This is a genomic window from Clostridium sp. CTA-7 (assembly GCF_054768095.1).
On sequence record NZ_BAAAAV010000004.1, the window covers coordinates 288,357 to 403,699 of the forward strand.

111 protein-coding genes, 3 pseudogenes and 1 other annotated feature (2 of these 115 cut by a window edge) are annotated in these 115,343 nt (G+C 28.0%); of the genes and pseudogenes, 9 read left to right on the plus strand and 105 right to left on the minus strand.

Annotation, left to right across the window (positions count from 1 at the left end; translation table 11 throughout):
* Both ACYUEX_RS10165 and ACYUEX_RS10170 read left to right on the plus strand, forming a co-directional pair.
* Positions 1-463: the 3' portion of a ferritin-like domain-containing protein gene (locus ACYUEX_RS10165; protein ID WP_411170370.1), read on the plus strand. The gene continues 59 nt to the left of window position 1, outside the view; only the last 463 of its 522 coding nucleotides appear in the window; its start codon lies beyond the left edge, outside the window; it ends in the stop codon at positions 461-463.
* Between the two features lie 103 nt (positions 464-566).
* Positions 567-983 carry a hypothetical protein gene (locus ACYUEX_RS10170; protein ID WP_411170369.1) on the plus strand — a complete coding sequence of 139 codons (417 nt, stop codon included), beginning with the start codon at positions 567-569 and terminating at the stop codon, positions 981-983.
* 60 nt (positions 984-1,043) lie between these two features.
* Here the strand turns inward: ACYUEX_RS10170 and thiI are convergent, their stop codons facing one another.
* The 4 genes from thiI to ACYUEX_RS10190 form a co-directional block, all read right to left on the minus strand.
* The gene (gene thiI, locus ACYUEX_RS10175) at positions 1,044-2,198 is read right to left on the minus strand and encodes a tRNA uracil 4-sulfurtransferase ThiI (RefSeq protein ID WP_411170368.1); all 1,155 of its coding nucleotides are present in this window, start codon (positions 2,196-2,198) and stop codon (positions 1,044-1,046) included.
* Entirely contained in the window at positions 2,195-3,340 is a 1,146-nt protein-coding gene (locus ACYUEX_RS10180) for a cysteine desulfurase family protein (protein WP_411170367.1), read from the minus strand. Before ACYUEX_RS10180 ends, thiI begins: the two co-directional genes overlap by 4 nt.
* A gap of 543 nt (positions 3,341-3,883) precedes the next feature.
* Positions 3,884-4,321 carry an ACT domain-containing protein gene (locus ACYUEX_RS10185; RefSeq protein ID WP_411170366.1) on the minus strand — a complete coding sequence of 146 codons (438 nt, stop codon included), beginning with the start codon at positions 4,319-4,321 and terminating at the stop codon, positions 3,884-3,886.
* A gap of 126 nt (positions 4,322-4,447) precedes the next feature.
* Positions 4,448-6,997, minus strand: a complete 2,550-nt coding sequence (locus tag ACYUEX_RS10190; RefSeq protein WP_411170365.1) for a calcium-translocating P-type ATPase, SERCA-type — start codon at positions 6,995-6,997, stop codon at positions 4,448-4,450.
* Between the two features lie 243 nt (positions 6,998-7,240).
* On the opposite strand from ACYUEX_RS10190, the gene ACYUEX_RS10195 reads away from it, so the two are divergent.
* On the plus strand, positions 7,241-8,881 hold the full coding sequence (locus ACYUEX_RS10195; protein ID WP_460287969.1) for a putative manganese-dependent inorganic diphosphatase: 1,641 nt from the start codon (positions 7,241-7,243) through the stop codon (positions 8,879-8,881).
* Between the two features lie 153 nt (positions 8,882-9,034).
* On the opposite strand, the gene ACYUEX_RS10200 is transcribed toward ACYUEX_RS10195, so the two are convergent.
* From ACYUEX_RS10200 to ACYUEX_RS10595, 80 genes and pseudogenes are all read right to left on the minus strand, one after another.
* Positions 9,035-9,808 carry a flagellar hook-basal body complex protein gene (locus ACYUEX_RS10200; RefSeq protein WP_460287971.1) on the minus strand — a complete coding sequence of 258 codons (774 nt, stop codon included), beginning with the start codon at positions 9,806-9,808 and terminating at the stop codon, positions 9,035-9,037.
* Positions 9,809-9,822: 14 nt separating this feature from the next.
* Positions 9,823-10,605: a flagellar hook-basal body complex protein gene (locus ACYUEX_RS10205; protein ID WP_460287972.1), complete on the minus strand. Its 783-nt coding sequence runs from the start codon at positions 10,603-10,605 to the stop codon at positions 9,823-9,825.
* A complete protein-coding gene (locus ACYUEX_RS10210; RefSeq protein WP_411170361.1) occupies positions 10,598-10,762 on the minus strand; it encodes a hypothetical protein in 165 nt (54 codons plus the stop codon). Before ACYUEX_RS10210 ends, ACYUEX_RS10205 begins: the two co-directional genes overlap by 8 nt.
* Before the next feature lie 38 nt (positions 10,763-10,800).
* Complete coding sequence (locus tag ACYUEX_RS10215) at positions 10,801-11,274, minus strand: hypothetical protein (protein ID WP_411170360.1); 474 nt, start codon at positions 11,272-11,274, stop codon at positions 10,801-10,803.
* Between the two features lie 110 nt (positions 11,275-11,384).
* On the minus strand, positions 11,385-12,110 hold the full coding sequence (locus ACYUEX_RS10220; protein ID WP_411170359.1) for a FliA/WhiG family RNA polymerase sigma factor: 726 nt from the start codon (positions 12,108-12,110) through the stop codon (positions 11,385-11,387).
* 14 nt (positions 12,111-12,124) lie between these two features.
* Positions 12,125-12,766: a flagellar brake protein gene (locus ACYUEX_RS10225; RefSeq protein ID WP_460287975.1), complete on the minus strand. Its 642-nt coding sequence runs from the start codon at positions 12,764-12,766 to the stop codon at positions 12,125-12,127.
* 10 nt (positions 12,767-12,776) lie between these two features.
* The gene (locus ACYUEX_RS10230) at positions 12,777-13,640 is read right to left on the minus strand and encodes a MinD/ParA family protein (RefSeq protein WP_460287978.1); all 864 of its coding nucleotides are present in this window, start codon (positions 13,638-13,640) and stop codon (positions 12,777-12,779) included.
* Positions 13,634-14,791, minus strand: coding sequence for a flagellar biosynthesis protein FlhF (gene flhF, locus ACYUEX_RS10235; protein ID WP_460287981.1), 1,158 nt, complete (start codon positions 14,789-14,791; stop codon positions 13,634-13,636). Before flhF ends, ACYUEX_RS10230 begins: the two co-directional genes overlap by 7 nt.
* On the minus strand, positions 14,791-16,854 hold the full coding sequence (gene flhA, locus ACYUEX_RS10240; RefSeq protein ID WP_460287984.1) for a flagellar biosynthesis protein FlhA: 2,064 nt from the start codon (positions 16,852-16,854) through the stop codon (positions 14,791-14,793). The genes flhF and flhA overlap by 1 nt, the downstream gene beginning before the upstream one ends.
* A 14-nt stretch (positions 16,855-16,868) precedes the next feature.
* A complete protein-coding gene (locus ACYUEX_RS10245; RefSeq protein WP_460287986.1) occupies positions 16,869-18,716 on the minus strand; it encodes a fused FliR family export protein/FlhB family type III secretion system protein in 1,848 nt (615 codons plus the stop codon).
* 14 nt (positions 18,717-18,730) lie between these two features.
* A complete protein-coding gene (gene fliQ / locus ACYUEX_RS10250) occupies positions 18,731-19,000 on the minus strand; it encodes a flagellar biosynthesis protein FliQ (protein WP_460287988.1) in 270 nt (89 codons plus the stop codon).
* A gap of 10 nt (positions 19,001-19,010) precedes the next feature.
* Entirely contained in the window at positions 19,011-19,784 is a 774-nt protein-coding gene (gene fliP, locus ACYUEX_RS10255; protein ID WP_460287990.1) for a flagellar type III secretion system pore protein FliP, read from the minus strand.
* Between the two features lie 13 nt (positions 19,785-19,797).
* Positions 19,798-20,157 carry a flagellar biosynthetic protein FliO gene (locus ACYUEX_RS10260; protein WP_460287991.1) on the minus strand — a complete coding sequence of 120 codons (360 nt, stop codon included), beginning with the start codon at positions 20,155-20,157 and terminating at the stop codon, positions 19,798-19,800.
* 17 nt (positions 20,158-20,174) lie between these two features.
* Complete coding sequence (locus ACYUEX_RS10265; RefSeq protein WP_460287992.1) at positions 20,175-20,621, minus strand: flagellar basal body-associated FliL family protein; 447 nt, start codon at positions 20,619-20,621, stop codon at positions 20,175-20,177.
* Entirely contained in the window at positions 20,614-21,363 is a 750-nt protein-coding gene (locus ACYUEX_RS10270; RefSeq protein ID WP_460287993.1) for an OmpA family protein, read from the minus strand. The genes ACYUEX_RS10265 and ACYUEX_RS10270 overlap by 8 nt, the downstream gene beginning before the upstream one ends.
* Positions 21,363-22,169 (minus strand): motility protein A, encoded by an 807-nt coding sequence (locus ACYUEX_RS10275; protein WP_460287994.1) that lies wholly within the window; start codon positions 22,167-22,169, stop codon positions 21,363-21,365. Before ACYUEX_RS10275 ends, ACYUEX_RS10270 begins: the two co-directional genes overlap by 1 nt.
* A 14-nt stretch (positions 22,170-22,183) precedes the next feature.
* Entirely contained in the window at positions 22,184-22,375 is a 192-nt protein-coding gene (locus ACYUEX_RS10280) for a flagellar FlbD family protein (protein ID WP_460287995.1), read from the minus strand.
* A gap of 135 nt (positions 22,376-22,510) precedes the next feature.
* Positions 22,511-24,667, minus strand: a complete 2,157-nt coding sequence (locus tag ACYUEX_RS10285) for a flagellar hook-basal body complex protein (protein WP_460288195.1) — start codon at positions 24,665-24,667, stop codon at positions 22,511-22,513.
* Positions 24,650-25,153: pseudogene (locus ACYUEX_RS10290) on the minus strand (flagellar hook-basal body complex protein); the annotation flags it as partial. The pseudogene ACYUEX_RS10290 and the gene ACYUEX_RS10285, both read right to left, overlap by 18 nt.
* Before the next feature lie 75 nt (positions 25,154-25,228).
* Positions 25,229-25,615, minus strand: coding sequence for a TIGR02530 family flagellar biosynthesis protein (locus ACYUEX_RS10295; RefSeq protein ID WP_460287996.1), 387 nt, complete (start codon positions 25,613-25,615; stop codon positions 25,229-25,231).
* 21 nt (positions 25,616-25,636) lie between these two features.
* Positions 25,637-26,341 (minus strand): flagellar hook capping FlgD N-terminal domain-containing protein, encoded by a 705-nt coding sequence (locus ACYUEX_RS10300; protein WP_411170346.1) that lies wholly within the window; start codon positions 26,339-26,341, stop codon positions 25,637-25,639.
* 12 nt (positions 26,342-26,353) lie between these two features.
* Positions 26,354-27,853 (minus strand): flagellar hook-length control protein FliK, encoded by a 1,500-nt coding sequence (locus tag ACYUEX_RS10305; protein WP_460287998.1) that lies wholly within the window; start codon positions 27,851-27,853, stop codon positions 26,354-26,356.
* Positions 27,854-27,870: 17 nt separating this feature from the next.
* The gene (fliJ, locus tag ACYUEX_RS10310; RefSeq protein ID WP_460287999.1) at positions 27,871-28,302 is read right to left on the minus strand and encodes a flagellar export protein FliJ; all 432 of its coding nucleotides are present in this window, start codon (positions 28,300-28,302) and stop codon (positions 27,871-27,873) included.
* Positions 28,303-28,316: 14 nt separating this feature from the next.
* Positions 28,317-29,627 carry a flagellar protein export ATPase FliI gene (fliI, locus tag ACYUEX_RS10315; RefSeq protein WP_460288000.1) on the minus strand — a complete coding sequence of 437 codons (1,311 nt, stop codon included), beginning with the start codon at positions 29,625-29,627 and terminating at the stop codon, positions 28,317-28,319.
* A gap of 15 nt (positions 29,628-29,642) precedes the next feature.
* Positions 29,643-30,401 (minus strand): FliH/SctL family protein, encoded by a 759-nt coding sequence (locus ACYUEX_RS10320; protein WP_460288001.1) that lies wholly within the window; start codon positions 30,399-30,401, stop codon positions 29,643-29,645.
* A complete protein-coding gene (gene fliG, locus ACYUEX_RS10325) occupies positions 30,385-31,401 on the minus strand; it encodes a flagellar motor switch protein FliG (RefSeq protein ID WP_411170341.1) in 1,017 nt (338 codons plus the stop codon). Before fliG ends, ACYUEX_RS10320 begins: the two co-directional genes overlap by 17 nt.
* 4 nt (positions 31,402-31,405) lie before the next feature.
* Positions 31,406-32,967: pseudogene (gene fliF, locus ACYUEX_RS10330) on the minus strand (flagellar basal-body MS-ring/collar protein FliF).
* A gap of 20 nt (positions 32,968-32,987) precedes the next feature.
* Entirely contained in the window at positions 32,988-33,287 is a 300-nt protein-coding gene (gene fliE, locus ACYUEX_RS10335; RefSeq protein WP_411170339.1) for a flagellar hook-basal body complex protein FliE, read from the minus strand.
* A 9-nt stretch (positions 33,288-33,296) separates the two neighbouring features.
* The gene (gene flgC, locus ACYUEX_RS10340; RefSeq protein ID WP_460288002.1) at positions 33,297-33,701 is read right to left on the minus strand and encodes a flagellar basal body rod protein FlgC; all 405 of its coding nucleotides are present in this window, start codon (positions 33,699-33,701) and stop codon (positions 33,297-33,299) included.
* Positions 33,702-33,703: 2 nt separating this feature from the next.
* Positions 33,704-34,102, minus strand: a complete 399-nt coding sequence (gene flgB / locus ACYUEX_RS10345) for a flagellar basal body rod protein FlgB (RefSeq protein ID WP_460288003.1) — start codon at positions 34,100-34,102, stop codon at positions 33,704-33,706.
* A gap of 423 nt (positions 34,103-34,525) precedes the next feature.
* Positions 34,526-34,776, minus strand: a pseudogene (locus ACYUEX_RS10350) (transposase); the annotation flags it as partial.
* Positions 34,777-35,010: 234 nt separating this feature from the next.
* The gene (locus tag ACYUEX_RS10355; protein WP_460288004.1) at positions 35,011-35,868 is read right to left on the minus strand and encodes a flagellin N-terminal helical domain-containing protein; all 858 of its coding nucleotides are present in this window, start codon (positions 35,866-35,868) and stop codon (positions 35,011-35,013) included.
* Positions 35,869-35,950: 82 nt separating this feature from the next.
* Positions 35,951-36,181, minus strand: a complete 231-nt coding sequence (locus tag ACYUEX_RS10360) for a nucleotidyltransferase domain-containing protein (protein WP_460288196.1) — start codon at positions 36,179-36,181, stop codon at positions 35,951-35,953.
* Positions 36,182-36,377: 196 nt separating this feature from the next.
* Complete coding sequence (locus tag ACYUEX_RS10365) at positions 36,378-37,157, minus strand: glycosyltransferase (protein WP_460288005.1); 780 nt, start codon at positions 37,155-37,157, stop codon at positions 36,378-36,380.
* A gap of 52 nt (positions 37,158-37,209) precedes the next feature.
* Positions 37,210-37,389, minus strand: coding sequence for a YjfB family protein (locus tag ACYUEX_RS10370; protein ID WP_460288007.1), 180 nt, complete (start codon positions 37,387-37,389; stop codon positions 37,210-37,212).
* A gap of 17 nt (positions 37,390-37,406) precedes the next feature.
* A complete protein-coding gene (locus tag ACYUEX_RS10375; protein WP_460288008.1) occupies positions 37,407-38,123 on the minus strand; it encodes a class I SAM-dependent methyltransferase in 717 nt (238 codons plus the stop codon).
* A 63-nt stretch (positions 38,124-38,186) separates the two neighbouring features.
* Positions 38,187-39,197: a TylF/MycF/NovP-related O-methyltransferase gene (locus ACYUEX_RS10380; protein ID WP_460288009.1), complete on the minus strand. Its 1,011-nt coding sequence runs from the start codon at positions 39,195-39,197 to the stop codon at positions 38,187-38,189.
* A complete protein-coding gene (locus tag ACYUEX_RS10385) occupies positions 39,194-40,975 on the minus strand; it encodes an HAD-IIIC family phosphatase (protein WP_460288010.1) in 1,782 nt (593 codons plus the stop codon). The genes ACYUEX_RS10380 and ACYUEX_RS10385 overlap by 4 nt, the downstream gene beginning before the upstream one ends.
* Complete coding sequence (locus ACYUEX_RS10390) at positions 40,959-41,363, minus strand: VOC family protein (RefSeq protein WP_460288011.1); 405 nt, start codon at positions 41,361-41,363, stop codon at positions 40,959-40,961. Before ACYUEX_RS10390 ends, ACYUEX_RS10385 begins: the two co-directional genes overlap by 17 nt.
* Positions 41,360-41,599 carry a hypothetical protein gene (locus ACYUEX_RS10395; protein WP_460288012.1) on the minus strand — a complete coding sequence of 80 codons (240 nt, stop codon included), beginning with the start codon at positions 41,597-41,599 and terminating at the stop codon, positions 41,360-41,362. The genes ACYUEX_RS10390 and ACYUEX_RS10395 overlap by 4 nt, the downstream gene beginning before the upstream one ends.
* 5 nt (positions 41,600-41,604) lie before the next feature.
* Entirely contained in the window at positions 41,605-42,495 is an 891-nt protein-coding gene (locus ACYUEX_RS10400; RefSeq protein WP_460288013.1) for an LbetaH domain-containing protein, read from the minus strand.
* 17 nt (positions 42,496-42,512) lie between these two features.
* Positions 42,513-43,490: a Gfo/Idh/MocA family protein gene (locus ACYUEX_RS10405; RefSeq protein ID WP_460288014.1), complete on the minus strand. Its 978-nt coding sequence runs from the start codon at positions 43,488-43,490 to the stop codon at positions 42,513-42,515.
* 29 nt (positions 43,491-43,519) lie between these two features.
* Entirely contained in the window at positions 43,520-45,850 is a 2,331-nt protein-coding gene (locus tag ACYUEX_RS10410) for a glycosyltransferase (RefSeq protein ID WP_460288015.1), read from the minus strand.
* A 14-nt stretch (positions 45,851-45,864) separates the two neighbouring features.
* Positions 45,865-47,286: a tetratricopeptide repeat protein gene (locus ACYUEX_RS10415; RefSeq protein WP_460288016.1), complete on the minus strand. Its 1,422-nt coding sequence runs from the start codon at positions 47,284-47,286 to the stop codon at positions 45,865-45,867.
* A gap of 134 nt (positions 47,287-47,420) precedes the next feature.
* The gene (locus ACYUEX_RS10420; protein WP_460288017.1) at positions 47,421-48,491 is read right to left on the minus strand and encodes a glycosyltransferase family 2 protein; all 1,071 of its coding nucleotides are present in this window, start codon (positions 48,489-48,491) and stop codon (positions 47,421-47,423) included.
* Positions 48,492-48,578: 87 nt separating this feature from the next.
* Entirely contained in the window at positions 48,579-49,988 is a 1,410-nt protein-coding gene (locus tag ACYUEX_RS10425) for a glycosyltransferase (RefSeq protein ID WP_460288018.1), read from the minus strand.
* A 45-nt stretch (positions 49,989-50,033) separates the two neighbouring features.
* A complete protein-coding gene (locus ACYUEX_RS10430; protein ID WP_460288019.1) occupies positions 50,034-52,250 on the minus strand; it encodes a glycosyltransferase in 2,217 nt (738 codons plus the stop codon).
* A gap of 61 nt (positions 52,251-52,311) precedes the next feature.
* Complete coding sequence (locus ACYUEX_RS10435) at positions 52,312-53,127, minus strand: flagellin N-terminal helical domain-containing protein (protein ID WP_460288021.1); 816 nt, start codon at positions 53,125-53,127, stop codon at positions 52,312-52,314.
* 139 nt (positions 53,128-53,266) lie between these two features.
* A complete protein-coding gene (locus ACYUEX_RS10440; RefSeq protein WP_460288023.1) occupies positions 53,267-54,082 on the minus strand; it encodes a flagellin N-terminal helical domain-containing protein in 816 nt (271 codons plus the stop codon).
* A gap of 121 nt (positions 54,083-54,203) precedes the next feature.
* Positions 54,204-55,019: a flagellin N-terminal helical domain-containing protein gene (locus ACYUEX_RS10445; RefSeq protein ID WP_460288024.1), complete on the minus strand. Its 816-nt coding sequence runs from the start codon at positions 55,017-55,019 to the stop codon at positions 54,204-54,206.
* Between the two features lie 169 nt (positions 55,020-55,188).
* Positions 55,189-55,518, minus strand: a complete 330-nt coding sequence (locus tag ACYUEX_RS10450; RefSeq protein ID WP_460288026.1) for a flagellar protein FliT — start codon at positions 55,516-55,518, stop codon at positions 55,189-55,191.
* Between the two features lie 9 nt (positions 55,519-55,527).
* Entirely contained in the window at positions 55,528-57,573 is a 2,046-nt protein-coding gene (gene fliD, locus ACYUEX_RS10455; RefSeq protein ID WP_460288027.1) for a flagellar filament capping protein FliD, read from the minus strand.
* A 135-nt stretch (positions 57,574-57,708) separates the two neighbouring features.
* Positions 57,709-58,089, minus strand: a complete 381-nt coding sequence (gene fliS, locus ACYUEX_RS10460) for a flagellar export chaperone FliS (RefSeq protein ID WP_460288029.1) — start codon at positions 58,087-58,089, stop codon at positions 57,709-57,711.
* A 13-nt stretch (positions 58,090-58,102) separates the two neighbouring features.
* A complete protein-coding gene (locus ACYUEX_RS10465) occupies positions 58,103-58,393 on the minus strand; it encodes a hypothetical protein (protein ID WP_460288031.1) in 291 nt (96 codons plus the stop codon).
* 15 nt (positions 58,394-58,408) lie between these two features.
* Complete coding sequence (locus ACYUEX_RS10470) at positions 58,409-58,762, minus strand: flagellar protein FlaG (protein WP_460288033.1); 354 nt, start codon at positions 58,760-58,762, stop codon at positions 58,409-58,411.
* 99 nt (positions 58,763-58,861) lie between these two features.
* The gene (gene csrA, locus ACYUEX_RS10475) at positions 58,862-59,086 is read right to left on the minus strand and encodes a carbon storage regulator CsrA (protein ID WP_460288034.1); all 225 of its coding nucleotides are present in this window, start codon (positions 59,084-59,086) and stop codon (positions 58,862-58,864) included.
* 19 nt (positions 59,087-59,105) lie between these two features.
* Positions 59,106-59,525: a flagellar assembly protein FliW gene (gene fliW / locus ACYUEX_RS10480; RefSeq protein ID WP_460288035.1), complete on the minus strand. Its 420-nt coding sequence runs from the start codon at positions 59,523-59,525 to the stop codon at positions 59,106-59,108.
* Positions 59,526-59,538: 13 nt separating this feature from the next.
* A complete protein-coding gene (gene flgL / locus ACYUEX_RS10485; RefSeq protein WP_460288036.1) occupies positions 59,539-60,534 on the minus strand; it encodes a flagellar hook-associated protein FlgL in 996 nt (331 codons plus the stop codon).
* A gap of 11 nt (positions 60,535-60,545) precedes the next feature.
* Positions 60,546-62,381, minus strand: a complete 1,836-nt coding sequence (gene flgK, locus ACYUEX_RS10490) for a flagellar hook-associated protein FlgK (RefSeq protein ID WP_460288037.1) — start codon at positions 62,379-62,381, stop codon at positions 60,546-60,548.
* 17 nt (positions 62,382-62,398) lie between these two features.
* Positions 62,399-62,809, minus strand: coding sequence for a flagellar protein FlgN (locus tag ACYUEX_RS10495; RefSeq protein WP_460288038.1), 411 nt, complete (start codon positions 62,807-62,809; stop codon positions 62,399-62,401).
* On the minus strand, positions 62,802-63,083 hold the full coding sequence (locus ACYUEX_RS10500; RefSeq protein WP_460288039.1) for a flagellar biosynthesis anti-sigma factor FlgM: 282 nt from the start codon (positions 63,081-63,083) through the stop codon (positions 62,802-62,804). The genes ACYUEX_RS10495 and ACYUEX_RS10500 overlap by 8 nt, the downstream gene beginning before the upstream one ends.
* A 182-nt stretch (positions 63,084-63,265) precedes the next feature.
* The gene (gene fliY, locus ACYUEX_RS10505) at positions 63,266-64,375 is read right to left on the minus strand and encodes a flagellar motor switch phosphatase FliY (protein ID WP_460288040.1); all 1,110 of its coding nucleotides are present in this window, start codon (positions 64,373-64,375) and stop codon (positions 63,266-63,268) included.
* Positions 64,368-65,363: a flagellar motor switch protein FliM gene (gene fliM / locus ACYUEX_RS10510; RefSeq protein WP_460288041.1), complete on the minus strand. Its 996-nt coding sequence runs from the start codon at positions 65,361-65,363 to the stop codon at positions 64,368-64,370. The genes fliY and fliM overlap by 8 nt, the downstream gene beginning before the upstream one ends.
* A 16-nt stretch (positions 65,364-65,379) precedes the next feature.
* Positions 65,380-65,778, minus strand: a complete 399-nt coding sequence (locus tag ACYUEX_RS10515; protein WP_322413014.1) for a chemotaxis protein CheW — start codon at positions 65,776-65,778, stop codon at positions 65,380-65,382.
* A 21-nt stretch (positions 65,779-65,799) separates the two neighbouring features.
* Entirely contained in the window at positions 65,800-66,159 is a 360-nt protein-coding gene (locus tag ACYUEX_RS10520) for a response regulator (protein WP_411170314.1), read from the minus strand.
* Positions 66,160-66,174: 15 nt separating this feature from the next.
* On the minus strand, positions 66,175-66,774 hold the full coding sequence (locus tag ACYUEX_RS10525; protein WP_411170313.1) for a chemotaxis protein CheC: 600 nt from the start codon (positions 66,772-66,774) through the stop codon (positions 66,175-66,177).
* Between the two features lie 14 nt (positions 66,775-66,788).
* Entirely contained in the window at positions 66,789-68,810 is a 2,022-nt protein-coding gene (locus tag ACYUEX_RS10530; RefSeq protein WP_460288042.1) for a chemotaxis protein CheW, read from the minus strand.
* A 14-nt stretch (positions 68,811-68,824) separates the two neighbouring features.
* Positions 68,825-69,589: a CheR family methyltransferase gene (locus tag ACYUEX_RS10535; RefSeq protein ID WP_460288043.1), complete on the minus strand. Its 765-nt coding sequence runs from the start codon at positions 69,587-69,589 to the stop codon at positions 68,825-68,827.
* A gap of 8 nt (positions 69,590-69,597) precedes the next feature.
* Complete coding sequence (locus tag ACYUEX_RS10540; protein ID WP_460288044.1) at positions 69,598-70,173, minus strand: CheB methylesterase domain-containing protein; 576 nt, start codon at positions 70,171-70,173, stop codon at positions 69,598-69,600.
* A 30-nt stretch (positions 70,174-70,203) separates the two neighbouring features.
* Positions 70,204-70,704, minus strand: coding sequence for a chemotaxis protein CheD (locus tag ACYUEX_RS10545; protein WP_460288046.1), 501 nt, complete (start codon positions 70,702-70,704; stop codon positions 70,204-70,206).
* Positions 70,701-71,147: a chemotaxis protein CheW gene (locus ACYUEX_RS10550; protein WP_460288048.1), complete on the minus strand. Its 447-nt coding sequence runs from the start codon at positions 71,145-71,147 to the stop codon at positions 70,701-70,703. Before ACYUEX_RS10550 ends, ACYUEX_RS10545 begins: the two co-directional genes overlap by 4 nt.
* 15 nt (positions 71,148-71,162) lie before the next feature.
* Positions 71,163-72,932: a DUF342 domain-containing protein gene (locus tag ACYUEX_RS10555; RefSeq protein ID WP_460288049.1), complete on the minus strand. Its 1,770-nt coding sequence runs from the start codon at positions 72,930-72,932 to the stop codon at positions 71,163-71,165.
* A gap of 118 nt (positions 72,933-73,050) precedes the next feature.
* Positions 73,051-73,866 (minus strand): aminotransferase class IV, encoded by an 816-nt coding sequence (locus ACYUEX_RS10560; RefSeq protein WP_460288050.1) that lies wholly within the window; start codon positions 73,864-73,866, stop codon positions 73,051-73,053.
* 14 nt (positions 73,867-73,880) lie between these two features.
* Positions 73,881-74,519, minus strand: a complete 639-nt coding sequence (locus ACYUEX_RS10565; RefSeq protein WP_460288051.1) for an HAD-IB family hydrolase — start codon at positions 74,517-74,519, stop codon at positions 73,881-73,883.
* Positions 74,520-74,694: 175 nt separating this feature from the next.
* Positions 74,695-75,888 carry a pyridoxal phosphate-dependent aminotransferase gene (locus ACYUEX_RS10570; protein ID WP_460288052.1) on the minus strand — a complete coding sequence of 398 codons (1,194 nt, stop codon included), beginning with the start codon at positions 75,886-75,888 and terminating at the stop codon, positions 74,695-74,697.
* A 13-nt stretch (positions 75,889-75,901) separates the two neighbouring features.
* Positions 75,902-76,723, minus strand: a complete 822-nt coding sequence (locus ACYUEX_RS10575) for a PHP domain-containing protein (RefSeq protein ID WP_460288053.1) — start codon at positions 76,721-76,723, stop codon at positions 75,902-75,904.
* 274 nt (positions 76,724-76,997) lie between these two features.
* On the minus strand, positions 76,998-77,327 hold the full coding sequence (locus ACYUEX_RS10580) for a DUF1292 domain-containing protein (RefSeq protein WP_460288055.1): 330 nt from the start codon (positions 77,325-77,327) through the stop codon (positions 76,998-77,000).
* Positions 77,328-77,471: 144 nt separating this feature from the next.
* Complete coding sequence (gene nifJ / locus ACYUEX_RS10585) at positions 77,472-80,984, minus strand: pyruvate:ferredoxin (flavodoxin) oxidoreductase (protein WP_460288197.1); 3,513 nt, start codon at positions 80,982-80,984, stop codon at positions 77,472-77,474.
* Positions 80,985-81,164: 180 nt separating this feature from the next.
* On the minus strand, positions 81,165-81,590 hold the full coding sequence (locus ACYUEX_RS10590) for a flavodoxin (protein WP_460288057.1): 426 nt from the start codon (positions 81,588-81,590) through the stop codon (positions 81,165-81,167).
* Between the two features lie 157 nt (positions 81,591-81,747).
* A complete protein-coding gene (locus tag ACYUEX_RS10595) occupies positions 81,748-82,839 on the minus strand; it encodes an undecaprenyldiphospho-muramoylpentapeptide beta-N-acetylglucosaminyltransferase (RefSeq protein ID WP_460288058.1) in 1,092 nt (363 codons plus the stop codon).
* A gap of 298 nt (positions 82,840-83,137) precedes the next feature.
* Between ACYUEX_RS10595 and ACYUEX_RS10600 the strand changes: the two genes are divergently transcribed.
* Positions 83,138-83,320: an alpha/beta-type small acid-soluble spore protein gene (locus ACYUEX_RS10600; RefSeq protein ID WP_322395167.1), complete on the plus strand. Its 183-nt coding sequence runs from the start codon at positions 83,138-83,140 to the stop codon at positions 83,318-83,320.
* A 107-nt stretch (positions 83,321-83,427) separates the two neighbouring features.
* Here the strand turns inward: ACYUEX_RS10600 and recJ are convergent, their stop codons facing one another.
* The 10 genes from recJ to ACYUEX_RS10650 all read right to left on the minus strand — a co-directional run bounded on the left by recJ (position 83,428) and on the right by ACYUEX_RS10650 (position 98,453).
* Positions 83,428-85,209, minus strand: a complete 1,782-nt coding sequence (recJ, locus tag ACYUEX_RS10605; RefSeq protein WP_460288060.1) for a single-stranded-DNA-specific exonuclease RecJ — start codon at positions 85,207-85,209, stop codon at positions 83,428-83,430.
* A 19-nt stretch (positions 85,210-85,228) separates the two neighbouring features.
* Complete coding sequence (locus ACYUEX_RS10610; protein WP_460288062.1) at positions 85,229-85,771, minus strand: DJ-1 family glyoxalase III; 543 nt, start codon at positions 85,769-85,771, stop codon at positions 85,229-85,231.
* A 16-nt stretch (positions 85,772-85,787) separates the two neighbouring features.
* Positions 85,788-88,694, minus strand: a complete 2,907-nt coding sequence (locus ACYUEX_RS10615) for a DNA topoisomerase IV subunit A (RefSeq protein ID WP_460288064.1) — start codon at positions 88,692-88,694, stop codon at positions 85,788-85,790.
* A 21-nt stretch (positions 88,695-88,715) separates the two neighbouring features.
* Positions 88,716-90,665 (minus strand): DNA gyrase/topoisomerase IV subunit B, encoded by a 1,950-nt coding sequence (locus ACYUEX_RS10620; protein ID WP_460288065.1) that lies wholly within the window; start codon positions 90,663-90,665, stop codon positions 88,716-88,718.
* A gap of 211 nt (positions 90,666-90,876) precedes the next feature.
* Entirely contained in the window at positions 90,877-92,268 is a 1,392-nt protein-coding gene (locus ACYUEX_RS10625) for a glycosyltransferase family 2 protein (protein ID WP_460288066.1), read from the minus strand.
* A 513-nt stretch (positions 92,269-92,781) separates the two neighbouring features.
* A complete protein-coding gene (gene gdhA, locus ACYUEX_RS10630) occupies positions 92,782-94,128 on the minus strand; it encodes an NADP-specific glutamate dehydrogenase (protein WP_460288068.1) in 1,347 nt (448 codons plus the stop codon).
* A gap of 202 nt (positions 94,129-94,330) precedes the next feature.
* Entirely contained in the window at positions 94,331-94,954 is a 624-nt protein-coding gene (locus ACYUEX_RS10635; protein ID WP_460288069.1) for a hypothetical protein, read from the minus strand.
* A gap of 210 nt (positions 94,955-95,164) precedes the next feature.
* Positions 95,165-96,142: a rhomboid family intramembrane serine protease gene (locus tag ACYUEX_RS10640; RefSeq protein ID WP_460288070.1), complete on the minus strand. Its 978-nt coding sequence runs from the start codon at positions 96,140-96,142 to the stop codon at positions 95,165-95,167.
* 78 nt (positions 96,143-96,220) lie between these two features.
* Positions 96,221-98,023, minus strand: a complete 1,803-nt coding sequence (gene pepF, locus ACYUEX_RS10645) for an oligoendopeptidase F (protein WP_460288072.1) — start codon at positions 98,021-98,023, stop codon at positions 96,221-96,223.
* A 31-nt stretch (positions 98,024-98,054) separates the two neighbouring features.
* Positions 98,055-98,453: a DUF6762 family protein gene (locus tag ACYUEX_RS10650; RefSeq protein WP_460288073.1), complete on the minus strand. Its 399-nt coding sequence runs from the start codon at positions 98,451-98,453 to the stop codon at positions 98,055-98,057.
* A 305-nt stretch (positions 98,454-98,758) separates the two neighbouring features.
* On the opposite strand from ACYUEX_RS10650, the gene ACYUEX_RS10655 reads away from it, so the two are divergent.
* Positions 98,759-99,430 (plus strand): metal ABC transporter ATP-binding protein, encoded by a 672-nt coding sequence (locus ACYUEX_RS10655; protein ID WP_460288074.1) that lies wholly within the window; start codon positions 98,759-98,761, stop codon positions 99,428-99,430.
* A gap of 27 nt (positions 99,431-99,457) precedes the next feature.
* Positions 99,458-100,255 carry a metal ABC transporter permease gene (locus tag ACYUEX_RS10660; protein WP_411170289.1) on the plus strand — a complete coding sequence of 266 codons (798 nt, stop codon included), beginning with the start codon at positions 99,458-99,460 and terminating at the stop codon, positions 100,253-100,255.
* Positions 100,256-100,301: 46 nt separating this feature from the next.
* Here the strand turns inward: ACYUEX_RS10660 and ACYUEX_RS10665 are convergent, their stop codons facing one another.
* Both ACYUEX_RS10665 and ACYUEX_RS10670 read right to left on the minus strand, forming a co-directional pair.
* Complete coding sequence (locus tag ACYUEX_RS10665) at positions 100,302-100,712, minus strand: Fur family transcriptional regulator (RefSeq protein WP_460288076.1); 411 nt, start codon at positions 100,710-100,712, stop codon at positions 100,302-100,304.
* A 62-nt stretch (positions 100,713-100,774) separates the two neighbouring features.
* A complete protein-coding gene (locus ACYUEX_RS10670; RefSeq protein WP_411170287.1) occupies positions 100,775-101,329 on the minus strand; it encodes a manganese efflux pump MntP in 555 nt (184 codons plus the stop codon).
* A gap of 189 nt (positions 101,330-101,518) precedes the next feature.
* Here ACYUEX_RS10670 and ACYUEX_RS10675 point away from each other — a divergent pair, with 189 nt between their 5' ends.
* Both ACYUEX_RS10675 and abc-f read left to right on the plus strand, forming a co-directional pair.
* A complete protein-coding gene (locus ACYUEX_RS10675) occupies positions 101,519-102,736 on the plus strand; it encodes a 6-phosphofructokinase (RefSeq protein ID WP_460288078.1) in 1,218 nt (405 codons plus the stop codon).
* Positions 102,737-102,930: 194 nt separating this feature from the next.
* Positions 102,931-104,850, plus strand: a complete 1,920-nt coding sequence (gene abc-f / locus ACYUEX_RS10680; RefSeq protein WP_460288080.1) for a ribosomal protection-like ABC-F family protein — start codon at positions 102,931-102,933, stop codon at positions 104,848-104,850.
* 47 nt (positions 104,851-104,897) lie between these two features.
* Here the strand turns inward: abc-f and dut are convergent, their stop codons facing one another.
* The 3 genes from dut to ACYUEX_RS10695 form a co-directional block, all read right to left on the minus strand.
* On the minus strand, positions 104,898-105,338 hold the full coding sequence (gene dut, locus ACYUEX_RS10685; protein WP_460288081.1) for a dUTP diphosphatase: 441 nt from the start codon (positions 105,336-105,338) through the stop codon (positions 104,898-104,900).
* A 150-nt stretch (positions 105,339-105,488) separates the two neighbouring features.
* Entirely contained in the window at positions 105,489-106,115 is a 627-nt protein-coding gene (locus ACYUEX_RS10690; RefSeq protein WP_460288083.1) for a SpaA isopeptide-forming pilin-related protein, read from the minus strand.
* Positions 106,116-106,193: 78 nt separating this feature from the next.
* Complete coding sequence (locus ACYUEX_RS10695; protein WP_460288084.1) at positions 106,194-108,308, minus strand: sensor domain-containing protein; 2,115 nt, start codon at positions 108,306-108,308, stop codon at positions 106,194-106,196.
* Positions 108,309-108,704: 396 nt separating this feature from the next.
* On the opposite strand from ACYUEX_RS10695, the gene ACYUEX_RS10700 reads away from it, so the two are divergent.
* Positions 108,705-109,451 carry a polysaccharide deacetylase family protein gene (locus tag ACYUEX_RS10700; protein ID WP_460288086.1) on the plus strand — a complete coding sequence of 249 codons (747 nt, stop codon included), beginning with the start codon at positions 108,705-108,707 and terminating at the stop codon, positions 109,449-109,451.
* 58 nt (positions 109,452-109,509) lie between these two features.
* On the opposite strand, the gene ACYUEX_RS10705 is transcribed toward ACYUEX_RS10700, so the two are convergent.
* The 6 genes from ACYUEX_RS10705 to ACYUEX_RS10730 all read right to left on the minus strand — a co-directional run.
* Positions 109,510-110,040 (minus strand): tryptophan transporter, encoded by a 531-nt coding sequence (locus ACYUEX_RS10705; protein WP_460288087.1) that lies wholly within the window; start codon positions 110,038-110,040, stop codon positions 109,510-109,512.
* A gap of 121 nt (positions 110,041-110,161) precedes the next feature.
* Positions 110,162-110,392: a binding site (T-box leader), on the minus strand.
* A 36-nt stretch (positions 110,393-110,428) separates the two neighbouring features.
* Positions 110,429-111,799, minus strand: coding sequence for an MATE family efflux transporter (locus tag ACYUEX_RS10710; protein WP_460288088.1), 1,371 nt, complete (start codon positions 111,797-111,799; stop codon positions 110,429-110,431).
* Between the two features lie 148 nt (positions 111,800-111,947).
* Entirely contained in the window at positions 111,948-113,690 is a 1,743-nt protein-coding gene (locus ACYUEX_RS10715) for a sensor domain-containing protein (protein WP_460288089.1), read from the minus strand.
* 59 nt (positions 113,691-113,749) lie between these two features.
* Entirely contained in the window at positions 113,750-113,875 is a 126-nt protein-coding gene (locus ACYUEX_RS10720; RefSeq protein ID WP_411170277.1) for a hypothetical protein, read from the minus strand.
* Positions 113,876-113,893: 18 nt separating this feature from the next.
* On the minus strand, positions 113,894-114,082 hold the full coding sequence (locus ACYUEX_RS10725; protein ID WP_460288090.1) for a DUF4250 domain-containing protein: 189 nt from the start codon (positions 114,080-114,082) through the stop codon (positions 113,894-113,896).
* A gap of 725 nt (positions 114,083-114,807) precedes the next feature.
* Positions 114,808-115,343 carry the 3' portion of a tRNA 2-thiocytidine biosynthesis TtcA family protein gene (locus tag ACYUEX_RS10730; RefSeq protein ID WP_460288091.1) on the minus strand. Its footprint extends 331 nt past the window's final position, so 536 of the gene's 867 nt are visible here — the last part of the coding sequence; its start codon lies beyond the right edge, outside the window; it ends in the stop codon at positions 114,808-114,810.

Here is a 115,343-nt window from a genome sequence, read left to right on the forward strand (position 1 = left end):
GATTGAAGTATGTAAAAAAAATATAGATTATGCTAACTTAATTAAAGTTAATTATTGTGGTATGGTTTCAGAATTAACAGCAGTAGCTCAATATACTTACCATGAATTAATAACTGATGATTATGTTAAAAACACTTTAAGAGGAATTGTAATTGTTGAAATGCATCATTTAGAAATCATTGGAGAGCTAATTTCTGCACTTGGTGGTAATCCTACTTTTTCTATAAAGAAGAAAGGTAAAGACTTTCATTGGAATTCAAAATTTATAAATACAGATAACTCACTAAAAAAACTACTTATATCAGATATTTCTATGGAAAAAGAATCTATAAAACAATATAGAAAAACTGCTAGTGTAGTAAAAGATGAAAACATAATTGCCATAATTAATAGAATAATATTAGATGAGGAGCATCACATAAACCTTTTAAATAGGTTGTATGAAAGAGAGTTAGGTAATTAATTTAACTTTTTGTTTAATTAATAATGGAATTATGTTATAATGACCTTGTTATTATAATTATTTGATTATTACAATATTTCTTAAATATAAAGGAGTTTTAAGTATGGGTTTCAAAGATAAGATGAGTAAATATTTTACAGATGCATATATGGAAAAATACGGTGATAGAATGACCAGTACTGCTGGTACTGTTTTATCTGTAAAAATTGAAGAAAAAAACATATTAGGTATTATGAGAAAATTAACTATTAATATTTTAATAAAGCCAGATATGGGTAAAGGTGTAGTTAAAACTCAATATAAAGCTAAAAAATGGTTTAAAAAGCCAACTTTTATTGAAGTTAAACAAGGTCATAAAGTAATAATTATGGGAATTGAAGGTGAAAAAGGTAAGGCTGATTCAGAAGTTATTACTATTTCAAATATAGCTAACTTAACTACTAAGAAAGACTTACAACCATTCGATCACAGTCAAATAAAGAAAGCAAGGCAGCAAGCTACAAGAATGAGAACAAGATAATAAAAACAGCCTATACAGGCTGTTTTTGTTTTACATTAATTTAATATAATAATCTATTATTTAATTAAAAACTACAAGTTCTGTTTCTTCTATAGCTTTATTTACTAATTCATCTATATTTAATACTGACTCTGATTGTCTTATCAAATCAACTCTTGGTTTTGTTTTAGGATGTTTTGGAACAAATATAGTACAACAATCTTCATAAGGTAATATTGAAGTTTCATATGTTCCAATTTCTCTAGCTATATCCATTATATCTGTTTTATCCATAGCTATTAAAGGTCTAAATACTGGTCTGTCGGCGCAATCATTACTTACCATTAATCCTTCCATAGTTTGGCTTGCAACTTGACCTATACTTTCTCCTGATGCTACTGATTGAATTCCATATTTTTCTGAAAGTGAGCAAGCAACTCTCATCATAAATCTTCTCATTATTATAGTTAATTCATCTTCTCTACATCCGTTTATTATTGCCATTTGTATTTCTGTAAATGGTACTATATGCAAGTTTACTCTTTCTGTATATGTTGAAAGTATCTTTGCTAAATCTTTAACCTTATCTTTAGCTCTTTCTGATGTATAAGGATGACTATGATAATAAACACAATGTAGCTCAACACCTCTCCTAGCCATTAGATATCCTGCAACTGGTGAGTCTATACCTCCCGACAACATAAGCATAGTACTACCATTTATTCCATATGGTAAACCTCCAGCCCCTTTAATTTTATCTTTAGTTGTATATATGTATGCATTTTCTCTAATTTCTATATTTACTAAACACTCTGGATTTTTAACCTTAACTTCTAATCCATTCATATGATAAACTACATATGCACCAACTTCTTTAGAGGTTTCTAATGAGTTTTTAGGAAATAATTTATTTGCTCTATTTGTCTCGATTTTAAAGTTTTTTGGATTTGCTTCTTTAACTTTTCTTAGTGCTTCTTCCTTAATTGCTTCCATATCCCTTGGAACTTCTGTTACTATACAAACTTCTGAAACCCCAAAAACTTTTCTTACTCTTTCTGCAGCTTCTTCTATATCATCAGCTTTAATAAAGTATCTTCCCTGATCTGATATTAAGCTATATTCTATTCCCTTTAGTTTTTTCTTTATATTATCTCTAAGCTTTTTTTCAAATTTATTTCTATTTAAACCCTTTAAAAAAATTTCTGATGCATATTTAACTAATATCAATTTATTCATTTTTTGACTCTCCTTAAAAATGTTAATGAGCTTTTTAGAACTTCTATAACTTTATCAACTTCTTCTTTAGTATTAAACTTTGAAAATGAAAATCTGATAGCACTTTCTATTTCTTTATTGCTTAATCCTAAAGCTTTTATTACATAACTTCCTGCTACTACACTACTTTTTGATGTACAAGCAGAACCAGTAGCTACAAAAATATCTCTATCCTCTAATAAATGAAGTAACACTTCAGCTCTTACTCCAATAAAAGAAACATTTAATATATATGGTGTAAAATCACATCTTAGTGGACTATTTATTCTTATATTATCTATTTCTTCTAGTCTTTTTATCATATATTCTTTTAAACTATTTACGTAATTATAGCTTTCATTTTTCTGATTTGATGTTATTTCTGCTGCCTTATGTAAACCTACTATAGCTGGAACATTTTGAGTTCCACCTCTAACTCCCCCTTCTTGACTTCCACCACTTATAAGAGAATTTAAAACTATTCCTTTTTTAATATAACAAAATCCAATTCCCTTTGGTCCATGAATCTTATGAGAAGCTACAGATAACATGTCTATATTCATTTTTTTAACATCTATATCTAGTTTTCCATAAGATTGAACTGCGTCAACATGAAATCTTGCTCTAGAGCTTTTCTCTTTTATTATTTTTCCTATTGCTTCTATATCCTGTATAGATCCAATTTCATTATTTACATGCATTATAGAAATTAATACAGTATCTTTAGATATAGCCTCACCTAACTCCTCTATATCTATTTTCCCATCTTTATCTACTTCTAAATATGTAACCTTAACACCATTTTTTTCAAGTTCCTTATAGGCCATTAAAACTGAATGATGCTCAAAAATTGTAGTAATAACATGATGCCCTGTTTTAACTAAACCTTTAATTATTAAGTTGTTTGCTTCACTTCCACCTGAAGTAAAGTATATTTCTTCCTTAGATGCATTTATGCTTTTACCTAAAAATTCTCTTGCTTCTGTAAGTCTTTTTTCAGACTTTATTCCTATCTTATGGAGAGAAGATGGATTACCGAAGTATTCCTCCATTGCATTTGAAACTTCATCTATAACTTCTTTGTAAGGTTTTGTTGTTGAACTATTATCAAAATAAATATCCAAGCATTATCCCTCCTTTATTATCATATTACTCTATTTTAGCATTTCCTAAACTTAAAATTTCTAACTATCATAAAAATACCTATATAAAATATATTCTTAAATCATAATAGTAAGATTAATTCAGTATAAATTAAAATCCCTCTATCTTTTTACCATATTTAAACTTACTATATCAAATTTCTAAAAATAAATAAAGGTTTAATTTATTAATATGATTTTGCTCATGATCTAGTAAAAAAGATTATCTCTTTAAATATATAGTTATATCTAGAGATAATCTTCTATTTTACTTATTATCACTCTTCATCTTTCTATACTCTATAATAAGTATAATTGTTGTTATTAAAATCACTGTAAATATTGACCAAAGTATTTCTAACAAAGGCTAATCTCTCCTAAAATATTTATATAATATATTTTATAAATATTATTAAGAAATATTACCAAACTATAATCTTATAAAAATAAAAGAAAGAATAATTTAAAATTATTCTTCCTTTTTAAAAGATTAAAACCTCTAAAGAAACTTAAATCATAATTAAATTATTCCATGGCTACAAACTCTACCTTTTCTACATCTTTTAAAGTAGCTAAATATTCAAGTAAAGTTTTTAGATCCCCACTAAGTGATGATATATCAATTGTTAAGCTTAAATTAGCTCTTTTATTCATAGGTATTCCTTGGTTTATTGTTATTATGCTACCGCCTTCTTCAGAAATATAATTTAATATTCCTGAAAGCACCCCCTTGTTGTCTTTTATCATCATATTAATAGTTACCTTTTTTCCTTGCTCAGTTTCTACAAGTGCAAAAACTGAGTCCTTATATTTATAATAAACACTTCTACTAATATTTACAGTTTTAGCTGCTTCAGTAATATCCTTAACCTTACCTTCTTCTAATAGCCTTTTTGCATCTACTACTTTTTCATAGACCTCTGGCAAAACTCTTTTATCTACAACTAGAAAATTTCCCTTCATAGTACCACCTTCAAATAGAATAACCTTCAATTATTTATAAGAAACTTTTTTATTTTGTAACTTATTATGTTTATTATAAACTAAATTATATTATTTGATAAGTGAACTTTTTTAAATATATATTTATTATTTTTTTGATTTTATAAATAAATACACACTATTTATTAAGAAGATTATTCCTGAGTAGAATAGCACAATTCCCCATTGCTCAATCTTTAATGGTACAGTATTAAATACATCTGCTAAAAATGGAATATATAATATTGAACATACCATTAGCATTGAGACAGCTACAGCTCCAACTAAATAAGGATTACTAAATACCTTAATTTCAAAAATTGAATGTCTTTCTGATCTACATTCAAAAACATGCAGTAATTGTGACATAACAAGAGTTATTAAAGCTAATGTCCTACATGTAGCTAAATCCATTCCATACAATCTTCCTGTCATAAATGAAAGTAAAGTACAAATTCCAATTAAACATCCTCTTACTACAATCTTTGACCATAATCCTCTTGCAAAAATACCTTCACCTTTTTCTCTTGGTTGTTGCATCATTATATCTCTATCTGGAGGATCTACTCCAAGAGCAATTGCTGGTAAACCATCTGTCGCTAAGTTAACAAATAGTATTTGTATTGGAGTAAGCGGATTAGGTAAGTAAAATAATGATGCTAAAAACATTGTTAATACTTCACCCAAATTACAAGACAATAAATATCTTATAAACTTTCTTATATTATCATATATTACTCTTCCCTCTTCTACAGCTGATACTATAGTTGCAAAATTATCATCCATTAATACCATCGATGCCGCCTCTTTTGTTACATCTGTTCCTGATATTCCCATAGCAATTCCTATATCAGCTTCTTTTATTGCAGGAGCATCATTTACACCATCTCCAGTCATTGCAACTATATTATTTTGCTTTTTAAAGGCTTTTACAATTCTAAGCTTATGATGTGGAGATACTCTCGCAAAAACTCTTACATTTTTTACTTTTTTCATAAGATCTTCATCACTAGTTTTCTCAATTTCTTCACCAGTCATTGCTTGATCATCTGTATTACATATATTTATAGATTTAGCAATTGCTAAAGCTGTATTTTTATGGTCTCCTGTTATCATTACAGGTTGTATTCCCGCAAGTTTGCACTTTAACACAGCATCTCTTACTTCTACTCTTGGTGGGTCGATACTTCCTGCAACACCTAAAAATATTAAATCTTTTTCTAAACCTTCACTCTTTACTAAATTATTTTCCTTATATGCTGCAGCTATGCATCTTAAGGCTCTATTTGACATTGATTCAATATATGATGCTACTTGCCTCTTCTTTTGAGCAGTTAATGGTTTTATAGTTCCATTTTCTAATATGTGAGTACATCTTTCTATAACTCTTTCTGGAGCTCCCTTCATATAACAAACTTCCTTTGTTCCTTCCCTAACTATAACACTCATCATTTTTCTAGAAGAATCAAATGGAATTTCATAAACTCTTTGTGCATTAGACACAAATGCTTTAAGTAAGTTTGTATCTTTAAAAAATGCTTTTATTAATGCAGTTTCAGTAGGATCTCCATATAAAGCTTTTTCTATGTTTTTAATATTAAAATCATAATTACAGTCATTACAGTAAACTAATGCTTTCATTATATTTGAATGATTGCTTAGTTCCTCTTTATCAACATCGTATATCTTTCCGTTCATATATATTTCTTTAACTGTCATTTTATTCTGAGTTAATGTTCCTGTTTTATCTGAGCATATAACAGATGTACACCCTAAGGTTTCTACTGCTGGAAGCTTTCTCACTAATGCATTTTTCTTTAACATTCTAGATACACCCAATGCTAAAGCAACAGTTACTATAGCAGCTAAACCTTCTGGTATTGCTGCGACAGCTAATGAGACTCCAAGTAAAAACATTTCTGTTATTTCATTACCTCTAAGTATTCCAAGAACAGTTACTACAGCACATATAACTAAGCATAGTGCCACCAGTATTTTTCCTAGTGAATCTAATCTTTCTCTTAACGGAGATTTTTCTTCTTCGATATTATCTAAAAGATTTGCTATTTTCCCCATTTCTGTATTCATTCCAATACCATCAACAAGAAAAACACCTCTACCCTTTAAAACTGTAGTTCCCATAAATCCTTGGTTTTTCCCTTTTTTAGAATCTTTAGATACTCCTACTGATTCTCCAGTTAAAAGTGACTCATCTATCATTACACCTGAAGCTTCAATAAATGTACCGTCTGCTGGAATTCTGTCTCCAGCTTCTAAAATTACTAAATCACCCAATGTAACTTCTATTGAGTTTAATACCTTTAAAACTCCATCCCTAATTACTTTACATGTTGGGGCTGCAAGTTCCTTTAATGCCTCTAATGACTTTTCTGTTCTATATTCCTGTACAAAGCCCATTATTGCATTTACAATTACTATTATAAGTATTGTTATCGCATCTGCTTTATCTCCCATTAAACCAGATATTATAGTTGCAGCTATTAATACCCAAACAATAAAATCATTAAATTGAGATAAAAAAATTATGATAGGTGATGTTTTTTTCTTGTGGGATAATTCATTTAACCCATAAGTGCTCTTCCTTTTCTCTGCTTCCTTTGTAGATAGACCCCTTGATATTTCTCTTTCCTGTATCACTGGTTGTCCTCCTTAAAATAGTTTCTATATATTATATTTAGTAAATTAAAAGATATGATTTTTTTTACTATTTCATATTTAATATATTTTTATTAATATTTATTCTACAAATTTTTCATTACTTACTTAATAATATAGTTTAATATACAAATTTCTACATATACTTTAATTAGATAGCTTTACAAATCGGTAATATAAATATAGAATATGTATATATAATTATTAACTAAGGAGGGTCATAATTTGAAAGACGTAATTTATGTAACTGGACATAAGAATCCAGATTCTGATTCAATATGTGCAGCTTTTTCATATGCTGAATTTAAAAATAAGACAGGCAATATGCCTGCAATACCAGTAAGACTTGGAAATGTAAGTCAAGAAACTCAATATATTCTTGATTATTTTGGAGTTGAGGCTCCTAGACTGTTAAAAACTGTAAAATTAAAAATTGAAGATTTAGAATTTGATAAGATAACTCCTGTTTCACCAGAGATATCTTTAAAAACAGCTTGGAATATAATGAAGGATAGAAATATAAAAACACTTCCAGTAGCTGATGAAAATGAACATTTACTTGGAGTTTTAGCTATTTCTAACTTAACTTCTTGCTATATGGATATATGGGATAATAGAATTTTAGCAAAAAGTAGCACTTCTCTTGAAAATATAATAGATACTTTATCAGCAAAGGAAATTTATGTTGATACTGCAAGAAAAAATTTCCCTGGTAAAATAGTTGTTACAGCTATGCAACCTGATAGCATGAAAGACCATATAGAAGAAGGAGATATTGCTATAGTTGGAGATAGAGAAGAGGTTCAAAATGCCTTACTTGATCTTAAGATATCACTTATGATAATTACAGGGTCTCATGCACCAAGTACTGCTATAATTGAAAAAGCTAGAGAAGCTAACATAAGTATTATTACAACTCCACATGATTCATTCACTGCATCAAGACTTATAATTCAAAGTATTCCTGTTGGATACGTAATGATTAAAGATAATTTAGTTACTTTCTCAACTGACGAATTAGTTGAAGATGTAAAGAAAGTTATGATAGATACTAGATATAGAAGCTATCCTGTTATTGGAGTAAATGGTAAAGTTCTTGGTGCAGTATCAAGATATCATTTAATCTCTAATTATAAAAAGAAAATTATTCAAGTTGATCATAATGAAAGAAGTCAATCTGTTGATGGACTTGAAGAAGCTGAAATTCTAGAAATTATAGATCACCACAGAGTAGCTGATATCCAAACTAGCGGTCCATTATATTTTAGAAGTGAACCTATTGGAAGTACTTCTACTATAGTTGGTAAATGTTTCTTTGAAAATGGAATAAGACCTTCAAGACAAGCTGCTGGGCTTTTATGTGGTGCAATAATTTCAGATACTCTTTTATTTAGAAGTCCAACTTGCACTGCTCAAGATAAAAATATTTGCTTAAAGCTAGCAGAGATAGCTGGAATAAATGTAGAAGAATTCGCTAAAGAAATGTTTAAAGCTGGAACTTCATTAAAAGGAAAGACAGTAGAGCAAATCTTTAATCAAGACTTCAAACCATTTACAATTGAGGATACAAGAGTTGGTGTAGCTCAAGTAAATACAATGGATATTGAAGGATTTATGCCACTTAAAGATGAAATGCTAGCTTATATGAACACTAAGGCAAAAGAAGCTAAATTAGATATGGTACTGTTACTACTTACAGACATACTTAACGAAGGCTCACAAATACTAGTTGCTGGAGATAAACCAGAAATAGTTGAAAAAGCATTTAAAGTTACACTAAAAGATAGTACTGCTTTCTTAGATGGAGTACTTTCAAGAAAGAAACAAGTAGTTCCACCAATAACAGCAGCTGTAACATCAAAGTAATTTTAAATTTCACTTGAGATTGTTATGTAGTTTCTAAAATAAAAAGGCTGAGAAAATCTCGGCCTTTTTCATTTTATAGTAAAAATTAAGAGCTAAATATTCTAAACTTAACTCTTAATTCTTCACTATTAATTAGCTATTATTAGTTTTGTTTTATTTTGCTCTCATATTATTAAGCATTCCCCACATTTCATCTGCAGTTCTAACACCTCTTGAGCTTAATTCAAATGCTCTTTGTGTTACTATCATATCTGCAAATTCAGTGGCTACGTCAACATTTGAACCCTCTAATGCCCCTTGATATATGTCAAAATCTGCAGTTCTTTGAACCTGAACTCCTGGTGATGGAGTAAAAAGGTTATCTCCTATTGATAAAAATGCTCTATCTCCTACTGCCGTATATACTGGAATTTCTGCAACTTGTACAAAATTACCTTTATCCTTTATGTAAACTTGTCCCTTTTTATCTACAAGAAAATTGTTTTTATTAAAAACAACATTATTCTCTGAATAACCATTTAGATAATTAAGATTTAGTTTATTACCCCTATTATCTACTAGTCTTCCTCTAGCGTCTATTGCCAAAGCTCCATCTCTTGTATATGCTTCTTCTCCATTTGGTGAAATTATTTTAAAATATCCATTTCCATCTATAGATAAATCCGTACTTATTGAAGTTTGTTGAAGCATTCCTTGAGAGTTATCTCTAAACCACTCTGAAGTTCTTGTACCTGTTCCTATAACAGAAGTTTTGTCATTAAGTGGAACACCATTTCTATCTAAAGATTCTGTTAATAAATCTTTAAACCCAACTTCCATCTTCTTATACCCCATAGTAGTTGAGTTGGCTAAATTATTAGATATAGCATCTAATTTATCCTGATTTGCATTCATTCCTGATTTACTAGTCCATAAGGTTCTTAGCATAAGTTTTCCTCCTACTATCTAACTACTCCGATTTCATTTGCAGCTTTACCTAAAGTTTCATCAATTGTTTGAACAACTTTTTGATTAGTTTCAAAACTTCTCATAGTAGTTATCATATTTACCATTTCATTTGAAATATTTATATTTGATCCTTCTAATGCTCCTTGTGTTACCCAAACCTGCGCATTGTATATAGGGTTCTCTCCCTTATAATAGTTATCCCCTACTTTTTTTAGTTGTCCATAATCTTCAAAATCAGCTGTCGCTAATGTATGTGTTGCTCTATTTCCTATATATAAGTTGTTATTTTTATCTAAAACAAATTTATCTCCACCTATAAATATTGGCTCTAGTGCGCCTGTATTTTTATTTGATCCAAGCACTCTATCTCCATTGCTATTTATAAGGTATCCATCATTTCCAACTTTAAAGTTTCCATCTCTTGTATATAAAACTTCATTTCCATTATTAGTTTGTCTTTGTATAGCAAAAAAGCCTCTTCCCTCTATCGCAAAATCTGTTGGCTTATCTGTACTTTTAATAATCCCTTGAGTAAAAGCTGTGTCTACGCTATCTATTTTTGATCCTAAACTTAAGGTTCCAATTCTTTGAGTTACATTTTTACCATTAACTATTTTATCTCTATTTTGAATCATCACGTCATCAAAACTCTTTATTGATAAGTTGTCACCTTTAAATCCAGTTGTATTTGCATTTGTTATATTATTTGTTACATTAGCCTGTCTATTTTCCAATGATATTAACCCTGATACAGCTGTATATAGACTTCTAATCATTATTCTCATCCCCTTTAAATAGTACTTTACATTCACTGTCATAATGCATTCCAAGGCCTCTAGCCTTTTCTTCTATTTTGCTATTTGAAATTTCTTTATTGTAACTATAACCAAACATAAATATTGAAGTTAATACCATTCCTATCCCTATTCCCATAAGAATTTTTTTATCAGTTAAGAAATCTAATATTATACCTAGTTTTTTAATAAACTTTTTATTAATAATACTTCCCCCTTGCCTATGGATAGTTCTTCACATATTTTATCATCAGTTAACCCATTTTCTAAAAGCTTTTTAACTTTTTCTAGCTTATTATTTTCAAGGTTAACTTTATTCGAAAAATTTATTTCTGATATTACCTCTTCATTTATACTCTTATCTGAACTTTCTTCTGTATAGTTTTCAATATTACTTCTATTATCGTCCATTAATGTACTATTCTTAATATCATTGATAGATATTTTTAATTCCTCTATTTCTTTTTGTAAGTCTAATATTGTTTCTGCTAAATCTTTTCTTATCGAAATTATTTCCAAGTCATAATCTCTATTATTATTTACTTCTTCTCTTTTCAATATTTTTTCAAAAGATTTATCTTCTTTTTTTATAGCTTTAATATTTAAAATTATAAGTATAATTCCTATTAGTATTATTAATATAGGAAGCATTTTATCCTCCCCTTCTATATATGTTTCAATTAAGAATCTTAATACATTTATATTTTTATAAAACTAAATCCTTACTAATTATATTTACATATACTTCTAAAGTTAAAACCTTATATATAATTTACTTTTTGCATTATTCCTCTTAAATTTCTTATTGCTCTACTATGTAATTGACAAACTCTAGATTCCGATACCTCTAGGATTTGTCCTATTTCTTTTAGGGTTAATTTTTCATAATAATATAAGTTTAAAATAAGCTTATCTTTCTCCTTTAATTTTTCTATTGCTTCTGATAGTATTTCTATCTTTTCTTTATATTCCAATGATTCTTCTGGAGAAATAGTATTTTTATCTTCTAAAGTTTCCATAATTGTAACATCATCATCATCGGAATAAATTATAGATTCCAATGACATTACTGACATATAATTTATATAATTTTCTACTTGAGCAACTTCTTGAACTGATATATTTAATTCTTTTGCAATCTCTTGTAAGCTTGGCTCTCTCATATACCTATTTTGCAACTTCTCTACAGATTCATTATATTTAGCAAGCTTATCCATCGCACCTTTTGATATAGGTCTATTTTTTCTAATTTCATCAATCATTGCACCTTTTATTCTTAAGGTTGCATAGGATGAAAACTTCATTCCCTTGCTTGAATCATATCTACTAATTGCATCTAAAAGCCCAACAATTCCATAACTCACTAAATCTTCGTATTCTAAATACTTAGTTTTGCCAAGCATAACTCTAGAAGCCAAATATTTAACTAATGGTATATACTTTTCGACTACTTGCTCTTTATGAATTATAGGGCTTTGACATTCCATACTAATAACCTCCTCTAAATAAGTTCTCTTTGCTTTCTCATTATTGTAAATACAGTTCTTATTATTTTTTCTCTAGTTGTATTATCTATATCATAAAATTTTATACCACATATATACCTTTTATCATCTGTCTTATCAGCTCTTACTACCTTGCCTCTTACAACTATTTTTTGATTTTCATAAATTAAGTTTGCAACTATAATATCTTCAGCCTTTATTTCTTCCTTTATTTTAATTCTCATACCTCCACCACTTAAGTCTAGTAATAGAGCATGTTCATATTTTTCTTCCCCTTTAATTTCTTCTTTTAAATCCTCTTCTCTTATATAGTTAATTACTTGTACAACATTAACCCTTACATAATCCCTTCTTTGAATTCTTGTTATATCATAAGGTTTACTTAATCTATAAAAAGGAATATTTTTTTCTGTAGTTCTTCCTATAACTTTACTTTTATATCCAAAAAGATTACCCTTATTATCATAATAAATTTGTTCTATTACGTCTCCATCTTTTAAGGTTAAATAAACTCCATCTGTTACTGGAATAGTTATTAAGACCTCGTTATCCGTTATATCTTGAATTGTAGATTTATACATATTCTCTTCCCATAGAACATCAATTCTAAAATTTATACCCAATTCTAACTTTGCCATGATTAACCCCCTAAGAAAAAATATTAAAGAATTTTTTAAATAACCCTTGAGCTCCTATCCCTACAGATTGTTTTTTTTCTCCCATAATTTTCTCTGCTATATTTTTAATACATTTAGCTGCATCACAATTAGGATATCCTATTACAAATGGATTTTGCTCCCTTACAGCCATAATCAACTTCCTATCTTCATATATAATACCTAAATGATTGACATCTAAGGATAAAAATCTATTTACTGCTGTTTTAAATTTAAAAAAAGTTTGATCTCCCTCTTTTTTATCTAAAGCTTTATTTACTACTATATTAGCATTATTTTTTATTTTAAAGTGATCCACAGCCTTTAATAAGCTATATCCATCTGTTAATGAAGTCGGTTCTGGAGTTGTTACTAATATTAAATCATCTGAGCATGCAATAAAAGCTAAAACACTTCTACTTATTCCCGCTCCTGTATCTATAAAAATATAATCAAAGCCTTCTAACATTTCAATTTTTTTTAGGAATAAGTCCCTTTGATTTTGCTGAAGATCCTCTATATTATTAAGCCCACTTCCTCCTGGTAGAAGCTTTACCCCTTCTGGTCCATCAACTATTATATCTTCTATTGTTAGCTTTCCATTCATTAAATCTAAAACACTGTTTTTAGGATATATCCCCATCAATACATCATCATTTCCCATGCCTATATCTGCATCAAATATTAAAACTTTTTTCCCTAATTTTACTAATGTAATTGCTAAATTTACTACAAAGTTACTTTTACCAACTCCACCCTTGCCAGATGTTATAGTTATTATTCTTGCTTTTCTTTTAGAACTTTCTAGGAGTTCACCTTTTGCTAGTCTTCTTAAGCTTTCTGCTTGATCTAACATATAGTTTCCTCCCCTAGAATAAGCTTTTGTATTTCATCATTAGAAGGTATTTTTATGTCATCGGGAACATTTTGTCCAGTTGTAATATATGCTATAGGTTTTCTTGATCTTTTTACTATATTATATATACCTCCATAGGAGCTTGTTTCATCTAACTTTGTTATTACTAATTTTTCATAACAAAGCTCACTATAACCATTTAAGATTGTTATTATATCTCTATTTTTTGTAGTTCCACTTATAACTAACATTATGTGATCTGCATTAACCTTTTGAGTAAAAGCCCTAAGCTCAGATATTTGCATCGTATTTTTACTACTTCTACCTGTTGTATCTATTAAAACTACATCACAATCCTCTAGCTCTTTAACTGCATTTTCCATCTCTTTTAATGTTATAACTACCTTAAATGGAATATTCATAATTTCAGCATAAGTTTTTAGCTGTTCTACAGCTCCTATTCTATAGGTATCTATAGTTATTAATCCAACCTTCTTCTTTTCTATTAAAGCTAACCTTCCAGCAAGCTTTGCTATAGTTGTTGTTTTTCCTACTCCTGTTGGCCCAACTAAAACTACCTTACCATTTAAATTTTCATGGCAAATATTAATTTCCTTATCTAATAACATAGTAAAATATTTTTTAAACTCTTCTATATTATTATAATCTTTACTTAATAATTCTTTTATCAAATCATCATCAATATCTATATTTTTTAGATATTCTTCTATTTCATTTTCTTCTTCTTCCTTATTAGTATTTTTAATAACTTTATTTAATAATTCTTTTATTTCTTTAACTTCATTTTGCATATTCTTATCATTATTGTTTAAATAATTATTCTTATCAACAATGATAGCTTCTTCTTTATTTATTTTTTTATCTTTTTCACCAATTATTTTTTTTATACTATCTAAGGATTCTTTAAAATCTATTTCAGTTTCTTTTTCTTGAGTAAAATTATTCTTTTTACCTATTTTATTATTTTCTAAAGCTGCTGTGACTTCAATTAGTTTTGGTTTAAAGTATCCTTTAACACCTGGTTCTTTTACTTTTCTTTGACTTATTATAATTGCATCCTTACCTAGTTCATATCTTATTCTAGTTAAAGCTTCATTCATATTTTTAACTAAGTACTTTTTTATTACCATTATAATGATACAACTCCTTCAGTTCTTATTTCTACATCATTTGGAATCTCATTTAATGATATAACCATTATATGTGGAAATACCATTTCTATAAGCTTCCTAAATACTGGTCTTATATTTGGTGAAACCAGTATAACTGGTTGATTATTATAGAAATAAACCCTATCCATAGTATCCCTTATACAGTCAAGTATTCTTGTAGTTGTATCTGGATCTACTGCTGGGAATGAACCTTGCATTGACTTTTGTGTATTAGCTGCTATTATCTCTTCTATTTGTGGAGATAAAGTAACTACAGTTATACTTCTATCTTCATCTATTATCTGATTGCAAATAGTTCTAGCTAAAGAAAATCTAACATATTCAGTTAATAGTTCTAAATCCTTTGTAAGTCTTGAATTATCAGCTAAGGATTCCATTATTGTAACCATATCCTTTATTGGAACTTTTTCTCTTAACAAATTTTGTAATACCTTTTGAAGTTCACCTATAGTCATAAGATCTGGTATAAGTTCATCTACAACAGTACTATATTTTTCTTTTGTATTATCAACAATTAATTGAACCTCTTGTCTTCCAAGTAATTCGTAAGAATGTGCCTTTATTGTTTCAGTTAAATGTGTAACCATAACAGTTGTTGGATCTACCACTGTTAGACCTTTTATTTCAGCTTCTTCTCTTTGATCTTTATTTATCCAAACTGCTGGTAAATTAAAAGTTGGCTCAATAGTTCTTATACCTGCAATTTGTGAATTCTCTCCTGATGGATCCATACAAAGAAGCATATTTGCCATAAGCTCAGAAGATGCAATTACAGTTCCTCTAATTTTAATAACATATTCATTAGTTTTTAACTGAAGATTATCTCTAATTCTTATAGGTTGAACAACTACTCCCATTTCTATTGCGCATTGTCTTCTAACAGATGCAATTCTTTGAAGTAAATCTCCACCTGTTGATTCATCTGCTAATGGAATTAATCCATAACCAATTTCAACTTCCATAGGTTCTACAGAAATTAAAGACATTACATTTTCAGGCTCTTTTCTTTCCATTTCAGTATATTCTTCTTCAACCTTAGCTAATTCTGCTTCCTCATTTCTTTGCTCTTCTTTAAATAAAAGATATGAGGCTACACCACTAGCTACTGATGCTAATAAAAATGGAAGCATTGGCATTCCTGGAATTAAAGCCAAGAAAAACATTACAGCTGAAACTATTCCTAAAGCAACTGGGAAAGTCGTAAGCTGATTAGTAAATGTTTTACCAAAATTATCAGATGATCCTGATCTTGTTACTAGTATACCTGATGCTGTAGAAATTAATAATGCTGGCACTTGGCTAACTAGTCCATCACCTATAGTTAATCTTGTATAAAGCTCTCCTGCTTGGGCTAAAGACATATTTTTTTGCATTACTCCTATTACAATACCTGCAATTATATTAATTATAGTTATTATTATTCCTGCTATTGCATCTCCTTTTACGAACTTAGATGCCCCGTCCATTGCTCCATAAAAGTCTGCTTCTGATTGTAAATCTTGTCTTCTTTTTCTAGCTGTTGTTTCATCTATAACACCTGCATTTAAATCTGCATCAATACTCATTTGCTTACCTGGCATAGCATCTAGTGTAAATCTTGCTGACACTTCTGAAACTCTACCAGCACCATTAGTAATTACTACAAATTGTACAATTACTATAATTAAAAATATTATAATTCCAACTACATAATTTCCACCTATAACAAACTCTCCAAAAGCTTGTATTATACTTCCTGCATCTCCTTCTGTTAAGATAAGTCTTGTTGATGAAATATTAAGACCTAATCTAAAAAGAGTTGTAACAAGTAGTAATGTTGGGAATACAGATAATTGTAATACATTAGTCGTAAACATTGTAATCATTATAATTACAGCTGACAATGTAATATTAAATGCTAGTAAAATATCTAATAACAACGGTGGAAGAGGTATTATCATCATAAGTACAATACCCAATACACCAAAGGCCACCAATACATCTGTATTTTTCTTTAAATTTATTTTATTATCTAAAAGCAACCTCATCCCATCCTTTATTGTCTAGTACGTCTTTTTTTCTTATCTAGCTTATAAACCATAGCTAAAATTTCTGCTACAGCTTGATACATATCTTGAGGAATTTCTTTATCTATTTCTACTGCATCATAAATCATTCTTGCTAAAGGTTTGTTTTCTATTATAGGTACCTTAGACTCTATAGCCTTTTCTTTAATTTTCATCGCTATAGTATCTGCCCCTTTAGCTACAACCTTAGGTGCCTCCGTTTTACCTTCCTCATATTTAATTGCCACAGCTAAGTGAGTAGGGTTAGTTATTACTACTGTAGCATCTCCAACTGATTCCATCATTCTTCTTTGAGACATTTCTCTTTGTTTTTGTTTTATTTTTGATTTAATTTGAGGATCTCCCTCCATTTGTTTATATTCTTCCTTAATTTCCTGCTTAGTCATCTTAAGCTCTTTGTTATGAAACATAAATTGCACAAAATAATCTATAGCAGCTAGTGCCACTAACAGTATACATATTTTTATAAATATTCCTAATATTAAAGACTTAACTTCAACTCCTAGAGTAGGAAGATATAAATTTCCTATCTGCATTATTTTATTGAAATTATCTTTTATGTATGAATAAGCTATAAAGATAACTATAGTTATTAATATCAAGTTTTTTATTAATTCAACTAACGCTTTTTTAGAAAACATATTTTTAAATCCATTAATAGGATTTAACTTTCCAAATGAAGGTTTAATAGCATCTTTTACTATTAAAAATCCTGATTGCATTAAACTTGCTGCAACTCCAGCTATCATTATTGGCATAATAACAGGAATTATAACCATTGCTATTTTACTTACTACAAGAGTGTTTATACCCTTTAAACTATTTTCTGTTATCTCAATAGAGGACATATCTCCAAGAAAATATATTATATTTCCCTTTAATGATGATACAATAAATCCACTTGCTATCATAATAACTAATATTGTAGCTATCATAGTTAATGCTAGTCCTACATCTTTACTTCTAGCAATTTGTCCCTTTTTTCTTGCATCACTTTTTTTCTTTGGAGTAGCTTCTTCTGTTTTTTCATCAGCTCCTATTAAAAATACAAGTGGAAAAGCTGTCATTATCTTTCTAAATATCTCTGGCAAATATGTTATGCTACTAATAAATAGCTTTATTATAATAGGTAATGATATTGATATAGCAATTATACCTACCAGCATTTTAACTGGCATTCCAAGTATCATTACATTTATTTGAGGTACTGCCCTAGATACAAGACCCATACAAAGGTCTGTCAATATTATTATCAATACTATTGGTATTGCAATTTTCAATCCTATTATAAAATAATTGGCTATTACTTCTATAAGAACCATCATTGTATCTGGATAAAGTATGCCTTTACCCATTGGTAAAATTATAAAACTTTCAATAAGCGATTTAATAAGCATATGATGCCCGTCTACTATAAAGAAAATTACTAATGCTACATAATGAAGTAAATTACCACTTATAGTTGTGCTTGTTTTGCTATTTGGATCTATTGTATTAACCATACTTAATCCTATATGTACATCTATTAAACTTCCTGCCATAAGTACTACCTCAAAGGCTATGTTAGAAATCAATCCAAGCACTAATCCAGTGGTAACTTCTGAAATCATATAAATAATTAAATAATAATTACTGGTAATTGAATTTATATTTGAGTAATCTATTCCTCCAAGTAAGGCAAAGGAAAAAATTAGTGAAAACATAGCTTTTAATATTTTTGGTGTTCCATTTGGAAAAAATACATTTGTTATAACAAAAAAAGATGTAACTCTTAAAAATATAAAAAACAGAGCTAAAAAGTAGGTTGTATCTACCATACTTCACCTACCCCCTAAGTAGATATTTTAATAATAAGCTCAAATATTCTTTCTGTAAAAGCTACTATGGTATGCAGCATAAAACTTGATAAAATAAGTCCTGTAGCTGCTACTCCCATAAGCTTTGGAACAAAAGTTAAAGTTTGTTCTTGAATTTGAGTAGTTGCTTGAAATATACTTATTATTAATCCAATTAAAATTGATACTATTAATATAGGACCTGCTATCTTTAATGCTGTATATAATGCATCTTTTACAATTCCTATAATTAAATTTTCACTCATATTCTATCACCTATCCTCCAAAGCTCATGATTAAAGATTTCACCATTAAGTACCACCCATCTACCATTACAAATAATAACAGTTTAAAAGGTAAGGCTACCATTACAGGTGGAATCATAAACATCCCCATTGACATAAGTACACTTGCAACTACCATATCTATTATTAAGAATGGTAAGAATAATAAAAATCCTATTTGAAAGGCTGTCTTAAGCTCACTTATTGCAAAGGCTGGTATAACAACAGTCAATGGTACATTATCTTTTGTTATTTCTTCTGTGTTTAATTTTGATGTTTCAACAAATAGCTCTAAATCCTTTTGCCTTGTTTGATTAAGCATAAATTCCCTTAATGGCTTACTTGCAGCCTCCATAGCTTCCTCTTGATTTATTTTATTTTCCATAAAGGGCTTAAAGGCATTGTTATTTATCTCTGAATATACTGGTTGCATTATAAATATAGTTAAAAATAATGCTAGTCCAATAAGTATTTGATTTGGAATTGATTGTTGTGCTCCTAAAGCATTTTTTAAAAATGAAAATACTACTATTATTCTTGTAAAAGATGTCATCATTATTATTATTGATGGTAACAATGTTAAAATAGTTAGTACTATTAATAATTTTATATTATCAACATAATTTTGAGGAGAAGTAGATTCACCACCTACTGAAATGTTGACATCTGGTACATTTATAGGCTCAGCACTTACAGCTTTATCAAAGGTAAATATTAAAGCTAATGCAATCAACATCATAAACAAATATTTTTTCTTTTTACTCATACAAATCTTCCTTTTAGTTATATTTATTCCTAAGTTTATTTATTTTACTTTTTAAACCTTTTATAGCTACTTCATATTGCTGATTAACTTCTTCTTTTTGTCTTTTCTTCTCCTCTTCTATAAGTAATATATCCTCTTCTGATATTTCATCTAACTTTTCAGTTTTATTAGTAGATGAACTCATTATATATCCTTTTTTTCCAACTTTTAATACTAATATTGAAGTTTCTTTTGATATTTGTGTTCTTTCTAAAACCTTTATATACTTTCCTTCATTAGCATTGTAAAATTTATTTCCACCTATTTTAAAGAGTAAATACATAAGACCAAATACTACTATTAATGCAAATATTAACTTAAATATTAAATCCATATTTAATCTACTTCCTTCTATTGTACTATAATGTCACTTATGTACACATCTTTTAATACTCCTGATTTTAACTTTTGATTCATTCTAGCAATTATATCGCCTTTTAAAACAGCTTCATTTGCTGGCTCAAAATCCTTAGCCTTACAAGATTTTATATAAAATATAGCTACATCTCTAAGTACAACTTTTTTATCTTTTACTTCTTTTTCTAACTCTTTATTATTTTTATCATAACTTATAGAAAGATTTAGCTTTACATATCTTTTTGTTCCTTCATCGCTTAAGTTAACAAATACTTCTCCAACTTCAAAAAAAGCTTCCTCCATAACAACTGGCCTTGAGGCATTATTTTTATTCATAAAGTAATATACTCCTCCAAATGTTCCCCCACCTAAAATTGCTATGATAGCAATAATCATAATTAATTTGCTTTTTTTCTTTTTAATATTCTTCTCTTCAGCCATTATTTTTTTCCTCCTTATCAGTTGTCACAATCAAAATATCAACTCTTCTATTTTTAGCCATATCTTCATAAGTATTATTTGGTGCTACTGGATGATGTTGACCATATCCTGCTGCACTAAATCTAGTAGGGTCTTGTCCCATAACTTCAGTAAAATATCTAACTACGTTTACTGCTCTATCTGCAGACAACTCCCAATTCGATGGAAACTTTGAAGTATTTATTGGTCTATTATCTGTATGTCCTTCCACTAGTATTGGATTGTTTACTGATGAAATAAGTGAATTTATTTTATTAAGTATTTCTTTACTATCTTCTCTTAAAGCTGAACTTGATGTTTCAAATAGTATATTGTCTCTAAGTTGTATTACTATTCCTCTTTCACTATCAATTATATCTACAACAGAAGCTAAATTATTTTCATTTACAAATTCTTTAACATCCTTGTACATTTTTTGTTGTTCTGTTAGCTCTATTTCAGGAGGTATGTTATCAGTTTCTTCTCCTCCAACTAATGGAACTTCTCCATTGTATAAGTCATACTCCATCAAAGTATCTCCTGATTGTCCAGTCATCATTGAATTAAAAGCCTGAGCTATACTCTTAGTTTTTTGAGAGTCAACAGTTGCCATTGAATATAGTAATACAAAGAATGTAAGTAATAGAGTTACAGTATCTGCATAAGTTGCTAACCACTCATCGCCTCTTAGTCCTTCACCTTTATTTTTCTTCTTTCTAGCCATTAAATAACAACTCCTTCTCCATTTTGAACGCTGTTATTTAAATATTCCAATTTTTCCTTAGGAGGTAAGTATGTTATTAACTTTTCTTCTACTATTCTTGGGTTTACCCCTGATTGTATTGCAAGTATTCCTTCTAGCATCATTTCCCTTTCTCCAACTTCTTTTGCACTCTTTTGCTTTAAATTGGTTGCAATAGGGTTACATAAAAGATTAGCTATAAGTGATCCATAAAATGTAGTTATTAAAGCTTTTCCCATACCAGATGCAATATTAGCTACATCTGTTAGATTTGCAAGCATTTGTATTAATCCTATTAGTGTACCAAGCATACCAAATGCAGGTGCATAAGCTCCCCAAGCTAAGTATATACCTGATCCCCTATCATGCCTACTTTCCATTTCTCCAATTTCTAATTCTAATATTTCTCTTATTGTTTCTGGCTCAATACCATCTACAACCATCTGTAATCCTTTTTTCAGAAAAGGATCCTCCATTTCAGATATATCATCTTCTAAAGATAATAAACCTTCTCTTCTTGCTTTTTTAGAAAGATCTGTAAATTGTAAAATTATATCCTTTACTGATGATTTATTTTCCTTGAAAGCTTGAATAAAAAGCTTTCCCATATTTTTCATCTCTTCTAATGAATATGTTATTAAAAGAGCTGATAAAGACCCTCCAACAGTTATTATTACAGATGATACATCCCAGAAAATCTTAAGACTACTTCCAAGAAGCATCCCGTAAAGCATTAATATTGAGCCTAATATTAACCCTACTAAGGTTAACGCGTCTGACTTTTTCATAATATTGCCTCCCATTATAACCTATAAGTAACAATCTTGTTTTTATATCTAAGTACTTCTTCTACTACCTCTTCTACACTTTCAAGCACAATATATTTTTTACCATTAGTTAATGTTATTAAAGTTTCAGGAACTTCTTCTATTTTTTCTATATGGTCTGCATTTAAAACAAACTCATTATTATTCATAGCTGTTACTTTAATCATAGAATCACCCTCTTTATTTCAGTAAAATCATTTTAGTAACTTTATAATATATAAATGAATTTTCTTTATATATTGAAACCGCTTTGCTCAATTAGTTTTTTAACTTAACTGAGCATTAGCGATTTTACCCTTTAACTATCTCTTTAAGTTAATTATATCTTGTAATATTTCATCTCCTGTTGTTATCATCTTTCCTGATGCTTGGAAAGCTCTACTTGAAACAATCATATCTGTAAATTGTTCTGCTAAATCTACATTTGACATTTCAAGCATACCTTGAAGATTATCTCCATATCCCTTTGAATTATCATCATTTAAAGTTCCTATACCACTTTTTAGAATAGCATCCCCTGAGTTAACTGATCCACTATAAAGGTTACCTCCAAGTTTAGTTAGCCCTTCTGGGTTTTTAAAGCTTGCCATTGCAATTTGTCCAAGTGCTGCTACTCTACCATCTTCAAGAACTCCATTTATTATACCATTTTTATCTATAGTATAAGTTTTAACTCTAAGTTCAGTATCTGTTCCTGGGATTCTTACCTTATCTGGAATTTTAAGAGTTTTTAATTCTCCATCATATGATTTAAGATTTTTTGTTCCATCTACAAAGTTAATTGTTCCATTTTCATTCATACTTTCTATTGGAGTTCCTCCATTTGTTTCTTCTGAAGTGACTCCTCCAATTTCCATTGGTTTTCCTGCGGCTGTTACTCCTTGAGCTATTCCTTTTCCTTCTAAAGCTCTAGTTAACGCATCTTGTATATTCTTAGCTGTAATGGCATTTGCTGTTACAAAATCTCCATCTATTGTTATTGTTTTATTCTTTTCATCTATAGTTGCTTCTGTCTTTGTTCCTGGAGTTATTTTTCCAACTTGGAATTTATATCCATTCAAAGCTGCTCCTGAATCAAAAAGTATTTCTACTCCACCAACACTAATTTTACCTGGAGCTTTATCTACTTCTCCACCTTCAATATTATCAGAGGTTAATCCTGTATATGGTTTAGACGTTCCAGATACTTTAACCTTTGGTGAATTAACTGGATTAGCTGTTGCTAATGCTGCATTTATTTTATCTTCTAAATCTCTTGCTCCAACTTTTTTAGTGAAATCTCCTTTAATAACTAATTTAGGAGGATTCCCTCCAGCAGCTGGAGTATAATCTACAGTTAATCCTGGTTCATTTATATCTGTAATTTCAAACTCTAAATTATTTAATAATGTTCCTGTAGGAAGGTCTACATTTAATCCAGCTATATTCAAAGCTTTAGGTGCTGTTGCTGTTACACCATTTTCAAACTTTACCTTATTTGTTATATCAGCTGAATTTATAGCTCCTGTAACAGTTAATTGAGTTCTGACTCCATTTGCCTTCAATGCACTATTTAACTTTGTTTGTACTTCTGCACTAGTAAACTTAGCTGGCGTTGTATTAAAATCTCCATTTATTATTATATTTCCATTTTCAACAACTACTGTAAGAGGTGTTCCTATTGCACTTTCTCCTATAGAAATAGTGTAGTCATTAAGTTCCCCATTAGTTTGTCCTGCAAAACTGAATCCACCAACTGATAAGTTAGTAGTACTTCCATCCTTAGCATTTACTATTTGTGCTGGCGCATCTACTTTACCTGAGGCATCTGATGCACCTTTTATATTTCCTAATGTAGCTGGAGTTCCTGTTATCTTTGCTTCTTGAGTGATTCCAGAAGCTTTAAGTTGATTATTTAACTCATCTTGTAAATCCGCTCCATTAAATGACTTATTTAAGAAATCAGCATTAATAACTATTTTCTTTCTTCCTTTTTCTACATTTACTTGAAGTGGATCTTTTGATATCTCTCCAATTTCAAAGCTATATCCATTTAATTCACTACCTTCATTAAGTTGTATAGTGAAACCACCTATAGTAACAGCTTTCGGTGGTAATGCATCTGTTCCTCCTACAACTGCATCTGACCCTAATCCATCAAAACTTATAGGCTTTCCTCCAACAAATACTTGTTGAGATATACCTGCTGAAGATAATCCTTTATTTATTGCAGATTCAACTTGAGCTGGCGTTAAAGCGCCTGATGATGAAAAATCTCCATTTACTATAATTAATTTTTCAGCCTTGTTAATATCTGCTGATGTAACAGTTCCTGGCCCTACAGCTCCTAAAACAACTTTATATCCATTTAATTGTGAACCTGGTCCAAATCTGAAATCTAATCCAGCTGTATTTACTGGGTTAGGAACTTTTCCTGTTGCTTCTTGTGAGCTATCATCATTAGTTAATGAATAACCCATAACTCTAAATCCATCTCCAGTTAATAGGTTTCCTTGTTCATCTAATATAAATGAACCATCTCTACTGTACATTATTTCACTACCTGAATTAACTAGTGATTGCGCTGTTATATTATGTGCACCTGCTCTATGATTTACTTCTAATCTTCCATCATAAATTGCAGGTCCTTTACTTACCATAAAGAATCCATCACCATCTATAGCTACATCTAACGCTCTACCAGTTGGTTGCATCATACCTTGAGTCATAACTGAGTCAATACTTGCAAGTTGAACTCCAAGTCCTACTTGGCTAGCATTTACTCCCCCCTGATTATTTGATGGCGCCATTGCATCTGTTACATTTTGACTTAACATATCACTAAATCTTGCTCTAGATGATTTAAATGATGTTGTTCCTACATTTGATATATTATTTCCTATAACATCTAATTTAGTTTGATTAACCTTCATTCCACTTATACCGGAATACATTGATCTTAACATAAATTGACCTCCAACCCTTTAAATTTTCTTGCATCTGTCATTCAGCAAGAATTAAGCTTCCTATATAGGTCCAGCTTATAAAATTACAACACTATCTACATTTGTAAATATATTTTCTTTTGCTCTTTCTTTTTCTATAGCTGTTATTACTGTTTTATTTTCTATACTTGCAATTAAAGCTACGTCTTTATAAATCATTACAGAATTTTTCGAACCCTTGTCTTGTGCTATTTGAAATCCTTTTGCTATTTCCTTCATATCTGTATCTGTAAAATTTATTTCTTTTAATCTATCTGCTGCATGTTTAGATAGTGTATACTCTTCATTATCTTTATTTATTGTCTCATTTAAAATATCATTAAACTTACTTTTGTAGTGATTATTTTTTTCATTTACCCTTTCATTTGGTAACTGAAAATTACCTACAGGATAAGCTTTTCCATTTATAACTCTAAAGCCCAAAAAATCACCTACTTTAACAATTTACTTGTCCTCTTCTGGCTCACTAGGTTTGATTTCTTCCTTACTATTTGAAGCCTTAACTATCTTATCATAAGTAAATTCTTTTATTTCATCTGAATCATGTAGCTTAATTCGTACTTTAACTACACCTTCGTCTTTTACTACTCCTAAAACTTCTCCAGTGAACTTATTTCCATCTTTATCTTTCTCATTTAACTCAACATGTTTTCCAATAAATGAGGATGCAACTAAGAATGACATATTACCATTAATATTATTAATTGATGGTAATGAATAATCTGGAACATCTAAAACTGTCATAACATCTGCTATATCAAAATCTTTATAAACATTTTGTCCTTTTTCGCTTATTTCTACTGATAATGTAGTTTTCCCAGCAGTTGTTGTTACAGCCTTTACAACTCCTGTATAAGGTTTACCTTCATTATCTACACTTTTCATGGTAACGCCTTTACCAATCATAGAATTATTAGCATAATTTGACATAGTATTGTTTAAGTTAGTCGCCTGTTCCATTGAAGCAAATTGTGCCATTTGTGTAACATATTGAGTAGAATCATTATTTCCCATTGGATCCATATTAGATAATTCTGCAGATAATATTTTTAAAAATGCATTTTTATCCATATCTTGTCCTGGCTTCATTATCTTGGTTCCTCTATCTGTTGCTCTTGATCCAGTATAGTTATTTATAGCATTAGACATTTCTCTTCCCCCTTATGCTAATAAATTTACATTACTTTCATTAAGTAAATCTTCTTTTATTTCATCTTCTTCAGTAAATATAACCTTTCCACTACTTGTACTTTCTTGCCCATTTTTAAAGTCTTCTGATGAATTCTCTTTACCACTAAAGAAAGTTGTATCTTCGTTATATATTCCTATATTTACTTCCTGAATTCTTATATTTTGTTCTGATAAACTCTTCTTAATATCTTGTAAATTAGAGTTTAATAAATTGTATGTTTCTTTTGATGTTGCTTTTATTTCAGCTCTCATTATTCCCTCTTCTGAAAGAATTTTAATTGTCATTTCACCAAGTTCTTTAGGATATACTTTCACCTTTAGTTCCTGCATTGCATTTTTCATCATAAACTTAACATTTTTTATTATATCTAAGTCTAAAGTTTGCTTATTAACAGCTACTGGTTCTTTAATTGTTTCTATATTGATTTTATTAAATTTATCATAAGAATTTAATACCTTTGAAAATGAACTCTTATTATCTCCATCTATGATTTTAGATAATATTTTATCCTCATCACTATTTTCATCAACATTATATTTCTTTGATGTATCATTACTATTTAAATTTTCATCATAGCTAGATTCATTATTTAATTGACTTTCTACCTTTGCTATAATTGGAGTTTTATTAGTATCACTTTTAACTTCAGGTAATTTACTATTAATCCCATCTTCATTTTCATAGTTTTTTACACTTAATAAACTAGTGATAATTTTTGTTTTGTCTTCATCTCCAATATTAGAGGATATCTTTTCTATACTTTCTTTTGGTAATAAATCTATTAAAGATAAAATTTTATTAGCTAATTCTTTTTTATAGCTATCAACAGATGTTTCATCTAAATTTTTTGATTTTATATTTTCTAATATACTATCTGTTAATGTTTTTGCTTCTTTTAATAAAGCCTTTAAATCTGCAGAATTATTTTTATTATCAATATCTAAAAATTTTATATCTATTAATGGATTATTAGACTTTACTTCTTCTTGTCCATTAAATAATGTTAAGAATACTTCTTCTACATCTTTAGAGCTTAGCTCCTCTAAATTAATACCAATAAGATTTTCATCTTCTATATTAATATTTGATAAGTTTTCATCAGAAATATTTTTATTTAACAAATTTGAAAGTAAAACTAAAATTTCGCTTAAAGAATCTACATCTGAATCATTTCCTGGGAAATCTTCTTTTTCTGATATTTCATTTAATTTGTTAGATAGTTTAGTTAAGGTATTTTCATCACTATTAGAGTTTTTTGATACTAATGGCTCTTGACTAGCATTACTATCTTTTGATTTCACATTGTTTAGAGTTAATTCTTTAGAAGAATTATTTTTAACCTCTTGATTAAAATATTCCTTAAACCCTTCTTTAACCTTATTTCCACTCTTTGAAACATCATTCTTTAAATTCACCCTAGAATTTTGTAATTTACTTTCTAAGTTAATAAAAGCATTTGTATTTATCATCCTTTACTCACCTCCTTTCAATGCTTTCTCATATATGCATATAAAGCAAGCTCGTCAATTAAAATTTGTTCCTGTCTATCTAATTCCTTATAGAACTCTGTAGATTTTCTTTCTTTTAATATATCTACTGTTTTTCTTTCTATTTGCTTTTTAAGCAAATCCTCTCTTCTTATATCAAGCTCCTTTAGTTTTACATTTAAGTTTTTTTCAGTTTCGTCAATTCCCTTATCTAAAGCAAATAAATAATTTCTTTTTATTTTTTGATAAGCTAAACTTTCTCCTTTATTTATTCCACTATATTTTTCATAATTACATTTAAGGCCATTTAGCTTTTCTTCTTCCATTTGCTTTTCTCTTTGTGTTCTAGTAAATAATCTTTTACTTTCTTCTTCTTTTTCTGTTCTTATTTCAAGAAGTTTCTCTAGACTAAACTTAAATTTATCTGCCATCTTTATCCATCCCTTTAGCTTCTAAACATAGAAATTAGATTTCCTAAAGAAGTATCAAAATCTGATTTTTCTTCAATTCCCTGTTTTAAATAACTATTTAATCTGTCATTATATTGAATTGCTATATCTATTTTTTTATTACTTCCTTTTACATAAGCTCCTAAATTTATTAAATCCTCTGCCTCTTTATAAGTTGCAAGCAAATCTCTTCCTGTTGAAGCACATTCTTTGTGAATATCTGATGCTATATTAGGCATAAGTCTACTAACACTATTTAAAATATCTATTGCTGGATAATGATTTTTGTGTGCTAATGATCTTGATAATACTATATGTCCATCTAATATACCCCTTACAGTATCTGCAATAGGTTCATTAAAATCATCTCCATCAACTAAAACTGTATAAAAGGCTGTTATAGAGCCTTTATCAGATGTCCCTGGTCTTTCCATAAGCTTAGGCAGCTTAGCAAATACAGAAGGAGTATATCCTTTCTGTGCAGGAGGCTCTCCAATAGCTAACCCAACCTCTCTTTGAGCCATTGCAAATCTAGTTACAGAATCCATCATAAGAATAACCTTTTTGCCTTTATCTCTAAAATATTCTGCTATAGCTGTGGCTGTTAAAGCTCCTTTTATTCTTATTAAAGCTGGCTTATCTGACGTTGCGCATACAACAACAGATTTTTTCATTCCTTCTGGCCCTAAATCTTTTTCTATAAACTCTAAAACTTCTCTTCCTCTTTCACCTATAAGAGAAATTACATTTATATCTGCTTCTGCTTCTCTAGCTATCATACCTAAGGTTGTACTTTTTCCAACTCCTGATCCTGCAAAAATTCCTATTCTTTGCCCTTCTCCAACAGTTAGAAACCCATCAATAGCTCTAACTCCTGTAGGAAGAATTTCTGTTATTCTCTTTCTTGCTAATGGATCTGGTGGTTGATTTTCAAGAGGATATCCGTCTCCTTGAAAAATATCCTCCCCTTGAAGTGGATTACCTAATCCATCAAGAATTTTTCCTAACAAGTCATCTGAACATTTTACTTCTAAAGGCTTTCTTTCTGGCACTACTCTACAACCTGGAGAAATTCCTATAAGCTCTCCTAGAGGCATAAGTAAAACTGCATCTTCTCTAAATCCAACAACTTCACATTTAATAGGCTGATTTTCCTGATTATATACAGTACAAAGTTCTCCTACAAAAGCCTTAACTCCCTGTACTTCAATAGTAAGTCCTATTACCTGTTTAACTGTACCTTCTAAATAATATGTATTAACTTCTTGAATTTTTTTATTTAGTAAATCAAAATCTATATCTATCATATCTTCACCTAATGACTACTTAAATAATGCTTCTTCAAGTTTTTCTAAAGCAATATCTAAACCAATTACAGCTTTTCCAGTATTTTTTTCTATTACTGCATTTCCACTTTCCATTAAAGGATCTTCTAGTATAAATATCTCTCCTTTTATGGCATAAGCCTTTTTATAGTAGTCTATTTTATCTTCAATTGAATTCACATGTACTGGATTACACTTTATTATTATATTTTCTTCACCCTTAGCTTCTTCTAAAATATTATTTAATAAAGGTAAAATCCCATCAGAAGCTGTTATTTCTTTTTTAGCTATAACCTTTGCCATTTCAAAAGCTATCTTTATAATTTTTTTTTCTTTTTCTTGTAAATATTCCTTGTATTCAAGGTTTGCAGACTTTAATATTCTTTCTGCTTCTTCTATATTTTCTCTAACATTTCCCTCAGTTTCTATTCTTACCTTTTCTAGGCCTTCTTTATAGCCATCTTCAAAGCCATTTTCTTTGCCTTGATTATATCCATCCTCATAAGCTTCTTTTTCTATTTCAACAGCTTTTTTTCTAGTATCCATTATTAATTCTTCTGCTTCAGTTTTAGCTTTTTTTAATATATTAGCTCCAAGACTTTCATAGCTTCTTTTAATTTCAAGCTCTAATGACTTTTTTTCTTGTTCACTTTCATCCTCTAAAACTTCTGCTTTAGTAATATAATTTGTTTGTATTTTCTTTTCAGAGGATTCTAAGGCAGAATTTCTTTTTATAAGATTATATGATAATTGCATCTTCTCCACCTCTTGAAATTATTATTTCTTGAGCATCATCTAACCTTCTAATGATAGAAACAACTTTTTGTTGAGCTTTTTCTACATCCATTAATCTTACAGGTCCTAAGAATTCCATATCTTCCTTAAGTGCCGCTGCTGCCCTCTTAGACTGATTTCTGTAAACAACATTAGCAACTTCATCAGAACATCCTTTAAGTGCAAGAGCAAGCTCCTTACCATCAACTTCCCTAAGAATTCTTTGTATAGATACATCATCAAGAGTGATAATATCTTCAAATACGAACATTGAGCTCTTAACTATATCTGCAAGTTCTGCATCTTCTCTCTCTAAGCTTTCAGTAATATTCTTTTCTGTTGTTCTATCAACTTGATTTAAAATATCAACTAAAGTTTCAACTCCACCAAGTGAAGTCATTTCACTTCTAACAACACTACTTAATTTACCTTCTAAAACTTTTTCTATTTCCTTAATTACCATAGGAGATGTATTACTCATAGTAGCTATTCTATATGCTACTTCACTTTGAGTATCTTCTGGTAATTCTGCTAAAACCTGCGCTGCTTTATCTGCTTGAAGATAGCACAGTATTAGTGCTATTGTCTGTGGATGCTCATAACTTATTACATTTAAAAGTTGATGTGCATCAGCCTTTCTAGCAATAGCAAATGGCCTATACTGTTGAGTAGCTTCAGTTACTTTACTTAATATATCATTTGCCCTTTGCGTTCCTAAAGCTTTTGAAAGTAAAGTTCTTGCGTACTCTATACCACCTTCTATAATATAATCTCTTGCTTTATTCATTTCTAAAAATTCATCTAATATAGTCTGCCTCTGCTCCGAAGTAACAGAAGATATATTAGCTATTTCATATGTTATCTTTTGTATCTCTTGTTCTGGAAGCTTCTTTAAAATTGCTGATGATGCCTCAGGTCCAAGTGTTATAAATAATATAGCAGCTTTTTGTACTCCATTTAATTTTGATGAATCCCTTGCCATCTTATCACCTCTCATTCTCAGCTAACCAAGATTTCACTATATCTGCTACTTGATCTGGTTTGTCAGTTGCATATTGCTTTATTTCATTCTCTATATGAGCTTTTGGATTTATACTTTCAAAGTTTATAGACGGCATAGCTGCTGTATCTTCTCCTGAAAGTCTATCATCTATAATAACATCTAATAAGTTTTCTTTTGCCGCTTCCTTCTTCTTAGATTTTTTTCTAATTAAAATTAAAGTTACTATTACACCAATAAGTGCTAATATACCTAAAACTGCATATAATATTATTTTATTTCTCTTTTCTTTTGCTAATAATTCATTTATAGAATCAAATTCTTTTTGAGCTTCTTCTTTAGTAAGCGGATCAAATGTCATTCCAACTACTGATACACTATCTCCTCTTTCGGTATTAAGACCTACTGCATTTGCTACAGATTTTTCAATAGCAGCTTGTACATTTCCATCTATATTTCCATCTATAAATACAGATGCTGTTAATCTTTTAACTTCACCTGGTGCACTAATCGTCTTAACTTCAGTTTTCCCACTTTCATAATTAGTGCTTACTTCCTCTCTAGAAGAATTATTATTAGCATTTTTTTCTTCTATGGTATTTCCCATATTATTATCTACAGGCCCTTGACTGTTTTGTCCTGCTCCTGCTCCATTATTTTCCTTAACAGTTTGTTGACTCACAATAACTTTATTAGGATCTATTGTTGTTTGTGTCTTTTGTTTTGAATCAAAATCTAAATCAACATTAACAGAACTTTTAACCTTACTTTTTCCTACTACTGGTTCTAAAAGCTCAACTATTGATTTTTGAAGATCCTCTTCATATTTTTTTTCTAAAGAAAATTGTTTTTCTATAGATTCTGCGCTTACTTCTCCACCTTCTGATTTATTTAAATCTTTAGTAAGAAGATTCATATCACTATCTATTACTTCTATACTCTCTTTAGGTATGTTTTCGGTACTACCTGAAACAAGTGCAACTATTGACTCAACTTGTTCTTTACCTAATTTATTTCCTGGCATTAGTTTCAAATAAACTGCTGCCTTTCCAGGTTCTTTATCTTTCACAAAAACTGAATCCTTTGAAGGGGTTATATGTACTCTTACTGTATCTATTTGAGGAAAACTTTTTATAGTTTTCTCTAACTCACCTTGTTGCATTACTAATTTCTTTAACTTAAATTCTTCATCTGTCATACCAAATGAATTTCCTGTATCCATTAGCTCGTATCCTTTGCTTCCTCCTGAAAGTTCTGGTGCAAGCTCTAATCTCAATTCATCAACTGAAGACTTTGGAACCATTATAGTTTCTCCTTCAATCTTCATATCTACTTTTTTTCCTTTAGCTTATTTGTTACAAGTTGTGCATCACTTGGATCTAAATTTGAAAATAATACCTTATATTTAGTAGATGAACTATAAAAAACCAAAGATCCTATTGCAATAATGACTGTTACTAATGCAATTATTATTGCAACTCTTATACCTTTACTAAATGATTTGAATTTTTCCCACAACTTGCTAAAGCTTTCTTTAAGCTTATTCATCAATAGCACTCCTTACCATATTACAATTGCATTCTAGTTAATTCCTGTACTGCTTCAACAACTTTATTTCTTACTTGTATTGCTAATTGAAGTGACATCTTGGCTTCTTCCATACCTAACATCATTTGGTGAACATCTACATTTTTCCCTGAAATGAAGTCATTTGTTATATTATCAGCTTCAACTTGTTTTTCATTTACTTTATCTAAACTATCCTTTAAGATATTTTGAAAATTACTTCCATTAGAATTAACTTTATTATCAGACACTATATTATTTTCAAAAACCTTTTCAGTTGGAACAAAATTATTTATTATCATTTCTTATCTCTACCTTCCTAACTCTAATGATTTTGTGAACATACCTTTTGTAGCATTTAAAGTATCAACATTCGCTTCATAAGCTCTAGATGCTGCTATCATATCTGCCATTTCATTAAGTAAATTAACATTAGGCATAGTAACATAACCATCTTTATCAGAATCTGGATGGCTAGGATCATAAACTCTTCTTAGTGGAGATTCATCTTCTACTATTCCAACAGCTTTTACACCATTTAATTCCTTTGCCTTATCTAAATTTTCTTGAAATACAGCAATTTTTCTAACATAAGGTTTTCCATCTTTCCCTCTTGTTGTTGTAGCATTTGTTATATTGGACGTTATTGTATCCATTCTTAATCTTTCTGCTGATAAACCACTTGCACTTATTCTCATAGTATTAAATAAACCCATAATTATCTATTTCCTCCTGATATAACACTCTTTGTCATATTTAATTTTGAATTTGCTTGAGTAATTAAAGCATTGTACATTAATGTATTTGATGCTTGATTTACTTTTTCTAAATCCATATCTACGTTATTACCATCAGTTCTCATGCTTGTACTTTTGTCTGTTTCTACTTTAATTAAAGAATCATTTAAATTACCAGATAAATGATTTTCCCTAGTTTTCTTTAAGCTAAAATCTTCTTTAGCCTTTGATAAATTTTCTTCAAAAGAAACATAGGACTTCTTGTAATCTTTAGTGTTTATATTCGACATATTATTTGCTATTACCTTACCTCTTAACGAGGAAGCGTCTAATCCAAGTTTTATAAATTGCAATGTTTTGTCGTTATTATTTATATTCATAAGCTTCTCTCCCTAAAACAACATTTTTTATTCTATAATTTAGAAAAATATTTTTTATTTATTTCATTAATTACGAAATTTTTCCTACTTTTATATTATAGTTTAATCTAAATTATTTTTCTATAATAATTTTTCAAAAAATCATCTTCAAATTTTTACATTCACAACCTAATAATCATTTGTTTTGTTGAATTCTATATTTTTTTACATTTTGTAACACTATTTTTATATATATTATCAAAAACATTGTATTTATTTAAATAAAAAGAAAAAAATAGAGGAATTTTGAAAATTCCTCTGTCGATAAATTTATTTCATATTTTCAATCACTTTTAAACCATCTTGTGGAAATCTGTTAGTTTGTTCATTAAGGCTATTGAAATTTCGTATAAAATTTATGTCCTTGCATATCAGGGCAACTCGTAAATGGTCTTTTGAACTCATTTGTTCATATGCTAAATCTTCTTGTATTTGATTTTTTATATATTCTTCAATTACTTTTTGTTTCTTACAACTGTATCTACATAATATACTTTTAACCAAAACTATCTGTTTCCATATTCATATTTTAAATTTACATGTCTATCAAATATCATAAGAGAACTTTCCCCCTTAAGATATCCCATAAATTGAGATACACTAATCTTCAGTGGAATACTTACAAGCATACTTAGGTCCAAATACTGTATGCTATTTATAATTTCATTTGCTATGTGCTAAACTACTATTATCCATTACGAATCCTCCTCTTTTTATAAATTGTGGTTGGCAAACCTACTTTTTATAATACATTGGATATTTTACTTTTTCTACTTAAAGCTAAAAACTTCCTGGAACCACAGGTAAAGCCTGCGGTATTCTTTATAAAATAAAACAGAGGAATTTTAAAAATTCCTCTGTCGATAAATTTATTTCATATTTTCAAGCACTCTTAAAACATCTTGTGGAAATCTGTTAGTTTGTTGCATTAGAGCTATTGAAGTTTCATGCAGAATTGAACCTCTTGAATATTCTGCCATTTCCAATGCTAAATCTGAGTCTCTAATTCTACTTTCTGCACTTTCTAAATTAAATGAAGTCCCACTTAAATTTTGAGCTGAGGTATCCATTCTGTTTTGAATCGCTCCATATCTACTTCTTACTGAGTTTAAAGTGCTTATTGCTGAATCTAAAATACTTAAATTCTTATCTAATTCATTTTTATTAGTTACATCTATACTTTTTAATGAATTTCCATCTGAATCAATAAGCATATCTGTAGTTATATTGAATATAGGTATATTTATTTCCTCTTTAACATTTGCTCCCACTACATGATTTAAATACTTAGGATAATTATTATTTGTAACCTTTTCTGAGTTTAATAATTTAACTCCATTAAAATCTGAATTATTTACTGTATAATCAATATGTTCCTTAAGTTGATTAATTTCATTTTGAATTATATTTAAATCTTCATTATTATAAGTGCCTCCAGCTTGTACAGTTAATTCTTTAATTCTATTTAAAGCCTCACCTACAGTATTTAATGCACTATCTGTTGCTTGCATCATCGAAACTCCATCTTGAATATTTCTTTCAGCCATTTGAAGTCCCCTTATTTGAATTCTAAGTCCTTCACTTACTCCAAGTTTATTAGGATTATCTTTTGCAGAGTTAATCTTAGTTCCTGTACTAATTCTATCTAAAGCTTTTGATTGCACGGATAAATTTTTCTTATAATTTCTATATACATTTAAAGATTGCATATTTTGATTTAATCTCATAATATTATCTCCTCGTCTATAACTTACACTAAATTAATCTATTTATTTACTTATTTTAATTATCGATATAAAAATTTAGTTCTTAATAGGAAAAGCGGAGAAAAATCCCATCTATTTTTTCTACAATAGAACCTTTGCTTTTACCCATATAACTTATACATAAATCTATATCAGAATTTATATTTTCAGTTCCTTTAGCCCTTGAACCAAATAATATTACCTTTTCTATATCAACATTGCTTTTAAAATAATAAATTAAGTTTTCATATACTTTTTTATTTATTCCATAAACTTTTATGGTAACTTCTTTAATATATTATTTAACAATTTTTCTATAGCTGTAATATATTCATTTACTATTTTATTTTTAATTTCTTGATAATAAGATATCATTCCAAATTTCTATAGCATTTATTAAGCTTGCTTATAACAGCTTTTCCTCTCTAATATCTTGACTTTATTATATAATAAGATATTTAAATTGAAAATTTCAATTTAGTGTTAATATATCAACGGATATATTTCATCTTTCTAATTCTATCTTCTGCCAATTTATAACTACCGCAAAAAGTATAATATTCACTCGCTTTAATATCATCTCCTAAGCATTCATAGATAACACCTATATTGTAATATGTCAAAAATGAATTTACACCTTCCATTTTACTTGTCTTTATATTTGTTGCTTTCTCAAAGGCTTCTATAGCCTCCTGAAAATATCCATTATTCATTAATATTAGTCCTAATAAAAATATAAAATCCGATGAATTATAATAATTATCATATAGGTTTAATAATTTCATAGCTTCAGAGTATTGTCTACTATTTATCAATGCATATCCATAAGTTTCAATTAAATCACTTACATACTCAAGTTTTAAATCTAAGTCTAATGAAATTGACTTCTCAAAGAATATTAATGACTTTTCATAATCTCCAGCCATAAAATAACTCTTACCTATTTGATAATAAATACATGAAAATTGTTTCTCCAAACTATCACAATCAATATCTACAACTTCTTCATCAGCATCTATAATTAATACAAAATGATTTTTAGCTTTTTCTATAGAAAAGTTTCTAGCATCACTAAAATTATTATTCCACTTAAAATCATAAACCTTACATCCATATTCATATGCTACTTCCTTTGTTTTATCCTTCGAACCTGTATCCACCACAACTATTTCATAATTAAGTGTCTTTAATGAGTTAAGACATTTCTTTAAATTTTCTTCTTCATCCTTAGTAATTATACATATTGAAATCATGCATTTTCCTATTTTCATAACAAAATTTTATCTCTGTTTATAAAAAATGAGCAGATTAACTGCTCACTTTTTATGCTTTTACATCTATTGTATTCCCCTTACTTGCGTCAACAGCCATAGTCGCCATCATATTTTTTAAACCAGAAACCATTTCCTCACCTGTATTTATTTGAATTTTCATTAATGACAACTGAACTGCATTTGCTAAAGCTCCTTGACTTCTTGCCATTGATAGTCTACCTATATCCATCTTTATTATCTCCTATATTATTTAGTTACTTCAAAAAATAAGTCTGCATTATAATCTTTGAATTCTTCCATATGATCTGCTAATTTAAATAAACCTTCTATTTGTTCATTTGTAAAGTTACTCATCTGACTATTTGAAAGTAATTTTAAATAAGTTGGAAATTTATTTACTATAGTAAGTCCAGCTAATTTTATATGTTCTTCCAGCAACTCACTAGTATATACTCTTTTGTGTCCAACTTTAAAATCAGACTCATCTAATTGGGTTATTTCTCCAATTATATTTAAACAGACACCATAATTTCTATGAAGAGATTTTGCATTAGGAACAATAATTATTATTTTACCATTATCACCTAGCCAACTTTTCATTTTCTTTAACACTAAAACTGGGTCTTCTAGATGTTCTAAAATATTAGTTGCAACAATAGCATCAAACTTTATATCTGGATTAAAATCTTCGAAATACTCATTGAACAAACTAACTTTATTATTATACTTTTCTCTATGCTTCTCTATTAGCTTACTTGAACCATCAACCACAAAAGAATGCCCGCTTTTTTTAATTATTTTTTCTGTATACGCCCCTGTTCCTATCCCCATCTCCAGTATATTATATCCACTAATTTTCGAAACAACAATATTGCTCAAATAATCTAAAAATTTGTCTTCTACTTTAACACCATCATCTGGTTTTATATATATATCAGCAATAACATCACATTTACTCAACATAAGCACACACTCCACTCGTAAATATATATCTATTAATATAACAATAAATTAATTTAGACTTAATTACTTAGTTATAACTACACTTCCACAAACATCACTTAAAGGCACATATCCTATATTATACTTTTGACAAAAATCTATTACAGCACTTTTAGCTCCCTTAAACATTGCATTATTATAGTCATGAACTATAATGTATCCTCCATGAACTAAATTTTTATAGAAATACTCTAACCCATCATATATTGGTTTATACAAATCTGCGTCAATGCTAACAAAAACGTATTTTTCTTGTAAATTTTCTGCCGTTTTAGGAAAATATCCTTTTCTTATAATACAATTTTCAGGATATTCCATGTTACTTATTACGCTATCTAAATTGCAATCTGAAAATTGTTTAGATATATTGGTCGAAAATTTTTTATTTTTATCAATACAAATATCATTCATATCAAATCCACTAAAGGTATCAAACAAATATAATTTCCTTTCTGGAAAAAGCTTGTTTATTATTTTAGCAAAATCTCCCTTATACACTCCAAGTTCTGCAACACATCCCTTTATTTTTTTTGAGTTAATTTCATATGCAATTAACTCTATTGAAGACATTCTTACATAATCTGATTTATTATAATCATAAAAATTAAATTCCCTAGTTCTTCCTAGTAAAGGCATATTACAATTATAGCATCCCTCTATCTTCTTATCTTCTTTTAAAAGCTCTGATAAGATATTAAAGTTTGCTATCTCATCTATTTTTTTATTTATTTCTTTCTCTATTCTTTTTAATACTTGACTGTTATCTAAAGTTGTTGCAATAATTTTGCTCTTTTCTACTCCATATTTTTCTAGTCTTTCATTAATATAATCATAATTTCCACTTGCAATAATAACATATTCATATTTCAAATTTTCAATTTCTGAAATTGGAACCACCCTAATACCATCTATATAAGTTCCATGTTTCATAGTATCATCATCAATGAAAGCTACTATTTCAACTTTATTCATATTTATACTTTGCTTTAAAATGGAATAAATTCCTCCTGTGCCAAATATCAAAACTTTAATCATATTGCACCTACTTTCGAGTGTTTTATTTCTATATATTCCGGACATATTATCTCATTTTCTGTAATATTCAAACTGTAACATTCATTGTTATACTCAAATCCTAAATCTTTATAAAAATTCTTTATTGATTTATTTTTTTCAGTAATAATATATTCACCTCTTAATAATTTCACATTATTACTCTTGGCCATATCATAAATAAATGACATAAAAGCTATTTCTATATTTCTCCCCATAACCCTACAACTAAGTAAAAATACATCAATGTTCCATGATTCAACATCTGCTGTATTAACAATACATACACCAACTATTCCGTTATCACCAAATTTATCCTTTGCTTTAATATAAAAAACAATATAGTTATCAGAATAAGCCATTAGAGAAGTTTCTTCCTCTGAATAACGTCTGTTAGTAATATTAAATTGATTTGTTTTCTGAATCAATTGAGTTATTCTTGGTAAGGAGTATCTATCAGCTTCTTTTATTTGAACAACTATTTCTAAGCTTTTATAATAATCTTCAAGATTTTGAAATTCAAGCTTTTTTGACAACAATTTCCCTCTAGCTTTATATAATTCTGTTTTAATTTTATCTTCCTCAGTTAACTTCAAAAAATTAAATAAATTACTTTCTAGTAATTTATTTATATTATTAGGAAGATCATTATCAACATTTATAATGCTAATTTCTTCATTAAAAACCTGTTTAATTAATTCACATTCTGCTTTGTTATCGTCAATAAATACTAAATCAGAATAAGTAATATTAAGTTCACTAGCAATTTCTTTTACATTTGTAGCTTTATCATTCCAATTTATTTTTATAGCTGCAAAATCCTTTTCCCTTAATATCATTTCCGGATGTTCATTTATAACCTTAATAGCATCATCGTAATTATTCTTACTATTTACTGCAAGCAACATTCCATTTTTTTTAAGATTCAATAACACTCTTTGAAAGTCTTTATAGCACTTTCCTGGATAATCTTCTCCAAGTTTTATTCCATCTATTTCGTCTTCTCCAACTATCCCACCCCATAAAGTATTATCTAAATCAAGAATCATACATTTTTTTCTAATACCAAATATAGCTTGTACATATTTTCGATATTCCTTTGATAACTCTATGTAATATGACGGTTTATATGGATTTTTATACAAATACCATTTCCCATAATCACATATCGATTTTTTACCAATATTTGAAGCTATTTGTTCATTATCAAGAATATGTACATTGGAATATCTACTAGCTATATCTAGAAGGATAAAGTTTACTTTTCTAATAAAACTAATTTGACTATCTTCTGAACTATAATCACTCAAACTATTTATTGAATATATAGGCGTAATAAAATTATTTATTATTATATTTGTTCTACTGTTTTTATTAATATTATCTATAATACTAATAAATTGTTCTGTAATGTCCTTTATTATTTTATTTGTATTTAAAGAATTAAAATCTTCATATATACTTGGATATAACTCCTCTAATCTAATGGCTAATATAGTTATATCACTTTTACTTTTATATAAATCACTATTTTCATCAATAATATTCTGCATAAATTGATTATATTCACTAAAATAAATATCTGAAAAAAAATTATCTTTAAATAGCTCCACTGTAATTATTTCCTTTACTACAGTAGAAGTATATGAAGATAAGATAGCTACTCTTATCTTCTTAGCAGCACTATCATCTGTACTCTGTATTTGATTATATAGCTTTATATAATCACTATATTTAAAATTATCACTCCATTGTATCATCTTCTTGAATCACCTCAATTATAGTTCCATTTTTCAAATATGCGAAAATAACTTCTCTATTTGCAAATGCAGGGGCTTTAATTTTATTAGTGAATATCTTTCCGATTCTCTTTTCCTTAAAGTCACTAATAAATTCTTCTAAATTCTCTACTTGATAACAAAAATGATGAATTCCAGCATTTCCCTTATTATATACTGTTGATTTTTCTGACATAGGTTGAATTAATTCTATAACTACATCACTATTACTCTGTTTTAAAAAAAGCAATTTATTATTTTGAATTAAATCTTCAACTATATTTGAAGTCTTTTCATAACCTAGAGTCTCATAAATCGTCGTACTTTTTTCAATATCATCTACCACAATACCTATATGATGAATTTTCATTCTAAGATAACTCCCTTTTTATTTAATACATTAACAATATTATTATATCCCTTAAACATCTCATTCATTTCATCAGGAATCACTTCTATATCAAATTCTTCTTCAATTAACATTATTAAGTTTATATGAACTAAGGAATCCCATTTTGAAATGTTATCTGGTGTAATTAATTCATAATCAATTCCATTTAAATTGCAATCTGTTGCTTCTTCTATAATAGCAAGTACACTTCTCATTTTATTTACCTTTTGCCTTTCATTATTTTCATTCTGTTATACATATTAATTTTATGGTCTATTGCATAAAATGAAGATACCTCTGACTCATTTTTTAAATTTTCAACTACCACACTTCCTATTTTCACAGTGCATCTATTACCTATTTCTAAGTTGTTTGAAATAGTTGAACCAGGACCAATATATACTTCATTTCCTATACTAGTATAACCACATATTTTGGAATTTGCACCTATCATGGTAGATTTTTTTATATTTACTCCATGAGAAATATTTACTGCCGAATCTAATATTACATTAAAACCAATCATTGTAACTTCACCAAAAAAAACTGCTTTTTCTATATTAACATTATTCAATATTTTTGTATTACTATCTATAACTACATAACCTTTATGTTTAGCAATATCATTATTTATATCATTATATACCATGAATCCTTCTGCACCTATTATACTTCCAGCTCCAATATATACATTATCTTTAATTATTGTATTTTCATATATTATTACATTAGGTTCTATAACGCAATTCTTCCCAATAATTACATTTTTATCACTTATTATTGCTTTATCAGAAATTCTAGAACTTTTATCAATCTTAGAATAAAAATATTTATTTTTAAATATCTCATTAATTTTAAAAATTAGCTTTCTTGGATTTTCACAAATTATTATACCTACATCTGGTCTTAGAGCAATCACACTTTCTAACAATTCCTCTTTACATATAACACAAGTTATATCTTCATTTTTTATAGTTAATAAATATTTCTGTGCTAAAACAAAACTCAACATCTTTGCCTTTTTTTGACAGGTAAATCCACAGGTATTAAATTCCCCATCTTTATATACAATAAAATCTGTATCATCTAATCTTATATTTCTTAAAAACATTCCCTGTTCTTCCCTTCTTACCTATTTGAATATATAACTTTCCTTATCTCCTCAATAGTTTTTGTTACATCATACCATATAAGAGAAGTTTTACTTTGTATTTTATATTCTATTGAATTTATAAAATCTAGAATTTCATCCTTTAATGGATTATTAGCATATCTTATTTTAACTGAATTTTTATTAGTAGAATACCACACATTTTCTCCAAATGCCTCAATGTTACCTTTTGTACTTACTTGTACTATTTGATCCATAAAATCAAACTCTCCAAAAAAATCTTCATTCGACATATTAAATTTTCTTATTTTAACACTGCTTGTCCTATCAGCATTAAATCTAACTACTATATTATCATTACACAAAAAGCTAACTACCGAGAAATCATATTTCCCACTTTTTTTATTATAAGATTTTAACAACCCAGAAACATTACTAATTTTATCAACCTTTATTACACTATATAATACTGCTAAATCATGAGTTAATAAATCTTGAATTGAATCTATATCCTTAATATCATTTTTAGTAGTTTTTTGCCCTATTCTATAAAAATCGAAATAATTCGGATTTCCATTATCAATAACTAATTTATCTACACCTGTAACTATACTATTATAAATCTCAGTATATCCTGCAGAAATTGTAACTCCATTCTCATTAGCTATTTTTTTTAGTTCATCCGCTTCTGCCAGGTTTAATACTACAGGTTTTTCTATTAAAACATGTTTTTTTTTCATCAACAGCTTTTTAGCAATTTCATAATGGGTATTAGAAGTTGTAGCTATTATTGCAGCATCAAACTCTGCTTCTAGACATTTCTCTAAACTATAATATGGAACTACGTTAATATCACTACAAATTTCATTAACCTTATCTTGATCTATATCACAAACTAATTCCAATTTACATACATCTTTATTTTGTAGTTCCAAAATATTTTTCAAATGAAGCTTACCCATACTTCCTATTCCAATTAGAGCAATTTTTAACATCTAAATTCTCCCTTTCAATCTTATACAGTCTATATATATGGTATTCTAGCCTTCAATAATTCAAACTCTTTAGGATATTCTTCCATACTTATTTTATAATCATTTTTTAAAATTTCTATAAACTCTGATTTGTCTATTTTATCCCTTAAATAATTATCAATTATCTTATAAATGTCCATTCCAAAACCGTAAATATTATTAAGCAAATTACATCTTTTGTATATAATATTCATTACATCCTCACTGCTAACAATATTACCTTCCACACAATAATAAGCTGCTATCAATAATGAAAGTGAATGTATAGCCAATTTGGTTGTATCTAGGGTTTTGCTTAATGTATCACTTGAAATTCTTCTTATATAAGCGTAATTTTCAGAAACCATTATTTTTTTGTTTAAATTTTGTGCTAAAACCCTAGTCATTATTACATAATCTTCCGAAACTCTAAACATACTTTCAGCCATATGTCCTTTAACATATTTTGTATTCACTATAGTTCCAGCCATGAAAGCTTCCATCTCTCCAGTTTCAAAGAATTTTTGTAAAGTCTGTGCAGCAGTAAGATCTTTATATCTTACTCTATCATAACCTATATCTAATTTCTCAGACGTATCAAGATTTATTACATATCTTGGAATCACAACTGCATAATCATCATCCAATAAATTCATATCAGAAATTATGTTTTTCTCTTCATTACAAATTATAATATCATCATCACCACAAAAAGACATATATTTTGTATTAATATGTTTAACTCCTTCTTTAATGCTTCCTGCTATACCTTTGTTAATATCAGAGTATATTATAGTTTGTACATCATTAATATCTGTACTATTTTGCAACATTTTAATATTATCAGTAGTAGAACAATCATCTACTATTATCTTATTTACATTTTCAAATTTATAATTTTTTCGTAAATCTTTCAAAAGAACTTTTGATCTATTATAAGTACATACTAATAATGTTATATCTTTGATTTTATTTTCACCAAAAACTCCCTTATAATATTTTTTCATTATTATATCTAAACTTTTAACATTTTCATCTCCGCTTATGAGTCTTTTTATAGATTTCATTTGATTTTCCAAAGAAAAATTATTTTCTATAAATTTTCTATATTCTATAGAATTATATTTTTTTTCTGTAATTATATTTACAGCTTCATCTATAGTATTAAAGAGAGAACCTCTATTCCATATTTCTTCTGCAAAAATAAAATTATGAATAACAGGCTTTATTCCTCTTGCCATTGCTTCAGCGATACCGTATCCAAAACTTTCATGAATACTTGAAGATAAAATATAATTTTTATCTTCAAGCCAACCATTAATATCCCCTTGCCAACCTTCAAATATTACATTATCTTGTAAATTCATTTGTTGTATTTGATAATTCCAATATAACTCAATTATATCCTCCTGAAATTCTCCTGCAACATAAAGCTTATACCTCTTATCTTTTTTAACAAGTTTACTAATTATCTGTAATAAAAGTACTGGATTTTTTCTTTGATGTATATAGCCAACATAAGCAAGTTTGAATCCAGATTTTCTTTCTTTCAATTGAAATTTTTCCAAGTTCACTCCATTATTTATTGTTATTATGTTTACTCTTTCATTAAGATCAGGTATTTGTGAATTTAATATTTCTTTTAAATGTTCGGTTACAACAATTAATTTATCTACATTATTCCACTCTACATTTTTAGGATAATATGTAAACACCTCATATCTATGTAATCTACATATTATTTTCCTCTCAGTTGCTAATCTATGTTTACTTCCATACTCTATAAGTTCATCACACCATTCAAACCAACATATATCAGCCCATTCCATACCTTTGTCTATTTGATTATAATTAGTTACTATAATTTTTTTGACAATATATTCTTCAGATAAACCGTTTATAATATCATTTAAAAATGAGTCCATACCAACTTTCACAAAAAAGGCAATTTTTTGTTGTGGTCTATAATCTTTTTTACTCTGAATATTTTTTATTATTAAATCTATATTTTCTCTTAGCTCTAAATCCTTACATTCTTCAATAGCTAAAGCATAAAAAGTTAATGCTTTTGAATACTCTCCAATCCCTTCATATATGCATGCCAAATTATAATTTAAATCAAAATTATCTAACTCTACGTCTAATCCCTTCATACATATAGCTATAGCCTCATTAAAATTTCCTAACATAGATAAAGCTACTACATACATTGAATAAATCTCTATATCATCAGGAAATGTCACAAGTAATTTTTCCAAAAGTTTTATAGCTTCTTTGCAATAATTATCATTAATTAAATTTTCTATTCTTCTTTTTATTTCTATTATATTAATAGTTTCCACGACTAACCTCCTTATTACCAATCAATTTCTTCTTTTAGTATTTGAGTAAATTTTTCTGATCCCTTACCATTTAAATGAGAATAATCCCAAAAATCATCATCATCAAATAAATCACTTTCAAAATAATCAACAACTTGAAAACTATATTTATCTTTTAGCTTGTTTAATATGTTGTAAAATATATTTTTTCTATTTATATTGAAATTCTCTCTATAATATGTACTTGTAGGACATACAACAATAATTGGAACTATGTCATTTTCTTTTAAAAATAATATATATTGTTCTAATATTTTTTCATTTTCATTTCTTGTGGCTTCATAATCCATAGATGAATTTTTTTGTGCTTCATAAATACCATTAGGGTCATTTAAAGTTAAAATTGTTTCTTCTTTTGACTTGTTCATATCTATATATGTTTGAAATGTTATACCTTTTTCATAAAAAGATCTAATTATATCTAACTCAATAAAATTATCATTATTATGGTAGTCTTCAAAATAATTAATATATCTATGAATCCTATTCTTAGCATTTGTTTTAGTCATATCATAGTCAAAAGAATAATATCCCATATTTATAATTACATATCTTAAGTTATCTTTTACTTGTTTAAAATTAAATAAATATTTTATTAGCAGAAAGTCATAGTATAAATCTTGAGATGAAAAAGAAAAATTAATGAAATTATTATTAATAGATTCCTTTACTCCTACTTCTGCATAAGATAGACCTGTTATTATTCCATTAATTTTATTCCTTCTTAACATGTCCAACATTTTATAATCTAATCCTTCTATAACTGATAATTTATAGTCTTCAAAAAAATAAATATTTTTCTCATTATATTTTTTTATAGATTTTAATATTTCATCTCTATTAATCTCTTCAACTACAAAGATAAAATCGTATTTATAATTTTCTAGGTTTAAAATATATTCGTTGTTACATAAGGCTTCAGGATCTATAATACTAACTACATTCCATTCATCAAATAATTCATTAAATTGTATACATCTTTCATAATTTCCTAATAACATGACATCATATATTTTTCTATTATATCCAATTTCATTCAACTTACTGTTTATTAACTCTTTAAAATCATTTTTCTCATTTACTATTCTTGCTATATTATATATAATTTTAGCTGCTTCTATATCATTATTTGTCTCATATAAATACCCAAGATTATACAGCAAATCGAAGTTATTACATTCTTTATTGAGCCCTTCTCTTAATAATTTTTTTGCTTCTTTTACTTTTCCTTCTAAAATTAATAATATAGATTCAATTGAATATATTTCAATATCATCTTTAAATATTTTTTTATATTCCTCTAGCAAATTTTGGGCTTCTATTAACAATCCATTATTAATTAATGTACTTATATTGTCTTTCGTCTTACGTTTAAGCTCTTCTAATTCTTCATTCACATCTTCACCCCATCAAGCCTTTATCCTATAGTAATTAAATAAGCTTTTATTAATTATAATTTAAATATAAATTTAATTTTTCAGCATATAGCTTTTAATATTATTATCGCATTTTTATATCAATTCTTAATGTATTAACTACTTCTATTTAAAATTTCCAATCTATCTTTTGCTGGTTTATAATTATACTTAGATGAAAAATCATAATAATACTTAGCTTTACTTAAATTACCTGTAGTTTCATAAAATACTCCTAAGTTATATGCAGCTTTAAAGCTTCCTACTCCTTGAACTATTTCATTTGATTTACTTCCTATTTCAAGACACTTCAAATAACTTTCTTCAATAAGATATAAATATTCTCCATATGACGCTACATCAGATAAAATTAAACTCATATAAAAAATGCCACAATTAAAATTGAAGTCTGCATCATTTAAATATTTATTATAGTATTTTTCTATAATATTTAATCCAACAGAAAACTTATTTATTTTAACTAAATTATTTATATATAAATTAACGAAGCTTTTAGTATATGCATAATTAATTTCACTATTTTTAAAACATCTTTCAAAATATAAATCTGCTTCTTCATATCTCTTTGCTACATGCAAAGTTCTAGCTATTTGATATAAAATATAATTGTCCTCTGAATTATTTTCCAACTCTTTAAAGAGTAATTCTAGATTTCTTCCTGATTTATCTTTATTAAAATATCCACTATGTTTAACTTTAAAATTAATATTAATACGAGGTAAAGATGAATCTAACTGCTCATGTATACATCCCTTATAAAGTAATCCTTTTGGGTAAAATCTAGATACATATTCCCTTGAAAAACTCACTTCATTACCATCAATAAAATTACTTAAAATTTCAATTTTTCCTATACTATTTGTATTATTAGTAGCAAAATTAATTAAAGTTTCCTTATTCCCAACATCAACAATTTCATCAGCATCTAAAACTAATATCCAATCCCCGCTACACTTTTCTGATGCAAAATTTCTAGCCAACGAAAAATCGTTGCACCATTGGAATTCATATAATTTAACTCCCATATCTTTTGCTATTTCTAAAGTTCTATCCTTAGAGCCAGTATCTACTACTATTACTTCATCAACCAAATTCTTAACACTATCTAAGCATTCTTTTAAGACTTTTTCTTCATTTTTAACTATCATCGCTAACGATATCTTCATAATCTCACTCCCATAGTTTTATTTTAGTACATATCAAAAACAGGTAAATCAATATATGAATACCTGTTTTTGATATATTTTTATTAATTAAATATTATTCTTATTTTTAAGTTCTATTATCTTTTCATTTATCATATACAATACTTCATTTTGAGTACATAATTCTTTTGCTAATTTGTAGTTAAATATAGCTTCAATATTATCTCCTATAGCTTCTAATATACATGCTTTATTGTAAATCAAATCAAAATTTTTATCATCAATATAAAATCCACTATTTATTTCTTCTAAAGCTTTATCATAGTTCATATTCATAAAATATATAGTTGAGGTTATTGAGAAAAACTCTAAATCATTTATGTACTTATATTCATTTATGCTTCTTAGCTCATCTACAACTCTAACAGCTTCTTGAATATTAGATTCTAATAGAAGTATTAAATTATCTTTCATCTTAATTATATAATTATTAAATTCTATTAATCTTTCATTGTTTTCTATTACTTTAATAACATTATTCTTAGATGATATCGAAAACATCTCTATTTCCATATCAGCAATATGTAAATTTTTATCCAATACATATAAATAATTTCCCAAGAATTTGTTACTTTCTTCGTAAAGCTTTGTTTCCATAAGAGATAAGCCTTTTAAATATAAGCAATCTAAGAAATATGGAAATTCATTCAGAACCTTACTACATATATCAATAACCTCTATAAAGTTATTATTTAAATAGTAAGTTTGCGCCGCTGTTCTATAATATTTTAAAGTTTCTTTATTAATTTCTTTTGGAATTAGCTTAATATAATTATCAACTTGAACTTTAGCATTTTTAAAATCCTCTATTGAATTGTAGCTTCTAGCTAATTGAAACATATAATAATAATTACTTGGATCTTTAACTAATTCTTTCTTCAATATGGAAGCTGTTCTATTAAATTTAGCTAATCTTTTTTCATCGTCCATTATATATCCAAAATGATTTATTTGAATATAAGTATATAGAATAGGCTCACTAAATATTGGTTGATTATGTACAGCCCCTATATATTTAAATTTCCCATCATTTTTAAATATTAATGGAAAGCTTAAGTCTGAATACTTGCTTAAATCTGACTCTAAATAATTTCTTAATTTTATATATATTGTATTATAATCTCTATATTTCTTTTCTTTAAACAGCTTTATAATGTCATAAATACTTTTTTTATCTATACACTGGTCTGCATCTTGGATAAATATATACTCTCCCTTAGCCATAGAAATACTAAAATTTCTAGCTTCTGAAAAATTATTATTCCATTTTAAATAATGAACATTATTAGTATATCTTTTACAAATATCTACAGTCCTATCTGTAGACCCAGTATCAACAATTACAAATTCTGCAATTCCTTCATTAACTAATGGCAACATGCTATTTAAACAATTATCAATATATTCTTCTTCATTTTTAACAATCATGCAGATACTTAAAATAATTTTATTTTCCATATATATCTTCCTTCTAAGTAATAATATGTTTAATTTATACTGAATTTATATAACTTCTACAATTTCTTTTAATTTACATAAATTAGAATTAATATCCTCTAAATATAGGTTATTAGAATCTACTTCTAATATATCATAATAAGTACTCATTGATGATAAATGCTTATTATTAACTTCATATATATATGCTAAATTATATAGTAAATCCATATTTTTAGAATAATATCTTAATCCATCTTTTAAAATTTTCTCCGCTTCATCAACTTCATTAGAATAAAATTTTAGAGTTGCCTTAATTGATATTAACTCAGCATCTTTCTTAATATTATATAGTTCTTCTAATTGATTTAATAATTCTATAGCTTCTATAAGCATATTATTATTTATTAAGGTAATTAGATTTTCTTTAATCTTTGCTATATCATTTTCTGTAATTAAATTATTATCCTCTATATGTTCTAATATTATAGAATCTTTTATTACAGTTATTAAACTACTAAACTCAGGCTTTATAGTAATTGCTTCCTTTAAGGAAGAAATTGATTCTAATATATTTTTTTCTTTAATGAACTTATTAAAATTATCTATTTTATTTGAGAATTCTCTATCATCCTTTAAACTACTTTCTTCACTATCTTTAAAAATTAAGATATACTTACCCATTAAAGCAATTAGTTTTTCTTGATTAATTAAATAGGAATTGATTATCATATCACTTTTCTCAAGCAAATATCCTATTATATAAACAATCTCATTTTTGTAATTGCATCCAACTATATCATCAATAGATGAATCATTTAAAGTATCAATTAAGAATTCAATACAATTTTCTATTTTAATTACCTTATTCGATTTTGAGTTTTCATCTATAAAATTTAATAAATTTTTAAAACTGCTTTCTATTTCTAAATTAATCTTCTTTCTTACTATTTCTCTTTCTTCATCATCTAAATTCAATTTTTCTATAAATGAATTTTTATCTGTATTTTCTATACTAACTACTATTTTTGAAAGTAAGTAATAAAGTAATATAGTTTCATCTTCCTTCTTTAGTTCTTTAATTACTTTATTTATAGCAGGTATATCTTCTTTTAAAATATTTACTTTTAATATTTCACTAATCATTAGCATATAGGTTTCTTTATCTTCATTTAATTTATTAATATATTCCTCTACATTTTCTAATTGATTTATCTTAATTTTAAGTCTTAAAAGTTCTGATATAACTCTAAGTTTATGTCCATAAGAAAATACTTCTAATCCGTTAGTGCTAGCATATTTTTCATATTTAAATGTATTTAAATGGTTTAAGTACATTTTTAAATTATAAACTGCTCTATCAAGATTTCCTTCAATAAGGTAGCACTTTCCCATTAGATAGTAGCAATCTATTAATTCTTCATCTAACTCTTTCATCTTTTCACAATAATAAATACACTTATTATATTCCTTTGCATTAAAGTATATTATTGTGGCGTTATGATAATAATTTATTCCTAAACTTTCATTAATTTTCTCAGACTCAATTAATGGAAGATATTTTTCTAATTCAATTATTGCTTCTTTGGTATCTCCATGCATCTCATAACTTCTACTAAGTTGATATATATAATAAATATTATTTGGATCTTTTTCCAATTCACTCTTTAATAATGTAGCCGTTCTTTTAAACTTTTTTTCTTTTATATCCTCAGTCATTATGTATCCATAATGCATCATATATATTTCTAAATTTTTTACTGGTTCCTTATATATTGGCTGATTATGTATTTTCCCGTCATATCTAAATGCTCCATCATTTTTAAATATTAAATTTAAGGAGAAATAAGTATATTCACTTAAATCTTCTTTTGTAAAATTTTTATATACTAATGAATATGTATTAAACTTCCTATATTCATTACTACTAAAAAGCTCTATTAACTTATTAACTTCACTTTTTTCCATCTCTTGATCAGCATCCATAATGAAAATATATTCTCCTTGAGCAAGAGAAATACTATAGTTTCTTGCTTCAGAAAAATTATTATTCCATTCTTTAAAATATACTTTGCTTGTATATTTTTTAGCTATTTCTATAGTTTTATCAATTGAACCTGTATCAACTACTATTAGTTCTGCTAAATTTAAATCTACTAATGGCTTTAAGCTTTTTAAACAATTATCAAGGAATTTTTCTTCATCCCTGACTATCATACATATGCTAAGCCTATAACTATACTTATTTTTTAGTTCCTCGATATGCTTATTTGCTTTTTTCATTAATATTACTCCTTAAATTATAATTTAAAAGAGGGACCTAAGCCCCTCCTAAAAATAATTATTATCTTAATAATTGTAAAACACCTTGTGGTTGTTGATTAGCTTGAGCAAGCATAGCTTGTGCAGCTTGTTGTAAAATATTGTTCTTAGAGAAATTCATCATTTCTTTAGCCATATCTACATCTCTAACTCTGCTTTCTGCAGCTGTTAAGTTTTCTGATGTATTATTTAAGTTGCTTATAGTATGCTCTAATCTGTTTTGTAAAGCTCCTAAATCTGATCTATGAGTTGATACCTTTTCTATAGCTTTATCAAGAACATTTGTTAATGTGTTAGCTGAAGAAGTATTAGTTACTTTTAAGCTTCCTGCTGTAATTCCTAATCCTGATGTACTCATAGTTTTTAATGAAATAGTAATCTTTTGATTTGAATTAGCTCCAACTTGAATGTTTACTTTTGAAGTATTAGCTAATATACTTTGTTTGTTAAATTGAGTTTGGCTTGAAATTCTATCTATTTCAGATGATAATTGATTTAATTCTGTTTCAATAGCTGTTCTATCAACTGATACATTTGTATCATTTGCTCCTTGAATTGAAAGTTCTCTCATTCTTTGAAGAATGTTATGAGTTTCATTTAAAGCACCTTCAGCTGTTTGAATTAATGATATACCATCTTGAGAGTTTCTTGAAGCTTGATCTAATCCTCTGATTTGTCCTCTCATTTTTTCTGATATTGCAAGTCCTGCAGCATCATCACCAGCTCTATTTATTCTTAAACCTGAGCTTAATTTTTCCATTGATTTTCCTGCTGCTCCAGTATTTGAAGTCATGTTTCTATGTGCATTTAATGCATTCATATTGTGATTAATTATCATTTTTTATTCCTCCTTGATTTTAACCTGACATCCTTGTCAATCTTTATTTTTTTATATTTACGATACTCTTGAAAATATATTTTTATTTGTTATTTTGAATAACAAATTCAATTAACTAAATCAAAACTTAGATTATCAATTATCTTAATAATTGAAGAACACCTTGTGGTTGTTGATTAGCTTGAGCAAGCATAGCTTGTGCAGCTTGTTGTAAAATATTGTTCTTTGAGAAATTCATCATTTCTTTAGCCATATCTACATCTCTTACTCTACTTTCTGCTGCTGTTAAGTTTTCTGATGTATTATTTAAATTGCTTATAGTATGCTCTAATCTGTTTTGTAAAGCTCCTAAATCTGATCTATGAGTTGATACCTTTTCTATAGCTTTATCAAGAACATCTGTTAAATTATTTGCAGAAGCAGTAGTTCCAACCTTTAAATCAGTGCTTTTTATACTTAATCCTGATGAACTCATAGTTTTTAATGAAATAGTAATCTTTTGTCCTGAATTAGCTCCTACTTGAATATTTACTTTTGAAGTATTAGCTAATATATCTTGCTTATTAAATTGAGTTTGGCTTGAAATTCTATCTATTTCAGATGTTAATTGCTTTAATTCAGTTTCAATAGCAGCTCTATCAACTGATACATTTGTATCATTAGCACCTTGAACTGAAAGTTCTCTCATTCTTTGAAGAATGTTGTGAGTTTCATTTAAAGCACCTTCAGCTGTTTGGATTAATGAAATACCATCTTGAGAGTTTCTTGAAGCTTGATCTAAGCCTCTGATTTGTCCTCTCATTTTTTCTGATATTGCAAGTCCTGCAGCATCATCACCAGCTCTGTTTATTCTTAAACCTGAGCTTAATTTTTCCATTGACTTTCCTGCTGCTCCAGTATTTGAAGTCATATTTCTGTGTGCATTTAATGCATTCATATTGTGATTAATTATCATTTTTTATTCCTCCCTGATTTTTAATTTGACATCCTTGTCATTTAATTTTATATTTATGATATTTTTATTTGTTATTTAAAATAACAAATTTAATTAACTAAATCAAAACTTAAATTATTAATTATCTTAATAATTGAAGAACACCTTGTGGTTGTTGATTAGCTTGAGCAAGCATAGCTTGTGCAGCTTGTTGTAAAATATTGTTCTTAGAGAAACTCATCATTTCTTTAGCCATATCTACATCTCTTACTCTGCTTTCTGCTGCTGTTAAGTTTTCTGATGTATTATTTAAATTGCTTATAGTATGTTCTAATCTGTTTTGTAAAGCTCCTAAGCTTGATCTATGAGTTGATACATTTTCTATAGCAGTATCTAAAGCATTTGTAAGCGCATTTGCTTTAGTTGTATCTGCAACATCTAAAGTTGCACCTACAACCTGTAATGTTTTCGCATCCATAGTTTTTAGTGAAATAGATATTGTTTGTCCTGAATTTGCTCCAACTTGAATATTTACTGTTGAATCTTTTGCTAATATATCTTGTTTATTGAATTGAGTTTGGTTAGCTATTCTAGTTATTTCTGAAGATAATTGATCTAATTCAGTTTTTATAGCTGCTCTATCAACTGATACGTTTGTATCATTAGCTCCTTGAATTGAAAGTTCTCTCATTCTTTGAAGAATGTTGTGAGTTTCATTTAAAGCACCTTCAGCTGTTTGAATTAATGAAATACCATCTTGAGAGTTTCTTGATGCTTGATCTAATCCTCTGATTTGTCCTCTCATTTTTTCTGATATTGCAAGTCCTGCAGCATCATCACCAGCTCTGTTTATTCTTAAACCTGAGCTTAATTTTTCCATTGATTTTCCTGCTGCTCCAGTATTTGAAGTCATATTTCTGTGTGCATTTAATGCATTCATATTGTGATTAATTATCATTTTTTTATTCCTCCTTGATTTTAAACTGACATCCTTGTCATTTTATATTTATATTTAGAACTCCTACCATTTTGGTGGAGAAATTCTCTATATAGAGTTTAAGTTTTTTAAGCTTATATTATAAATATCGTATATATTTACATAACTTTATATATTTTTATAAAATTTTTTATATTTTTGTGCTAAAAAAACTATTTATTCTTCTATTTTTTTCATAAGCATTATTTGCATTCTTCATACTATGAAGATTTCTAATTTCATCTTTAACTTTTAATTGCTGCTCTTCTATAGAAAATTTTAATTTTTCATCAATTTCTAATAAACCTTTTGATATATATAGTTCTTTTATCTCTATATTACTTATATCTTCCTGCTTAAATAATTCATGTAGTAAATCTTCTCTTTTACTCATAAATTCGTCAATCGACAAATCATTTTGTAATTTTTCTATTATCTCTTCCGTTGTTTTTTTATACTCTTCTAATATATCATTTATCATAATATGACCTTATTTCATTCCTAATTGCTGCATTAGATAACTTTGTTGAGAATTATATTTATTCATCATCGTCTCTAAAGAAGCGTATTTACTATATAAAGCCTGCTCTCTTCTTGCAAAATCCTTTTCCATATCCTTCATTTTTTGTTCATACTTTTGAATTGATTTAGTTATTTCATTAGTATAAACAGTAGATGAACCTTCTAATCCAGCTTTATTCATTAACGGAGCAGAAACTGTTACAGACTCCTTATAAATAATATCTTTAATTCTTTGCATTAATCCTGTTTGGGAGTACTTTTTGCTCTCTGAAAGCCCTTCTGTAGTTGGCTTTGGTTTTATAAATAAATTCATTATATCTTCTGCATTTTCTTCTAATGCCTTTGTTAATTTAGTATCATCTATTGTAAATGTTCCATTTCTAGTTCCTTGATAGTCTTCAGTGGGCTTTATACCTATTTTTTCTAAATTCAGCTCAGAGCCTTCAACAAAAGTTCTCATTGCTTGCTTTAAACTATTTGAAATTCTTGTTAAATCTGAGTCTCTACTTAGCTGTCCTTTTTGAACTTTTTCATTCCAAAGTTTAACTTCACTTTCAGACATATCCTTCTTTTGATCTGCTGTTAAAGGATTAAAATCTTTATTTCTTTTTTCCATGGTTAGAGTATTTAACTTTTCAATAAAAGTGTTATAGTCATTAATAAAAGTAACTAATTTATCTTTAATTTCTGTAACATTTGCTTTACCATTAACAGTTACACCTTCTAATGGTATTTCTCCAGAAAATTTAAAAGTTACCCCATCTAATGTTACTGAATTAGAAATTCCTTTATGTGTATAAACTCCACCTTTTCCGTCCTTAAAAATAATTTCTGCATCTCTACCTAACGACGGCTGAATTACATTTCCTAGCGAATTATCTAATACTTTTACTTCTACATCATAATCTGCACCAAGCCCATTTGATGTCAAAACTATCTTACCATCCTTATCTAAGGTTGCAGTAGTATTTGCATTTTGATCTTTTAATACTTTATTTAAATGATTTAATATATCAGTACTATCTGTTTTTCCTGACAAATCAACAATATTTCCATTAACAGATATTTTTTTATTTTCTATAGAACTTACATCTAAAGTATTAGTTGTAGCTGTTGAATCTATTCCGGGTACAAAAGTTCCACCTTTGCCATTTATAAATATTTCAGGATCTTCAACTTTACTACCTAAAACAGTACTACTAAAAGTAATATTTCCACTTTCATCTACTTTTGCAGTTAATTTTTTATCTTTTAATTTACTTTGTAATAATTTTTCTATATCTGAATTTACAAGAGTATCGTTAATATCTATAGATATTTCTTCTCCTTTTACAAAGATTTTCCCACCAGATGACTTTAAAGCATCAATTGTAAAATCAGCTCCAGATATTGTTGCTGCTGTTGCATCTATCCCTTTATTTACAGAACCTACACTAGCAAATGTACCTCCAATTGTAAAAGTACTATCCTTTCCCAAAACTGTGGACTCAAATATAAATCCTTTTTCATTACCAGACTCTGTTCCTGCAAAATCACTATATCTTACAGATACGTTTATTCCAGCCTCTTTTAACTGTTTATTTAAATTTGTAGCTCTATCTTTTTCTGTTTCTCCCTTTAATACAAATTCTTCTCCGCTTATAACCAGTTTATCATTTTCAGCTATTCCTGCTGTTATTACCATTTTGGCTGCAGTTGCTGTAGTACCTGTAATTTTATAATTTTCTACTTTTGCATCACTACCACCTGTAACAGTTAATATATCTTCATTAGAAGATTTTAACTTTACAGTTGACCAGTTCTGAGTAAGTAGCATACTGTCCTTCTTAGTAACATCAAAATATTTATTATAAAACTCTCTTGAATCTTTAATAACTTCTCTATAAAGTTTTTGTTTTATTTCAAGAATTTCTTTATCTTGACCTTTTCTATCTATTTTTATTCTATAAGGCTTCATTGAATCTTTAACTAATTGATCCATGTCTAAACCTGAAGCTAAACCTGTTATTCTCACTTTTTAAACCCCCCGTAAATAATGTGAAAGGTGAAGAGTTAACAATGAAAATTTATTGAAATAATTCAGCATAGCTGAATTATACATTTTTCTAAACTACTTAGTAGTTTATTCCTTAACTCTTTCACTCACTTCTTAACTTCTCTTTGATATTTCATGTGCTTCATGCCATATGTCTCTTACACTTTCTATTACTGGCATAAGCTCATCCATTGCTTGTACATCTTTTTTTAAGTTTATTTCAAATAGTCTTGTTTTTATAAACTCATATACCTGATATATTTGTTTTGCCCACTCTCCTGCATTTTGATCTAGACTTATCATTAACTCTGTAAATATATCTTGAACCTTCACTAAGTTTTCATGACTTTTTTTTATATCTTTGTTATCTAATGCTTCTCTTGCTATTTTAGAAAACTTCACAGCTCCATCTACTAACATTAATAATAGCTGCTCTTTTGATGCGTAGTTTACGCTGTTATTTTTATATACGTTTAATGCATTATTACCATACATTTATTGTTTCCTCCTACTTTTTAACATCTAAAAAGGTGCCATAACCTATTGCATTTAAGTTTTCTTCTTTTTCACCATTAAGGCTTATAGTGGGCTTTTCTAACTTTGTAGCATCAACAGTAATTTTATTATGCTCCATTTGTTTTCTTTCTTCTTTTACATATTCACCAAAAAACTTTTTCTTTTGCTTTTCGCTATCTTTATTAATGATTATGCTTGATTTTCTATGAACCTTACCATCTTTTGTTTTTTCATAAATCTTTTTTCTAAGGTCTGTGTCTATTTTATTTAGTAAGAAATTCATAGTTACCCTCCCCTATTAAGCCTTCTTGTCTATTGCAATTCCTACTAGCTCACACAGTTTTGCCACTAGGTCTAATATTTTCTTAGGTGGACATTCCATTATTACTTCCTTTGTGTCTTCATTTATTATTTTAATCATTACATCTCCAAGCTTTTCATGGATAGAATACTCTGCATAGGTATGTTCATCTTTTAGAAATTTATTTAATTTGTCTATAGCCTTTGTTATATCTTCTTCTCTATATCCTTTATCCTTAGCCGTTACAGCTTCAATTACATCCTTGTTCACTACAACTTGCTTAACTTCTGCATTTTTTGCTGCATTTAGGTTAGCTTGTCCTCCTTGACTTGTAACCTTCATTTCCATCATCTTTTCCTCCCTTCCCTAAACTTATAAATATAAAATCTGTAATTCAAATCTATTTAATATATATTTTCTATAAGATTATTTAAAATTAATTAAATATATTTATCTTTTACTAATGCTTTTTAACATATCTAGATTCATATTAATTTTAGTTGCTTCTATGTTTTCATTTTGAACTTCTTCATAAAGCTCTTTTCTTAATATAGTCATTTCTTTAGGTGCTTTTATTGCAAGTTTTACGCTTCCATCTTCGATTTTAGAAATTGAAATTTCTATATCATCACCTATTAAAACTGACTCTCCTTTTTTTCTTGTTATAACTAACAAATTTAACCCACCTTTTTAATTAATATATTTTTTCTTTTATACTATATTTTTCTTTATCTATAATATATTGTTCCCCTTTTTTATTTTTTATATTTATTACTAGAGGTGCCTTTAAATTTGCTGTTATATCTTCTACTTTAGAATTTAATGTTACAATTGAATATAATAAAACATCTTCTGGGCTTTCTATATTTAGCTTTTTTATAATTTCTTCACTTAATTTTACTTCATAATCATTATGTATAAAAAATGGAGAAATTATTATAAAGCCTATATCGTTATCTTCTACTGATTGTAATATATAAAAAGGACTATTACTTTCTACTTCTTTTATTATATATTTTTTAAAATTATCAAAACCTGGTATTCCTTTTACAAAGTTTATTATTTCATCATCTTTATATATCATTTTTCCGTGTATTGGTGATATTAATTCCATATTATATCTTCTCCTATCTTAGGAAATCTAATAGTGATGGTTGAATTATTTTTGCACTTACTTGAAGAGATGCCATATATACACTTTGAGCCACTGTTGCTTGAATATTTTTTTCTGCAAAATCTATATCTTCTGTTTGTGATAAAATATCCTTCAAGTTAAAATTTTGTTCTTCATTTTGATTTCCTGCTGATTCCATTCTATTTTGTTTCGAACCTACTTCTGCTCTTATCTTTAAAAGATTTGATATAGTTTCATCCATAGTTTTTAAATTTTCATTTGTTACTTTACTACTCTCATTTGAATCAAGTGAAGCTATATTATTTGTAATATCTTTAATTAAATTCATTACATTTACATCAGCTCCATTTTTATCTTTAAATAGTAATACATCTGTTGCTGAGACACTATAATCCATAACAACACCTTGAGAAACTTCAACACTAAGTTTCTTATTAATCATATTTATTTGATTTTCAACTTCTGGATCCAAATTATCTAATTCTAAAATTTCTCCATTTTTTCCACTTAAATTAAGAACATTGTTTCCTGTTACTATATCTTTATTAGATGCTAATGGTTTTGAACTCCCCTTAGTTCCTCCAAATATATATTTACCATCAAAGCTTGTATTTAATATTTGTGATATTTCATTTACCTTTTCATTCATTTCATCTCTAATAGCTTTTTTCTCATCACTTCCATAGGTTGCATTACCAGCTGAAACCATAAGTTCTCTAAATCTTTGAAAGCTATTTCCTAATTGTTCTAAAGCTGTATCAGTTGTATCTAACCAGTTTGTTGTATCCTTTATATTTTCATTATATTGAATATTCGATCCTATATCTCTATGCAATTGCATACTTCTAGCTACTTTAAAAGGATTATCTGAAGGTCTTCTAATTTCCTTTCCTGAAGTAAGCTGATCGTTTAATTTTTTCATATAACCTTGATTTCTGCCAAGGTCTTTTAAAAAGCTTTTGCTCATCATCTGATTTGTAATTCTCATTTACTTACCTCCTATCTCTTTAAGCCATTTACTATTACATCTAAAAGTTCATCTACTGTTGATATTATCTTTGCATTTGCATTATATGCATGTTGGAATTGTACCAAATTAGCCATTTCTTCATCTAAATTTACACCTGATACAGATGCTCTACTTTCCTCTATGCTATATAATAAATCTTCTTGGTTTGTTACCATTCTTTGAGCTTCCTGTGTTTGTACTCCTAATCTATCTATAGTGTCCTTAAAGTAAGAATCCATCTTCATTCCTGAAGTGCTATTTTCAATTTTAAGTCCATTATTTAACAGAGAATTTCCGCCCTTAAATTTATCAAACATATCTTTTCTTGTTATTACAGTTTCATTTATATCTTGAATTCTTATTAATGAATCTCTAAGTTGTGCAATAGCTAAAGCTCTAGCTCCATCGCTATCTCCATCCATAATATTTTCATGAGTATATGGAAATAAATCATCATGGGTTTTAGTTTTTATCTTCATTACATCTTCTAATATTTCCTTATTTACAGAAATATTTTTGGCTGTTATATCTTTCTCAGCTAGTAATGTTTGATCTAAATTTCCTAAAACTCCATTTCCTCCATATTTAGCTGTATCTTTATTAACAAAGAAAGGAAGAAAATCTTTTTCAGCTCCAGCTGTATTATTTAAAGGATCTTCGATTCCACTGTGAATTGCATTTACTGAAAAAGCTATTGCTTTGGCTAGTCTGTTTAATTGATTCATGTAATCTTCTATATCTTTTTGAACAGATACTAATCCATTAACATTTCCTGACTGAGGCTTGAACACCATAAGTTGAGAATAGCTTATAACTTCTCCATCTCTTATTGGATATCCATCTCCTTTAGCTGCTTGACCATTTTTATCTGCCCATATAATTCTATTATCTTTAATTTCTTTAGCTTGCTCTGGAGTTATTCCTGTCACTTTTAAAGTTTGCTTATTAGCATCACTATCCACATTTCCATTTTTGTAATATGTAACTATATATGTTTTCCCTGAAAAATCACTAGTATCTAGTTCTACATTAGTTACATATGAAAATCTTGCTGCATCACCATTAGGACTAGAATTAACTAAAAGTGGTGCTTTCATACTACCAACCTCTGTTGGTTTTAAATCTATACCATTAAATTCTCTTTTATCAACTTGTATTGAAAATTTATAGCTTAATTGATCCAACAACAAGTCTCTTTTATCCATTAAATCATTTGGTGTATTTCCTGCTACAGTAACACTAATTATTTCTTGATTTACCCTATCTAGCTGCTCCAATAAGCTATTCACTTCAGTAACTGAACTTTTAAGCATATCTTGTGAATTAGTTTGTAAGCCTTCAAGCTTTGTATAGGTAGCATTTAAAGCATCTGTTAGTGCTGCTGTTTGCTGAGCCACTACAGTTCTAGCATTTGAACTGTTAGGTTGCTTAGATAACTCTTGAAAAGAATCAAAAAACTTTCCCATTAATGTTGAAATTCCTGTGTCTGATGGTTCATTAAAAACACTTTCTACCTCATAAAGAAAGTTATTTCTTAAATCATACTTCCCTAATACAGAATTTTCTCCTCTTACTTGATAGTCTAAAAAGTTATCTCTTACTCTCTCTATCGCTTGTATTTGTGCGCCTGTTCCCATTTGACCAGGTTGAATTGAGGATCCCATTGATGGTCCACCAAAAGGTCTAGTTGTTTCTATTTTAGCTCTTTGTCTTGAATACCCAACGGTATTAGAATTTGCAATATTGTGAGAAGTTACATCTATACTTTTTTGTTGTACATTCATACCTCTTTTTGCTATATTAAATGTTGAAAATAATCCTGACATTTCTTCGCCTCCGCTTACTACCTCTTTATAGTTCCATAGGAATTATATACGGGTACATCTCTCTTAGGATTTAATAAATTTAAAAGCTTATTTGTAAAGCTTATTTGTTGTTTTATTAGTAACTCATTTGTATCCTTTTGAAGTATCATTTCATTTAATAGTTTTTGTATTCTTCTGTATATATTATCTAAATCATTATCATTTGAATCTTCTATTATCTCTTTAATAGAATGCTTTCCTAAAACTCTTCTTCTGTTAACCTCAATTTCTGCTACAGTTTTATTTTTCAGCTTTATCTCTTCTACTATAGACTCCATTCCAAATACATCTTTATTTATAATTAATTTATATTGTTTATCTAATAAAACTAATAATTCATTTAATTCTGTTTCTTCATCCATAAGTACATTCTTTAAATTATTAATCATATTTTTGTCCTCTCATGGTATATATCATTTCTTTAGCAATAAGCTTTGCATCACATTTATATACTCCATTATGAATCATGTTTTTGATTTCTAAAACTTTCTTACTATTATCATAATTAACATCATTTACTGAATAATCATTTAATGTTCTAGCTACTTCTGATAATTCAATCCTATCATAAGATTGTTTCTTTTCTAATCTATCTATTTTATTAGAAGTTACTTTATTATAATAGTTAATTCCATTTGTATAACCTACACCTTTAATATTCATAATCTCCTCCTAATAATATTCTTATATATTTATTTATCGTATTTCTTAGTTATAAGTTTATACATTAATTGAAAATAGTTAATTTCACTTATATTTTATCTGTTAACATTTCCTTTAAGTTAAATTTATCTAATACAAAAAAACTATATCAAATTAATTTGATATAGTTTCTTTAAACATATTTATTTAAGTGATTTTATTCTATCTGCGCCACTTATAATACTAGTTATTCTAACCCCAAAATTTTCATCTACAACTACAACTTCACCGTAAGCTATTTTTTTGCCATTTATTAATACTTCTACAGGTTCTTCTGCAAGTTTATCTAATTCTATTAAAGACCCTGTACTTAAGTTTAATATATCTTTAATGCTCTTTTTTGTTCTTCCTAAAACAACAGAAACATTTAATGGAACATCTAGTATTAAATCAATATTTTTATGAGATTCTCCTACATTACCTTGTGAAAGAGGTGCAAAGGTAGCTCCATGTACTTCTACAGGCTTTTCCACTTTTCTTTCTTCTGCAATATGAATAGGCTTTTCTTCTATCTTATATGAACTACTACTATTTTCTTTATTTGTCTTAGTTTCATTTACAACTTTTTCTGTATCAACTTCAGTTGCAACTTCTTCATCCTCACCCATCATTATTGATACTATTTTTTTCGCAGTATTTATAGGTAATATTTGCATTATATTAGAGTTTAATAATCCTTCTATAGTTAAATCAAAACATACCTCTACAATTTTTTCATCTTCTGGTATGTCCTCTGATATATTTTGTGCTATATCATTCCATATTTTTGATTTTGGAGGTGATATATTTACTTCTCTTGCAAACATAGTTGCCATAGATGTAGCTGCTGAACCAATCATTTGATTCATTGCCTCTTGAACAGCACTTACTTCTATTTCTGATAATTCAGTAGTTTCAACTTGTCCATCTCCGCCCATCATAAGATTCGCAATTACAGCTGCATCTTTAGTTTGCATTATTAATATATTTCTTCCAGTTATTCCTGATACATATTCTACATCTAAAATTATATTAGGATATTTGAATCCATCTTTAATTTCTCTTAATGTTGTAATTTTTACTTTTGGAGTTGTTATATTTACTTGTTTATTAATAATTTGATAAAGAGCTGTTGATGCTGATCCCATGGATATATTTCCAATTTCCCCCAAAAGATCTTTCTCTATATCAGATATTGCCACAGGCTCTTTATTCTCTGCGCTCCCATTTAACAATGAGTCTATTTCCTCTTGAGATAAAAACCCATTACTCATTCTCAATCACATCCTTATCTAAAATATCTAAAAATTCTATTCCTATGTTTTTTCCCATAGTCCCAGGTTTTGCTATAAAATATTCTTCATCTTCTACAAAAACTTTAACTGGATCACTATATTGAGAATCTAAAATTAAAACGTCACCGTTAACTAACTTTAAAAAGTCATCAACATTTATTTGTGTTTTCCCCAGCTCAACATGCATATTTACCTCTACAGGCTCTATACCTTTTTTAAGCTTTTCTCTAGACTCATCTTCAAGCTCAGACTCATCAACCTTAAACCAATATTGAACAACAAGTTTGTCTAATACTTTTTCAACACTTAAATATGGAATACATAAATTCATATATGTTGTGCTTTTTCCTAATTCAACTGAAAAACTAAGTAAAGCAACAGGCTCATTAGGTGCTAAAGTTTGGTTAGCAGATGGATTAGTTTCAAGGACTTCAAACTCTGGCTTTACATCTAATATACCATCCCAAGCTAGTACTAAGCTCTTTATCATTTCTGAAGTTATATTTGATAAAATATTTTTATCGATTTCAGAGAATTCTTTTGCACTCTCTTCTCTATTTCCTGTTCCTCCTAAAAGTATATCTAACACTTGAAATGAAAATTGAGGATTCATTTCAAGTAATATATTACCTTGCAAAGGTGGCATCTTAAATACAGTAAGTATAGTTGGATTTGGAATAGAGTGAATGAATTCTTCGTATGTTATCTGCTCCACGCTTTGAATATCTACCTTAACATGTTTTCTAAGCTGTCCAGAAAGATAATTGCTAATTATTCTTGCAAAAGCATCATGTACCATTTCTAAAGTTCTAATATGATCTTTTGAAAACTTCTGAGGACTTCTAAAATCATATTTTTTTATTTTATGCTTTTCTTCTTTCTCTTTTAGTTCTTCTGGTTCAACATCTCCTGTAGATAGGGCAGATAAGAGAGCATCTATTTCACTCTGTGATAAAACCTCTGCCATTTCTCTCCCTCATTTCCTAGTGATTTAATAGTTTCTCTATGTCTATTATTGTTAGTAATTTACCCTCTAGGTCAATTACCCCTTTTATATATCCTTCTGTATTATGTGTTTCTAATTTTTGCAACTTATACTCATCTATATCTATAACTTCCTCAACCTCATCTACAGATATTCCAATTTCCTCTTCATCAACTTTTAATATTATTATGTTGTTTTGTTTTTTATCAGACTCTATATTTAACAATAAGTTTATATCAACTAAAGACTTTATGCTCCCTCTAAGATTTATTAAACCTCTTATGTAATTTGGAGCTTTAGGCACTCTTGTGATACTCATCATATCATTTATACTTAATATTTTATCTGTCTCCACTGCAAAATGTTCTTCACCTAGTTTAAATATTACAAATTGCATTTAACTTCCTCCTAAATAGTTCTAACCAACTACCTTTCTTATTGCTTCTAAAACTCTATCAGCTTGGAATGGTTTAACAATAAAATCTTTTGCACCTGACTTAATAGCATCCATAACCATTGATTGTTGTCCCATAGCTGAACACATTATGACTTTTGCTCCTGGATCAAACTCTCTAATTTCTTTAACTGCTTCTATTCCATCCATATCTGGCATTGTTATATCCATTGTAACTACATCTGGATTTTCTTTTTTATATAAATTTACTGCTTCTATACCATTGCAAGCTTCTCCTACAACTTCAAATCCATTCTTCTGTAATATATCCTTTATCATCATTCTCATAAAAGCTGCATCATCAACTATTAAAACTTTTGTCATTTTAATCCCTCCAAATTATTTTATTCCTAATGATTCTAAAATTTTTTCTAATGATCCTGGAGATGGTACGAAATAAAAGTGACCTTGTATTTTATTATCTCCTTCTCCAATAAATAGTGTTTCTATATCTAAAACATACTCTTGGTGCTGTCCTGTTTCAACAAATGTTGAAATAAGTATTGCACTTAGCATGTCATTAGCTACTGCTGGTACTGATACTGTGGCCTTTAACCCTGTAAAACTTGCAATTGCATTCATAAAAGATGATGATATTATATTACCTATTTCTCCTATAACGGAAATACCCATTTCCGTTATACTTTCTTCATCAATACAAGTCATCTTAGATATCATATTTAAAGCTACATCTTCTTCAAATACATAAAGAATACTTCCTGGAATGTCGTCAAGCACTTTTACTAATACAGCTACAACTCCATTTTCTTTATAACTATTAAATAATTCATCAAATTCTATTAAGTTCATATTTGGAACTGACATATCTATCTTAGTTCCAAGTAGCATTGATAATGATGTTGCAGAATTACCTGCCCCTATATTTGAAACTTCTCTTAAAGCGTCTAATTGAAATGAAGTTAAATCCTTGTATTCCATAAAGACCCTCCTTTCTAAATCAATGCTGCCACATCAAGAATTAATGTTACTAAACCATTTCCTAATATCGTAGCTCCTATATATTCCTTTAGTGATTTTAATGTCTTTCCTAAAGGCTTAATTACTATCTCTTGTTGTCCAAATAATGAATCAACAAGTAATCCAACAGTCTTCTCTCCGATTTTAACTATAATTATAAACTTCTTTTTACTTTCTTTAGTTTCTATTCCTAATATTTCATTTAGTCTAATTAAAGGTATAATATCATCTCTATAAACTATTACTTCTTCACCATTTGTCTTTTTAATATTTTCTTCTTTATAATCTATAACTCTATCTATAAATCCTAATGATATTGCTAAAGTTTCATCTCCAACCTTAACTAAAAGAGCTTGTATTATTTGAAGTGTTAATGGTAGTTTTATAACAAAACTTGAGCCTTTACCCTCTTCGCTAATTACATCTACAGTTCCACCTAGTGATGAAATTTTTGTTTTTACAACATCCATTCCAACACCTCTACCAGATATATCTGTAACTACTGTATTAGTACTGAAGCCTTGAGCAAAAATCAGATTTCTTATATCATTATCACTTAGCCCCTCAGTACTTATTCCAACTTTTTCAGCCTTAGCCTTTACTTTTTCAATATTTATTCCTGCCCCATCATCGCTTACTTTTATTAATGCTTTAGTTCCTTCTTGATATGCAACTAATTTTATAGTTCCAACTTCACTTTTGCCCTTTGCTGATCTCTCTTCTTTAGTTTCTATTCCATGATCAGCTGCATTTCTTAAAAGATGTATTAATGGTTCTCCAATTTCATCTATAACAGTTCTATCAAGCTCAGTTTCCGCACCTTCTATAATGAAGTTTATTTCTTTCTTAAGTTCCAAAGATAAGTCTCTTATCATTCTTGGGAATCTATTAAATACTACTTCTAAAGGTAACATTCTTATTTTCATAACTAAGTCTTGTAAGTCTGAAGTTGTTCTTTCAACTTGTTCTAATGTCTCTATTAATTCCTGCGACTTATCATTTATAACTATTTGTTCTAATCTAGTTCTATATATAACAAGCTCAGAAACCATATTCATAAGCTTATCTATTCTTTCTAAATCAACTCTAACAGATTGATGTGCTCTTTTATTATCCCTTTTCTTATCTTGCTTTTCTATTTTATTTGATGTATTTATAGTATCTTTTATTTGAATTTTCTCTATTTCTTTTACTATTTGATCTTTTGGTTCAATATTATCTACTTGGTGATTTTCTTCTAATGTTATATAATCTACTTTCACTTCTCTAACTTCAGAAATATTGCTTACTAAATTTTCTACTTCTTCTTTTGATTTAGCTGTTATCAAAACAAAGGTTAACTCCGTATCAAATTGTTCATTTTCTATATCTTCAGTTGATGGAAAAGATTTTAATATTTCCCCTTGTGTTTCAAGCTCTTGAACTATTAAAAATGCTCTTGCTGATTTTAACAAAGTATCTTCTCTTAAAGTTATTGCTATACTAACTCCGTTAAAACCATTTTCATTTGCTTGCTTCATTACTGATAAGTCATACTCGTTTAAACTTACACTTATAGAATCTTCTTGTATGTCCTTCTCATTAATTATTTGTTCTTCATTACTTATTGAAACATTTTTATCATCAGCAACACTTTCTAAGGCTCTTATTATATTTCCTATTTCTACTTCTTCATCATTTCCTTCTTCTATATTGCTAACCATTCTTTCTAAAGTATCTAAACAATCAAATAATACTGTAACTACATTGCTAGTAACCTTTAGTTTACCTTCTCTAAATTTCGATAAAACATCCTCCATCTTATGGGTTAATTCTGCTATATTATTGAATCCCATAGTTGCGGCCATTCCTTTTATAGTATGAGCTACTCTAAATATTTCATTTACTTTATCTATATTATTTGGCTCTTGCTCTAGATCTAATAAAGCTTCATTTAAGGTTTGTAAATTATCCATTGATTCTTCTAAAAACATTCCCATGTATTGAGATACGTCCATTTTATTTCACCCCTTTATACTTTCTTATAGATAAAAGTAGAAACTTTCTCTAATCCATATTCCTTGTAATTGTATATGCTTTCTGTTGCTCCAACAAATAGTAATCCCCCACTTTTTAAAGAGTTTGAAAACTTTTTAAATATTTCTTTTTTTACATCATTTTTAAAATATATTATTACATTTCTACACACTATTAAGTCAAAATCTTTTTCATAATTACCTAAAATTAAATCATGCTTTTTGAAAGTAACAATAGATTTTATTTTACTGTCTATGATATATTTATCTTTTAATATTTTAAAATATTTTCTTTTATAGTCTTCACTTATATTTTTCACTTCTCCTTGGACATATTCTCCAAGCTTTGCCTTTGCTAATATAGTGCTGTCTATATCAGTGGCAATTATATTGTTTCTTCCTGCGGGATTTATTTCATTTAGCATCATCGCTATACTGTAAGGCTCGCACCCTATTGAACAGGCTGCACTCCAAATTTTCAATTTATTATTAGTTAAAATATAGTTTTTTAAAGTTTTCTCTAATTCCTTAAACAACTCTGGATTTCTAAAGAATTCTGTAACATTTATAGTTATAAAATCTAAAAACCTTTGTCTTTCTTCATCATCTGATAATAAAAGTCTTTTATAATCATCTAAAGATTTTACTCCTATTCTTGACATTAAGCTTCCAATTCTTCTATTTAATTGTTCCGGCTTATATGCATTTAAATTAATATTGAACTCTCTATATATCCAATTGTGAAATTCTGTAAAGTCCATATATCCTCCTAATTTGCATTAACTAAGCTTTTTATTTTAGAACCTACATCTTTTAATGAAAGTACATAGTCCACGCATCCTGTTTCATAAGTTACTTTTGGCATTCCATAGATAGTGGAACTCTTTTCATCTTGTGAAATAGTTATGCCTTTATTCATTTTTACAACTACAGTTCCTTCAGCTCCATCTTTTCCCATCCCTGTTAGGACAACTGATATTATTCTATTAGTATATATGGCTGATGCTGATATAAATAATTTATCAACAGCAGGTCTTACCCCCCAAATTGGAGGTTCTTTATTAGTCCTTATAACTCCTGGCTTTTCCACAGTCATATGGAATCCTCCTGGAGCAATATATACTTTATTTTTTTCTATCTTAATACCATCACTAGCTTCTAAAACATCTAGAGCACATTTTTTATTTAACCTTTCTGCAAAAGCTTTGGTAAATCCACTTGGCATATGCTGAACTACTAAAACAGATATGTCTAGATCCGTAGTTAATTCTGAAATTACTTTTTCTATTGCATTAGGACCACCTGTTGATGCTCCTATTAAAATTATGTCTCGTCTACTTTTCAAAACGTTATGTACCAATAGTGCATCCACCTCCTATAGTCTTTTTAGACTACTTCCAATACTTCTAATTGTAACTGCACCATCTTCACTTTCTAAAATCATAGTTCTTCCTTTGTTTCCTCCTGTATCTTCCGCTATTAAAGGAATAGATAATTTTTTTATAGTTTCTACAACAGCAATGCTATTTCTTTTCCCAATATCACTAATAATTTTCTTATCTGGAAAGTTAAACATTGACGCTCCACCTGCTATTTTAGCTGTTATGTTACTCTTTCTACATCCAAGAGATATCATTTTTGATAGCAAATTTTCAATTCCTAAATCAGCATACTTAAAAGGGTTGACTACGTTTTTGAATTGTGTACTATCTGGTAACATTATATGAACTAATCCGGAAATTTTTTTTTCCCTATCATATAATGCTATACCGACACAGGATCCAAGTCCCATGGTTATTAATCTATCTGGGGCAGAAACAATAGCTCCATCTGCTATTCCAACTCTAACCTCTTTCTTCTCCTCCAAATTCGTCACCCCTGAAAAATAATCTCTTCTTCTTCTATTGTTAATATTTTTTCTAAGTCTAGCATTATAATTATATTATTATTTTTCTTTACTAGTCCTTTTATATATCTTTTTGATATTAATGTTGAAAGACTTTCTGGATTGCTTATTTCCTCATCCAATATACTTTGAACTTCACTAACACTATCTACTGATATTCCAAATTTACCTACGTCTCTTTTTACCACTATAATTTTTTTATCCGAGGTATTTTCTAATTTTAGCTTAAATTTTTTTACAAGACTTATGATAGGTAAAACTCCATTTTCATAGTTAATTACTCCATCTAAAAAACTTGGTGAGTCCGGTAAAACAGTAGGTTCTTCGTAACCTAGAATTCTTTCTACTTCCATTATATCTGTGGCATAAAACTCATGACCTAGTTTAAAAACTAATATTTTTATCTCCTTCATTATCTCTTTTTCCTCCTACAGAAGTAATTTATCTACAACTAAACTACTATCTTTATCTATATAAGCATGTACATTTTTTGATGGCTTTTCTAAAATATATTTTTTATTTCCTATAATGAAAATAGTGTTATGATATGCAGTGTCTACAAAAATTTCTCCATCTTTATCTACTTCTAAGTTAGTAAATACTCCTGAATCACTACCTACAATTGAAGCATTAATACACTTACCAGCTTTTAAATGCCCACCTCTACATACAGAATTTTTTAAACAAAATTTAATATTACCAGATGAACTCAATTTACTAGTAAACAATCCTTTACCAATTATATTTATATCGCCTACAACGATTATTTCAGACTCTTGCGCATATTCTATAGTTAAATCTGAAGTTATTATTGTTTCTTTTTCTAATTCTTCTAATTCCTTATTTAATTCTTCTATTATTCCTTCAACTTCAGTAATACCTTTAATATTACTAGGAGCTGCACCTATAAGCTTTCCTCTAATTAATTTTATAACTTCCGAATTGTAGCAACTATCTTTCATAGCATTTGACATAGCCTTAACACAATTCTTAGAAACACTTTTATATTTTGTTTCTATTAATAATTTAACTATCATTCCATCAGTTATATCCTTTTGAATTAAATTATGCTCTTTTAAATAAACAACATTAGCTACTAGAGACTTTAAATCCTCTTTTAACTCATTTAAGGTTTTAATTCTAATCTCTTTAACTAAATCTGCTCCTCCAACTTCAACAACAGAATGAACTACATTGCCCAAAATTTCCGATGTATTCTTAGACTCTATAAAAGCATTAAATACTCCACTTTTTACAAATACACTACCACCTGAAGTTATTTTCATACCTTCAGTAACTTTTCCATTTATTTGAACATTAGCAGGGAATTTAATATTTCCTGTAGCCATTGTAACATCCTTATTTAATATATATATAGGTTCAACCCATATAGTACCTTTATTAAAATTTGGTTTTCCATCTATAGTTGATATTATTAAGTTATCTTTTAGCTTACAACCTTGTCCAGCTAAAAAATTGATTTTTTTCTTTTCCTTTCCTGGTATTCTTTCAGAAAAAACACTTTTCCCATCAACACCATTTTCCCCTTTTATAATTTCGGCTAAAACTTCATTAGCTTTAACACTTGTTATATAATTAAAATCTCTAAAATCTATTTTTTCTTTATTTTCATCTATTTTTATTTTTTTGTTATAATTAAAAAATATTTTTAAACTATCTTCAATTGGAGGTTTTACGTTTACGCCTTTTGCCACTAGCATTTTATTTATATCTTTATTAACTTTTATGTATTCTATAGAATCTTTATCTATTCCATAAGATATACCAACTTTTTTTAACTCATTAATTAATTGATCTTCTGTAATTATAGGAGGTTCAATTCCTTCTTCTATATCTAATTCTAATATTAAATTATTAGTTTCCTCTAAATCTTTTAAGTAATATATAACCTCTTTTTTATAAGAAATCGATATATAAGCCTCAGTTTTATCTGAATTAAAGCTTATATCTATTATTCTTTTTCCAGGCTCCTTTAACGCCTTAAATTCTATAGCGTCTTCTTCTTTTACAGTGCTTGTTCTATTTATCTTCTCACCATTTATGTATAAATCCCCATCTAAAGGTGGTGAAATGGTAGCATATTTACCATTTCCAATTGGATTTTTAATTATTATCTTTCTGCCTTTTACCAAAGCACTTCCATCAACGTTATTGACCTTATTATAATTTTCTTCCATTCGCCCAAACACCTCTCTACTACTTTACCATACTTTAATTTCCATTTAATAATATCATACTTTAATATTTTTTTAAATATTATTTAATTTTTTAAAAAATATATAACTAATTAGCATATTAACATCTAAATTTTTCTACATACAACTTTATTTCTTCATCAAATTCCTTAATTAACTTTCTCATAATCTCATTCTCTATATTTAAATTTATATCATCTACTTTTGATATTGGAAGTATTTTAGGGGAAGTTCCTGATATAAACATAGCATCTATTTCTTTTAAATCATTAAAATTTATCTTTTTTTCTTCAAAAGTTATTCCTAAGTTCTTAGCTAAAGATATTATTCTACCTCTTGTAACTCCTGGTAAAACATCCTCTAATGGAGAAGTGTATAATTTTCCTTCTTTTATCATAAATATATTAGATTTACTCCCCTCTGTTATAAAACCATTGGAGTTCACAAGTATCGCTTCAAATGCATTGGATTTAATAATTTCATCTGTTACTTTTTTTCTAAAATTGCTATCAACCACCTTTGCATTAGGATTTACTCTTTCCCCGTGATAAAGTATAGTTTCAACTCCACTTTTATACATATCATCTCTTGGGTAATTGTGTTTTATAGTAAAAACTTTCATTGTATCTGTTTTTATATCGAAGGTAAGCTTTATATTACCGTACTCTAAATTGTTAGCATGTATAAGTCTAATTAAGTAATCCTTTATCTTATCATACTTATAAGAAAATGGTTTTTCCATTAATCTAAAAGAAGATTCTAATCTTTTTATATGATCTTCATAAAATAAAGGAACTTTATTAATCACTCTTATAACTTCATATATAACTCTTTCTTTTTCTGTCGTATCATTTGTATAATTATTTATACTTTCTAAATGACCATCTTCCAAATAGTATTCTAAAATAGCTTCCATATTAATTCTCCTCACTACTTCCATTTTAATATCTCAAAATTATTTTTCTTTTTATAATTTATTAAATATGCATTTCCAACTAAATCCAATAAAGGTTTATCTGATAATGAATCCGAAAACATATAGGAATTTTTATAATCAACATCTATGTTATCTCTTTTTAAAACCTCTTTAAGTCTCCTTACCTTTTCTTCACCCTTACAATTTTCTCCTTGCATTCGTCTTATAAATTTACCATCTTTTAAAGTAAATTTTGTTCCTATAATCATATCAACTTCCTTTATAGCATAAAACTCCCTTAAATAAAACTCCGGAGAAGCTGATATTAAATATATTTTATATCCTTGCTGTTTTAAGTTTTTCATCATTTCTATGGCATCTTTATATAATATTTTTTCTAGAACATCTTTATAGAAATTTTTAATTAATAAAGTTAATTCCTTTTCGTCTATTCCATCTATAAATTTAAGAAAACTTTCTTTAACTCTTTTTTCATCATATATTTTTATGGAATACATCAATCCACTATACAAAGCTCTTGGAAGAAATTTAATATTCCTTATTTCCTTAATAATAACATATTTAAATAATTGCATTAGAGTTTCTTTTCTAGTTATAGTATAGTCTACATCAAATATTGCTAGTTTATCCATCCCAACCCCTCCTAGGCTATTTCACTATTAATTATATACTATAATCTGCTATATTTAAACAAATTAGTCACTGAATTGACTTTAAAGTATAGACTATATCTGAAGACAAAAAAATATTACTGTTTAAGATATATCTATAAAGTAAACTACTCAAACAATAATATTTTTTATTTTATTAACTTAATTTTTTTAAAAATTCTTCTAATCTATTTAATCCTTCTTTTATACTTTCTATAGATGTTGCATAAGACAACCTTATATAACTATCTAACCCAAAAGCAGCTCCTGGTATTACTGCAACATTTTCTTCTTTTAATAAGCTTTTGGAAAAATCTAAAGATGTTAGTATCGGATCTTTATCTATTGATTTCCCATAATAGTTTTCTACACAAACCATTATATAAAAAGCTCCTTTAGGTCTTATAATTGATAAACTATCTATTTTTTGTAATCTATCAATCATGTAATTTCTTCTTTTTTCAAACTCTTTTATCATAGCCTCTATATTAATTTGGCTTCCAGTTAAAGCTTCAACAGCCGCATATTGAGAAATTGAATTTACATTTGATGTAACATGACTTTGGACACTGCTCATAAGGGTAGCTATTTCTTTGCTAGAAGCAGAGTATCCTATCCTCCAACCAGTCATAGCATAGGATTTAGATAATCCATTAATTACTATAGTCCTATCAAATGAATCTTCTGATATAGAAGCAATACTTATATGCTTTTCATTATCATATATTAATTTTTCATATATTTCATCTGATATTATTATTAAGTCATTTTCTTTTGCAAACTCTGCAATTTCTATTAACTCTTTTTTGCTATATATACTTCCAGTTGGATTGTTAGGACTATTTATTAAAATAGCTTTAGTTTTATTTGTAAGAACATCTTTCAAATCTTTAATTCTATATTTGTAATCATTCTCTTTAAGAGTGTTAACAAATACTGGTATGCCATCTGCTAATTTAACTAACTCAGGATAACTTACCCAATAAGGAGTTGGTATTATAACCTCGTCTCCAGGATTAAGTATTGCCATAAAAGCATTTGCTAGACTTTGCTTAGCTCCTGTAGATACTACCACTTGGCTAGGTTCATAATATAATCCATTCTCTTGTCTAAATTTATTACAAATAGCTTTCCTTAATTCTAAAATTCCACTTGTTGCTGTATATTTTGTTTTTCCTTCTTTCATAGCTAATATAGCTGCATTAATTATATTTTCTGGAGTATTAAAATCTGGTTCACCTGCGCCAAAACTTATTACATCAACTCCTGATTCTTTCAATGCTTTTGCCTTTGCTGTAATTTCTAATGTTATGGATGGGTTAATTCCCATTGCTTTTTTTGATAAATCCATTTTATACCTCCATTTATTTTTTAAAATTTATAAGTTTATTTAATAATTCTTCATTTATTCCATAACTACCTATTGTATTCTCATTGCAACATTCCTTACCATGATAATCACTACCACCCGTTATAAATAATTTATATTTTTTGCATATATTATAGAAACTATTAGTTCGTTCTCTAGAATGACTAGGATGATATACTTCTATTCCCTTTAATCCATAAAACTTCAAGTCTTTTACTATATTTTCTATGGCTAACCCTTTATAAATTTGTCCCGGATGTGCTAGTACCGCAATTCCCCCTGAATTATTTATAACTTGTATGGCATCTTTATAGTTTAATTTGCACCCTCTTACGTAAGCAGGCTTTCCCTTGACTAGAAAACTAGTAAAAGCAGCTTTATAGTTGTCAAAGTATCCTTTTCTAACCATTGCGTTAGCAACATGGCTTCTTCCAACTGTAGAGTCTAAATCAATAGCTAAATCATCTATAGCTAAATCAATATTATTTCTTTTTAACTTAAAAAGTATTTCTTCTACTCTATTTATTCTAGCTTTATTTAATTTATCTACAGTATTTATTAAGTTTTCATCTTTTATATTTATAAAATATCCTAGTATGTGTAACTCTAAATCTTCATACTCAGTACTTAACTCTATTCCAGGTATCAAATTTATATCATCATATGAGTTATTAATCACATATTGTGACATTATGGAATCATGGTCTGTTATAGAAATATTTTTCACTCCTAAGCCTTGAGCAGTTTTTATAATTTCTTCTGGTGTCATGTTGCCATCTGAATAATTTGAATGAATATGTAAATCTGCATAGTTCATTTTAACACCTTATTTCTTAAGTATATATATTAAAAATATATCATTATTAATATAAAATAACAATTAAAAAATTGTAGATAGTAATTTCCCTTGCTCCGTTGTTTCACTCCAAGTCAACGTAAACTTATATATGTTCTCTTGAAAACTGAATGAATAAAAGTATAAAATAAATATATTTTTGTAAATTACTAAAAGCCTATATAATCATATCTCTAAAAATTTCAAATTTTATATTTTTCTATAAATAAAAAAAGTGCCTTATTTGGCACTTTTTTTATTCTTCATCAACTAATTCTTCACTATAAAATTTTGATACTCTATCAAACTCTTCTTCTTCTGGAACTACTAATTCTCCATCTTCAGTTGATCTAAATAAGTAAACTGAATCTTCATTTGGATCTTGAGCTAAAATATACTCATTTTCCTCAAATTCAAAAGCATCTATAATTGGACATGATACAACATTTCCATTATCATCTTCTAAATCTACAACAAAATGCTCGTGATGGTCTTCTCCACATCCGCATCCTTCATGATGATCATGTTCATGATGATTTCCACACCCAGTTCCTTCGTGGCATCCACATTTATTTTCATTATCCATTGTTATAATCCTCCTTCATGTAGGTTATCATTCTATTTAATTCTACCCTTAATTAATAGAAATTAAAAGCAAAATATTAAATTATTTTTCAATTGATGTTATTAAATAAAAAAATAAGGGGCTAAATAGCCCCTTATTTTAAAACTATTGTTGTTCAGCTAATCTCTTGTAGTTTGCTAATCTTTCCATAGCATCCTTTTCTGTCTTCTCAAATAGAGCCTCAGCTGCTTCTGGGAATGCTTTTGCTAATGAAGCATATCTAACTTCTCCCATTAAGAATTCTCTAAAGCTACTCTTTGGTTCCTTAGAATCTAATGAGAATGGGTTCTTAGTTCCAATTAAACTTGGATTGTATCTGTATAGTCCCCAATATCCAGATTCAACTGCTTTTTTAGCTTCATCTTGGCTATTAGCCATACCATTCTTAATACCATGGCTTATACATGGAGCATAAGCAATGATTAATGATGGACCATCGTAAGCTTCAGCTTCTGCTATTGCCTTAAGAGTTTGGTTCTTATCTGCACCCATAGAAATTTGAGCTACATATACATATCCATATGTCATAGCCATCATTCCTAGATCTTTCTTCTTAGTTCTCTTTCCTGATGCAGCAAACTTAGCTATTGCAGCAGTTGGAGTTGATTTTGAAGATTGTCCACCAGTATTTGAGTATATTTCTGTATCAAATACAAGAACATTTACGTCTTCTCCTGAAGCAAGAACATGGTCTAATCCACCGTATCCGATGTCATATGCCCATCCGTCTCCTCCGAATATCCATTGAGATCTCTTAACTAGGAATTCTTTATCCTTTAAGATTTCTCTTGCATAATCAGCATCAACATTTTCTAAAGTAGCAAGAACTCTATTACCTCTATCTCTTGTACCTTCTCCACTGTTCATGTGATCTAACCAGTCTTGAAGTACTGCTTTAACATCTTCTGAAGTTTCTACTTCTAGAGCCTTCTTCATGTTATCAGCTATTCTTTCTCTTATAGCCTTAACTCCTAAGAACATACCTAATCCAAATTCAGCATTATCTTCGAATAATGAGTTAGCCCAAGCTGGACCGTGTCCTTCATTATTTACTGTATATGGAGTTGCTGGAACTGATCCACCCCAAATTGATGAACATCCAGTAGCATTAGCAATCATCATTCTATCACCGAATAATTGAGTTACAAGCTTAGCATATGGAGTTTCTCCACAACCTGCACAAGCTCCTGAGAACTCAAATAATGGTTGTTCGAATTGGCTACCTTTAACTGTGTTCTTATTCATTGGGTTCTTCTTAGGTGCAACATCTTTAACTGCATAATCCCAAGCTTCAATTTGCTCTTCTTGAGTATCCATTGGTTTCATTATTAATGCTTTACCAGGTGCTGGACAAACTTGAGCACAGTTTCCACAACCTGTACAATCTAATGGAGTAACTCCAATTGTATAGAATGTTGGTTCTTCTGTCTTTAATGCCTTTGCAGGAACAATTTTCATTGATTCTGGTGCATTTTCTTTTTCATTTTCATTTAATAAGAATGGTCTTATAACAGCATGTGGACATACATATGCACATTGGTTACATTGGATACATTTATCTTGTTGCCATTCTGGAACATTGATAGCTATACCTCTCTTTTCATATGCAGCAGTACCTGCCATGAATGTACCATCTTCCATTCCATCAAATGCTGAAACTGGAAGGTCAAATCCTTTTTGAGCATTAATTGGCTCAACAATATTTTTGATGAAGTCTGGAATATCGTTTCTATCTTCCTTAGCTTCATCAGCAGCATTCTTCCAATCTGCTGGAACTTCTATTTTAACTACAGATTCAACACCTTTATCTATAGCGGCATTGTTCATATTAACAACTTTTTCACCTTTTTTACCATATGACTTAACAACAGCGTCTTTTAAGTATTTAACAGCATCTTCAACTGGAATGATGTTAGCAATCTTAAAGAATGCAGCTTGCATTATCATATTGATTCTTCCACCAAGACCAATTTCTTGTGCTATCTTAACAGCATTTAAAGTGTAGAAATCAATGTTATTTTCAGCTATATATCTCTTCATTGAAGCTGGTAATTTTTCATTAACTTCTTCTGGTGTCCAAATTGTATTTAATAAGAACTTACCATTTTTCTTTAATCCTTCTAATACATCATACTTATAAACATAAGCTTGATTATGACATGCTATAAAATCAGCTTTATCAACTAAATAAGGTGACTTAATTTGTTTCTTACCAAATCTTAAGTGAGATACTGTTATACCACCTGATTTCTTTGAATCATATGCGAAATATCCTTGAGCATACATATCTGTATGGTCTCCAATAATTTTTATAGCACTCTTATTAGCACCAACTGTACCATCTGATCCTAATCCCCAGAACTTACATGCTTTAGTTCCTTCTGGAGTAGCATCTATATCACCTGATATTTCTAATGAAGTATTAGTTACATCATCAACTATACCAATTGTAAATCCATCCTTTGGATTTTCTGATGCTAAGTTAGCATATACTGAAGCTATGTGTGCTGGATTTGGATCTTTTGAACCTAATCCATATCTTCCTCCAACTATAACTGGAGCATTTTCTCTACCATAGAATGCACTCTTAATATCTAAGTATAATGGTTCTCCAATTGAACCTGGTTCCTTTGTTCTATCTAAAACAGCTATAGATTTTACTGTAGCTGGTATTACCTTTAATAATCTTTCTGTTGAGAATGGTCTGTAAAGTCTTACTTTAACTACCCCAACTTTTTCCCCCTTTGAAGTTAAGTAGTCAATAGTTTCTTCAGCAACGTCAGTTGAAGATCCCATTGTAACTATTACTCTATCAGCATCTGGAGCACCATAGTAATCGAAGCAGTGGTATTCTCTTCCTGTTAACTTAGTTATTTCAGCCATGTAGCTTTCAACAACTTCTGGAATATCTTCGTAGAATCTATTTACTGATTCTCTAGTTTGGAAGTATATATCAGGATTTTGTGCTGTACCTCTTGTTACTGGGTGATTTGGGTTTAAAGCTCTCTTTCTAAAAGCATCTAAAGCATCATAATCAACTAACTTAGCTAATTCATCATATTCTAAAACTTCTATTTTTTGAATTTCATGTGAAGTTCTAAATCCGTCAAAGAAGTTCATAAATGGTATTCTAGTCTTTATAGAAGTTAAGTGAGCTACTGCTGCTAAATCCATAACTTCTTGAACTGAACCTTCTGCAAGCATTGCAAAACCAGTTTGTCTTGCAGCCATAACGTCTTGATGGTCTCCAAATATACTTAATGAAGAAGTTGCTAATGCTCTTGCTGATACATGGAATACTGTTGGAAGCATTTCACCAGCAATTTTGTACATATTTGGGATCATTAATAATAGACCTTGTGATGCAGTATATGTTGTAGTTAATGCACCAGCTTGTAAAGATCCATGAACAGCTCCAGCTGCTCCAGCTTCTGATTGCATTTCCATAACCTTAACAGGTTGTCCGAATATGTTCTTTCTTCCTTGTGCTACCCATTCATCAACATGTTCAGCCATTGGTGATGACGGTGTGATTGGGAATATAGCAGCCACTTCTGTAAATGCATAAGATATATGAGCAGCAGCCGTATTACCATCCATAGTTTTCATTTTTCTCATCATGTTTGACCTCTCTTCCTTATATATAAAATTTTATAAATACGTTAAATACAGAAATTTCAAACTGTATTTATTATTAAGAAATAAATTTTGGGCAAGAAAAGATTCAATCGCTTTAATTACGTCTCCGTACCCAACCCCTATCAGGTACTTCCCTGAGTCTTTATCCCCTCAAAGAATCTATTTTGTTAATTTTTCACCAAGGTTCTTTGCCTCTAAAAGCTCTTCTTCACTTGGCGATTCTTTAACGGCGATGTGTCCTGCAACATTAAAGTCATAGTCATTCATACGTTGAACCCAGTCAACCATGAATTTTCCATCGTCCCATCCATATGATCCAAATAATACTATCTTCTTTTGTTTGTTAGGTAATAGCTTAAATTGATTTATAAATGGTTCCATTTCATGTTGTTCAATTCTATTATTATCCATTGATGGACTTCCGAAAGCAACTGCGTCAGCTTCAGTTACATCTTCAACTGTTGCATCGCAAACATACTTGACATTTACATCTGCACCAGCTTCTTTAGCACCTTCTGCAATTGAGTTTGCAAGAACCTCAACATTGCCTCCATTACTCCAATAAATAACAGATATTTTTTTCATAATTACATCACCTCATCCTTTGACTTAAATTAAGTCATTTTTTTGGATATGCACTACCTATTTTCACTTACTATTTTATTATATAACACTATTTTTATTTTGCAAGTTTTATACATGCCATATTAATTGAATATAACCTTTGCACATAAAAAATAGCTTATTTTATTTTATTTAACTCTATACTTTGGATTATTACTCTAAAAATCGCATCTACACCATTAGTAATACCACTATTTTTCATATTTTTTATTATAGTATCTTTTTTATTTTTAAGTTCTTCAATTTTTGATAATAGCATTTCTTGATTTTCCATCATTTCATCTTCATCAAGCACTACTGAATATCCTTCTTTTTCAAAGGATTTTGCATTTAAAATTTGATCTCCTCTACTTATCTTCTTAGATAATGGAATTAAAAGAGTTGGTTTTTTTAGTGCTAATAACTCAAATATTACATTTGCGCCAGCTCTTGATATTACATAATCTGCTGATTTTAATAAATGTGGAAGTTCATCTTTTACATACTCATATTGTATATATCCTTTAATATTATTTAACTCTTCTGCTAAATTACCTTTTCCGCAAATATGAATAATATTAAATGTTTCCAATAGTTTATTTATATTTTTTCTTACTTCATCATTAATGCTTTTAGCCCCTAAGCTCCCACCTACTATAAGTAATATTTCTTTATTATCTTTAAATCCGCAAATTTCTTTTCCCTTAATACTACTTCCGTTTAATATTTCTTTTCTTATAGGTGTTCCTGTTAATACTCCTTTTCCATCTTTTACATAATTTAAACTTTCTCTAAAAGTAACACATAACTTTGAACAAAATGGTGAAGATAACTTATTAGCTAACCCTGGAGTTAAATCTGATTCGTGGGATACAACAGGAATTTTTCTCATTGAAGCTGCAATCACTACAGGTACTGCAACAAATCCCCCCTTAGAAAATATTATATTAGGTTTTTCTTTTTTAAGTATTTTATTTGCTTCTACAACTCCCTTCATAACTTTAAAAGGATCTGTAAAGTTTTTAACATCAAAATACCTTCTAAGTTTTCCTGAAGAAATTTGGTAGTATGGTATATTGGCATCTTTTATTATTTCTTTCTCAATGCCATCCTTGCTACCTATATATTTTATTTCAAATCCTTCTTCTTTTAACTTTGGTACTAAAGCTAAATTAGGGGTAACATGTCCTGCCGTTCCTCCCCCAGTCATTATTATTTTGTATTTATTCATTTAAACACTCCTTTTAAAACTAATATTTTATGAAATATATTATTAAATCTTTATCCTCTATTTATAAAACATATAAAAAAATTATTATTTTTCAAAATAAATTCCTATATCAATATATCATATTATTTTAAACAATTTAAATGTTATTTTTAAATTTTAAGTAAGAAAAAAACTTTATTTTAATAAAAATATAATGTACTCTCTTCCACTATTATACCCTTCTTCCTTAACTTACATATTATAATTACAAAAAAATTGCACAAGCTATAATCACAAAGGAAAAAGGAGGTGAAAAGACATGGCACAAAAATTAGTACCAGAAGCTAAAAATGGATTATCTAAATTCAAAAACGAAGTAGCTAATGAAATGGGAGTACCATTTTCTGACTACAATGGAGAACTATCTTCAAAACAATGCGGTAGCGTTGGAGGAGAAATGGTTAAAAGAATGGTAGAACAATATGAAAGAGGCATGAAATAGTTTTTCATTTGTTATATCATTAATGTATTACTTATAAATAAAGTAATGCTACAAATAAAGGAGTTATCTTAAAGTGATTAATATCATGTTAAGATAACTCCTATTTATTAATTAACTCTTATATGTTTTATCATAAGCTGAATATTCCTTCTACCATTAAACTCATTAATATTAGGATAATAAATTATATCTGCCATTGTATTTATATAGCTACTGTCGCAAGCTCTTGAAAAATCTTCTTCTCCATACCTATCTATATAGTCTTTCTTAAAATCAATAAATTTATCAAAGCTTACACCATCTATATATAAATATTTTTCATTAAATTTAAATTTAAATCTAAGCTTTAAAAAATTCTTCTCTTTTCCTAAAAGCCATATTCTTTCTACAAGAACATTTTTTACTGCGAATAAAGGGCTAGAATTCCCCTTACCAAAAGGTCTTAAACTTTCTATTACTTCTATTAACTCTTCATTTAAGTAATTTAAATTAAGTGGAGAATCTATCTTTACTATAGGAATAATATCCTCATCGCATAAAGGACAGATAGAGTTTAACTTTTCTCTTAAGGATATTATATTCTCCTCCTTAAGTGATAATCCCGCAGCCATCGGGTGACCTCCGAATTTTTCTAATAATTCACTGCACTTACTTAGTTCTTCAAATATATTGTATCCTTCTATTGATCTTGCAGATCCCTTAGGCATTTCCTTTCCTTTAGTTATTACTATACAAGGCATATTAAATCTTTCTTTTACTCTGCCCGCAACTATACCTGCTATACTTTCATGAATTGTATCATCATAAACTACTATTACTTTTTCTTCTTTTTTCTTTTCTTTTTCTATTCTTTTTATAATTCTTTCTGAACTTTCTTTTGTTAAATCCTGCCTTATTGTATTTAGTTCATTTAGCTGCATTGCTAAATGTTTTGCTTTCTCTAATTCTTTAGTAATCAATAATTCCACAGATAGATCTGCTGTTTCTAATCTACCAGTAGCATTTATACAGGGTCCTATAACAAACCCCAAGTGGTATTCCTCTATTTTTTTATCACTTAATCCAGTTACTTTTCTCAATTCCTGTATGCCAAGATTTTTACTTTCATTTAATAGCTCTAGTCCCTTTTTAACTATTATTCTGTTCTCATCTACTAAATCTACAACATCACAAACTGTTGCTATAGCTGCAAACTGTATAAGATTTAAAAATTTCTCTTCACTTATATTAAATTCATCATATAAACACTTTGAAAATTTTAATGCAACTCCTGCTCCACATAATTTTTTAAATGGATAGCTACAATCTCCTCTTTTAGGATTTACTACTGCATCAGCCTTTGGAATAGTTTCTACTAGTTTACCACTAATATTTTCCCTAATTGGTATATCATGATGATCTGTAATAACTATCTCCATTCCTAATTCCTTAGCAAGCTCTACTTGTTCAAAGGCTGAAATTCCATTATCACAAGTTAAAATAACTTCATAGCCTTCTTCTCTAAGCTTTCCTATTCTACCACTGTGCATTCCATAACCTTCATCTTCTCTATTTGGAATATAGTAGCTATAGTTAGCTCCAATACTATTTAGTGCATTAAAAAATATCACAGTGCTAATTACTCCGTCACAATCATAATCTCCATAAATTATTATTTTTTTATTATTTAAAACAGCATTTTTTATTATATCTATACCCTTTTTCATATCAGTCATAAGATATCCATCATGAAAATCATGAATTGTTCCATTAAGAAATCTACTAACATCCTCAACTGTATCTATTCCTCTATTGGCTAAAAGCCTTAATACTAAAGGATTTTCACTTATAGAATTAGAGAGCCTTAAAAAGCTCTCTTTTTTATTTACTAGTATCCAATTTTCTTTCATTTTTCCCCCTTAGGCAAAACTATTTAAATAACATAGCTTTTTTTATAGAACTTGCCTTATCTTTTGAAATTTGAGATAGTATTTCAAAAGCAAAAGGAATTGCTGCTGCCGGTCCTTTTCCTGTAATTATATTACCATCTACTACAACTAAATCTTCTTTATAATTACAATCACTTATTTCATTTTCAAATCCAGGGTAACAAGTCATATTTTTATTTTTTGTTATTCCTGCTTTAGCTAAAGCTATTGGCCCTGCACAAATAGCACAAATCCAATTATTTGAGTTATTAAACTTATTTATAAGTTCAATAACTCTTTCACTCTCCTTCAAATTTCTAGCTCCTGGCATTCCACCTGGTAAAACTAAAAAATCGTAATCTTCTATTTCCTTATCCATAATATCTTTATCAGCTTTTATTTTTATATTGTGAGAAGTAGTGACCTCTTCACCTTCTAATGAAAATGTGTGACATATTACTTCTGCTCTTCTTAATATATCAACAACTGTTAAAGCTTCTAAAGTTTCAAATCCATTTGCTAATAAAACTGCTGCCTTTGCCATAAAATCCCCTCCTAAATTATAATACTTCTTTAATCTCATCATCTAAAGAAATAGTCATTATACTACTCCCTTTTCCAGCTCTATTTTGAAGTTTTATATCTTCTAATTCTATTGCCTTTTTTTCTTTATTTTTTGAAATTAAAGTTATTTTATCTAAAGAAGTTAAAGCTATTTCATCTACATTTCTTTCATATTCTCTACCTATTAATGAACCATAAATAACCTCATCATTTTCTTTTAAGCTTATACCTGTAACTCCTGCTGCTACTTTTCCCATTGCATTAATATTTTCTGATGAAAATTTTATTCCCATAGCCTTTTTAGTTATGATTATAAGTTCTGTTTGTGCTTCATTATATATTCCAACAGATATTAACTCATCATTTTCATATTTAAACTTACATGAAATTTGTGAAGAATAACTTCCCTCAAACTCTAATAAAGAAGTCTTTTTAACCATTCCCCTTTTAGTAAAGAAATAAATGAATTTATTTGATTCAAAGTTTTTTATAGAGATTAACTTTATAACTTTTTCACCTTTTTCTATGTTATCTACTATTTTCTCTAAAGGAAGTTCTCCTTTTGCTACTCCTTGAAGTAAGAATGCTGGAATTTTAAATACTTTTCCCATATTAGTGAAGAATAATACATCACTTAAAGAATCTGTACTTGTTTTTAAATTATCATTCTTTTTAATAGAGTTAAATCCTTTTATAGTTCCCTTAGCTGTTATTCCTATTGAAAAAGCTACAAACTCTAGAATTTCACTATAATTAACTTTTATTATCTCATCTTTACTTGGCAAATTAAATAATACTGTTGGTAGTATATTTCTAGGTTGATCCTCTATATTAGGAATTGCTAATCCAAAGGACAATCCTTCCTTAGTGTCAAAGGACAAGAAGTCTTTTCTTTCATCTTCTTCTAATATTATTATATTTATAACATCTTCTTCATCCTTAAGCTTTAAAGCCTGAAGTTTTGTATAGCTTGTTTGGAACTTATCTAAAGAACTCTTTTTAATTCCACCTCTTGAAGTTACAAATTGAATATATTTATTTGGCATAAATGAACTTACTGAAAATACCTCTACTATAGTTTCATTTTCTAAATTTAGTGTCTTTATTATATTATCTACTCTTTCCCCTTTTTCCTTCCACTTACACTCTGGAATATTTATCCCTTTTGTTTGATACATATTTCCTTTGTTTGTAAATAACAATAAACTTTCAGTTGTGTTAGATTTAAATAAAAACTTTAACTCATCCCCTTCTCTATAATCAATATCTTCAGCTTTTGCACTTAATCTATTGAAGGTTTTTAGAGGAATTCTTTTTATAAATCCATCTCTTGAAAGTGTCACCATAACATCTTCAACAATTATAAGTTCTTCTATATCTATTTTCGCTTCATTATCATCCTTTATTATAGATGTTTTTCTAGGATTTCTATATTTATCTGATACTTCTTTTAATTCTGTTTTAACTACTTTAAGCAACTCTTTTTCTTCTGATAATATCTTTCTAAGTCTTCTTATAGTTTTTTCTAACTCAGCATATTCTTTTTGAAAAACCTTTATTTCTAATCCAGTTAATCTATATAACATTAACTCTAAAATTGCTTCTGCTTGTATTTCTGTAAAGCTAAATTTATTTATAAGATTTATTCCTGCATCTTTTTTAGACTTAGATTCTCTAATAGTTTTTATAATATCATCTAGTACATCTATAGCCTTTATAAAACCCTGAACTATGTGGAATCTTTTTTCTGCAATTGCTAATTCTTTTATAGTTCTTCTTGTAACTATCTCTTTTTGATGATTGACATAATGCTTAATTATAGTCTTAAGTCCCATTGTTTGTGGCTTTCCATCAGCTAAAGCCACCATATTAAAACTTATATTACATTGTAAGTCAGTTCTTTTAAATAAATACTTAAGTACTTTGTCTGCCACTTCCTCATCTACTGCTTTTCTTAATTCTATAACCGCCCTTACTCCGCTTCTGTCAGACTCATCTCTTATATCTATTATTGACTCTAAAGCCTTTGAATGTCTTTTGTCTCCAGTCATCTCAGATATAGTTTGAAGTAATTTTGCTTTATTTCTTCTGTAAGGAAATTCAGTTATAACTATACCAATTCTTCCATTTTCAAGCTTTTCTATACTAGTCTTAGCTCTTAAAGTTACCTTTCCTTCTCCCATTTCATAAGCAGAAAGGATAGAGTTTTGACCTATAATAACACCACCAGTAGGTAAATCTGGACCTTTTATATAGTTCATCAACTCTTTAGTAGTTACTTCTGAATTATCTATATAAGCTAAAACACCATCTGTAACTTCTCCTAAATTATGTGGAGGAATGTTTGTAGCAAGACCTACAGCTATTCCAAAACTACCATTTACTAAAAGATTGGGATATCTACTTGGTAATACTTTTGGCTCCATTTCACTATCTGAATAGTTTGGAACCATATCAACAGTATCTTTGTCTATATCTCTAAGCATTTCCATAGCTATTGGAGCAAGTCTTGCCTCTGTATATCTCATAGCCGCTGCTCCATCTCCATCCATAGATCCCCAGTTGCCATGCCCATCTATAAGAGTTTCTCTTGTTGAAAAATTCTGAGCCATTATTACCATTGCATCATAAACTGATGTATCTCCATGTGGATGATATTTACCTAATATATCTCCTACTATTCTGGCCGACTTGTAATATGGTCTATCAGGAAATGCTTTTAATTGGTAAGCACCATATAAGATTCTTCTATGAACTGGCTTTAGTCCATCTCTTACATCCGGTAAAGCTCTATCCTTTGCAACTTCAATAGCATAAGGCAAATAGTTATCAGGCATTGCCTCTTCTAAAGGGACCCTAATTATATTATTATCCCTTGGTATATCATTAACTTTCTTCGCCATAACTCTTCTCCATCCTATTAATTAAAATTCTCCATATTTATACATATAAGTTTTTCTCGGCTCAACTATATCACCCATAAGTAATGAAACCATTTTTTCTGCTTTAGCTGCATCATCAATAGTTACTTGTAATAAAGTTCTAGTTTCTGGATTTAATGTAGTTTGCCAAAGTTGATCTGGATTCATTTCTCCAAGTCCTTTATATCTTTGTATAAGTGCACCTTTTCCTATTTCTTTTTTTACACTTTCTAGTTCATCATCACTATATGCATACTTATGAACTTCTTTACCTTTAATATTTTTGTAAACCTTATATAAAGGTGGTTGTGCTAAGTATAAATGACCATTAGCAATTAAAGGTTTCATATATCTATATATATATGTCATCCATAGAGTTCTTATATGGTATCCATCTACATCAGCATCACTCATTATTATTATTTTGTCATACTTTAAATCTTCTTCTCTATAATTTTCTAATGTGCCTGTACCTACTGCAGTATTAAATATCTTAAGTTCTTCTGATGCTAATACATTTTCAAGCTTTTGTTTTTCTGTATTCATTATTTTACCTTTAGAAGGCATTATTGTTTGAAATCTTCTATCTCTTGCTTGTTTTGCAGATCCACCAGCAGAGTCTCCCTCAACTACTATAAATTCATTAACAGTATTATCTTTTAATGTACAAACTGCAACTTTTCCTGCAAGAGGTGCTGTTCCTTTTCCTACTTTCTTTTTCTCTGCTTCATTTATTTTCTTTATTTTTTCTCTTCTTTGAGCCGCTTGAAGTGCATTATTTATAATCATTGTTGCTACTTCTTTACTATCTTCTATCCACTCACTAAACTTAGTATATGCTAAGTCATTCATCATAGTATATGCTTCTGTGCTTCCTAACTTAGTCTTTGTTTGACCTTCAAAGATTGGATTAGTGATTTTAATTCTTACTATAGCTGTCATTCCTTCTCTTAAATCATCACCTTCAAACTCTTTATCCTTCTCTTTTAAAAGTCCAAGTTTTTTAGCACCTTCTTTAAAGGCTCTTGTCATTCCAGTTTTAAATCCTGTTTCGTGAGTTCCAGCTTCTGTTGTTGGAATGTTGTTAACATAGCTCGCTATATTTTCTGTTGTGGAATCAGTAAACTGAATACAAAGTTCTCCAAACATTTGTATATTATTAACTGTTCTTTCTCCCTCAAAATAAATAGGTTCTTGATGTAAAGCTGTTTTACTCTCATTTAAATATTCTATAAAATCTAAAAGTCCTCTTTCAGAATAATATTCTTTTCTAAATTCTTCTTCTTTTCTTAAATCTATTAATTCTAGATATATTCCTTTGTTTTGAAAAGCTAGTTCTTGTAACCTTTCGTCTATTATGTCAACTTTAAAATCTACAGTTGAAAAAATCTCTTTATCTGGCATAAATGTAACTTTAGTACCTGTATCTTTTGTCTTTCCTACCACTTCTAACTTAGTAACAGCAGTGCCAGGCATATCTCTTTTGAGCTCTTTATCATAAGAATATTCAAATCTTTGTTTGTATATATTTCCATTTTGATGCACTTCTACTTCTAGCCATGAAGATAATGCATTAACGACTGCAGCACCAACTCCGTGCAATCCTCCTGAAGTTTTATAATTCTTATTATCAAATTTTCCTCCGGTATGTAATTCAGTAAAGACCATTTCCACTCCAGATTTCTTTTTAATTGGATGAATACCTGTTGGAATCCCTCTTCCATTATCTTTTACAGTAATGCTCTTATCTTTATTTATAATAATTGTGGCTTTATTTCCATATCCATTAGATATTTCATCTATAGAATTATCTAAAACTTCCCAAACACAATGATGTAACCCCTTTGTTCCTGTAGATCCTATATACATACCAGGTCTTATTCTAACTGGTTCTAGCTTTTCTAAGGAAGTTAAATCAGTAACATCATATCCTTTCATTAAATCTTCACTCATACAAACCTCCAAATAACTATTAATAGTTCAAATCCTATTTTTATTAACTTACTTTAATCTTACATACTCATTATAATCTTTTTAATTTTATCATAATTAGTTTATAAATAAAAATATAAATCTTTATAAGAAAAAAGTCAAACAACCGTTCGTTTTTGATATCTATGATAATAAAAATAAAGTGGAGGAAAATCCCTCCACTTTTTTTATATTATTGAACATCACAAATTTCTACATTTCTAACATGTTTAGTTGGATTCCATTCTTTATTATTTTTTCTTAACATACCTTCAATAGTTATTGGTATCCAAGTTAAGGTATATAAAGAATATAATAAGAACCTAAAGAATAGTATAAGCTTCTTCTTACCTAAGAATAATGCTGTAGCTAATAAGAATGCTGCATTATAAACTATATTTATTAATAATATTTGTGCAAAGTTATCCGCTGCTTCTGCAAATATAGGTAATACAAATACATTAGATGTATAGAATATTAACATTGCAAAAAGACCTGGTGATATTTTTTTATCTAATCTTAATATTAAAGGCGTAATTAAGAATTGCATAATACCAATAATCTTAAATAAAATATCCCCTGTTAAATCACTAATTACAAATATATTACCATCTCCAGTCATACCTTGAGCAAAACTTAATATTGCTGATATACCAATCATTAAAGTAAAGAAAGGTTGTATAACATATAAAGCACAATCTAAAACAAACCATTTTCTTTCCTTAAGGCCTTTCTTAACTAACTTAAAGAAATATCTAGATGCTACATCTGTAAAACCTTGCATCCATCTTCTTCTTTGAACCCAAGATTGCTTTAATGTTAAAGGTTTTTCATCATAAATTATAGCATCATGTGCCCAACCTACTTTTTCTCCATTTAAAATTAACTTACAACTAAATTCTAAATCTTCAGTTAAACAAGTTGCTCCCCATCCAAATTCCTTTAAAACATTTGTATCTATCGCAAATCCTGTTCCACCTATTTGGTTAGATAACCCAACATTTGCTCTAGCTAATTGATACATTCTATTTTGAGTCCAAAAGGCTATAGAATATGAAGCTGCTATCCATGAGTCATTTGGATTTTTACTATCTATGTAGCCTTGTACTACTTTATATCCTTCTAACATTTTTGAATTTATTTCCTTGCACCAATTTTTTGAAACTAAGTTATCAGCATCAAAAATTGCTACTGCATCATACTTTTTTTGCATCTTAAATATTTTATCAAACATCCACTCTAGTGCATATCCCTTACCTTTTTCTTCTTTGTTGAACCTTTCATACACATATACACCATATTTTCTTGCTATTTTTGCAGTATTATCTGTACAATTATCAGCAATAACAAAAATATCAAAAAGTTCTCTAGGATAATTCTGATTCAGCATGCTTTCAATTAACTTACCTATTACCACTTCTTCATTATGAGCTGCTACTATCATTGCAAATTTTTTAGTTGGTGTATAATTTTTCTTTTCAGCTTTTCTTTTTAAACCAAAGAAAGCTAATATAAAATAATACATCATCATTACAAAAACAGTTAGTTGAAAAACAGCCGTTACAGAACTAATAATTTCTCCCATTACATCCACTCCTATAAATAAAGGAAATTTTCCTTGTATTACTATTTTCAAACATTATCTTTGACATCTTTATTAAATATATTCTAATAGCAATAAAAAATCAAGTATAGAAATCTTAAAAATTAATTAATATTATATATGTTTCAATTAATAATCTACATAATTAATATAATTCAATACTAAATAGTTAACAAACTCATTTAAGTAAAGTAGCAAAATTGAAAGCATATATATTTTTTAATTTTTTATATAAGTTGCTAAAATACTTACTTTATTTAAGGATTATAAATTATTTATATTTTTAAGTTAAATATTAAATCCTTATTACAACTTATATATAAACCTTGAATAATCATATATATTATTTTCTCCTATATAAATAAATATATAATTAATATACTTATGTAATAATTTCCTAAAGAGTAAAAAACCATTTAACTACAAAGTTAAAACTCTGCAATTAAATGGTCTTTCTATTAATAAACTCAAAATAGGGGTTGCTATTTTTGAGATTTATACTATTCCTTGAGCTAACATAGCTTCTGCAACCTTTATAAAACCAGCTATATTAGCACCCATTAATATATTTCCAGCTTCACCATACTCTTCAGCTGCATTTTTAGAATTTTTATAAATATTTATCATTATATCTTTAAGCTTTGAATCTACTTCTTCAAAGCTCCAAGAAAGTCTCATACTATTTTGTGACATTTCAAGAGCTGAACAAGCAACTCCTCCAGCATTTGCAGCCTTTGCTGGTCCAAACATAACTCCAGCTTTTTGGAATAATTCTATTGCACCTAAATCTGTTGGCATATTTGCTCCTTCAGATACAACTTTCACTCCATTCTTAATTAATATTTCTGCTGATTCTTTATCTATTTCTCCTTGAGTTGCACAAGGAAGTGCTATATCACATTTTATCTCCCAAATCCCTCTAAATCCTTCTACGTATTTAGCATTTGGTACGTAATCTAAATATTTTTTAATTCTTCCTCTTTTTACTTCTTTTATATTTTTAATTATATCTAAATTTATTCCATTTTCATCATATATATATCCATTTGAATCGCTTAGAGAAACTACTTTTGCTCCTAACTCTGTTGCCTTTTCACAAGCATATATAGCAACATTTCCTGATCCTGATATAACTACAATTTTATCTTTAAAACTTACTTTATTATCATTTAACATTTCTTCAGTAAAGTACACTAATCCATATCCCGTAGCTTCTTTTCTTGTTAAACTTCCTCCATAAGTAAGTCCTTTTCCAGTCAATACTCCTTGGTCATTAGAATTCCTAATTTTCTTATAGTATCCATACATATATCCTATTTCTCTAGCTCCAACTCCAATATCTCCAGCTGGAACATCTGTATCTAATCCTATATGTTTACATAACTCTGCCATAAAACTTTGGCAGAATCTCATAACTTCACGGTCAGACTTACCTTTTGGATCAAAATCCGAACCGCCTTTTCCTCCACCTATTGGCAAGCCTGTTAATGAATTTTTAAATATTTGTTCAAATCCTAAAAACTTTATTATACTTTGATTTACAGATGGATGAAATCTAAGACCTCCTTTGTATGGTCCTATTGCACTGTTAAATTGAATTCTAAATCCTCTATTAACTTGAATCTTTCTATTATCATCAACCCATGGTACTCTGAAAAATATTTGTCTTTCTGGCTCAACTATTCTTTCTAATATTCCTTCTTCTATATATTCTGGATGTTTTTCGAATACTGGCACTAAAGAATTAAGTACTTCTTTTATGGCATCTAAAAATTCTTTTTCTCCAAAATTTCTTTTTTCAACCTCATTTATAACTTTATTTACATATTCTCTTCCTAACATGTGCCCCAACTCCTTCATCTCTAATAATATATATATCATACATTATCATGGTATTTTTTGCTATATTTTTCTTAAATATTCTATATAATTATTAATTTAATAATTATATAGTGTATTTTATGTTTTTTTAAAATTTGAAAACATTTTTAAAAGTGTTATTAATCATATAATAATTCTTCTCTTAAGATTTATTCCATAAAATTTATTTTCTATTTTTCTCAACATCTCTTATTATATATTCTATTACTTTAATATTTTTTCCCTTACTATGAATATAAATTGGTATTGCTGTTATAACTCCTACTGAAGTTCCACAAATTATATCCCACATAGTATCATTTAAATTTCCATTTTGAGCATGGAGCCCAAATAAAGAATCTGTTGTAAACTCCCATATCTCCCAAGCCCCTGCAACTGCTGTTGCAAATAAAATAACAAATATAACTGAAGCTAATGGATTAATATCTTTTCTTGATTTTTCATTAGTTAAATATAAAAATAACACATACCCAATTATAGCAATTACAGATCCAGATAATAAATGTAAGAATTTATCATAGTTAGTTATTGAGTAAAAATTCCATACACTTGCTAAATACATTGATAAAAATATAAAAGTCATATTTATATAATATATAGTTTTAGAACCTTTAAGAAAGCTCCTTATATACAATAAATATGCACCTACTATAGTTGCAAAAGTAAGTCCTATCCTAAAAAGTTTTTCTTCATCTCTTACTACAAAATAATATATAGCAGTTATTATTAATATAATAGTAAATATAACTGCAAATATAAATTCATTATTATATTTTTTATTTTTCATGACATCACCCCTATAATTTAATATTAAAGCTCTGTTAGATATTTTTGTTGATATGATGGTTGCATAATCACATATAATAGAAATTCTTAAACTAGTGAATTAGTAATGAAGTGACTTTCATATCAACAATTTCCTCTGACACAGTCAATATTAATAATTATAACAAATTATCAAACTTATTTTTATTTTATAAATATTCTTCACTAAATGTTAACTAACGATAAAATTCTTCTTTTTAAATAATATAAATGATGCTAACGCTCCAATAACTAATCCACCTAAATGTGCAAGATTATCTATATTAGGTATAGTTAAGCCTATAAGAACATTTAAACCTATTGTTTCTAATATATTTTTTACGTATCTCTTACCTATCTTCTCTTTTTCTTTTAGTCCAAATATAAGCATTGCTCCTAAAAGTCCAAATATAGCACCTGATGCTCCCACGGATACACTATTAGGACTAAACAAGTAACTAAATAAAGATCCACCTAGAGCAGATATAAAGTATATTAATATATATCTTTTACTTCCATATAAAGCTTCAACTTCTCTTCCTATTATATTTAGTGCACTCATATTAAAGAAAATATGCATTATTCCGCCATGTAAAAATGCTGATGTTACTAGTCTATAGACTTCACCACTGTTAATTAAAACATTAACTTTTGCGCCCATTTGAATCAAAGTATAAATATCTATATCGATTAAATTTCTAGATTTAATAACTTCAATTAGATATAATAAAATATTTACAATGATAATAGTATATGTAACTTTATATTCTTTAAAACTTATTTTTCTTTTGCTATCTATATTTGCTATATAATCTAAAATAGGTATAAAAGCTCTAGAACCTTCACTACAATATAGTACTTTTCTTTCTCTTAAAGAAAATATTAATTTATTATAATTACTTTCTCCGTAACTTATATACTCTTCAGAGGTTAAAATTATTAAATTTAAAATAAAAGATTTATCTAATGATTTTGATAGATATTCTCTTGCCTCATTTAAATCTACTTCCTCATCAGAATCTTTTACTACTATAACTGCAACAACTGTTTCTTCTAAATCTAATAATCCTATCCATTTATTTTTATTATGAAAATTACTGTGATAATCTCTCATAAAAAATTTTAGTTCTTTAGTTAATAAATTAAAAAATACCTTTTCAAACTTCTCCACCTTCATTCCCCCTTATAGCTAATTAATAAGCAATTGATAAAACTATTTACCAATTGCTTATATAAATAAGATATATAATTAATTAATTTCCTTCTCTAGCATATCTAAAAGTTCATTAAATCTATCTATAGTTGCTTCTAAAGGTTTGGAAGTTGTCATATCAACTCCGGCTTTCTTTAAAATTTCTATTGGATAATCACTTCCACCACTCTTTAAAAATTCAATATATTTTGGAACAGCCTCTTCTTTTCCTTCTAATATTGATTTTGCAAATGCTGATGCAGCTGCATATCCAGTTGCATATTGATAAACATAGAAATCTGAATAAAAATGAGGTATTCTAGCCCATTCAATATCAATTTCTTCATCTACTATCATACCTGGTCCAAAATACTTAACATTTAAGTCATGCCACTTCTGATTATAGTCTTCTGCAGTTAAAGATACTCCATTTTCCAAGCTTTCATGAGTATATAATTCAAACTCTGCAAACATTAATTGTCTAAATACCGTTGTTCTTATTTGCTCTAGTTCTTGATTTATTAAGTATAGTTTTTTCTTTTTATCAGTTTCCTTATTTATTAAATAATGGATAAGAAGTGCTTCATTTGTAGTTGATGCTACCTCTGCGCAAAATAATGTATACCCTGCATAAATATATGGTTGCTCTTTTCTTGAATAGTAAGAATGAATAGAGTGGCCCATTTCATGAGCTAGAGTTGAGACATCATGTAATTCATAATTATAGTTTAATAAAACATATGGCATTGTTTTATATCCACCCCAAGAGTATGCTCCACCTCTTTTTCCTTTATTTTGATATATATCTATCCAACCATCTTTAACACCCTTTTCAAATATGCTTAAATATTCTTCTCCTAATGGTTTTAATCCTTCTAGAACCATATCTACAGCATTATTAAACTCTATATGTTCCTTTGGTATTTCTATAACTGGCACATATAAATCACACATGCGCATTTCCTCTAATCCCAGTAATTTTTTCTTTAAATCAACATACCTATGTAAAGATTTTAAATTTCCATCTATAGTTTTTATAGAATTCTTATAAACCTCTACTGGTATATCATTTGGTTTTAAAGATGCTTCTAATGCTGAGTTATACTTTCTAACCTTTGCACTGAAATTAAAATTTTTTATAGAGCTTGTTAAAGTAGTTGCAAATGTATTTTCTAAGCCTTTATATTGATTAAATAATATTTTAAATGCTTCTTCTCTAACTTTTCTATTCTTACTTTTTATAAAGCCTGAATAATTCCCTTCAGTTAACTGAACCTTCTCCCCATCTTCATCTACTATATCTCCAAACTTCATATCTGCATTAGTTAACATATTATGAATTGAATGTGGTGCATCTAAGCAATCTGAAACTGAAGCTAATAATTCCTCTTGTTCTTTACTTAATATATGAGGCTTTTCTTTTAAAATATCCTCAAACATAAAATTATACATTTTTAACTTTTCATTACCATTTATTATATTTCTTATAAGCTCATCATCCAATGATAATATTTCTGGAACAAAATAAGCTGTATATGAGGCAAATTCTGCCATATAAGAATCTACCTTATTCATCATAGCCTGATATTTAGAATTAGATGTATCTTCATCAGATTTTAAATGAGCATAAACATAAACAATTTCTGCTTTTATTCCTAAATCAACATATTTTTCTAAGTACTCTAAAATATTTTCATCATTATTTAATTTACCTTCGAAATTTTTAAGGGATGGCGATTCTTTTTTTAATTCTTCAAATGCCTCTTCCCATTCCTCATCACTTGAAAAGATTTTATTAACTTTCCACTTATATTTTTCTTCTATTTCTTCTCTCTTTTTTAATACCTTTGATTCACTCATAATTTTTGCCTAATATCTTAGGCCCTCCTTTCTAATTATATTCTTCTTCCTTGCCTTCAATATCTTTAAAAGCATTTTCCATAGACTCTTCTATTAAATCTACACATTTTGATATTCTTTCCTTTATAAGCTCGTAATCATCTACATAATTAAATTTTATTAAAAAAGTAGGATTATATTCATCTAAAAGATCCTCTATTTCAAATTCTTCTTTTATAAAGGAATCATAATTAAAAACATCATATATTGCTGAGTATTCCCATTCTTCTACATCTTTATTTGTATCAAAATATAAATTTACAATTCCATCTAAAACAAAAAGTTTTTTTACATATAAAGCTCCTTCTGAAACTTGAAAACTTCCTAATTCCTTTGTTATAAATCCTGTCTCCTTATCCTTTTCCATTAATACTAAACTTGAAAAATCCATATATATTCCTCCAACCTATTTACTTTAGTTTTATGTAACTTACCTATATTATATGTTTTATCCATAGAATAAAGCAATATATGTATTTATTTAGTGGTAATTTATTCTACATGCATGTTTCAAAATACCTTATTTCGGTAAGAATACCAATAAGAAAAAATTTAGGCTTTGTTAGAGGAAAATGTCTAAAAGAGCCAAAAATCAAATTTAATATTAATTTAATTTTTATGTTTAAAAGTAATTCTTGCAAATTATTTGCATTTTCATATATAATAAGTCTAGAATATTTAGGAGATGATTTTTAAATGATTAATATAAAAGACTTATGTTTTTCATATTCTAATAAACCACCATACTTACTTAATAATATAAATTTAAATATACCTAAAGGTATATATTTATCTATAGTTGGTGAAAATGGAAGCTGTAAAACAACCCTTATTAAATTAATACTTGGATTATTAAAACCAACATCTGGGTTAATTGAAATAAAAACAGACTCAATTGGATATGTACCTCAAAGGCTAGATTCTTTTAACTCTCAGTTTCCAATTACAGTTAGAGAAGTATTGTCATGTCATAAAAAGACATTGAAAAATAGCGCTATAGATATATCTAATATACTTGAAAGTGTTAATATGCTCAATTATGAGAATAGATTATTAGGAATGTTATCTGGGGGGCAACAACAAAGGGTTCTTGTAGCTAGAGCATTAATGGGAAATCCTGATATTATTATTCTTGATGAACCTTCTACTGGAGTTGATGAAGCAAATCAAATTGAAATATATAGTGTTTTAAAAAAGTTAAATGAAGTTAATAAAAAAACTATTATATCAATAGAACATAATATAGATATTGCTTTAAATAATTCTACTCATATACTTAAAGTTAATAGTGGAGAAATTTCATTATTTACAGTTGAAGAATATAAAGAATTTAGAAATAAAAATTTAAAATTAAATGATGCTATTTAAGTTTATTATATTAGAAAGGTAGATTTTATGTTTCAATTAGATTTTATGCAAAATGCCTTTATGGCTGGCTTTATAATATCAATACTCTGTCCTTTTATAGGACTTTTTTTAGTCCTTAGACGTTATTCCATGATTGGTGATACCCTTTCTCACTCTTCCTTTGCTGGAGTTGCTATAGGATTAGTTATAGGGGTAAATCCTTTAATAACTGCTTTCTTGTTTACAACTTTTTGTGCAATAATTATAGAGTTACTAAGAGGTTATTACAAAAAATATGCTGAACTTGTGATGTCATTAGTATTAACTTTTAGTTTAGGAATTGCAATAATTTTAATAAGTAGTGGAAAAGCTTCTGCAAAGGTAAATTCCTTTCTATTTGGAAGTATCCTTACAGTTTCTAGAGAAGATATTCTACTAATACTAACAGTTGGAATAATATGCTTATTATCATTGATTTTTCTTTATAATAAACTTATATATATAACTTTTGATGAAGAAGGAGCAAAAACCTCTGGTATAAAAGTAAAATTGATAAATTATATTTTTACTATCTTAGTAGGTGCTACAATTTCTATGTCAATACGAGTAATGGGAATACTTGTTATTTCATCTATAATGGTAGTTCCAGTAGCTACTGCTATGCAGTTAAAAAAAGGTTTTAAATCAACATTATTATACTCTATACTTTTTGGAATGATTGACATTATGCTGGGTTTATTCCTATCTTATTATATAAATAGTGCTCCAGGGGGTACAATTGCACTTACATCTGTATTTACTCTTATTATAGTTATAATTATTAATAAATTTTTTAACTTTAAATAATGTAAACAAAAAAGTTTAGGCTTTAATATTAAAACCTAAACTTTTTTTATTTACCCTTTTTACATTTATCACAAATTCCATTAAGCTCTAATTTGTGCTCAGTTAGACTAAACCCAACTTGAGCTTTTATAGCCTCTTCTATTTCTTCCATTGGACAGGGTATTTCTACAGACTTATGACATACATCACATTTTAAAGTATGTTTATGACTTTCTCTTTTAAGGATATATATTGCAGGTCCGTCTATATTTATCTTTTTTATTATATTCTTTTCTTCTAACAACTCTAATGTCCTATATATAGTACTAAGATTTAAATTTTCATTTTGATTTTTACATTCACAATATATATTTTCTGCTGAAAGCCCCTTATCAGAAGACTCTATTATATTTAAAATTGAAATTCTTCCTGCTGTGACCCTAATTCCATTTTCTTTCAAATAAATTTCCCAGCTCATTTTATTCTCCTAACGTTCTAATCTTTATATAATTATATCACTAATATTCTACATATTAAATATTAAAAAAATATCATTTTAAATCCTAATGCTAATAGTATTAATCCACCTAACAAATTTGAATATTTGCATATAAAATCAACTTTTCTGGCATATCTACACATAAAAAATCCTGTTGTGCATATTATCAAAGATATTAATCCAACTAAAATAGCATAAGTTAATAACAATAATGAGTAAACTTCATGAAAGGCTGTAAATCCAACTACTAAAGCATCAATATTTACTGACATACCTAAAATTATATACATTGATTTCTTTATTAAAATATAATCATCTTTATTATCCTTCTTAAAGTATTCTAATATCATTATTATCCCTACTAATACAACTACGACTCCACATATCATATGAGGGATGGCTACAATATATGTATCAAAAAACTTTCCCCCTATTCCTCCTAACAATATAAATAAAAATTGAAAAAATGCAAATGAAATTATAAACCCTATTTTATTTCTTCTTTTTAATATAGGATTTATACCTAAAGTTATACTAACTCCAAGTGCATCCATAGCTAAAGCTATACCTATTAAAATCACTTCTCTCAATTCCATATTATAGAAACCTCTCCAAATTATATAATTATACTTTATATATAATTATAAAGTGTAGTATTTATGTATTATTTTTTTTTAATAAGTACTTTTAATATGACAAATTTTATTGTATATTATTAAATAGAGTATATAATATATTAAAAAGTATATCATATTTTGTAATTTTATATAAAGGAGAGTAACTTAATGGCGAATTGTATAATTGCTCAATCTGGAGGTCCAACATCTGTTATTAATTCTAGTGTGGTAGGTTTGTTACATGCAAATAAAGATTTAGGTTCATTTGATAAAGTTTTTGCAGGTTTAAATGGAATTGAAGGAATATTAAATGGAAATATAATAGAATTATCTTCCTTCTCAGAGGATGAAATAAATGCATTCAGATACACACCATCTTCTGGTTTAGGTTCTTGTAGATACAAAATGAAAAACTTAGAAGAATCAAGTGAAGAATACGACAAACTTTTAGATATATTAAAAGTAAATAACATAGAAGCATTTTTTTATGTGGGTGGAAATGATTCAATGGATACCATTGCTAAACTAGGTAAATATGCTAAACAAACTGAAATAGATATAAAATTTATAGGTATTCCAAAGACAATAGATAATGATTTAATGTACACTGATCATACTCCTGGCTTTGGTAGCGCTGCAAAGTTTATTGCTACAACAGTACTTGAAACATATTTAGATTCATCAGTTTACATAAATAACGGAATATTTATTCTAGAAACAATGGGTAGAGATACAGGCTGGCTTGCTGCATCTTCTTGTATAGCTAGACTAAATGGAGAATCAGTTGCAGATTTTATATATTTACCTGAAGTTGCTTTTAGTACAGAACAATTTCTTTTAGATGTTAGAAAAAAATTTAAAGAAAAAAATAAAGTCTTCATAGTAGTTTCTGAAGGATTACGAAATTCTGATGGAAAATTTATAACTGAAGTTGAAAAACAAGCTCATGATAAGTTTGGACATGCTCAACTTGGAGGTGTAGGCTCCTATCTTAAAAACTTAATAATACAAGCTGGTATAACCTCTAGAGTTAAGTCTTTAGAACTAGGTGTATTGCAAAGATGTGCAATTCACTGTGCTTCAGATATTGATTTAGTAGAAGCCTTTGAAGCTGGTTACTCAGCATTAAAATTTGCACTTGCTGGAAATAGTGGATATATGGTTGGAATAAAAAGAGAATCTAATTCTCCTTATAAATCATCTCACTTTCTTGTAGAAGCAGATAAAATAGCTAATAATGTTAAATACTTCCCTAAGGAATTAATTAATGATGAAGGAAATCATATAAAAGAAGAAGCTTTAGAATACTTCTTACCACTTATTTCTGGCACTCCTTCATTAGTTTTAGATAATCACTTACCAAAATTCAAAACAGTTTGTAAATAAGTTAAAGCAAAACAGGTAATCTATATTGCCTGTTTTTTTATATTCAATAATATTAACTTTTATATCAAGTAAAAATTTAATATAAATTTGCAATTTGCTTAGCCTAATACCTTAGAGTATAATAAAATTGGAATTATGAAATTTAGTAAACTTTATATAGATTTAATATCACAAGATAATACTAGGAGGATAAAATGATAGTTTTAAGTTGCAAAGATATATCGAAAAGTTACGGAATACGAGATGTATTAAAAAATATTACATTTTCAATTAATGAAGGAGATAAAGTTGGAATTATCGGAGGCAATGGAGAAGGAAAATCCACTTTATTTAAAATAATATCTAAGGAAATATCGCAAGACTCTGGTGAAATATTTATAGATAAAAATAGAACTATCGGCTATTTAACACAACATGTTGATTTAGACTTAAATAATACTATATATGATGAAATGAACTTAGTTTTCAAAGAAATTATTGATATTGAAAATAGGCTACATACTCTAGAGGTAAAGATGAGTGAACCTTATGATGAGAATAATGCAGCATATCATGAAAAAATTATAAAAGATTATACTACACTTCAAGATTTATATTCTCATAAAGGCGGCTATACATATAAAGGTGAAATTTCAAGGGTATTAAAAGGTCTAGGCTTTTTAGAAGATGACTTTTATAAAACTATAAATACCCTTAGCGGAGGTCAAAAAACTAGAGTTGCACTTTGTAAGCTTCTTTTAAAGAATCCTGATATAATTTTACTTGATGAACCAACTAACCATCTTGACTTAGAAGCCATTGAATGGCTTGAAGAATATTTGAAAAATTATAAAGGAACTGTTTTAGTTATATCACATGATAGATTCTTCTTAGATGCTGTTACAAACAATACCTTTGAAGTTATTAATGGTCATGTTAATTGCTATAATGTTTCTTACACTAAATTCATTGATCAAAGAAAGAAAAATTATGAAGCTCAACTTAAAGCCTATAACCTTCAGCAAGCTGAAATTAAAAGACAAGAAGCAATAATAGAAAAATTTAGAAGCTTTAACAGAGAAAAAAGTATAAGAGCTGCTGAAAGTAGAGAGAAAGCTTTAGATAAAATGGAAAAACTAGATGAACCTGATAAAGAAAAGGAAGCCTCTAAAATTAAATTTGAGACTTCTGTAAAAAGTGGTCATGATGTTCTTCATATTGAGAATCTATCCAAAAGCTACGGAGATAACAAACTATTTTCAAATCTTAATTTAGATATTAAAAGAGGTGAAAAAGTAGCTTTAATCGGAGAAAATGGTCGTGGCAAAACAACACTTTTCAAAATAATTTTAGATAACTTAGATTCTGATAAGGGCAAAGTTATTCTTGGTACAAATGTAAATGTTGGGTATTATGATCAAGAACAATCCGATTTAAATTTAGATAAAACTATATTAGATGAAGTATGGGATGAATTCCCTAATTTAACTACTTCCAAGTTAAGAGGTTCATTGGCATCATTCTTATTTACTGGTGATGATGTTTTCAAAATAATAAATACTCTTAGTGGCGGAGAAAAGTGTAGAATTAATCTATTAAAGCTAATGTTATCAAAATCAAATTTATTATTGTTAGATGAACCTACAAACCATCTTGATATAATGTCAAGAGAAGCACTTGAAGATGCTCTTTTAAGCTATGATGGTACATTAATGGTTATATCTCATGATAGATACTTCTTAAATAAAGTAATTAGTAGAATACTTGAACTTAATGAAGATGGTATTAAAGAGTTTTTAGGAAATTATAACTATTATCAAGAAAAGAAAATTAATCCTAATAGATTTGAAGTTTTAGAAGAATTAGCAAATGGAAAAACTAAAACTCAATTGAAAGATGAAAAAAAGAAAAAAAGAGAAATTGAAAAAGAGGAAAAGGCTTTAAAGCTTAAAATAAAAAAAATTGAAGATGATATAGCAAAAGGGGAAGATGAATTACTTTCTCTTCAAGAGAAGCTTTGCCTTGAAGAGATTTATTCTAATCCATTTGAAAGTGAAAGAGTAAATAAAGAAATAAAAGAGTTAGAAGAAAAAATCGCTCAATTATATACGGACTGGGAAGATTTTGATAACTAAAAGGGACTGCCAAATACAGTCCCTTTATTTTATATAAGATTTCTATATTATCTTTTTCCTGTTGAGCCAAATCCTCCCTCAGCTCTTTCAGTTTCACTAAGTTCTTCTACTTCATCAACTTCAACATACCATACAGGCTTAACTACCATTTGTGCAATTTTCATGCCTTTTTCAACCACAAACATTTCTTTTCCATTGTTTATTAATATAACTCCTATTTCACCTCTGTATCCTTCATCTATAGTTCCTGGAGTATTTAAAACTGTAATACCATTCTTTAAAGCAAGCCCACTTCTTGGTCTAACCTGCGCTTCTGTTTGAGGTGGCAGCTCTATCTTTATTCCTGTTTTTATTAATGCCGTTTCTGATGGATTTATTTTTACTTCTTCTACTGAATATAAATCTAATCCAGCATCACCTTTATGTGCATAATTAGGTATTATAGCCTCACTATGTATTTTTTGGACCTTTAATTTAAATTTATTCATTTGTATTCCTCCCCTAAAAATATTATCTATATTGTAACAAGTTATTATTATTTATGTCTACACTTATTAAATTTAAAATAAAAAGAGATAAATTTAATCTTTAATTTATCTCTTTTTATAGGTGTATAAATACTTAAACAAATTCTCATCCTATCTTCTATAATAAGCCATCTTTATTCTATTTATTACACATATACTAGAAAACTTATTATTCTTATCTATAGTAACCTCATTCCACGTATAATAGGCAGGCTTCTCAAAGAATCTTCTATCAATTATGGAAATAACTCTATAACAGCCGTTTTCTAAACTATCAAACCTAACTTTTCCCTTTTCATCAGTAATTTTTGAGTCATATAATTTAGGCGATACTCCATTTAATAAATATAAATTAATTCTTGCTCCTTTAAGATCTACTCCATCTTTACTAGCAAGCTTTGATATAACCTCAATAGTTCCTTTTTCTTCTACTTGATTATAGCTCTTAAAACCAATATCAGAATCATTCTCTATTTCGGAGTAAATATCACTATATCTTTCTGAATATTTTTCATCATGCCAAATATTTTCACTAAAATTACTTTCTATTATTTTCTTTTCTTCTTCCTTATTACATATGTTGTCTTTATTAATAGTCTCTACAGGTTCTTCATCTCCGAACTCTCCATCAACATTAATAAATAGATTTAAATTTCCACTCTCATCTACTGCATATTGATCCTCTTCGTAATTATTATTTTCATCACTATGATATTGATCATCTATTGTTATCTTCATATATACCTCCAAAGCATAATATAGTTACATAATATGCTTTGCATTACAATTTGGTGATAAAATTATTTTAATATACAATTATATCATCATATTAACAGCCTCATCAAACTCAATAGGCTTACTAAAATAATATCCTTGTATAACATCACAGCTAATTTTCTTTAAATATTCTAGTTGTTCTTTAGTCTCTACTCCCTCAGCAACTACTAGTAAATTTAAATAATGTGAAAGTTCTACAATACTATTTATTATATAATCACTTTTTTCTTCTATAATTATCCCATCTATAAAGCTTTTATCTATCTTTAGAACATCTATTGGCAAGGTTCTTAAATAGCTCAAAGAGGAATATCCAGTACCAAAATCATCTAGTGCTAGAGTAACTCCAAGCTTCTTTAACTTTTCTAAAGTATTTATATTCTTTTCAGCTGATTTCATTATTATACTTTCTGTTATTTCAAATTCTATATATTCAGCATCTAAATCATACTTTTTTAATGAATAATATATAAATGATAAAATTTCTTCATCTCTAATTTGCACTTCTGATAAATTAATTGCCATTTTAAATTTTTTATCAGTTTTCAAAGTAATCTCCTTACACTTTTTGAAACTTTCATCTATAATATACTTCCCTATAGGTATTATAAGCCCTGAATTTTCTGCTATTGGTATAAACTCATTTGGAGATACTACACCTAATTCATTACTATGCCATCTAACAAGAGATTCAAATCCTATTACATCTTCTGTATCAACCTTAACCTTAGGCTGGTACAACAGTTTTATTTCTTCATTATCTATAGCTATTCTTAAGCCTTTTTCAATATTAAACTCTCTATTTAAAATTTCTAATATTCCTATATCAAAAAATTGATATCTATTCTTTCCATTTACTTTTGCAATATACATTGCCATATCTGCTCTCTTTAATAGTATGGCTGTTTCTTTTCCATCTATAGGGTATATACTTACCCCTATACTTAATGTACAAAAAACCTCTTTATCATTTATTATTATTGCTTTGCTTAATTTTTTTATTATATTATCTAAAATAGCTTTAACTTCATGTTTGTTCCTCAAATTATATTGAGCTATTACAAATTCATCTCCCCCATATCTTGCAAAAAGAGAATCTTCTATTTCCATATCATTTATAATTTTTGAAAACTCTCTTAATAATAAATCTCCAACGTCATGCCCGTATGTATCATTAATATATTTAAAATTATCTAAGTCTATAAAAATGAAAGCTATTTCTTCATTTGGATGATTTATTATATGATTTGTAACTTCCCTTACAAAATATCTTCTATTTGGAATCCCAGTTACTTCATCATTAAAGCTTAAATAATTAATTTCTATTTCTTTTTCCTTTCTATCTGTTATATCTGAAAGAGCCCCATAAATAAATAAATCTCCATTTTTCTCTAATGTCTTTTTACCTTTGCTTTGGATCCATACTACTCTATTATCTTTGCTTAATATTCTATATTCAATAGAGTAAAATTCTTCATTCTTTGAATTTATTACTTTTTCTATTTGCTTCTTATAGGTATCTATATCTTCTTCTAATATATATTTTTGCCATTTAGAAGCTGAAATAATTAAATCTCCTTTTCCATCTATGTCTAAATATCTCTTTATGCTATTATCAACTGAGATTATATTTTGATTAACATTCCACCAAAACACTATATCCTTAGACCCTTGTAAAGCTAACCTACTTTTATTTTCTATAAGCTTATTCATATTTTCTATTCGTTTTCTCTCTGTTATGTCAACAATAAATCCCGATAAATAGAAAACATTATCCTTTTCTTTTCCCTTTCCTTGAATTTTGACTATTAATTTTTCTCCATTTAAATTCCTAATTGAATGTTCTAAAATAAAATTATCTAATGTTCTATTTGCTATTATATTTTCAATAAATATTCTTATATCTTCTTTTTCATCTTCATCAATAAAAGAAAACCATTGTAAAAAACTTTTTATATCTTCATTAATCTTTAAAATATCTTTTATTTTTTCAGATACATATAATTTTTCATTCTCACTATTCCATTCCCAAATAGCGCCTTCTAATGCATCTGCTGCCATTGTATATTTTCTTTTATTAGACTCCGCTAATTTATACAATTTTTTATACTTTCTATTTGTATATACTAATCTAAGCATTAATAACAAAATCATAATAAGAAGTAGAGAAGATATATTTTCAAAATTAGTTTTAAATAATATCATAATAAAACACAAGATAGTAAATATGAAAATATAATTTTTTTTTCTTTTTTTCACAAATATCACCAATGCCTTTTCTTTAAAATGGTACTAATAATTATATATTTTATCATATCCTTCCATCTATTAACATATTCCTAATACTATTAAATAATAAAAAAGTATACATATGTAAGTTCGCTTATTTCGTTACTTCGCTCCAAGTCAACGCAAATTTACATATGTCCACTTAAAAACTGAAGGAAAGAAATTATAAATAATATTTAATTTCCAAATAATAAATATTGTATTCTATAATTTTTTAGGAATACTAGTAATAATGCTATTAATTTTAGGAGGCTAGATAGTATGAAAGTTAAAATTTTAGAAAAATATTTAGTCACTCTATTCTTAGTTTTAACATTCTCTTTTTCTTTTATAAACGATGTTAAGGCTTTAGATAATAATGAAAAAACATCTAACGAAACTGGAAATGAAAAAATTGTATATCTTACATTTGACGATGGTCCTGGTGGGAGATCAACTATCGAAATTTTAGATATATTAAAAAGAGAAAATGTTCCTGCTACATTTTTTGTTATAGGAAATCAAATAGAAGGTCAAGAGAAAACTATATTAAGAATGAAAAACGAAGGTCATAGCATAGGACTCCATAGTTTTTCTCATAATAGGCAAAAACTTTATTGTAATGATGAAAACTTTTTAAAAGAAATGCTTCAGGATCAGGAAATATTATACGAAGTGACTGGGGAAAAATATAATATATTAAGATTTCCCTTTGGATGTAATAATAACTCTTATAAACTAGATCAAAAGTTAGTAGATTTATTACACAAGAACAACCTCAAGATATATGACTGGAATATTGATAGTGGAGATGGAGCTAATGCTAAATTAGATCCTAAAACTATTTCAAAAAAGGCTTGTACTAATGGAGATAAAAATACAGTTGTTATTTTAATGCATTGCTCACACATAAATAAAAATACTTCTTCAGCATTGCCTTCTATAATTAAGTATTATAAAGATAACGGTTATATATTTAAAGCAATTGACGAAAGTACACCTGAATTATATAAGATAATGAAAAAATAGTACATTAGCCATAATATGAGCATCTTATATTATGGCTAATTATTTTTTTATTATAAAACTATTTACTTATTTGTAAACCGCTAGCTTTTAATGCTATTCCAACTGCCTTATATAGTGCTAGTCCTAATAATATATTCATTATTGAAGCAGGTATAACAACAATAAAAACTAAACTAGTAAATGAACCTGGTAATCCTACTAATATACTTGCTGATCCCAAAAATACTAATCCACTTAATATAGTTCCAAAGCTTAAAGCTAGTACCATTTTTATATTGTTATTTACTCTAGTTCCCATAACTTTAAACATAAAGTAAATTACATTTGCAGTTACTATTTTGTCTATAATATTAGGTAACTGACCTCCAGGAAACTTAGTAGTTAATGCTGTTAATACCCCTATTATTATACTTGATATTAAAGCGCTTTTATAATCACTATTTATTATTATAATTATAAATAACATTGCCAAAGCAAAGTCTGGTTGCATTGGTAATCCTAAAGCTGGCGTAATTTGATGTAATAGAGTTCCTATAGCTATTAATATTGCATTTAACATCATTCTTTTTACATTCATATTTCTATTCATACTAATCTCTCCTAATTTTTAATAATTTATTAAATTAAACTTTTTTATCTCCTCTAGTTCATAACATAATTACCAGCTCCTTTAATTATTAATTTAAATAAAAAAACGCCCTATACAAATTGTATAGGACGATATTACTCCGCGTTGCCACCTAAATTGCTTTTAAAGCCTCTCTCTCAGGTACTAACATACCTTAGTCCTTATATCGTAGGACTTACGGATCAACTACTTTAATAAATTTCGTATCACTCCTCAGAGGCCCATTCACTATTTGCTATAGTACCGAAATCACACCACCTTCGGCTCTCTGAAACCTTACATAATAGTTACTATCCCTCATCAAAGGAATTTTTAATATTTATTTAATACTATACTATGTTATTTTATACTAATTGTCAATAATTTTTAGTGCCTTTTTTCTATTTGGTATTATTATCATAAAAATAAATAACACTAATAGTAGAACCCCTTTTATTATGCTTGTACCACTTATGCTCCACCAAACACCATTTATTCCAAATGATCCTATATTGCTTAATAAAAGAGCTAATGGTATTCTTAATCCCGTAAAGACTATACTGACCCAAGAAGGTGTTACTGTATTTCCCAAACCTGAAAATGCCCCTGCAGTAGTTATTTCTATGCACATAAACAGTTGAGAATATCCTAGAATTTTTAGATATACAGCTCCTTGTGAAATAGCTTCTAACTCTGGTATAAATATCGAGAAAACTCTTTCACCCGCAAAAACTAATAGCATTGTAGAAAAAGTTCCTACTACTATAGCCATAATCATAGTAGCCTTATACCCCTTTAATATTCTATCCCATCTATTTGCACCATAGTTTTGACCAACAAAAGCTGTTAATGCAGCAGCAAACCCCTCTGCTGTCATCCAAGATATTGCTTCTATTTGAGATCCAACTTTTTGAACAGCAATTGAAACTGGTCCCCAAGATGCAACAACTCTTCCTATTACCATTGCAAAAAAAGCAAACATACAGTTTTGAAGGGCTGTTGGAATTCCTAGCTTGCATATTCTATAAATACAAGTTTTATTTATATATTTTTTATTTTTTAAACTTAAACTATATCCATTTTTAATAAAAGATACTATAAAGATAATTGTGACTATTACTTGAGCTGCAACTGTAGCTAAAGCAGCTCCTGCTACTCCAAGCTTAGGAAATCCAAAGAGCCCAAATATCAATATTGGATCAAATACTATATTAAATACCAATCCAATTGTATTAATTAAAAAAGGAATTTTACTACTACCTGAAGCGTTAAAAATCCCTGTAAATAAAGGATTCAAAAAGCTAAATATCATTCCCATAGAAACTATTATTAAGTAGTCTACTGCCATATTTGTTATCCTGAAATCTCCTAAATTGAAGAAACCTATTAACTGATTTCTAAAAGTAATTAATATAGCTGTATAAATTAATGCAATCAACATATTTATTAATAAACTATTATATATAAATTTATTTTTTTCTTTAAAATCTTTTTTACCTATAGATTGAGCCACTCCCACTTCTGCACCTATTTTAGATATAAATACAAGTGAATTTCCAAACCAAGTAAAAAAACCTGCAGTTCCTACTGCTGCAACTGCATCACTACCAATTCTTCCAACCCACATCATATCTATCATATTATAGGCCATTTGTATAAATGATGTTCCTAATATAGGTATAGATAGCTTCAATAATGTACTTGTTATATTTTCTGAAACTAAATCTACTGACTTTTTCATATATGCCCCCTTTAACCTGCTAATACTCAACTTTAAATTATATATTAACTAAAAAATTTTTCAATATTTTTTTGAACAACTTTTATTTTATAATTAATATTATTAAAATAAAACTATTAAAAAATAAAGGATTACATTTAGTAATCCTTTATTTATTTAACATGCCAATTATATTTTCGAAATGATCAGGTTTACTATAATAAAATCCTTGTACAGTATCACAATCTATACTTTTTAAATAGTCAACTTGTTCCTTTTCTTCTACTCCTTCTGCAACAACTGTAATGCCTAGCTTATGTGATAACTGAATTATATTTTCAACTATATATCTGCTTTTATCATTTTCAGTCATATCAATAACAAAACTTCTATCAATTTTTAGTACATCGATTGGTAATTTAGTTAAATGGTTTAAAGAAGAATATCCTGTACCAAAATCATCTAAAGCAATAGATGTACCAAGCTCTTTTATTCTTAGCAAACATTCTATATTTCTATCAACTGATTTCATTATCATACTTTCAGTTATTTCTACCTCTATATACTTAGGTGAAACGTTAAATTCTCTTACCAAAGAGTTAAAGTACTCTATTAAATCATCTTCTCTTAATTGTATTTCAGATAAGTTAACTGCAATTTTAAAATTATCGTATCCTTCTGACAATAAATACTTTACTTTGGCAAAAACTTCTCTTAATACAAACTTTCCTATAGGTATTATAAGTCTAGTGTTTTCTGCAATAGGAATAAATTCGGCAGGACTTACAAATCCTATTTCCTTACTTTTCCATCTAAGTAATGCTTCAAATCCATTTACCTCATCATCTGTAAGTCTAACTTTAGGTTGAAATATTACAAACATTTCATTATTTTCTAATGCTGTTCTAAGGCCTCTTTGAATTGAATAAATTCTATTTATCTCTCTAGATATGTTGTTATTAAACATCTGCCATTGATTTTTTCCATTACTCTTAGCAATATACATTGCAGCGTCAGCATTTTTTAATAAGACTTCAAAATCCTCACCATCGTCTGGAAAAACTGCTATCCCTATGCTAGCAGAAGAATAAATACTATTACCATTTATATTATATGGACTTTTTAATATATCCATAACCTTTTTTACTACAATATTTATTTCATTTAGACATTTTATTGATGGCATAAACATTAAGAATTCATCTCCACCAAATCTACATATTAATTTATTATCTGCAAATAGCTTTTTTAAATCCTCAGAGAACTTCTCTAAAAATATATCTCCACACTTGTGACCATAAGAATCATTTATAAATTTAAAATTATCTATATCTATTATTATTAAGGCTCCTCTAGACTCTAATAAAATATGATTTTCAAGCTCTTTTTCTATTATATTTTTAAATCGTTTTCTGTTATTTAATCCTGTAAGTTCATCATAATGAGTTATATATTCTAATTTTAAATGAGTTTCTTTTTCTTTTGTTATATTATGTATATATCCCTCAAACTCTATAAATTCACCATTGCTATTTTTCTTAATTTGCCCTTTAATACTAATCCATACTTCTTCACCAAATGTATTAATTATCTTTATCTCTATTTCTTCTAAATCATTCTCTATAGCATTAATTAAAGTATCAATATAGTCATTATGTAAATATTTTTTAAATTCTTTAAAATCAGTTACAATAAATTCATCGTCCAGCCCAATAATTTCTTTATTATTACCATAAAGCATAATTAAATTTTTTTCTATGTTAGCCGAAATAAATAGTCCCTTAATGGACTTTATAAAAGATTCTTTTGAACTTAATAGCAACTCCTTTTGCTTATCTTTTAAGTTCAAAGAATCTTTACCATCATTATCCAGGGAACCAACATCCTTGTTATAAATCTTTTCCCTAATCATAACTCTTAATCCTTCTCAAAGTATATTTTCTATCGCTTTTTATTTTTAAAATTAACCTATTAATTATCTACTTTTACCTTCGAATCATCATTTGATTTTTTTTTATTATCATTAATTAATGTGGCAACTAAAGTAGCTCCTGCTGCCACCAATACTGCTAACTTTCCAAAATTTTTAAGTTTCATAATTCTCCTCCTTAATTATTACTTAAACTGATTTTCATCTTTTATATACTTATACCCTATTTTGTTCAATTTATTTTTTAGTTCTTCTTCAGTTACTCCTAAATCATCACATAATACAGATAAATTAGAGTAAAAATCTCTTAATTTCATATTTACTATACTTAATATGATATTAGGATCCATAGATAAAAAACTTTCTCTATCCATACCATTTCTCCTTTTATCCTTAAAAATTTTATAAATATAAAAAATATAATTTTTATTTATTTGAAATCTTAAATAAAATATAACATATATTTTTTAATAAAAAAAGTGTATTATAAATCTTTTAGTGTATTTATTAAAATATTAACTCTATCTTATTATCGTAATTAAGTATAATTTTTTTATATATTTTATGTATTTTTTATAAAAAGTAAGGAACTACTCTTAAAAATTTATATCTTTTTGAGTAGATTCCTTTTTTATTATTTATTAAGTTTTACTATTTTACTTCTGGTACTTTAGAAGCTTCACTTTTCTTTGGTGATTTATATCTTTTTTTCTCCCAACTTGCTTGCTGATCTTTTTTTGCCATTATGCTCACCTCCACTACATTATTAGTATTTATAATCTATTTTTAATTATTCCCTATTTAATTTAATAAATTATTATTGCATAAAAAAGTCGTCAAGGTGAGCTTGCCGAGCCGTCGACTTTTTTCGCGCATGTGCATTTCCGAAGCTTGCCTGAGGAAAATCTTGCACGCGCACTTTATTCTATTTTTACTCTATAGTGCTAACTTTAATAACTTATATGCTATAAATAATTTATCTATATATTTTAAAAATATAATTTCCTATAGAGTAAAAAAATAAAGATATTATGTATAAAATTATATTTTTAATCTTAATAACATAATATCTTTAAACAATATATTTAATATTTAATTTTTATTCTTCATTATATACTTCTAAATACTTAGTCTTTATACCATCTTTTTCCCAACCAAGTATAGAATCTAAATTAACATTTTCTGCTGCTTTAAATATTGATTTTTCTACACCATCAAAATTTTTCTTAAGCTCTTTTATTAACTCCTTTATTTCATATCTCTTATTACCTATCTTTTCTGCTGCAACCATGCATGCACAATTTAAAGGCCAGATTCCTGCATTGTTTGTAAATCTTTTTATATAATCTTCTTCCACATAGTAAAGAGGTCTTATTAACTCCATTTCTTCAAAATTAGCTGCTTTGAATTTAGGAAGCATAGTTTTGAAATTTCCTGCATATAGCACATTTAATAACGTAGTTTCTATTACATCATTATAATGATGCCCCAAAGCTAATTTATTACATCCAAGTTCTCTTGCTTTGCTATAAAGAGACCCTCTTCTCATTCTTGCACAAAGATAACATGGATAATCTCTTGCCATTTTATCTACAACTTCAAAAACTTTTCCTTCATAAATATGTACTGGTATTC

Bases quoted from the DNA above. Each gene is read 5' to 3' on its own strand.
- ACYUEX_RS10220 (WP_411170359.1), bottom strand. From the start codon at position 12,110: ATGGAATGTCAAAGCCCTATAATTCATAAAGAGCAAGTAGTCGAAAAG.
- ACYUEX_RS10170 (WP_411170369.1), top strand. From the start codon at position 567: ATGGGTTTCAAAGATAAGATGAGTAAATATTTTACAGATGCATATATG.
- ACYUEX_RS10465 (WP_460288031.1), bottom strand. From the start codon at position 58,393: ATGAATTTCTTACTAAATAAAATAGACACAGACCTTAGAAAAAAGATT.
- flgC (WP_460288002.1), bottom strand. From the start codon at position 33,701: ATGGGTTTATTTAATACTATGAGAATAAGTGCAAGTGGTTTATCAGCA.
- flgK (WP_460288037.1), bottom strand. From the start codon at position 62,381: ATGTCAGGATTATTTTCAACATTTAATATAGCAAAAAGAGGTATGAAT.
- ACYUEX_RS10675 (WP_460288078.1), top strand. From the start codon at position 101,519: ATGGCGAATTGTATAATTGCTCAATCTGGAGGTCCAACATCTGTTATT.
- ACYUEX_RS10650 (WP_460288073.1), bottom strand. From the start codon at position 98,453: ATGGATTTTTCAAGTTTAGTATTAATGGAAAAGGATAAGGAGACAGGA.
- ACYUEX_RS10265 (WP_460287992.1), bottom strand. From the start codon at position 20,621: ATGGCTGAAGAGAAGAATATTAAAAAGAAAAAAAGCAAATTAATTATG.
- ACYUEX_RS10470 (WP_460288033.1), bottom strand. From the start codon at position 58,762: ATGATGGAAATGAAGGTTACAAGTCAAGGAGGACAAGCTAACCTAAAT.
- flgL (WP_460288036.1), bottom strand. From the start codon at position 60,534: ATGAGAATTACAAATCAGATGATGAGCAAAAGCTTTTTAAAAGACCTT.
- abc-f (WP_460288080.1), top strand. From the start codon at position 102,931: ATGATAGTTTTAAGTTGCAAAGATATATCGAAAAGTTACGGAATACGA.
- ACYUEX_RS10390 (WP_460288011.1), bottom strand. From the start codon at position 41,363: ATGAAAATTCATCATATAGGTATTGTGGTAGATGATATTGAAAAAAGT.
- ACYUEX_RS10185 (WP_411170366.1), bottom strand. From the start codon at position 4,321: ATGAAGGGAAATTTTCTAGTTGTAGATAAAAGAGTTTTGCCAGAGGTC.
- ACYUEX_RS10625 (WP_460288066.1), bottom strand. From the start codon at position 92,268: ATGGGAGAAATTATTAGTTCTGTAACGGCTGTTTTTCAACTAACTGTT.
- ACYUEX_RS10230 (WP_460287978.1), bottom strand. From the start codon at position 13,640: ATGTTAGATCAAGCAGAAAGCTTAAGAAGACTAGCAAAAGGTGAACTC.
- ACYUEX_RS10285 (WP_460288195.1), bottom strand. From the start codon at position 24,667: ATGGGTTATTCATTAACTAATGATGATAGCTCACAAGAAGCAACAGGA.
- ACYUEX_RS10695 (WP_460288084.1), bottom strand. From the start codon at position 108,308: ATGATTTTGTTATTAATGCTTAGATTAGTATATACAAATAGAAAGTAT.
- fliQ (WP_460287988.1), bottom strand. From the start codon at position 19,000: ATGAGTGAAAATTTAATTATAGGAATTGTAAAAGATGCATTATATACA.
- fliP (WP_460287990.1), bottom strand. From the start codon at position 19,784: ATGAGTAAAAAGAAAAAATATTTGTTTATGATGTTGATTGCATTAGCT.
- ACYUEX_RS10280 (WP_460287995.1), bottom strand. From the start codon at position 22,375: ATGATTAAAGTAACAGCTATGAATAATAATGAGTTTGTTTTAAATGCA.
- ACYUEX_RS10725 (WP_460288090.1), bottom strand. From the start codon at position 114,082: ATGGATAGAGAAAGTTTTTTATCTATGGATCCTAATATCATATTAAGT.
- ACYUEX_RS10635 (WP_460288069.1), bottom strand. From the start codon at position 94,954: ATGAAAAATAAAAAATATAATAATGAATTTATATTTGCAGTTATATTT.
- ACYUEX_RS10550 (WP_460288048.1), bottom strand. From the start codon at position 71,147: ATGAAGGAGATAAAAATATTAGTTTTTAAACTAGGTCATGAGTTTTAT.
- ACYUEX_RS10430 (WP_460288019.1), bottom strand. From the start codon at position 52,250: ATGAAAAAAGCAAATAAGCATATCGAGGAACTAAAAAATAAGTATAGT.
- dut (WP_460288081.1), bottom strand. From the start codon at position 105,338: ATGAATAAATTTAAATTAAAGGTCCAAAAAATACATAGTGAGGCTATA.
- ACYUEX_RS10385 (WP_460288010.1), bottom strand. From the start codon at position 40,975: ATGATACAATGGAGTGATAATTTTAAATATAGTGATTATATAAAGCTA.
- ACYUEX_RS10355 (WP_460288004.1), bottom strand. From the start codon at position 35,868: ATGAGATTAAATCAAAATATGCAATCTTTAAATGTATATAGAAATTAT.
- fliY (WP_460288040.1), bottom strand. From the start codon at position 64,375: ATGAGTAATGGGTTTTTATCTCAAGAGGAAATAGACTCATTGTTAAAT.
- ACYUEX_RS10570 (WP_460288052.1), bottom strand. From the start codon at position 75,888: ATGGATTTATCAAAAAAAGCAATGGGAATTAACCCATCCATAACATTA.
- ACYUEX_RS10670 (WP_411170287.1), bottom strand. From the start codon at position 101,329: ATGGAATTGAGAGAAGTGATTTTAATAGGTATAGCTTTAGCTATGGAT.
- ACYUEX_RS10700 (WP_460288086.1), top strand. From the start codon at position 108,705: ATGAAAGTTAAAATTTTAGAAAAATATTTAGTCACTCTATTCTTAGTT.
- ACYUEX_RS10660 (WP_411170289.1), top strand. From the start codon at position 99,458: ATGTTTCAATTAGATTTTATGCAAAATGCCTTTATGGCTGGCTTTATA.
- ACYUEX_RS10720 (WP_411170277.1), bottom strand. From the start codon at position 113,875: ATGAAACTTAAAAATTTTGGAAAGTTAGCAGTATTGGTGGCAGCAGGA.
- ACYUEX_RS10395 (WP_460288012.1), bottom strand. From the start codon at position 41,599: ATGAGAAGTGTACTTGCTATTATAGAAGAAGCAACAGATTGCAATTTA.
- ACYUEX_RS10530 (WP_460288042.1), bottom strand. From the start codon at position 68,810: ATGGACGTATCTCAATACATGGGAATGTTTTTAGAAGAATCAATGGAT.
- ACYUEX_RS10715 (WP_460288089.1), bottom strand. From the start codon at position 113,690: ATGATTAGGGAAAAGATTTATAACAAGGATGTTGGTTCCCTGGATAAT.
- ACYUEX_RS10600 (WP_322395167.1), top strand. From the start codon at position 83,138: ATGGCACAAAAATTAGTACCAGAAGCTAAAAATGGATTATCTAAATTC.
- ACYUEX_RS10655 (WP_460288074.1), top strand. From the start codon at position 98,759: ATGATTAATATAAAAGACTTATGTTTTTCATATTCTAATAAACCACCA.
- ACYUEX_RS10435 (WP_460288021.1), bottom strand. From the start codon at position 53,127: ATGATAATTAATCACAATATGAATGCATTAAATGCACATAGAAACATG.
- ACYUEX_RS10575 (WP_460288053.1), bottom strand. From the start codon at position 76,723: ATGAACTATGCAGATTTACATATTCATTCAAATTATTCAGATGGCAAC.
- ACYUEX_RS10400 (WP_460288013.1), bottom strand. From the start codon at position 42,495: ATGTTTTTAAGAAATATAAGATTAGATGATACAGATTTTATTGTATAT.
- fliJ (WP_460287999.1), bottom strand. From the start codon at position 28,302: ATGGCAGATAAATTTAAGTTTAGTCTAGAGAAACTTCTTGAAATAAGA.
- ACYUEX_RS10200 (WP_460287971.1), bottom strand. From the start codon at position 9,808: ATGCTAAGAACCTTATGGACTAGTAAATCAGGAATGAATGCAAATCAG.
- gdhA (WP_460288068.1), bottom strand. From the start codon at position 94,128: ATGTTAGGAAGAGAATATGTAAATAAAGTTATAAATGAGGTTGAAAAA.
- fliW (WP_460288035.1), bottom strand. From the start codon at position 59,525: ATGGAATTAATATCACCAATACACGGAAAAATGATATATAAAGATGAT.
- ACYUEX_RS10690 (WP_460288083.1), bottom strand. From the start codon at position 106,115: ATGAAGATAACAATAGATGATCAATATCATAGTGATGAAAATAATAAT.
- nifJ (WP_460288197.1), bottom strand. From the start codon at position 80,984: ATGAGAAAAATGAAAACTATGGATGGTAATACGGCTGCTGCTCATATA.
- ACYUEX_RS10420 (WP_460288017.1), bottom strand. From the start codon at position 48,491: ATGAAGATATCGTTAGCGATGATAGTTAAAAATGAAGAAAAAGTCTTA.
- ACYUEX_RS10380 (WP_460288009.1), bottom strand. From the start codon at position 39,197: ATGATTAAAGTTTTGATATTTGGCACAGGAGGAATTTATTCCATTTTA.
- ACYUEX_RS10440 (WP_460288023.1), bottom strand. From the start codon at position 54,082: ATGATAATTAATCACAATATGAATGCATTAAATGCACACAGAAATATG.
- ACYUEX_RS10320 (WP_460288001.1), bottom strand. From the start codon at position 30,401: ATGCAATTATCATATAATCTTATAAAAAGAAATTCTGCCTTAGAATCC.
- thiI (WP_411170368.1), bottom strand. From the start codon at position 2,198: ATGAATAAATTGATATTAGTTAAATATGCATCAGAAATTTTTTTAAAG.
- fliG (WP_411170341.1), bottom strand. From the start codon at position 31,401: ATGGCAAGGGATTCATCAAAATTAAATGGAGTACAAAAAGCTGCTATA.
- ACYUEX_RS10705 (WP_460288087.1), bottom strand. From the start codon at position 110,040: ATGAATAGAAATATGAATGTAAAAAGAATGATGTTAAATGCAATATTA.
- ACYUEX_RS10620 (WP_460288065.1), bottom strand. From the start codon at position 90,665: ATGAGTGAAGATTTAATGAAAGGATATGATGTTACTGATTTAACTTCC.
- ACYUEX_RS10565 (WP_460288051.1), bottom strand. From the start codon at position 74,519: ATGGATAAACTAGCAATATTTGATGTAGACTATACTATAACTAGAAAA.
- flgB (WP_460288003.1), bottom strand. From the start codon at position 34,102: ATGAATATAAATAATAACGACAAAACATTGCAATTTATAAAACTTGGA.
- ACYUEX_RS10225 (WP_460287975.1), bottom strand. From the start codon at position 12,766: ATGGCAAAGTTAGAATTGGGTATAAATTTTAGAATTGATGTTCTATGG.
- ACYUEX_RS10580 (WP_460288055.1), bottom strand. From the start codon at position 77,327: ATGGATAATGAAAATAAATGTGGATGCCACGAAGGAACTGGGTGTGGA.
- ACYUEX_RS10710 (WP_460288088.1), bottom strand. From the start codon at position 111,799: ATGAAAAAGTCAGTAGATTTAGTTTCAGAAAATATAACAAGTACATTA.
- ACYUEX_RS10245 (WP_460287986.1), bottom strand. From the start codon at position 18,716: ATGGTAGATACAACCTACTTTTTAGCTCTGTTTTTTATATTTTTAAGA.
- ACYUEX_RS10590 (WP_460288057.1), bottom strand. From the start codon at position 81,590: ATGAAAAAAATATCTGTTATTTATTGGAGTAATGGAGGCAATGTTGAG.
- ACYUEX_RS10205 (WP_460287972.1), bottom strand. From the start codon at position 10,605: ATGATTAGAAGTCTATATACAGCTGTATCAGGGTTAATATCATTGGAA.
- ACYUEX_RS10425 (WP_460288018.1), bottom strand. From the start codon at position 49,988: ATGGAAAATAAAATTATTTTAAGTATCTGCATGATTGTTAAAAATGAA.
- ACYUEX_RS10445 (WP_460288024.1), bottom strand. From the start codon at position 55,019: ATGATAATTAATCACAATATGAATGCATTAAATGCACACAGAAATATG.
- recJ (WP_460288060.1), bottom strand. From the start codon at position 85,209: ATGAAAGAAAATTGGATACTAGTAAATAAAAAAGAGAGCTTTTTAAGG.
- ACYUEX_RS10260 (WP_460287991.1), bottom strand. From the start codon at position 20,157: ATGGATTTAATATTTAAGTTAATATTTGCATTAATAGTAGTATTTGGT.
- ACYUEX_RS10275 (WP_460287994.1), bottom strand. From the start codon at position 22,169: ATGAAAAAGTCAGACGCGTTAACCTTAGTAGGGTTAATATTAGGCTCA.
- fliM (WP_460288041.1), bottom strand. From the start codon at position 65,363: ATGGCAGAGGTTTTATCACAGAGTGAAATAGATGCTCTCTTATCTGCC.
- ACYUEX_RS10520 (WP_411170314.1), bottom strand. From the start codon at position 66,159: ATGACAAAAGTTTTAATAGTTGATGATGCAGCTTTTATGAGAATGATG.
- ACYUEX_RS10300 (WP_411170346.1), bottom strand. From the start codon at position 26,341: ATGTCTAATGCTATAAATAACTATACTGGATCAAGAGCAACAGATAGA.
- ACYUEX_RS10560 (WP_460288050.1), bottom strand. From the start codon at position 73,866: ATGGAAGCTATTTTAGAATACTATTTGGAAGATGGTCATTTAGAAAGT.
- ACYUEX_RS10595 (WP_460288058.1), bottom strand. From the start codon at position 82,839: ATGAATAAATACAAAATAATAATGACTGGGGGAGGAACGGCAGGACAT.
- ACYUEX_RS10270 (WP_460287993.1), bottom strand. From the start codon at position 21,363: ATGGCTAGAAAGAAGAAAAATAAAGGTGAAGGACTAAGAGGCGATGAG.
- ACYUEX_RS10525 (WP_411170313.1), bottom strand. From the start codon at position 66,774: ATGGAATACAAGGATTTAACTTCATTTCAATTAGACGCTTTAAGAGAA.
- ACYUEX_RS10305 (WP_460287998.1), bottom strand. From the start codon at position 27,853: ATGATAAATACAAATGCTTTTATTAACTTAGAAAGTAAATTACAAAAT.
- fliS (WP_460288029.1), bottom strand. From the start codon at position 58,089: ATGTATGGTAATAATGCATTAAACGTATATAAAAATAACAGCGTAAAC.
- flhF (WP_460287981.1), bottom strand. From the start codon at position 14,791: ATGGTAATAAAAAAGTACTTAGTTAAAAATATGAATGAAGCTTTAACT.
- fliI (WP_460288000.1), bottom strand. From the start codon at position 29,627: ATGATAGATATAGATTTTGATTTACTAAATAAAAAAATTCAAGAAGTT.
- ACYUEX_RS10610 (WP_460288062.1), bottom strand. From the start codon at position 85,771: ATGGCAAAGGCAGCAGTTTTATTAGCAAATGGATTTGAAACTTTAGAA.
- pepF (WP_460288072.1), bottom strand. From the start codon at position 98,023: ATGAGTGAATCAAAGGTATTAAAAAAGAGAGAAGAAATAGAAGAAAAA.
- ACYUEX_RS10665 (WP_460288076.1), bottom strand. From the start codon at position 100,712: ATGAGCTGGGAAATTTATTTGAAAGAAAATGGAATTAGGGTCACAGCA.
- ACYUEX_RS10365 (WP_460288005.1), bottom strand. From the start codon at position 37,157: ATGAAAATAGGAAAATGCATGATTTCAATATGTATAATTACTAAGGAT.
- ACYUEX_RS10450 (WP_460288026.1), bottom strand. From the start codon at position 55,518: ATGATAAATGATATATTAGAAGAGTATAAAAAAACAACGGAAGAGATA.
- ACYUEX_RS10375 (WP_460288008.1), bottom strand. From the start codon at position 38,123: ATGTTGAGTAAATGTGATGTTATTGCTGATATATATATAAAACCAGAT.
- ACYUEX_RS10495 (WP_460288038.1), bottom strand. From the start codon at position 62,809: ATGATTAATAATTTAAAGAATGTACTTATGGATGAAGAAACAGAATTA.
- ACYUEX_RS10535 (WP_460288043.1), bottom strand. From the start codon at position 69,589: ATGGACTTTACAGAATTTCACAATTGGATATATAGAGAGTTCAATATT.
- ACYUEX_RS10615 (WP_460288064.1), bottom strand. From the start codon at position 88,694: ATGGCGAAGAAAGTTAATGATATACCAAGGGATAATAATATAATTAGG.
- fliE (WP_411170339.1), bottom strand. From the start codon at position 33,287: ATGATAATAAATAATTTTGTTCCAACTGAAAAGGTTTTTGAAAATAAT.
- ACYUEX_RS10405 (WP_460288014.1), bottom strand. From the start codon at position 43,490: ATGTTAAAAATTGCTCTAATTGGAATAGGAAGTATGGGTAAGCTTCAT.
- ACYUEX_RS10370 (WP_460288007.1), bottom strand. From the start codon at position 37,389: ATGGATATAGGTAGACTATCAATGGCAAGAAGTCAAGGAGCTTTAGCA.
- ACYUEX_RS10500 (WP_460288039.1), bottom strand. From the start codon at position 63,083: ATGAATATTAAAGGTGTAGGTTATACAAATGGAATTAACTATTATAAT.
- ACYUEX_RS10215 (WP_411170360.1), bottom strand. From the start codon at position 11,274: ATGCTTCCTATATTAATAATACTAATAGGAATTATACTTATAATTTTA.
- ACYUEX_RS10555 (WP_460288049.1), bottom strand. From the start codon at position 72,932: ATGGAAGAAAATTATAATAAGGTCAATAACGTTGATGGAAGTGCTTTG.
- ACYUEX_RS10515 (WP_322413014.1), bottom strand. From the start codon at position 65,778: ATGCAATTTGTAATATTTAAACTAGGTGAAGAACATTTTGCAGTGGAG.
- ACYUEX_RS10210 (WP_411170361.1), bottom strand. From the start codon at position 10,762: ATGGGAATAGGGATAGGAATGGTATTAACTTCAATATTTATGTTTGGT.